Below are 85377 nucleotides of genomic sequence, written 5' to 3'. Positions count from 1 at the left end.
CCTCAGCACCCGCCCCCGTACCGGCCTCCGCCCCCGTCCCCGCCTCCGCGCCTGCTCCCGCACCCGCCTTCGCGCCCGATTCCGCCCCCGCACCCGCCTCCGACCCCGGCCCGCCCCCGTCGGACCCCGCGAGCGACGCCCCCCGCACCGGCTTCGACTGGCGTGCCGCCGCCGACCAGGTCGGTGACGTCATCCCGCCCCGCTTCGTCGAAGCGCCCCTCACCGCCGGCGGCAGCGGCGACGGCGGCAGCGGTGACGATGGCGGCGGTGACGCCGCCGCCTGGGACGTGGACTCGCCCGGCACCCTCCGGCTCGCGGACGTCGGCGGCATGCAGGAGGTCAAGGACCGCCTGGAGGCGGCGTTCCTCGCTCCCCTGCGCAACCCCGAACTGCGCAAGCTGTACGGAAAGAGCCTGCGCGGCGGGCTCCTCCTGTACGGGCCGCCCGGTGTCGGCAAGACATTCATCGCCCGCGCCGTCGCCGGCGAACTGGGAGCGGGCTTCCTGTCCGTGTCGGTCAACGACGTACTCGACATGTGGATCGGCAACTCCGAACGCAACATGCACGAGATCTTCCAGACCGCCCGCCGCCAGGCACCCTGCGTCGTGTTCCTCGACGAACTCGACGCCCTTGGCGCCAAGCGCAGCCGCACCCAGCACAGCGGCCTGCGCAACACCGTCAACCAGCTCCTGACCGAACTCGACGGCATCGACTCGGCGGCCAACGACGGCGTCTTCGTGCTCGCGGCCACCAACGCCCCCTGGGACGTGGACACCGCGCTGCGCCGCCCCGGACGCCTGGACCGCACCCTGCTTGTCCTGCCGCCCGACGCCCCGGCCAGGGAAGTGATCCTCCGCTACCACCTCCGTGAACGCCCCGTCGAGAACGTCGACCTGGGCAAGCTCGTGAAGTCCACGGAGGGACTCTCCGGCGCCGACCTGGCCCACCTGTGCGAGGCGGCCGCCGAGACCGCGCTCCTTGACTCCGTGCGTACCGGAACGGTCCGCATGATCGGCATGCAGGACCTGCTGCTCGCCGCCAAGCAGACCGTGCCGTCCTCGGAACCGTGGTTCGCCGCCGCGCGCAACGTCGCCATGTACGCGAACGAGGGCGGCACCTACGACGATCTGATCGCCTACCTGAAGAAGAACCGGAAGCTGTGAGCACGCTGCACCCGATGGTCGAACAGGCCCAGGCGCTGATCGAACTCGAACGTTACGACCAGGCGCTCGCCCTCCTCGGCCGCCGCCTCGCCGAGGCCCCCGACGACGTACGCGCCTGGGTCAAGACCGGTTACTGCCACCTCCACACGGAACAGCCCGCGCGAGCGGCGCAGGCAGCCGCCGAGGCCCTCAGGCTGGCGCCCGAGGACTACGGCGCGCTGATGCTGAGCGCCCACGCGACGGTGCGCGACAACGGCTGGCTGAAGGTCGAGCCCGTGCTGCGCGAGGTGATCCGGGTCGCCCCGCACGACGCGTACGCCCATGCCATGCTCGCGGACGCCGTGTGGCGCCGGGACCTGGTCGAGCACGCCAAGGCGACCGGCGCCCGGCAGATCAGCCACGGCGAAGCCGACCGCGCCTCCCGTGCGGCGGCCGACCTGGCCATGGAGGCGTTGCGGCTCGGGCCCGAAGAGGTCTACGCCCACGAAGTGGCCCAGCGCATCGCCAGTGTCGCGGGCAACGGCACGGTCGCGGACCAACTCGACGAAGCCATCCTCCGCATCGACCCGCAGCACGCCGAAGCCCTGGCACGCCAGACGCAAAAGGCCGCGCAGGCGCCGGGAGTGAGCGCCTCCCGGGCCGCCGGGCTGTACGCGGACGCGCTCGCCGTGGACCCCCAGTCCGCGCCCATGCGCGAGCAACTGGACCACGCCACCTACCGGCTGCTGCGCGGCACCCGGTGGCTGGCCGTGCTCTGTGTGGTCACGGCAGGCGCCATGATCGACGTGTTCCCGTCGGACGACCGGCCGGCCCCCGAGCTGCCCCTGCCCGTCGGCCAGCGCCTGTGGATCCTCGTGATCATGGCCGCGATCTGGGGCTTCGGCGCCTGGCGCCGCTATCGCAGACTCCGTGCCGGGGTCCAGCTCAATGTGCGCTCCCTGGTCCGCCGCGGCCGTTGGGCCCGGGTCGTCCTGGCGCAGGCCGGTCTGGCGATGGTGTGCGCCGTGCTGATCGCCGAGATCCCCTGGGAGGGCCGGGACACACCGCGGCTGCTCTTCTGGGCGGGGCTGCTGCCGACGGCGGCCACCATCTGGTTCGACAAGAGGAAGACACGCTGACAGGGGACGGAGACGGGGACGGGGAAAGGGACAGGGACGGGGAAAGGGACAGGGGCGAGGACGGGTGGCCGGACGTACCCGGTGACACGGCGCTCACCATCAAGCTCCCGGAAGCCGACCCGCTGATCCGGGCCGGATTCCCCGCCCATGTGACGGTGCTCTACCCGTTCCTGCACGAGAGCCGTATCGACGACGGGGTCCACCGCGCGCTCGCCGACCTGTTCGGCGGCCACGACGCCTTCACGCTCACGCTCGGCGCGTTCGGCCGCTATCCCGGCGTGCTGTACCTGGACCCGTGGCCGCACGATCCGGTCAAGGCCCTGCAGAAGGACCTCGCGCTGCGCTGGCCCGAAGCGCTGCCCTACCGGGGGATCTTCGGCGCGGGACTCGACCCCCATGTGACGGTCGCGAACAGCGAGGGTCCCAGCACCCAGGACGCCGCGTACGACGCGCTGGAGGCCGAACTCGCCCCGCTGCTGCCGTTGACCTGTCCGGTGGACACGGTCCACCTCATCGTCCGGGACGGTGGGCGGTGGCGGGACCGGGCCGCGTACCGGCTCCACCGGACAGGTCACCCGGTCACAAGGTGCGTTCGATGCGGTCGGCCATGAGCTTCACGAACCGGGCGGGGTCGCCCGGCGTGCCGCCCTCGGCGAGCAGGGCCATGTCGTAGAGGAGTTCGGCGGTCTCCGCGAGGCCGCCGTCGTCGGGGCGCTCGGCGCGTGCCGTGTTGAGGCCGCTGACCAGAGCGTGGGACGGGTTGAGTTCGAGGATGCGCTTGGTGGGCGGCAAGGACTGGCCCATGGCGCGGTACATGCTCTCCAGGGCGGGTGTCACATCATGGGTGTCCGAGACCAGGCAGGCGGGGGACACCGTCAGGCGCGAGGACAGACGCACCTCCTTGACGTTCTCCTTCAGGTGCTCCGTCATCCAGGTCAACAGGCCCGCGAACTGCTCCTGGTGCTGCTTGCGCTCCTTCTCCGCCTCCTGCTTCTCCTCCTCCGTGCCGAGGTCGACCTCGCCCTTGGCGACGGAGCGGAACTGCTTGCCGTCGTACGCGGGCACGGAGTCCACCCACACCTCGTCGACGGGGTCGGTGAGCAGCAGCACCTCGATGCCCTTGGCCCGGAACGTCTCCATGTGCGGAGAGTTCTCCAGGGCCTGACGTGACTCACCGGTGAGGTAGAAGATGTGCTCCTGCCCCTCCGGCATGCGCTCCACGTACTGGCGCAGCGTGGTGGGCGCGTCCTCGTCGTGCGTGGTGGCGAAGGACGACACCTCCAGGAGTGTGTCGCGGTTCTCGTAGTCGCCGATCAGGCCTTCCTTGACGACGGCGCCGAACTCCCGCCAGAAGGTGGCGTACCGCTCCGGGTCCTTGGTCCGCAGGTCCTTGACGGTGGCAAGCACCTTCTTCGCCAGGCGCCGGTTCATGAGCTGGATCTGCCGGTCCTGCTGGAGCATCTCGCGGGACACGTTGAGTGACAGGTCCTGGGCGTCCACGACACCCTTGACGAACCGGAGGTACGACGGCATCAGCGCGTCGCAGTCCTCCATGATGAAGACCCGCTTCACATAGAGCTGTACGCCGCGCTTGTAGCCCTGGTTGAACAGGTCGTGCGGAGCGTGGGAGGGCAGGAACAGCAGCGCCTGGTACTCGAAGGTGCCTTCGGCCTGGAGCCGGATGGTCTCCAGGGGGTCGTGCCAGTCGTGGCTGATGTGCTTGTACAGCTCGTGGTATTCCTCGTCGGTCACCTCCTCGCGCGACCGCGCCCACAGGGCCTTCATCGAGTTGAGGGTCTCGGGGGCGGCGGGGGCCTCCGCGTCCTCGGTGCCGGTGCCCTCCTCGCCGGTGCCGTCGGCGCCCGCGTCGGCGCGGGGCTCGGGGGCCATGCGGACGGGCCAGGTGATGAAGTCCGAGTACCGCTTGACGATCTCCCTGATCTTCCAGGGCGCGGCGTAGTCGTACAGCCGGTCCTCGGCGTCCTCCGGCTTGAGGTGCAGGGTGACGGCGGTGCCCTGCGGCGCGTCGTCGACGGTGTCGATGGTGTACGTGCCCTCGCCGGTGGAGGTCCAGCGGGTGCCCTGGCTCTCGCCCGCGCGCCGGGTCAGCAGCGTGACCTTGTCGGCGACCATGAAGCTTGCGTAGAACCCGACGCCGAACTGGCCGATGAGCCCCTCTGCCGACGAGGCGTCCTCGGCCTCCTTGAGTTCCTTCAGGAACTGCGCGGTACCGGAGTTGGCGATGGTCCCGATGAGCTGGACCACCTCGTCGCGCGACATGCCGATGCCGTTGTCGCGCACGGTCAGCGTACGGGCCGCCCTGTCGGCCTCGATGTCGATGTGCAGGTCGGAGATGTCCGCGTCGAGCGAGCTGTCGCGGAGGGCCGCGAGCCGGAGCTTGTCCAGTGCGTCGGAGGCATTGGAGATGAGCTCGCGGAGGAAGACGTCCTTGTTCGAGTAGATCGAGTGGATCATCAAGTGCAGAAGCTGGCGGGCTTCCACCTGAAACTCGAACGTCTCGGTCGTCTCAGTCGACATAGTCCGTGAATCCTTCTCAGATCACCAATGGCGGCAACTACTTGAAGAAACTTTAGATGAGCTGGTCGGGCGATGGGGACGACACCGGGCGAAGTCGTCGTCCGCACGGCTGCCCGACACCGCCGACGCCTCCGGCCGACCGGACGGATCCGGTCGGCCGGAGGCGGTGGCCGGGCGCACGGCCGGGTCGGGCGCGGCGCCCGGCGGGCCCGCGCTCAGCGCGCCAGGTGCTTGATCTTCTCGAACGGGTAACCGGCCACGGCCACCACGACCAGACCGTACGCCGCCACGACGAGCAGCCCGGCGGTGCCGATGGCCCGGTCGCCGTCGGCGAGCAGGACCCTGCCGATCGGCACCAGCGGCGCGAGGCTGAGGATCGCCGCGCCGGTGCACCAGTGCGCGACGAGCTGGTCGGCCTTCGCCCGCAGCGCCGGGTCGCGCTTGACCTCGTCCGGTACGTCGTACCCGATGCTCCGGTCGCAGACCTGGCCGCGACGGCCTACCCGGGCGGCCAGCAGCGTGACCACCGCGAGGAGGACGAAGCAGCAGATGATGAAGACGTAAGCCATGAGAGCGCGGACCCCGGATACCTGTCGACGTGCGTGGGACGGCTAGCGGATGTACTTGATGATGAAGGCGGCCACCATGGCGACGGCCTTGTTCTTGACCCAGCCGGGCAGGAACTTCCAGACCACGCCGCCGATCTCACCGCCCAGACAGCCGACGATGGCGTTCTTGACGTAGGTGCCCTTGCCGGAGAACTTGCCGTCGGCGACGTCGCTGAGCACCGAGGTGGGAATGCTGGCCACGGCACCCTTGGCGCACCAGGCGGCGGCGCCGATGGCGACGGCGGCGATCGGGAAGGCCCGCGGGCGGATCTCGCCGTCGGCACCGCCCTCGTTCATGGCGCGGGTCAGCTCGGCCATCGCCTCCTGACCCATGCCGTCCTCGATGAAGTGCCGCTGCTCCGCGGTCAGTGCGGGCATCTCCTCGGCGGCCGAGGCCACCGTCCTGGCGGCACGGGACTCGGCGGCGTGGGCGGCCAGGGCCGGGGCGGCGCCCGCGAACAGGGCGCCGGCGGTGAGTGCGGCCACGCCCACCAGCGAGGCACGGCGGATCGCGGGGTGGCGCTGCTGTGTCGTCATCACTTGGGTCTCCCCCTGCCGCACCGTCGGTACGGGCGGCGTCGTCATGGTCGTCACGGCGGGCGGGATGTGCGCCGCCGTCGGCGGACGCCGCCTGGTCGTGGGCGTCGCGGCCGGGAACCATGCTGGCCGGGACGCCCCCCTGGCCGTAACCGTCCACCGGCCCCCTCCGAATGGAGGGTTCCGTGGTGCCCCGGCGCCGGACGGGCCTCACCGCGGCAGCACCGCCCGTACCGAGAAGCCGCCGTCCACGGTCGGGTGGGCGGTGACGCTGCCGCCCACCAGGGCCACGCGCTCGCGCAGTCCGGCGAGACCGTGACCCCCGGCGGGCAGGGCGGGCGCGGTCCTGTCGGTGGGCGGCGGCCCGTTGCTGACCTCGACGACGAGCGCGCGCTCCCCCTCCGGCGCCAGGACGGAGACCTGCACCGGTGCTCCGGGTGCGTGCTTGCGTACGTTGTTGAGGGCTTCCTGCACGACGCGGAAGGCGCACGCCTCCAGGGCGGGGTCCCAGTCGGGTCCCGGAGCCACGGCGATGTGCACGCTGACGTCGAGCAGGCTCTCGGCGGTGAGCCCGTGCAGGTCGGTGAGGCGGGTCCGGCCGACGGCGGCCGCCGCCGCGGGGTCGGCGCCGCGCAGTACGCCCACCATGTCCCGGAGTTCCTCCAGAGCCCGCACACTGTGTTCGCGCACCACCTCGATGTCCGCCCGTCGCTCGCCGTCGGACTCGGTGGCGCTGAGCACTCCGGACTGCACGGCGATGATGCCGACGTGGTGCGAGACGGTGTCGTGCATGTCGCGGGCCAGGCGGGCACGTTCACGGGTCACCGCGCGCTGGGCCTCCAGACGCCGCTCCCGGTCCTGGGAGGCGGCCAGGTCCGCCAGGCGGTCCTTGAGCTCGTCACGCGTGGCGAGGAGGCGGCCGAGAACGATCGGGCCGAGACTCAGCAGCCCCGCGCCCTCGATCATGGTGAGGACCTCCGGCCGGGAGTGGTCCAGGAGCGCGGCGGGCGGCCAGGGGACAAGCGCGGCGGCGAACAGCAGCGCGCCGCAGCCCGCGATCACCCGGTACGACGCACGGCGGGCCACCACGAACATGGCGAGCATGGCGGGGAGCCACAGGTATTCGGTGACGGTGGCGGGCAGCGTCGCCGCCACGGTGCTCAGCGGGAAGCGGTGGCGCAGAGGGAGGGCGAGCAGAGCGACCGAGCAGACGGCGAGGCCCAGGTGATCGAAGGTCCCGGCGACGGTCAGGAGCTCGGCGCAGGCAAGCAGCGCCACGCCACGTTCTGCGGTGCGGCGGTCGAACCTCATCGGCCCGCGGTGTCCCCGGCGAGCGGGTCCGCAGGCACCAGGCCGAGGCGGTGGGCGTGCACGGCGGCCTGCACGCGGTTGCTGACCCCGAGTTTCACCAGGAGGGCACTGACGTGGTCCTTGACGGTGGTGGTGCCGATGAAAAGGCGTTGCCCGATCTCCGCGTTGGAAAGGCCGTCGGCGAGCAGGGCGAGCACGTCCCGCTCACGGCCGGTCAGCTCGGGGGCGGGGGAGCCGGACAGGGACGGGGCCGGTCCCGGGCCCTGTGCGCCGGTGCCCGCGTAGTGGCGTACGACCGTGCGGGCGAGACGGGGCGCGAGCACGCTGCCACCCCGCGCCAACTCCTTGATCGCGTACTCCAGTTGCGCCGGGGGTGTGTCCTTGAGCAGGAAACCCGCCGCGCCGCCGCGCAGGGCGGCGGACAGATGCTCCTCGGCGTCGAAGGTGGTGAGGAGGGCGACGGCGGGCGGTGCGGGCAGCGCCCGGAGGTCGGCGAGGACCGTCAGGCCGTCGCGGTCCGGCATCCGCAGGTCGAGCAGCACCACGTCGGGGCGGTGCAGCAGAGCCTGGTCCGCGGCCGCCGAGCCCGAACAGCCGGCGACCGCCTCGATTCCGTCGAAGGTCTGCAGAATGCGCCGCAGCCCCTCCCGGACCAGGTTCTCGTCGTCCACCACCATCACCCGCACGGCTGTTCCCTGCACTTGCTCGGCCCCCTTGCTCATGTACAAGAAACCCCAGCATAACGGTACGTTTTTACACGGATTTTAGGGTGGCCGCCGCCTCAGGCGTCCTTCGGCATCCCGGTCCAGTACTTGACGCGCGCGAGCAGATGGTCGGGGTCGACCGGTTTCGTGACGTAGTCCGAGGCTCCCGCGGCCATCGCCTTCTCCCGGTCGCCCTTCAGGGCCTTGGCGGTGAGGGCGATGATCGGCAGTCGCGCGTACTGCGGCATCTCGCGGATCGCCGACATGGTCGCGTAGCCGTCCATCTCCGGAATCATGATCTCCATGAGGACGATCGCGACGTCCCGGTGCCTGCCGAGGACCTCGACGCCTTCCTGGCCGTTCTCCGCGTACAGCACCGTGAGGCCTTGCCGTTCCAGGCTCACCGTCAGCGCGAAGACGGTGCGGATGTCGTCGTCGACGATCAGCACCTTCTCCCCGTCGAACCGGGGCGGCGCCTGCCCTGCGCGAGTCGTCTCCGCGGACGCCGCGGACAGCGGGGGCACGAATTCCGACAGACCCTCGAACGACGGCACCGACCCGTGCGACGGCTGGTCGAGCGAGTGCGGCGGCCGGTCGAGCGAGTGCAGCGGCAGATACAGCGTGAACGTGGAACCGTGCCCCGGTTCGCTCACCGCGTGGATCTCACCGCCGAGCACGCGCGCGACCTCCCGGCTGATCGCGAGCCCGAGTCCCGTACCGCCGTACTTGCGGCTTGTCGTGCCGTCCAGTTGCTGGAACGCCTCGAAGATCGCCCGCATCTTGTCGGCGGGGATGCCGATGCCGCTGTCGGACACCGAGAACGCGATCAGGCCGTCCTCCGGGGAGTGCAGCGAACCGGCCTCCCAGAGCTGCTCCCGGATCGCGGCGGGCACATCGGGGCCGCCGGGCAGAACGGAAAGCCGCACCGCCCCGCTGTCGGTGAACTTCACCGCGTTGGACAGGAGGTTGCGCAGCACCTGCAGCACACGGCTCTCGTCGGTGTACAGCGTGGCGGGCAGCTCCGTGGACAGGCGTACGGAGAAGCCGAGGCCCTTCTCCTCGGTCAGCGGCCGGAAAGTGGCCTCTACGTAGTCCACGAGGCGCACGAGCGCGATCCGGGTCGCGCTGATGTCCATCTTGCCCGCCTCGACCCGCGACAGATCGAGGATGTCACTGATGAGCTGGAGCAGGTCCGAGCCCGCGCCGTGGATCGTCTCGGCGAACTCCACCTGCCGAGGCGTGAGATTGCCCTCGGAGTTGTCGGCCAGGAGCTTGGCGAGGATCAGCAGCGAGTTGAGGGGCGATCGCAACTCGTACGACATGTTCCCGAAGAACTCGGACTTGTAGCGCATCGAGACCACGAGCTGCTCGGCGCGCTCCTCCAGAACCTGCCGGGCCTCCTCGATCTCGGTGTTCTTGATCTCGATGTCGCGGTTCTGCCGCGCGAGCAGTTCCGCCTTGTGCTCCAGCTCGGTGTTGGACGCCTGTAGCGCCTGCTGCGAGGCCTCCAGTTCGGCCGAACGCTGCTGGAGCTGCGCGGTCAGCTCCTGGGATGCGCTCAGCATCTGCTCCGTACGCTGCTGCGCGGTGATCTCGTCGCGGCTGAACTCGATGAGGCGGACGACGGCTTCGGGGATGTCGGCGGCGCGCTCGCCCAGCCAGCGGTCGGCCTCCGCGAGGCGCGTCGCGGACAGCAGGTCCGCCTCCGTCGCGCGCTCCTCGACCACGGCGAGCCACTGCTGGAAGTCGGCGTCCTCCTCCACCCAGGCGGCGAGCCTCGCCCACTCCCGGATCAGCGCCTCGTGCGCGATCTCCGCGGTGTCGGGCCCGCCGGTGCCGAGGACCACGAGGCGCTGCTCGGGATCGGCGAGGAGCTGCGCGATGTACCAGTCCTTGCCGAGGTGTGCGCGGTGGACGGTGACGCGGACGGCGCTGGTGGCCCCGCCGCGGGCACGGACCATGGACAGCAGGACCCGGCGGATACGCGGCTCGTCCAGGTGCTGGGCGAGCAGGCTGTAGGCCTTCTCCGCGTGCTGGTTCAGCGCGCCGGAGACACCGCCGAGGCTCTGATAGCTGTCGAAGCTGAGCCGCCGGTCGTGCTGGAGGGCCCACAGCTCCGTCAGGGTGAACTCCAGGAGGGGCAGGCTGCCCGCGGCCCTGCTCGCCTCGGCGGCGATGGCCTCGGCGAGCCCGGGCGTGAAGGTGACCCCGGCCACCGACGCCGGTTCGACGATCACCCGGATGAGGGCCGCCTCGTCCAGCGGGGACACGTTCAGTTGCCGGTCCTGAAGGCGGGGCCCGATGTCCGGCAGTTCGAGCAGGTCGGGCAGGAAGTCGGCCCGCAGGGTCGCGACGAGGCGGACCCCGGGGTCCTGTGCGACGTCCGCCGGCGGGAGCAGCCGCTCAAGGAACTCCAGTTGCTGCGCCCGGTCGGCGCTGCCGCTCAGGACCTCCTCGAACTGGTCGGCGATCAGCGCGAGTCGGCGCCCCGTGAGCACCCGCAGCCGGGAGGCGACCGTCCAGAAGCCCTCCTCCCGCAGGGCGCGGGCCCGGTGTTCCAGTTCCTCCAGGCTGTGGGTCCGCCGCGGGTGCTCCAGTTCGAGGAGGGCGCGGGCCACGGCGTCGAAGGGGGACATCCCTGGCCGGAACGAGGCGACCGCCCACCCCTCCGTCGCGAGCTGGGGTTGCAGGCCCGCGGCCACCAGGGACGACTTGCCCACCCCCGAGGGCCCCGTCACCATCACGAGCGGCTGGGTCTTCACCATCGTCCGCAGTCGCTCGACCTCACGCTCCCTGCCGACGAACACTCCCGCCAGCGCGTCCTCGGCGCTGAACGCCTGCAACCCCCGGTAGGGGCACGGCGGCAGCACACCCCGCCCCAACGCCTCGGGCCAGGCGGCGGAGACCTCCGACAGCGGTACGGCGTACGCGTCATGGGCGGCTCCCTCACGGCTCGCGAGGGCGAGCATGCCGACGACGGCGTCACCCCACCGGTCCGTGATGATCACGGGCGATCCGCTGTACCCCGGCTGGGCCCGCAGCGCGGACTCGCTCTCCGCGTCGAGCTGCACGAGCCCGCCGCCGACCGCGCCCCGCAGCACACAGGTGCTCCAGGCGCCGTTGGCCTTCCTGGGTGGATTGCCCGGGTAGCCGAAGACCTTCACCCGGGTGTCGCCGACCAGGCCCGTGCGGGCGTCGATGAGCCGGGCCGCGCCCGCGCTGACGGGCAGTGTGTCACCGCCGACGAGCACAAGGCCCGCCACGTCCCTGCCCGGCGCGCCGCCGCCGGGCGGAGGGTCCCACGAGCCGATGCGGCAGTGCCGCAGCGGTGCTCCCTCCGCGTCGCCGAGCAGCACGAACTCGACCTGCACACGGGCGTCGCCCGCAGGCCGCTCCGCGCAGCCCTTCTGCCGCCCCAGGGCCACATTGACCACATGGGCGCAGGTCACGATCTCCTTGTCACCGACGACGAAACCGACGCCGACCGGCGCCCCCGTCGCCGTGTCGCGGACCTTGACGACGAATCCCTCGCGCTGCGCTCCCATCGGGTCAGGGGCGGTTCCACGTCAGCCGGACGGAGAAGTTCACTTCGGCCGTCCCCTTGGCGATGATCACACCCGTCTCGCCGCCCATCTTCAGACCGAACCCCAGCTCCGCGGTGTCGGGCCCCAGCTCGCGCACGGTGTCGGCCACCTTGGACAGCGTCGGCTCGATCTGGCCGAGAGCCTCTTCCAGCGACACGCGTGCCCGCGCGACCAGCCCGCCCCCGGCCGCCAGATCGAGGTCGGTGGCACCCGGGTCGACATCGGTATCGACGTCCACCTCGAACACGGCGACCTCCTCCGTGCCGTCACCGAGCCTCATGGTCAACTGCTGTGGCACAGCTCATCCCCCAACCCAGGGCCGTACGCCCGAACGACGACTGCCGACGCCGTCCATCCTCGGGGAACGTGACCGCGCCCCGCAGCCACATGAAGGGATCCACCGCCGCGGCGGAAGAATCGCGCATCGCGCGGAAGAATCACCTGGCCACTGACGCCCGCCCCGGCGGTTCCCGCACCGCGATGATCTAGCGTTGCGTTATGTCTGATATTCCCGGAAGCTCTCCTTCGTCGGACGCGTCGTCGGACGCGTCGTCGGACGCGTCGTCGGACGCGTCGTCGGACGCGTCCTCGGATGCGGCGTCGGGCGCGGCGTCCGGCGGGGCCCATCCGCGGCCCCCACACGGAGAGCACGGCCGAAAGCCCGGCTGGCCCCAGCGCTGGGCAGCCTTCAAGGAGTCACCGTTCCTGCCCGCCACCGTGCTGCTGTTCATCCTGGCAGCGGCCGCCGGTCTCTTCGCGGGCTCCTATACGTACGCCATGGCCAACCCCACCCCTCGCCAGGTGCCCACAGCGGTCGTCGGAGCGGAGCACGGCACAAGGGGCGAGGCCTTCCTGACCGGCATGGAGAAGGCCCTCGACGCCTCGGTGGAAGTCCACCGCTACGACACGGTGGGCGCCGCGCGCGAGGCCGTCGAGCAGCAGGAGGTCTTCGCGATCCTCGACGCCCGCCAGGGCGAACGCATCCACTTCGACGTCTCCGCCGCTTCCGGCGCCTCGGTGGCCGACCTGCTGGCCGAGACCGCGGCGAAGGTGGGCCGGACCCTGAAGGTCCCGGTGACCGTCACCGACCTCAACCCCCTGCAACCCGGAGACCCACGCGGTCTGGCGATCTTCTACATCTCGCTGGCCGCGGTGATCATCGGCTTCGTGGGCGCCATTCAGCTCAGCGTGCACGCCCGCGGGCTCAACCCCGCCGAGCGCATCGCGTTCACCCTCGCCTACGCCCTCCTCGGGGCCTTCGCCATCGCGGCCGTGGTCGACTGGTGGCTCGGCGCCCTCGATCTGCCGTTCGTCCAGTCCTGGCTCGTCCTGGCCCTCACCATGTTCACCTCCGGCATGGTCTTCTCCATGTTCAACACCCTCGTCGGGCGGTGGTCGATGATCCCGACATGGGGCCTGATGGTGCTCCTGGGCAACCCGTCCTCGGGAGGCGCCGTGTCCTGGCCGCTGCTGCCGTCCGCGCTCGGACACATCGGCCGCTGGCTGCCTCCGGGAGCCTCGGTCAACGCCCAGCACACGGCCGTCTACTTCAACGGCCATCAACACCTCTTCCCCTACCTCGTGCTCGCAGGATGGGCCCTGGTCGCGAGCACGGTGTTCTGGGTGTGGCGCCACCGCCACCCAGGAGGGCGGGAGACCCGCCGGAGCCGCCCTGCCCACGCGGCGACCTGACGGGCCGACATAGGGTCATGAGGCAGGCGACACTCCTGCGTACGAGCCGGCACGCACCCACCCGTACGAGCCGGCACGTACCCGCGTACGAGCCATCAAGGAGAGCGCAGCACATGACTGACCAGCCGTCGGGAAGACTCCCGCGCCGTTCCATACTTCGCGCATCGGTGTTCGGGGCGACGGCGGTCGCCGCCGGTGGCACCGTGGGACTCGGAGCCACACCGGCCGCCGCTGCCCCCGCGGGTGCCCCCGCCGCGCCCGCCGGGGCCCCCGTGGCACTGCCCGCGCCCACAGGCCCGTACGCGGTCGGCACCCGGGCCTGCCACCTCGTCGACGACCGCCGTGACGACCCGTTCGCGCCCACCAGGACACCGCGCGAACTGATGGTCCAGGTCTGGTACGCGACCGCGGCGCCCCGCGGTGAGCGTGCCCGATACCTCACGCCCGGCCTCGAACCGGTCGTCGAACAGCGCTTCGAACTGCCCCCGGGCTCCCTGGGGCGGGTGCGCACCGACGCCTGGCGGAACGCCCCGGTGCACCCCCGCCTGCGCGACGCGCCCGTGGTGTTCTTCGGCCCGGGCCGCCAGGACCCCGCGGCCACCGGCACGACCTTCGCCCAGGACCTCGCGAGCCACGGCTACCTCGTCATCGCGGTGAACCACACCTACGACGGCCCGACCGAGTTCCCCGACGGGCGGGTCGTCCCGCAGAATCCCGGCACCGGCGATCAGGCGGTGCTTCGCAAGTACTCCGACGTGCGTGCCGCGGACCTGAGCTTCGTGCTCGACGTCCTGACGGGGAGGCGCGCGGCGCGGCTTCCCGCTGACATCACACGGTCGGTACGGCGTGGCGGCGCCGGAGTGTTCGGCCACTCGCTCGGCGGCTCCGCGGCCGCCGAAGTGCTGCGCACCGACTCCCGGTTCACCGCGGGGGCCTGTCTGGACGGCGCCCTGCAGACGGACGCGGTGCAGAGCGGCCTGCGGCAGCCCTTCCTGCTGTTCACCGAGCCCATGGAACTGCCGACGTGGACCGACTTCATGGCCCACCACACGGCCTGGGGACGCCGTATGGTCCTGGCAGGCGCACGGCACTACAGCTTCAACGACCTGGCCACCCTCGGCGTCGAGCTGAAGCTCGACGAGGTGTGGACCGCGGAGCGCTTCGCCAAGTTCTTCGGCACGGCCGAGGGACGACGCGCGCACGCGGTCACGGGTGACTACGTGCGCGCCTTCTTCGACCACTGGCTGCGCGGCCGCACCACGACGTCACCGTCGCTCGACGCCGCGGACGCCGGGTACCCCGAGATCACGATCGGATGGAAGGCCGGGAGCTGAACCCACGCGCCCCGGCCCTCCCCCCACGCGCCGTGCACGTACTCGTACACACATACGGGGTGGGTCAGCGGACCTTGCCGCCATATACGTGGGTGACCGCCATCGTCATGAGAACCCTGCGGTCGGAGACCATCACCGCGCGGTACTCGTCCCAGTCGGGGTGCTCCCCGGCGGCGGCACGGTAGTAGCGCACCAAGGCCTCGACCTCGGGGCCGTGCGGGTCGCTGCCGGGGCCGGTGAGTGTCGCCGTGCCCTCGGCCGTGGCCCAGGCCCAGCCGTCGGGCCTGGTGACTTCGAGGGTGGCCCGCGGGTCCCGACGGAGGTTCACCGTCTTGGCCCGACCTTCGGTCATCGACACCTGGATGACATCGGCTTCGCGGTCGTAGAAGGGGGTGACGGGGGAGAGCTGGGGGCGGCCGTCCGCCTTGATCGTCGCGAGCACACCGAGCCGGCTTTCGGCGAGCAGGGCGCGTGGGTCGAAGGGTGTGTCAGTCATGTCTGAAGCCAATGCTCGACGGACGCCCCCTATTCCGTACGTGTCACCCTCGGGAGGACGTCACTCGCCCTCTTCGGAGGACGTCACTCTCCCTGACCGGCCTCGGACTTGGTCTGGGCCTTGGTCTTGTCCTGGGGAGCGGCGGCCTCGTCGGGTGCCGTGTAGAAGACCGACGTGCCCTGCTTGGTGCGCTGGGCCCGGTTCTTGGCCACCAGGTTCTCGAGCGTGGTGCGCACGACGGTGGTCTTGATGCCACGCTCGGGGTGCGCCTTGCCGAGGTCGGTGGCGACTTCGGCCGCGGAGCGCGGTTCGGACTGTGCGGCGAGGTGACCACGCACGAGGTCCACCAGCGTGGGCTCGGCGGTCTTGGCGGGAGTGGCCTTGGCCGCAGTGGCCTTGGCGGCGGCGGGCTTGGCGGCGGCCTTGGCGGGCGCGGCGTCGGCCGGGGCCGTCTTGGCGGACGCGGTCTTGGCGGGCGCGGCCTTGCGGGCCTGCTTCTTGTCCGCCGTGCGCCGCGTCGCGCCGGTCTTCTTGGCGGCAGGCTGCTTCTTGGCCTTGCCGGACGTGGTGGATCCCTTGCTGCGGGGAGCGGGAATCACGGCGTCCTGGGGTGCCTGGTCCGACTCGGCGGGCGCGGACGGGGTGTCCAGCGCCTGGCCGATGTTGGTCAGGACCGTGTGGTCGTGCAGCAGGGCGGCAAGCTGCTCCTGGAGAGTGTCGATCTCCGCACGGATACGTTCCTGCTCCTTGATGTTGCGTTCGAGGTCGCTGGTGACCTGCGCGGCGTACTGCGATGCCAGTGCCGTGGCGGTGGTCGTGGATTCAGTCATAAGGTTCGGCCCTTTCTAGGTTCTTCGGCCTTGGCAGCGGACAGTGGGAACGCCCGCGACGCACCACGTGCATGTTTCGAGTAACTGGTACGTGTGGCTGAGAATAGCTCTTGCTCAACACCCTGGCGTACCGATTGCCCGTATGAGGTGGCCTCGGCCGGACGGTGAGCCAGTCGGTGAGCAACAGCGGCCGCACCCATTGAAGTACCCACCTTGGCACAGGTGAGTGATGTGTGGGAGTCGCCGGAGACCGCCAAAAGCCGACACGGACGACGTCGGAAGCGGTGGGGCGAACTCGTCAAGACGGAAAGGTTCTTGAGGCCGAGGAGCACTCACGAGAGTGAACCTCAGTCCCGTTCCCGGCGAACGGCCCCTTGGTCGAAAGGCCTCAGGCGTGGAGACGGGACGTGACTATGACTCGCTGCCATCACCGAGAACGACACCGAGAACCGCACCGGGAACCTCGCTGAGTCCGCACTGAAACAGCACGGAGAGATCACAGGAGACCTTCACAGAAGGCCTTCCGCCTTCCCGGAAGACCTTCACAGGAAAACACCGCGGGAGAACACCGCGGAAGCCCTGCACGGGAGTCAGAAGCCCTTCATGGGAGTCACCGGGGAGCCCTGACCGCGGCCCTGACCACCCGGCAGGGCCCCGGTGTTGCCGGATGTGTCCGCGGTGCCGGGGTGACGGGCGTGGACGTAGAGCTCGGCCAGAGCGCGGACATGGGTGCGCAGTGCCCACGGGTCTATGGGCTTGAGGAGGAACCCGCCCACGCCGAGGCGGTAGGCCCGCTCGGCCACGGAGTCGTCGCGCCCGACTCCCGTGACCAGGACCACGGGCAGCAGCCGGGTGTGTTCGAGGCGGCGCAGATACGTCACGGTCTCGAGCCCGTCCATGCCGGGCAGAAGGAGGTCCATCACCACCACGGCGATCTTCTCGCGCAGCACACAGCGCAGTGCCTGCTCGCCGCCGCCCGCCCGGAACATCCGCCGCCCCAGCGGGGCCAGGGCCTGCTCCAGGGCGAACAGGTTGTCCTCGTGGTCATCGACGAGCAGCAGGCCGTACTCCCCGTCCGCGCCCGATGCGGCAGGTCCGGGCGGGGACTCGGGGCGCGCTGCCGGTAGCGCTCGTGCGGAGGGCGGGTCGGCGGGCCAGGCAACGTTCAGCGGCTCACTCATGGAACCCCTCGGACTCGATGGTTCACTGCGGCCGCCTGCCTGACCGTGCCCGCTCAGTCTATCCGTCGCCGTCGCGCCACGACAGTGTGGCCGGGAGACGCGGGCGCAGCGGGCGTCCGGCGGCTGAAAGTGTCGGCACGAGGTGTGCGGGCCCGAGCAGTTGGTTGAAGTCATGGTCTATACCAGGCATGCGTGTCCCAGTATCCTCATCCGCAGCCAGTAGCACACCATCCCCCCACCCAGGTTGCGTGCCGGCGCGGACGACACCCCTTTCACCTCTGTCCCGAGCAGCCGGGTGACCTTCCCCTTCGCCGCCTCCAGGAGGATCACGGTGAACGTTCGCACCAGAAGCTCGGCGATCATAAGCGCCCTCTGCCTCACTGCTTCCCTCGCCTTGACCACGGCATCAGCCGACGAGTCCGCCACCCCACGCCAGACGCCGAAGGTCCAGCTCACGAAGGTGACCACGGCCAAGAACCCCATCGCGGGCACCGCAGGTCCCGGCGGCAACGTCTGGATCGCCGAACGCGCGGGCACCGTACGGGTGTTGAGCGCGCGCGGCCTCGGTGAGCCCGTCCTCGACATCTCCGCCGAGACCACCACCGACGGTGAGCGCGGCCTGCTGGGCATCGCGTTCGACAAGAAGTTCGCGCATGTGTACATCTCCTTCACGAACCTCGAAGGCACCAGCGTCATCGACGAGTTCGCCGTACGGCACGGCAAGATCCGGCCGGAGACCCGGCGGACCGTGCTCACCCAGACGCAGCCCTACTCGAACCACAACGGCGGCGACATCAAGTTCGGCCCCGACGGCTACCTCTACATCGCGTTCGGCGACGGCGGCGCGGGCGGTGACCCGCACGGCTACGGGCAGAACCTCGACACCCTGCTCGGCAAACTGCTGCGGATCGCCCCGAGGGGCGGCAAGCCGTACGCGATCCCGAAGGACAATCCGTTCGTGGGCGACCCGAAGGCCAGGGACGAGATCTGGTCATACGGGCTGCGCAATCCGTGGCGGTTCTCGTTCGACGCGGGCACCGGCGATCTGCTGCTCGGTGACGTCGGCCAGAGCGCCTGGGAGGAGATCGACTGGGCCCCGGCCAGGAGCAAGGGCGGCGAGAACTACGGCTGGTCCCAGATGGAGGGCACCCACCCCTTCCGGGGCGGTACGGAACCCGTGAACCATGTGCCGCCGGTGTACGAGTACGACCGCAACGGCCTCGGCTGCTCGGTGACCGGCGGATACGTCTACCGGGGCAAGGCCATCCCGGCCCTGAGGGGTCAGTACGTGTACAGCGACTACTGCGACGGCACCGTCCGCGCCCTGCGGATGAAGAACGGCGAGGTGACGGGCGTCAGCGACTTGCAGGTCAACGGCGGCGAGGTCGTCTCGTTCATTCAGGGACCGAGGAACGAGTTGTACGTCCTCGACATAGGCGGCAGCGTCCACCGCATCGACCCGGCGTGACGACAGCCGGCTGACGCGGCCCACCGCCCCGCCGGACCGGTTGGTCAGACCGGCTCGGCGGGGTCGGCGGGGTCGTGGGTGATGAGGTCTCCCGGCTGGCACCGGAGGACGTCACAGATCCTCGACAGGGTGGAGAACCGGATGGCCCTGGCCCGCCCGTTCTTGAGCACGGACAGGTTGACCACGGTGATGCCCACCTGTTCGGACAGTTCGGTGAGCGTCATGCCGCGCTCCGCGAGGACCCGGTCGAGGTGGATCCGGATCGAGTGGAGTTCCTCCTCGGGCATCAGATGGTCCCTTCGAGGTCCTCTCGCATGCGCACGCCCTCACGCATGATCTTCCCCATGATCACGGCGGCGAGACCGGCGAGGATGAGTACCTGCGGTCCGGTGACCGTCGGCCCGGAACCCACGATGGGTGCCATGCTGTCGACGAGCCAGGAGTGCGACCAGCCGACGACGAGACCGGCCAGCGGGGTGCCCACGGTGACGAACCAGCCGAGCACCGACAGCCGCTGAGACACCGCGTCGGTGAACGGCCCCCGCAGCAGGACGGTGTCGAGCAGCCGGGAGAACAGCAGCAGGGCGAGGCAGGCGAAGAGGAGCCAGGGCAGTTCGCCGCCGAGGTCGGCGGCACGCTGCCCCACCGAGGGATCGTCCTGGCAGAGGCGAGTGGCGCTGCTGGACGCCTCCACGCCCGCGGCGATCGGCAGGCTGTCGGGGGCCAGGGAGGCGTTCGCCCAGAAGCCCGTCTGCACGCAGATCGCCCCATCGTCGAACATGCGCATGACCCCCTTGCCGAGGAACGCGAGGCCGCAGAGCATCGCCAGTGCAAAGGTGACCGAGGCCAGGGTCCTTGTGAGCCGTGTGTTCACCGCGAGCCTTCCTATCGTTTTTCGATATACCCGAGCGTAGGGCAACGTATCGATAAACGACAAGTCCGCGGCTGTCGGCGCAGTCACCGCGGAGGGTGCCCGGCGGCGCCGGCGCGTGCGTTCCTGGCCCCATCGGCTGGTCCCTGGCTGCTTCCTGGGTGTCGTCGTGTTCCACCCGGTCGTTCCAGGCTGCTGTCATTTCCCCTGGTCAAGGGGTGCTTTGTCGTTCCAGCGTCCCGAACTGCCCGGCTTTCGTGGCGGCTGGGACGGATCGCGTCGCAGGCTGGAGCCGTGCTCGTCCGAGAGATCCCCACGCCCCGCATCGAGGACGTCACTTCATGCGGCGCGGCGAGAGGGCCGGACCTGGAGCACGATCAAGCAGCAAGGAAACGAGGAGTTCGTAGATGCTTCGCAAGCGTTCACGTCTGATCGCAGCGCCGGTCGCGGCCGTCGCCCTGACCCTGACCGTCACCGGATACCAGGCCAGTGCGTCCGGCTCGTCGGCCGCGGACGGCGGGGAACGATCCGGCAAAGCCGCTGCGGCGACCCCGTGCCTGGCCGGCGCGACCACGCTGATCGGCGACCTCGACGGTGACGGCCGCCCTGACAAGATCACGAACCCTGGGCACACCGGCCTCAGGATGACCGTCCAGTGGGGAACCGCCGGCGGCTCCTTCGGCACCGAGCACTCCGTCAGCAAGCTGATCGGCAAGAGGACCGGGGAGGTCGCGACCGCCGCGGTGGCCGACTTCCAGAAGGACGGCACCCTCGACATGGTCGTCAACATCGTCAAGCCGTCCGGCGGGGACGACCCCAACAAGGCCCGCGTCGCGCAGTACCGCCCCGGCCCCCTCAAGCGGGCGAACCTGAGCTCCGCCGCCGCCCGCCACTCCGACATCGGCGACCACGGCGAGGCCAAGCAACTGCGCATCGCCAACTACGGCAACGACGCGTACCCGGACCTCGCCATCCTCAACAACGACGGTGACGGCGTGTGGGAACGGGACGTGCGCCTGACCAAGCCGGGCAGCGGCCCCGGGAAGTACAGCTACGAGCTGCAGCAGAGGTACGGCGCGAGCGGCACCCCCGCCGAGCCGCCGTCGATGCCCACCAGCGGGTGGAAGCACTTCTACAAGCCCTGCTCCTGATCACGGCCGGGCGCCGCCGGACCACCGGCGGCGCCGGCGCGGCCCCGAGCCGTACCCACCACCGACCAGGAGCAAGAGATGATCTGCGCCGAACGCCGCAAGCACACCCGCAACAGTGACGAGCAGGCCCCCGCCACGGACACCGGCACAGAGACCGCCATGGGCACCGGCGCCTCCCGTGGCGGCTGCCCGTGGGACAGTCCCGCACAGGTGGCCGAGCTGCTCGACGAAGATCCAGCGGTGACGCTCGCGACGGTCCAGGAGCGCATCGGCCTCTCCCACGAGGCTGCCGCCGGGGCCCTGGCGCGGCTGCGCGGTGAGCGCGTCGCCGATCTGCTGCAGACAGAACCGACCCTGAGCCCGCAGGAGGCGGCCACGCGCCTCGGTTACCCGGTGGCCGTGCAGCGTACGGCGCTGGTCAGCGCGGCGATCGAGGTGCGCACCCGGCGGATCCGGCCGTACCTGCGGCGCGTCGCCGACGCCCTGGTCGACGTCGGCCTTGCCGAGGAGCAGGACATCCGCGTACACCGCCTGGACGGCGACGTGCTCGCCGCGGTCGTCCTGCTGAACGGCCCCGGCACGCCCGCTCTGGTGTGGGACGAACGCTATGGATGGCGGACGGCCGTCAGCAGGCGGCATCCGATCGGTACCGAGACCGGCGCCCCGCCGACGGGTGACGGCATCCGCTACCTCAGCGAGGACCGGCGGCCCGACCCCGCCGAGCTGCTCGCCGCCCTGACCGACCGCCGGCGCGGCTCCCGGCAGCCCAAGACCCTGCACCCGGCCCCCGCAGGCCGGTTCGGCTGAGCGGGACAGCCGCGGCGTCTCACCAGGGCACGACCTGCCCCTCGTAGTCCACGAAGTGCAGACCGCGCTTGCCCTGGTGGCGTTCGATCGTCTCGGCGACGCCGGGGACGCTCGCCGCCACGCTGAGGTCCGCCTCGGGCCCGCCGAGTTCGGTACGCACCCAGCCCGGGTCCTGGAGCAGGAACGTAGGGTCTCGACACGCATCGGGCTGAGCGCGTTGGTGACCATGACCTCGGTGAACATGTCCGTCGGGAGCTCATGGACCGGGATGTCTCCGCGCGTGATGGCGGCGGCACGCCCTCACATCGGCCGATCGCCACCTCGACGCTGCGCCGGACCGCGCAGCCTCAGGAGCGACCGCGCGGCCGTCAGGAGCAGTAGGCGCCTGATCCTGTTCGGTCAGATGGTGCCCATCGGTGTGCCGCCGTCGAAGCGGTTGCCCAGGTTCGTGCGGCCGCTGATCGCGCCGTCGGCGCTCTGGACGACGAGGTCGGCCCTGACATCACCCAGCACATCGGCGAAAGTTGTTGCTCCAGGGTGTGCCGCCGTCGAAGTGGTTGCCTTTGTTGGTGCGGACGCTGATTTCGCCGTCGGTTCCGTGGACGATGAGGTCGGCTTTGGCGTCGCCGTTCATGTCGGCGAAGTAGAGGCGTCCTTGTCCTGGGTGGCCGAGGTAGTTGGACCAGTTGTTGCTCCAGGGTGTGCCGCCGTCGAAGTGGTTGCCTTTGTTGGTGCGGACGCTGATTTCGCCGTCGGTTCCGTGGACGATGAGGTCGGCCTTGCCGTCGCCGGTCACGTCGGCGAAGTAGAGCCGCCCCTGCCCCGGCATGCCGAGGTAGTTGGACCAGCTCCTGCTCCACGGCGTACCGCTGTCGAAGCGGCTGCCCAGGTTCCGCTGGACGGAGACGACGCCTTCTGTCCCCAGAACGACGAGGTCGGCCTTGGCGTCACCGTCGACATCGGCAGCCGTCACCACCGGCGCCCGGGGGCCCTCCGCCGGATCGTTGCCCGTTCGGGGCTGACGCTGACGGAAGGCGGTGCCTGTTTGACCGTGGCAGTCCGTGAGCCCGAGCGGTGCCCCGTGTGCGTGCGAAGCCCCCGTCACCTCAAGGCACTTGGCCGGTGTCCCGACCGACGGCTGGATCCATGCGTACGTGCCCCGGTCCTCGAAGCGGAAGTCCGCGCCCTCCTGCCCGCCGCACTCGGCCTGCCGCGCCCGCACCACCCCGGAGACGTGCCCGAGCTCCAGGCACAGGCCGCTGAGCGCGTTCACCATGTTCACCGCCCCGCCACCGGAAGCGGCAGGACGCAACGTCCACAGGGCACCCGCCTGCCCGGCACACTCGGCCTGGACGACCGGGGCACCGGGAAGCTGCGAGGAGCCGTCGACCGCCACGCACTTGCCGCTGTGCACGGCGATGATGTTGATGGAAGAGGGCGCCGCGGCCACCGCCCGGCCCGTCGGCACCGCCGCCGTCGCGCCCACCGCCACCGCCGACGCGGCCAGCAGCCCCAGCCCTCTCCCGTACCGCCGTAACGGCCCGCACACCGCCATGAAGCACCTCCGAAGCCCACCCGAGCCGGCCCCGCCCCCGCTGGGCCGGGCCGGGGGAATTGAAGCACCCGGGGAGGTGGATGGCGGCTGGCCTCAGGACGGCCTCAAGTGCCCCTCCGGCGAGCCGAGAGCCAGGGCTGGCACCACACCTGCGGCGGCGGTGGCGGGCCGCCGTGCGTGGCCCCCGGGAAAAGGCGTTCCGGGGGCCACGCACCACGGGGGCCGGTCACCGTCGCGCGGGGGGTGCCTGGCTCTGTGCGCCGAAGTCGGGAGACGTGTACGTCATCGCCTTCTCGAAGGGGCGCATCAGCAGGGACGTCGGCGCGTAGCGCATCAGGGTGTTGCGTAATGCCATCGCCAGGGGGCGTTCTTCCTGCTCACCCTTGCTCAGGGAGTACGAGTTGTCGACCAGCCACTTGGTGCGGGCACGGCGGGCCTCCTCGTAGGCGCGCAGTCCGGCCGCCGGGTCGGCCGCCGCGGCGCAACTGTGTGCCAGGACAACGGCGTCCTCGATCGCGGTGCTCCCGCCCTGGGCGAGGGCCGTCAGCATGGGGTGGGCGGCGTCCCTGAGAAGTGTCACCGAGCCCTCGCCCCAGCGCTCGAGGAACGGCCGGTCCTGCGCGGGAACGGCGTGGACGGCGTCCTCGGGGGTGGCCCTGATCACCTCGCCGACCACCTCCGCCCAGCCGCCGAAGGCACGGGCGATGTCCTCCCTGCTCCCCTTCCAGGCGCGGGCCGACTCGGGCGACATGTTCCGCGTACCCCACCAGTAGGCGTGCCCCCGGCCGATGTCGTGCAGTCCGAAGCGCTGCCCACGCCCCCAGTAGTGACCGTTGAAGCCGGGTGTGAGGCACGGGTGGTCGAACGGGGTGACGGAGAGCCAGCACAGTTAGCCCGCCTCCCGCAGCCGTTCCGGCCCCGCCAGTTGCGCGCGTACGGCCGAGTGGATGCCGCCCGTGCTCGTCATCAGCTCGGCGGTCTCTATGACCCGGCCGCGCTCCGCAAGGCGCAGGTCGATGCCGAGGGAGGCGAGCGCCGTGATCGAGTTGCTCATGACGGACAGGGCGGTTCCGGCGGGGCGCAGTGCGGCGGCCCGCTCGTGCACCGTCACCTCGACGCCGACGCGGCGCAGGGTGACGGCGGCCGCGAGACCGCCGATCCCGGCCCCAACGACGATCGCCGTCCTGCCGCGTGCGCCGCTCGTTCCGTTCGCTCGGTTCGCGCCGCTCATGTTCGTGGTCACCGCTCTCCTCGGGGTCCGTGTCCGGTGCCCGGCGGGTTCGCCGGCACCAGGTGGGTGATCTGCTCCGCCACGTACTTCACGTACGGCTTCTCCACGACCTGGAGATGGTCACCGGGGACGTCGATGACCTCGATGTTCCCGGTCGTCCTGGTCCGCCAGCCGCTGGTGGGGTCGCCGTGCAGGGAGCCCGCTCCCTCGTGCAGGGGTTTGAGCACGTCCGGCAGGGCGCCCTGGGCGTGCAGCAGGATGAGGTCCTGGTCGTCGACTCCGCCGCGCTCGTCCATCAGCGCCTGGTAGTTCGCCCGGAAGACGTCGTAGAGGCGGCGCACCGCGTCGTGGGAGTCGCCGGGCGGCAGGATCCCGTTCCTTTCGGCGATCTCGGCCACGCGCCGGAACACCTCTTCCTCGGAACCCACTTCGCGGGAGAGTTCCTCGACGCGGAGTTCGCTGCCGCCGTCGGCCCACAGCAGTTCCCAGAAGAAGAAGTGGAACAGGGACGCGTCACTCAGGTCCCGGGGCGCGTCCGGGCTGAGCGCGACCGTGTCGAGGAGGAACGGGGGCAGCACCTCCTGTCCCGCCCGGCGGAGCAGCCGCGCCATCTCGAAGGCGACGAAGCCGCCGAACGACCAGCCGCCGATGACGTACGGCCCGTGCGGCCGCACCCGCCGAACGGCTTCGACGTACGCGGCTGCCATCTCCGGGATCGAGCGGTGCGGCTCGGTGTCCGGATCGAACCCTGCCGCCTGGATTCCGTAGAAGGGCTGGTCGGCGGGGAGGTGGCGGGCCAGCGTCAGATAGCAGAGCACATTGCCGCCCAGGGGGTGGACGAAGAAGACCGGCGGCCGTTCGCCCTCCCGGCGGAACGGCACAAGCACGTCGCGGGAGTCGGGCACGGTGGCCGTCGGGCGCAGGCGCTCCGCGATGGCGGCGGGCGTGGGGGCCGCGACGAGAGCGGCCAGCGGCAGGCGGGCATCGAGGCGCTGTTCGATCAGCATGACGAGACGCATGGCGGTGATCGAGGTGCCGCCCAGGTCGAAGAGACTGTCGTGCACGCCCGGCGCGGGTACGCCGAGGAGTTCGGCGAACGCCTCCACCAGTGTCCGCTCGTACGCGTCACGTGGCGCGACACCGCCCCGGGGAGCCGCCGCCGTCAGCTCGGTCCGGCGCAGCGCGGCGTCGTCCCGCTTGCCGCTGGACGTGAGCGGCATACGGGGCAGCCACTGGAAGTGGGAGGGCACCAGATGCTCCGGCAGGGCCGCCCGCAGTTGGTCCTTGAGCCCCGCGAGGTCGGTCAGGTCACCGTCGCCCACCAGGAACGCGGCGAGGACGGAGTCGGTGCCCCGCCGCCGGTCCACCACCGCGACCTCGCGGATGCCGGAACCGGGTGCGGCGTGGCGGGCGACGGCCAGTTCGACCTCGGCGGGCTCGACACGGAAGCCGCGTACCTTGACCTGGCTGTCGGCGCGCCCGGCGTAGACGATGTCGCCGCCCGGCAGGCGGTATCCGAGGTCGCCGGTCCGGTACAGGCGTCGTCCGCCGCCGCCCTGATGCGGGACGAACCGTTCGGCGGTCAGCTCGGGCGCTCGGGTGTAACCGTCGGCCAGGCAGGTGCCACCGAGGTGGATCTCCCCCTTGACACGGACCGGTACCGGTCGCATCGCGTCGTCGAGGACATGGACCTCCGCGCCGTCGACGGGCGTGCCGATCGGCGGCAGCGGCGGGAAGGCGGCCGGGTCGCCGGTCATGGTGAAGCTGGTGACGACGTGCGTCTCGGTCGGGCCGTACTGGTTCTCCAGGACCACGTCCGGCAGCAGGGCGCACAGGCGGCGGATCTCCTCACTCACGCGCAGTTGCTCGCCCGAGGACACCAGCGTCCGCAGCCGCCGGGGCACCGGGCCGAGCGCGCACGCCGCCTCGGCGAACTGCTGGAGGGCGACGTAGGGCAGGAAGATCCGCTCGACGCCGTGCCGGTCGAGGAGGCGCAGCAGGGCCGGCATGTCGCGCCGTTCGGCCTCGGTGACGAGGACGAGGGTGCCGCCGGAGCAGAGCGTGGAGAAGATCTCCTGGAACGAGACGTCGAAGCTGAGCGGCGCGTGACTCACCGTGGTGCCACCGGCCGCGCCGGTGGGCCTGCGGTTCTGCCAGTCCACCAGGGCGGCGAGCGAACGGTGGGGCATCACCACGCCCTTGGGGCGGCCGGTGGAGCCGGAGGTGAACAGGATGTAGGCGGTGCTGTCCGGATGCGCTCCGGGAACGTGCACCCCGGGAACGTCCGCCCTGCGCGTGTCCGCGCCAGGGACCGCCCCTCCAGGGACCTCCACCCCGGGCGCCTCCGCTCCGGGGATCGCGGGCCCGGCGGGTGAGCTGTCCCGCGACGGCACGAGATCCTCCGCGAGCAGAAGTTCCGCCAGGTCGCCGACCAGTTGGGCATGGGAGCGGTGCGCCACCACGAGGACCGGCCGCGCCTGTGTCAGCATCGCGGCGATCCGCTCCGCCGGGTAGCCGGTGTCCAGTGGCACACAGGCGGCGCCCGCCCTGGCGACCGCCAGGATCACCGCCACCGTCTCCGGGGCGCGGTCCATGGCGATGCCGACGCGGGCGCCCGGCCCGGCGCCGAGGCCGAGCAGCCGCCCGGCGATCCGGTCCGCCGCCCGGTCGAGGTCCCCGTAGGTCCACCGCCGGGTGTCCTGCACCAGGGCGACGGCGTCCGGCGTACGGGCGGCCTGCCGCGCGAAGAGGCGTACGACGTCCACAGGCGTCCCGGGCGTCTCGGACGCGTCGGCGGCGTCGGTCACCGGTGCGGCGAGAGCACCGGTGGTGGCGAGAGCACCGGTGGTAGTGACAGCACCGGTGGCGGCGAGAGCGCCCGTAGTGGCGAGGAAGCCGAGGTCGGCGGGGTCGTCCGGGTGGTCGAGGACGCGGGTGAGGATCTCGGTGTAGGCGCGGGCCACCAACTCGGCCTGCTCGGTGGTGAAGGTACGGCCGTCCCCGTCGATCCGCAGCCACAGACCGCCGTCGCCGGGGTCGGTGACGGCGTTGACGAGGAGCTGGAAGTCGGTCTCCTCGAAGGTGCGTACCGACCGCAGTTCGACGGAGGGATGGTGGAGTACGGGCGCGAGGATGTGGAAGTTGACGTAGTTGAACGCGGTCCGCACGGCGGGCACCCGCGGTGAGTCCTCCTGGATGGCGCTGAGCGGATAGCGGCGGTGCGGATGGCCGCGCCGCTCCTCGCGGTGGGCCTCGCGGACCACGGAGAGCCAGGTGTCGGCGGTGTCGTTCATCCGGACGGGGATGGTGTTGACGAAGAGCCCGGCGGCGCGGTCTCCGTCGGCGCGCTCCGGACGGCCGTGGGTGAGCAGACCCGTGGTCAGATCGAGCTGTCCGCAGACCAGCCGCAGCGTCAGGCAGTGCGCGGCGAAGAGCACCGACTTCACGGGGACGGCGTGCTCGCGCGAGAAGGCGGCGACGCGGTGTTCGAGACCGGTCGACAGGGCGGTCCGGTGGCTGACGAAACCGGCGGGGCCGGTCACCGGTGCGGCGGACCGGAAGCCGTCGAGACGCACACCGCGCGCACCGTCGAGGCGTTCCTTCCAGTGGCGCCGGTCGTCCTGCGACTCCAGTGCCGCGCGTTCGGCCAGTACGTGGTGGGCGGGTGAGGGCGGCGGGTCGGCGGGCGCCGGGCCCGTGGGCTCGCCCAGGGCGCGCAGATGCTCGTCGAGGAGTTCGCGCAGCAGGCTCGCCACGCTGCCGCCGTCGAGCAGCGCATGGTGAAAGCCGAGCACCAGCTCCACGGTGTCCTCGCGGACGTGGACGCGCAAGTGACAGAGCGGCGCCGTCGACAAGTCGTAGCTGTGGTGGCGCCGTCGCTCGATGTACGCGTCGATGGCGGCGTCCGCCTCCGCCTCCGCCATGCCGCGCTGGTCGACGACGGCCAGGCCTCCTGTCACCTGCCGTTGGACGACCTGGAGCGGTTCCACGTGCCCGCCGATGTCGATCGACGAGCGCAGTGCGGGGTGCCGGGCCACCAGCCGGTCGAACGCCGACCTGAAGGCGGGCTCGGACCAGGGCAGCCGGAAGGAGTAGTGGAAGACGTCGTGGTAGACGGCGGACCCTTCCTGGGCCGCGCTGTGGTAGATGAGGCCGAGCTGGAGGCGGGTCAGGGGGAAGGCGTCCTCGACGTCCCCCGCCCGCAGCAGCGAGTCCCGTATCTCCTCGGACACCAGGGCGAACGGTGTCAGGTCCGGGGCCGGTTCGCGCGGTCCGTCGGTGCAGTGCGCCGCCAGGGCGGCCACGGTCGGGTTCTGGACGAGGTCGTTCGGGGCGAAGTGGACGCCGAGCCGGGCGGCTCGTGCCTGGATCCTGATGGCCAGGAGGGAGTCGCCGCCGAGCGCGTAGTAGTCGTCGTGGACACCGACGTTCTTCTGCCCGAGGACCTCGGACCACACGCGAACACACCACGGACGCCGTGCTCGCCCCCCTCTACTACCGCGCCGTCTTCACCGACCTCCCCCTCATCCCCGCATGGACCGGCAGCCTCGTGTCGCACCTGCTCCCGGGCTGACGTGTCAGCCGCCCGTCAGTGACGAGTGCCAGGGTCGGCCGTCGCTGTGCAGTTGGAGCGGGAAAGAGCCCGAGCGGGAAAGAGGGGGCGGGTTGTCATGAGGGCCGGTCGTCGAAGAGCGTCGGTAACGGGAGCCGGGCGTGCGTCCGGGAGCAGAGCTCTGCGGCGCTGGTGCGCGGCCCTGGCGCTGGGCGTGCTGCCGATGCTCGCCACGGTTCCGGCACCGGCCGCCGCGTCCGCAGAGGCCTCGTTCGCAGGGGCCGCGTCCGCAGGAACCGCGTCCACGGGTGCCGCATCCGTGGGAGCCGCATCCGTGGGAGCCGCCGCACCCCGCACCTCAGCGCCCGACCCGCGCGGCGTGGACACCCCGGTCAATATCCTCAACGTAGGCAGCGGTAAGTGCGTGGAGGTCGCCGACTCCTCGTCGGCCGACGGCGCGCCCGTCCAGCAGGGCGACTGTGCCGGTCAGCCCGGGGCGCGGTGGCTGGTGCGGTCCTCGTCCGCGGGCGGTGGCGCGGTCCTGCTGGTGAACGCCCACAGCGGCAAGTGCCTGGCGGTGGAGACCCGGACGGTGCCGGGCAGGCCCGCGGGGCCACGGGTCGAGCAGTGGGGCTGTGCGGGCCACCCCGGGGTGAACTTCCTGCTGGACAGTGGGGAGGAGCACGCGTGGATCCGGTCCACCCTGCCGCTGGCGGCGCCCTGCCTGGAGGTGGAGCACGCCGCCACCCGCAGCGGTGCCCCGATCGTCCTGGCCGCCTGCGAGGAGCAGAAGGGCATCGCCTTCCGGCAGCGTCCGGACCGTACGGGCAACGAGGTCCGGCAGGACGACCTGAGTGCTCTGTACGGGTACGACGACGGGGCCGTGACGCTCTTCAGGTTCGCGACGAACCAGACGGGCGGCTTCGAGGTGCCGAGCACCCCGTACCTCTCGCCCGCCGGTACCTGGAACGTGCGGGAGAGCGGCTTCGCCGCGGGCGATTTCAACGGCGACGGCTACCGCGACGCGGCCCTGTTCAAGGGTTCCGCCGACGGCTCGGCCGCGCTGCTCACCCTCCTTGGGCGCAAGGACGGCGGGTACGCGCCGCCCGTCAAGACGTGGGAGCGTCCGCCGGGCAACTGGTGGGGCAGCCAGACGAAGCTGACAGCCGGTGACTACGACGGGGACGGGCGCGACGAACTGGCCGCGTTCTACGGCTACCCCGACGGGTCGGTGTCCCTGTGGCGCTTCGAGACCACCGCCCAGGGCGGCTTCCTGACCCCGACCGTCCAGTGGAGCGCGCCGAAGGGCACCTGGCACTTCGACGAGAGCCACTTCGTCTCGGGCGACTACAACGCCGACGGACGGCAGGACATCCTGCTCTTCAAGGGCACCAGGGACGGCTCGGTGACCTTCTCCACCCTCCTCGGCACGGACGGCAGCGGCTTCTCGGCGCCGCACACCTCCTGGTCCCGGCCGCCGGGCAACTGGTGGGGCCACGAGACGAAGCTGACGGCCGGTGACTACGACGGCGACGGGCGTGACGAGGTGGTCGCGTTCTACGGCTACGGGGACGGGGCGGTGTCCCTGTGGCGCTTCGCGGCGAACGCGCAGGGCGGCTTCGAGGTCCCGGCGGTGGCCTGGAAGGCACCTGCCGGCACCTGGACCTTCCGGCACAGCCACATCGTCTCCGGCGACTACGACGGTGACGGACGGCAGGACATCGGCCTCTTCAAGGGTGAGAACAACGGGGTGGCGGCCCTGCTCACGCTGCACGGCAAGGCCGAGGGCGGCTTCGGCAGCCCGTTGAGGTCCTGGGAACGGCCTCCGGGTTCCTGGTACGGCGACCATGTGACGTTCCCCGGCTCCTGACGGGGCGCCGACGGTGGCGCCCGCGGCTGGGGAGACCGAGGCTACGGCGTGCCGTTCCCCGGGCCGCCCGGCTTGTCGAGCACCAGCGCGGAGTAGCGCACGCCACGCCCCACTGATCGGTGGGCGCTCAGCACGTCGACGGTGTGACTCCAGTCCGCTCCGGTGAACTCCCGCAGGCCGGGCCAGCGCAAGCACAGCAGTCGGCGGCCGGTGCGGGACGCCGCGAGGTGGGTGAGGACGGTCCCCAGGCGCAGGGAGCGTTCGACGACCGGCCGGGTCCAGTCCAGCGAACGCCGGACGAGGAACCCGGCAAGGGCGGCGTTCGTCAGGTAGCGCTCCAGGGGCTCGAACCCGTCGATCTGCCAGGAGGCGCGCGCGAGGCCCCGCGGATCGAGCCGCCGGATCTCCTCCGGGTCCGCGGTGGCCCAGGTGAAGTCGACCAGGACGAAACGGCCACCGGGCCGCAGCACCCGGTAGGCCTCGGTCAGCAGAGCCTGTCGGCCCGCGGGGGACAGGTGGAAGCCCGCCTCGAGGCAGTGCACCCGGTCGAACGGCGTTTCCGCCACCGCCACCCCGTCGGCCTGCCGGGGGAGGTCGGTGACGTCGGCCACGGCGAAAACGGTGTTCGCTGCGTGTGCGTAACGCGTGCGGGCCTGGGCGATCTGCTGGGCGCTGATGTCCACACCGACCGCGCCGCAGCCCGCCGCACCCAGTCGGGCGGTGGTGTGCCCCCGGCCGCAGCAGGCGTCGAGGACCCGGTGCCCCGGCCGGGCCCCGAGGAGCGCCAGGCTGCGCGTCTCCAGGCGGCGCTGGAAGAAGGCAAGGCCGCCGAGGAGCGCCGGCAGGGTCGGCAGGGTGTAGTACCCGAGGTTCACCAGGTCGCCCCAGCCCAAGTGCCGGAACAGCCGGAAGAACGCGTTGGCGTCACTGTAGGAAGCCGCGAGCCTGTCCTCCGCCATCCGCCGCCGCCCTCTCCCCGCACTGCCTCGTGGACCGTCACCTTGTCGTGGACCCTCAGTAGACCAGGGACAAGCGCGGGTGCAGCGTCACTTGCGCAGGAAGCCGAGGATTTCGTCCCGCACGGCTTCGGTGTTCTCCTCGGCCAGCCAGTGCCCCGACTTGGGGATCTCGACCGCGCGGGTGATGCCGGTGAACTTGGGTCTCAGGGTCGGCTCGGTGGCGGCGAGTGAACCGGTCGCCGTGAGCAGGAGCGTACGGGTGTGCACGGGGCGCGCCGCCGCGTTGTCGCGCTCGTCCTGGTCCAGGCTCCGCTGCGCGGCGGGAAGACCGCGCCCGGGGAGCGGATAGTCCATGTGTACGTAGGACTTGACCCGGTCGGGGAACTGCGAGGCGTACTGGAAGCCGACTCCGGCACCGAGATCGTGCGCGACCAGGTCGAACCTGTCGAGCCCTATCCGGTCACGCAGCAGACCGTCGACGTACCGCGCCAGCGTCTTCTTGTCGAAGCTCGGCGGGCTTCCCTGGCTGTCGCCGAGGCCGGGGAGGTCCAGCGCGTAGACGGTGTAGTGCTTGGCGAGTGACGGCATCACCTTGCGCCACTCGTACCAGGACTGCGGCCAGCCGTGCAGGAGCACAAGGGCGGGACCGCGACCACCGGTGACATAGTGCATGCGCACGCCGCGGACCTTGGCGAACTTGTGCTGGAACGTCTTGTTGAACTCCTTGTCGTGCTTGGTGGCGGCATCGTACGAGGCCGAGGCCGAGGCCGAGGCCGAGGCCGAAGCCGAAGCCGAAGCCGAAGCCGCAGCCGAGGCAGTGGTGGAGGCCGCGGCAGGGGGTGTGGCCGCGGCGTCCGGTGTGCCCCACTGGATCGCACTGCCCGCACCGAGTGCCAGGACCAGTGCGCCGGTTCCGACGAGGCGGTACCGCGCGAGTCGGCGCCCGGGGCGTTGTGTCTGTGTCATGACCCGACGGTCGCATCCGCCGTGACGAATCTGCGAACTTTTTTGCAGCATGGCAAAAGACCGTCGACGGCGCCCCTGGCCCTAGTCGGGTACGGCGTTCCCCGAAGGGGCGTCACCGCGTCCGTAGTGGTGCGTGGTGAACATGTACACCAGTCCCACGACCACCACGATGCCGCCGCTGAGCAGCACGATCCAGTTGTCGTACCAGGCGGCTTCGGGTGTGCGGGGCCAGGCGATGTTGACGATGGCGAAGATCCCGTAGACGAGTGCCCCGACGTTGACCAGGAGGCCCCAGCGGCCGAGCCGGTACTCGCCGCTCGGCTTCCAGCCCTTGAGGCGGGCCCGCAGCGCCGCCAGGACGACCATCTGGAAGGCGGCGTAGATACCGAGGATCGCAAAGGACACGATCTTGGTCAGGGCATCCGTGGAGATCAGCGAACCGACGGCGATGAGGGCGGGCAGGACCGCCGCGATGAGCAAGGCGTACGGGGGGACCGCGCGCGCCGCGGAGAACTTCCGCAGCAGCCGGTGCCCGATGATCATCTCGTCGCGGGCGTAGGAGTAGATCAGCCGCCCGGCCGCGGCCTGCAGACTGATCGTGCAGGACAGGAAGGAGATGAGGACCACGGCCATCACGGTCCGCGCACCCGCCTCGCCGAGGGCGTCGAAGAGGACCCTGACCACCGGGTCGGTGTCCTTCCCCGAGATCACCGCCCGGTAGTCGACGACGGCGAGGAGCAGCGTCAGGCACGTGAACGTCGCCGCTGCCCCGCCGACGTAGATGGTGCGGCGCATCGCCTTGGGGATCACCTTGCCGGGATGCTTGACCTCCTCGGCGACGTCCCCGCAGGCCTCGAAACCGTAGTACTGGTAGAAGCCGATGATCGCCGCGCCGAGGAAGACGGGCAGATAGGACCCGTCACCTGCGGCGCCGAAGTCGTCGAAGAGCACGCCGAGGCCGTGGAAGCGGTGGGTGGTCAGGAGGATGACACCGACGACGAGCGCGCCGAGCAGTTCCGCGCTGAAACCGATCAGCGCCGCCATCGACAGGGCCTTCGTGCCCGCGTAGTTGATGAGCACCGAGATGAGGATCAACGCGATCGTGCACAGGACGGTGGTGTGCACGGTGGGGCGGAAGCCGAGCAGGATCGCGATGTAGGGTCCCGCGCCGTACGCGACGCTGGTGATCGTGACGAGCAGCGCCCACATGTAGACCCACCCGGTCATCCACGCCCAGCGCTTGCCCCACAGCCGCCGCGCCCACGGATAGACCCCGCCCGCGACCGGGTACTGCGCGACGACCTCGCCGAAGACAAGGGCGACGAGGAACTGTCCGCAGCCCGCCATGACGAAGGCCCAGATCATGGGCGGGCCGCCGTCGGCGAGGGCCGTGCCGAAGAGGGTGTAGGTGCTCACCACTGGGGAGAGGTAGGTGAATCCGAGGGCGAAGTTCGCCCACGGACCCATCTCCTTGCGGAACTCCGACTTCTGCTCCCCGGGGGCCGTCTCCGCGGTGTCGTCCGGTGTTCCGGGAGCGGTCACCGGCCCATCCCCTCCGTGCCCATCCCCTCCGTACCCAACGGCGCGGGAGCCGGCCGGGCACTGATGAGGTCCGCCGCGCGTTCGGCGGCGAGCAGCACGGTGACCATCGGGTTGATGGTCGGCATGGTGGGGAAGACGGACGCGTCCACGATGCGAAGACCGTCGTGCCCGCGCAGCCGCAACTGTGGATCGACCACCGCGAGGGGATCGTCCTCCGCGCCCATCCGGCAGGTCCCCGCCGGGTGGTAGACGGTGTGCGCGGCCCGGCGCCCGTACTCCGACAGATCCGCGTCCGACCGTACGTCCGGGCCCGGTGCCACCTCGCGCAGCAGCCAGTCGCTCAGCGGCGCGGTGGCCGCCACCTCGCGGGCGATGCGCAGGCCGTCGACGATCGTGCGTTCGTCGTACCCTTCCGGGTCGGTGAAGTAGCGGAAGTCCAGGGCGGGTTTGACGGCGGGGTCCGCGCTGCGCAGCCACATGCGGCCCACGGAACGGGCACGGGGCACGTTGGGGGTCATACAGACGCCGTGCTCGGGAACGGGGTAGCCGAGGCGCTCCGTGTTGATGGTGAACGGCACCTGGTAGAAGTGGAACATCAGGTCAGGACGCGGGCCGCCCGCCGCGTCGCGGCGCAGGAAGAGACCGGCGTCGGAGTCCATTGCCGAGTTGGGCGGCAGCGGCCCACGGGTCTCCCACACCATCACCGACTCGGGGTGGTCGAGGAGGTTCTCCCCGACCCCCGGCAGGTCCGCGCCGACCTCGATGCCCAGGTCGCGCAGTTGGTCGGCGGGCCCGATGCCGGAGAGCATGAGCAGCCGCGGCGTGTCGATGGCGCCGGCGCACAGCAGCACCTCCGCCTCGGCCTCCAGCGTCGACACCGAGCCGTCGGGGTTGCGGACCTGCACACGGGTGAAGCGGCCCTCGCTGTCGCGCAACAGCCGGTACGCCCATGTCTCCAGACGCAGCGTCAGGTTCGGGCGGTCCATGACGGGATGCAGATACGCGACCGAGGCGGAGGAACGGGTGTTGGTCCCCGGGTCGTAGGCGAGGGAGAAGAAGCCGGTGCCGTCGGTGAACGGGCGGGCGTTGAAGTCCTCGACGACGGGAACACCGAGACCGGTGCTCGCCGCCGTGACGAAGTCCTGCGCGATGGCGTTGCGGTCGGCCGCGCCGACGGGCACGATCGTGTTCTGCAGCCGCGACCGGTACGGCAGGATCGTCTCGGGGCCCCAGCCTTCGCAGCCGCTCCGTACCCACTCGTCCAGGTCCTGCGGGAACGGCAGGAAGCTGATCAGGGTGTTGTGCGAGGAGCAGCCGCCGAGCACCCGGGCCCGGGAGTGCAGGATGTGGGAGTTGCCGCGCGCCTGCTCCTCGGTGGTGTAGCCGTAGTCGAACTCGGAGCCGAGCAGATTGATCCAGTTGCGGAGCTTCAGGATGCGCTCGTCACCGACGTCGCTGGGCCCGCCCTCCACCACGCACACCCGGCAGGCGGGGTCCTCGCTGAGCCGCGCGGCCAGTACGGAGCCCGCCGTACCGCCGCCGATGATCAGGTAGTCGTAGGTCGTCGTCTCGTCGTCCATGCTGTCGCCTTCGCCTCGCACCCGGCCCTGTCAGCCCTTGTTCTGCCAGCCCTTGTTCTGCCGGCCGTTGTCCCGCCGGCCCTTGTCGCGTCAGCCCTTGAACCAGCCGCCGGGGGCCGGCCGCAGGTTCTGGTAGATGTGCTTGGCCTCCTGGTACTCGCGCAGGCCGGTGGGTCCCAGCTCGCGGCCGAAGCCGGAACGGCCGAAGCCGCCCCACTCCGCCTGCGGCACATAGGGGTGGAAGTCGTTGATCCAGACGGTGCCGTGCCGCAGTTGGGCGGCGACCCGCTGGGCGCGGCTCGCATCACTCGTCCAGAGGCCGCCCGCCAGGCCGTAGCGGGTGTCGTTGGCCAGTTCCACGGCCTCGTCCTCGGAGCGGAACCGCTCCACCGTCACCACGGGCCCGAACACCTCCTCCTGCACGATCCGCATGGAGCGGTCGCAGTCGGCGTAGATGGTGGGCAGCAGGAAGAAGCCGCGCGACAGCTCGGGGTCGTCGGGGCGCCGCCCGCCGCACACCAGGCGGGCGCCCTCGGCACGGGCGATCTCCAGATAGCCCTCGACCTTCTCCCGGTGCTCCGCCGAGCTGAGCGGCCCGCTCTCGGTCCGCGGGTCGAGCCCGTTGCCGAGCCGGATCGCGCCCGCGCGGGCGGCGAGACGCTCCACGAACCGGTCGTGCAGCGAGTCCTCCACGAGGAGCCGGGACCCGGCCGAACAGACCTGACCCGAGTGCAGGAAGGACGCCTCAAGGGTGTGGTCGACGGCGGCCTCGAAGTCGCAGTCCGCGAAGACCACGTTCGGGTTCTTGCCGCCGAGCTCAAGCGCGAGGTTCTTCACACCCGGCGCGCACGCCTCCATGATCCGACGCCCGGTGCCCAGACCACCGGTGAAGGAGACCAGGTCCACCTCGGGGTGGGACGACATGGCCGCGCCGACGGTCGCGCCCGGGCCGAGCACCAGGTTCGCGACCCCGGCAGGAGCGCCCGCCTCGGCGATCAGCCGCAACATGTGGACCGTGGAGAGCGGCGTCGTCTCACTGGGCTTGAGTACGAAAGTGTTGCCCGCCGCCAGCGCCGGTGCGACCTTCCAGGAGGCCTGGAGCAGCGGGTAGTTCCACGGCGCGATGAGCGCGCAGACCCCGATGGGGTGGTAGGTGACCCGGCTGAGCACATCGGGGCCGACGTCCACGACCCGGCCGCCGTCCTTGTCGGCGATCTCAGCGAAGTAGCGGAACGCGTTCGAGACGTCCTCGACGTCGATCCGGGCCTCGGCGAGCGTCTTGCCCGTGTCGAGCGATTCGACGTGGGCGATCTCCTCCTGGTCCCGCAGCAGGAACCGCGCCACCCTGAGCAGGACATCGGCCCGCACCCTGGTGGGCGCGCCCGACCAGTCGCCGCGGTCGAAGGCGCGCCGCGCCGCCCGCACGGCGAGGTCGACGTCCGCCTCGTCGGCGTCGTCGACCTGCTGGACCACGGAGGCGTCGAACGGATTGACCACATCCCGTCGCGCACCGTGGACGGCCCCGGTCCACTCGCCGTCGACGAACAGTTCCGGCATCGTGGGCTCCCTCGCTCTCGTACCTGTCCGTGCCGAGGTCACCCACCGGCACGCACACCGGGCACCAACATCGTCCGGCCGGTGCGCACCGGCCAAGGGGACGCACCGGCGGGGGGAGGGTTGGGCACCGATGTGACCTGGTTGGGCTAGGGCCTGTCTGACCATTCCCGTCGCGTGGCAGACGGGAATGGTCAGACAGGCCCTAGGAGTTCCGCGAGGCGGTGAGCTGGTGGGAGCACCCCCCGAACTGCACCTCCCGGGGCAGGGGCCCTTGCGCCGGCCCTGCCCCGGGAGGGGACTGCGTGTCCACGCCCGCTCGGGGCGTGGTGCTGCCTGCTCTTCGAGCGCGGTCGTCAGCGGGGCTGGTGACCGTGGCCCTTCTTGTCGTGACCCTCGAGCGTCGCCCAGACGACGCCGTCCGGGCCGCCGATGCTCTCGTAGGTGCGGTCGACATCCTGGTGGTGGTAGCTCTGCCCGACGGGCGGGTTGTAGCGGTCGTGGTCGTCGGCGACGGCCGCGCCGGCCCCGACAGCCAGGACGGACACGGTGAGAGCGGCGGCGAGGATGGTGGAACGAACACGCATGAGGATATTCCTCCTGGAATATGCGGCTACTGTCGCTCTATCACCTGCCGCGACAGCTCGGCCGCGTAACGGGACAGGGCGCGCTCTCCACTCGAACAGACGCAGACGACAGCTCGATGAGCGGATGCCGCCCGCGAGCGCACAACGAGAAACGGCCCCTCGGGCGAGGGGCAGTTTCTCTCAGGACCCGTTCGTGGACGCGGGTCCTTATGTGCGACCGCGCCGGCGCTGTGTGCTGTGTGCTGTGCCGATCAGGTGGTGATGGTGGTGACGGCCTCGGTGCCGTAGGTGCGGGCGTAGCCGTTCTCGGTGCCGACGAGGAGGTCGACGACCGTGAAGTAGCGGTCCCAGAACGGGGTTTCGCGCAGCGCGTCGATGAGGAGCTGGTAGGAGTGGTGGTCGTCGGCCTCCCAGACCCAGACGTCGGTGACGCGCGTCGAGTAGAACTCCGTGTCGTAGAAGCGTGAGCGGACACCGGTGGTCCTGGCCTTGACGGCAGGGACGACCTGCGTCGAGAAGGCGTGCACCCGCTCCTCGGGAGTCATGGCGAGCCACTCGGGCGTGGTCTTGACGAGCATGAAGGCGGTGACCGGCGGCGCGGTTTCCTGAGCTGACATGGTCTTCTCCTCTTGCGGTTCAGTACGGGGCCGCGTGTCGTGGCGGTGATGGGCCGGGCCGGTGGCCTCAGCCGAGAACGGCGGGCTTGAGGACCTCGGCGCACCACTGGTCGAAGGTGGTGGGGGTGGCGTTGTCCGGGGCGCGGGTGACGCCCGCATCGAGACCCTGGTCCTTGGCCTGCTTCATCTCGACGATGCCGTCGACGAACGCCTCGTCGAGGCCGTGGGCGACGAGGGTGGTGCGCAGCTCGTCGAAGGGCCGGCGTTCGTAGCGGACGGGTCGGCCGAGTTGCTCGCTCATGACGCGGGCCAGGTCACTGGGGGACAGGTCCTGCGGGCCGAGGACCGGGACGCTGCCGCTGCCGGTCCAGGAGCGGTCCAGGAGCAGACCGGCGGCCACTGCGGCGATGTCGGTGACGGAGACGAGAGGGGCCTTGCGGTCGGCGTCGACGACGTCGGTGAAGACGCCCTTCTCGCGGATCGAGTCGGCCTCCTCCAGGAGGTTCTCGTAGAAGGAGGGGTTGGCAAGGGCCCGGTAGGCGACACCGGTGTCCGCGATGAGGTCGTCCATGGCGAGGGAGGCGGTGACAAGCCCGGCGCTGTCGGCGAGCGGCGTGCCGCGGCCGAGGGCGGAGACGCCGACGACGTGGCCGACCCCGTGGGCGGCGAGCGCCTCGGCGGCGGGGCGGGTGAAGCTGCTGAAGGCGTCCGTCGGTGTCTTGGCGGAGTCCGGCGGGACGAGCCAGAAGACGGCGTCCGCGCCCTCGAAGGCACGGTCGACGACCTCGGCGTCACCGTGCGAGCCGATGACCACCTCGACGTGTTCGCGTACGGACTCCGGGAGCCGGGCGGGGTCACGTACGACCACACGCAGCTCCTCGCCGCGGGCGGGGGCGGACTCCAGGAGCAGAGGCAGCAGCCGGACGCCGATGTTCCCGGTGGGAGCAGTGATGACGATCATGAAAACCTCGCAGGTCGTGCCGTTTCGGTACGCCCTCATCCTGCGGAGGCCCAAGGTGTTGCCACAATGGGAACTTCAGCACTTAATCATTGCCTGGAATGGAATGACCCTGGTGAACAGCGCACAGCCGGTCGACCCGGTCCTCGATGCCAACCTCGCAGTCGCCCTCGACGCCCTGCTGGCCGAGCAGAGCGTCACCCGCGCCGCCGCCCGCCTGCACACCTCACCGGCAGCCATGAGCCGCACCCTCGCCCGGCTCCGCCGCCTCCTCCAGGACCCCCTCCTTGTCCGGGCCGGACAGACCATGGTGCCCACCCCCCGCGCCCAGGCACTGCGCGAGGAGGCGGCCGCCGTGGTGCGCCGCCTGGGGGCGCTGCTCACGCCCGGCACCGACATCGACCCCGCCACCCTGCGCGGCACCTTCACCCTCCAGGCCGCCGACGTCGTCGGTGCGGCACTGGCGCCCGGCCTGCTGCGCCTTGCCCGGCAGGAGGCGCCGGGGGTCTCGCTGCGGTTCAGGGCCGAGGACCTGGAGGGCGGACCGGCTCTGCGTGACGGCCGCATCGACCTGGAAGTCGGCTCGATCGACCACGTCGACCCCGAGACCCAGGTCGAGGACCTGGCCACCCTCTACATGACGGCAGCCGTCCGCCCCGGCCACCCCCTCACCGAAGGGACCCTGACCCCGGCCCGTCTCGCGGCCGCCGAACACGTCGCGGTCAGCCGCCGCGGACGGTTCACCGGGCCCCTGGACGCCGCCCTTGCCGACCTCGGCCTCGACCGGCGGGTCACCGTCGTCCTGCCCAGCCACCTGGCGGCGATGACGCTGGCCGCCCGCACCGACGCCGTCTGCCTGGTCCCCGTCTCACCCCCCGGCGCCGCCCCTTCGCCCCTCACCGAGGCGGCCACCACGCTCGGCCTCCGTGTCCTGGACATCCCGCTGTCCCTGCCGCCCCTGACCCTCGGCATGGCCTGGCACCCCCGCCACGCCGCGGACGGGGCCCACCACTGGCTCCGCGACGCCGTCCGCCGGACGCTGCGCCGTGTCGCGCCCTGAAGCGTCCCGACGGGTGCCCCGATGACTGCCCCGGTGGAGGGGGGACGGCGCCGCTTCAGGGCGCGGTGTCCTCCGGGAGCAGATGGGCGAGCAGCAATTTGATCAGCAGTACGGGGGTGAACCAGGCGAGTTCGTCCGGCACCGTCGAGACGAGTGTCGCCGCGGCGATGGCGAGCACCGTCACGGCGAAGGCCAGCGGGCGGCGCTGTGGTCCCGCGGGCGTGCGGGTCACGGCCAGCGCGGCGGTCAGCGCCAAGGCGTAGACCACGGCCGCCGTACCCCAGCCGAATCCTGGGACCACGAGCGCCAACAGGAACGGCTGGACGTGTACGGCGACGAAGCCGAGATGGTGCCGGGCGGTGCGTCCCGGCCGGTGGAAGTGACGCTTGGCCACGGAGGTGGCGTTGACCGCGGCCCCGCCGAACAGGTCGAAGGCGACCACCGCGACGACGGCCACCGCCGGCGAGGACCACCCCGCGCCGACCGCACCTGCCCCGGCGAGGACACCGCCGAGCACGCCGGTCGCGTACCCGACCACCCGCTCGGCGGGGCGCGCCCCCGGCCCGATGAGCCGCTCGTCCACCCACTGGGCGGCCCCTGACATCACACCGCCTCCCGGGTGCGCAGCCCTGCGCGGACCACGTATGGCGACTGGTCAGTCATCATAGGCCTGCGGAAGTCCAACGGGCGCAGCAGTACGGGGACTTGACCCCCCAGCGCCGTGGGGGCGGGGTGACTCGGCTACGTGGCCGGTGGGGACACCGTTGGACATCGCCGACCAGACGTCCGGCCGGACCATGCGGGTCTTCGAGGCCACCCCGGGCAGGGCGCGCTCACCCGTGAGCAGGCCCTCGTTCGTGGCATCGCCCTTGAGCTGCTTGTCGAAGAAGGCGGTGGCGTAGGCCGTCAGCGCGTGCTGCTGCGTGGCGGGGGCGAGGCCACGGCCGGGGCAGGTGCTGTCGTCCTCGCCGAGCTGGGCGGGCGGGGTCCACTGCGTGTTGAAGAAGTTGTGGTTGCCGTCGCGCAGCGCGACCGAGTACGCGGGCTCTCGGGTGCGCCCCTCGACGTCGTCCAGGTACTGCTGGCCCGCCTCCCCCACGGCGCCGTCACAGCCGGAGGTCACGACGGCGACGGACGACCGCGTGACGAGGGTGTCGCTGTTGTCGCCGTCGGGCCAGTCGAACTTCACGGGTGCCAGGGCGAGGACGGCCTTCACCCGGACACCGTCGGGAGCCTCGTCCCGGTGCTTGTCCGACGCCTGCCACATCACGCCCTTGCCGCCCCGGGAATGCCCGAGCGTCCCGACGCGCCGCATGTCCAGGTGCCCGCGAAGCGCTGGCAGGGTCCGGGCCAACGCTCCGCCCCCCGAGGAGAGTTGGCTCAGGAGTCGCAGGTGTTCGTTGACGAGTCTGGCGCGGTCCCCGTAGTCGAAGGACGTCATGTTGATGCCGTCCGCGCTGAGCGAGACCACGGCGAACCCACGCGCCGCGAGGGCCCGGCCGAGGTAGTCGTAACCACGGAAACTGGGGTACGGACGGCCCCGGTCACATGGCCACGCCTGCGCTTCGGTGTCGGTGCACGCGAACCAGGAGCCGTGCGAGAGCACCACCAGGGGCAGTTTGCCGCTGACCTGGCTGGGGCGGTGCACCACCGCGCGGATCTCACTGACCGTTCCGCCGGCGGGGTCGGTGAACGCCGTGTCTCCCAGATCGTAGGACTCCGTCACGACCGCGGTCCGCCCCGTGGCACGGGCACCGGCCGCCCCCCGGTCGGCGTCCCCGGCCGCGGCGGCCGCCCCGTTCACGCCCGTCAGGCTCGCGCCCAGCAACAGCGCGGCGAGCAGTGCCCCGCCCACGGTGCCCCGCGCTCTTGTGTGCGTGTGTACCCGTCGTCTCATCCTGGCTCTCCAGTCCTCGGCCATCGCTCGACGGCCCTCGTGCTTCCGGACACCGCGGCGGGACATCTCCCGCCGCGTCCGGGAGGACGGAGCGTCGCATCGCCCGGTTGGCCCATGGGTTGTCAGGAGATTGTGCGGCGGGGCGGGTTCCACCGGGCGTTGTGCGACACCGTGTCGGTGACCCCGTGGCCTGCCCTTGCGTGGCCGACAGGAGTCGCGCGACATGGGGGGCGACGTAGCAGGCGGGCATGGCGGCGAAGGACGTCGATGCGGACCTCGAACGCGCCCGGCTCCCACCTCTCAGGCGTCATCGACGGCCCGCCGGGCCCGCCGCTCCGACCCCCATGTCATGGCACCTCCCGCCGACAGCACGCGTACGCGGCGCCGGTCGCCCGCCGCTCTTGCCAGCGTCGCGTGACAGGGGGCCGGGGGCGGGGAGAACTCACGATCGGGTGAGGGGATGGCGCGCCAGTGCGGATGTCGTGCCTTCGCGCGTCCCCGTCACGGAAAACCAACCGCGCCGTCCGCCGGAGTGAGCATGATCCAGCGGGTGCCCGGCGCGTCGCACGGGACGCAGGCGGCGATGCGCACTTGCGTCGGGCGTGCGGAGAACAGGGGAAGGTACATGGGGTGCGGGGTGCCGAGGGGAAAGGTGCCCGTGGGGGTGTGGGACTGCCAGAGGCGCTCTGTGTCCGGTGCGCGGCGGATGGTGTGCACGACCTCGTCCAGGCGGGGATTCGGGCCGCCGCGCTGCCAGGACAGCCGGAGCTGCCCGAGGAGTGGCCCTGCCCAGTGGCTCTGCCACTCGCGGAGCTGATAGCGGGATTCGTCGGAGAACGCCCAGACCATGACGTTGGCCCACGGGCGCACGAGCCAGGGGCAGTGGCGGGCCGCGATGTCGTTCGCGTGGACGACGTCCCAGGCCGCGTCGCACAGAAAGCTGATGCAGTGCTGCCGCCGCACCAGGTCGAGCAGTTCGGGCGCCGGATCCGTGGGCCCCGGCCGCGGCGGCGAGTGGCCGGTGCCCCGGTGGAGCGCGGCGGCCTGAGCGGGGCCGAGGCCCAGCACACGTACGACACCGTCGATGAAGTCCCGGCTGTAGGCCCGGTCCTCGCCGCTCTCCAGGGCGCGGTACCAACGCTCGGAGACGCCGAGGAGCAGCGCCACGTCGAGCTGTGTGAGGCGGGCGCGCCGGCCGCGGCCCGGCACCAGGCCCGTGACCGCCTCCGGCGGCCGGGCCGCGCGCCAGGCGCGCACCATCCGTCCGAGGTCCTGACGACGGGCATCCATAAGGCAAAGCTCCAGTAAATTCAGCGGTGCGCCCAGGTGGAGGAGTGGGCGAGTGCGCTGGTCGCGGGCGTGGAAAGCACGCAGGTGGCGCCAGCGCGCCGACGCGGACGAACCGGAACCCGAGGGTACCGGAATTGTAGAGTTCCGGTGGTGGCCGGTCGTCGGCGGTCATGGTGGGGCCGCAGCGGCGCCGGGCCGGGCGGTCACCACATCGCCCGGGCGTTCGCATGCGCCTGCCCGCACGCCTTTGGAGGTTCCTGCCATGACCTACTTCCTGCCGGAGACGGACGCGGTGCCGACCGCGGCCCGCGGCCTCGCCCTGACCCACCCGGACACCATCGCGGTGCACGACGCCCCGCTCCACCTCACCGCGCGCACGCCCCACCCCGACCGGCGCGTGGCCCTGGTGTCGGGCGGCGGGTCAGGTCACGAGCCGCTGCACACCGGCCTGCTCGGGTGCGGCGGCCTCGACGCGGTGTGTCCGGGGCAGGTCTTCGCCTCCCCGCACAACCGGCAGATCTACGAGGCGAGCCGGGCGGTCGCGAAGCGGGACGGCGTCCTGCTCATCGTGAAGAACTACACCGGTGACGTCATCAACTTCCAGATCGCGGCGGAACGCCTGCGCCACGACGGCATCCCCGTGGCATCGGTCCTGGTCGACGACGACCTGGCCACCGACATCGCGGACAGCGCGACCGGCCGCCGCGGCACCGCCGCCACCGTGATCGTGGAGAAGCTGCTCGGTGCCGCCGCGGACCGCGGCGCCACCCTGGAGGAACTCGCCGCACTCGGCTCCCGGATCGTGTCCCGCTCACGCAGCCTGGCCGTCGCCGCCCGCGCACAGACCTCGCCGACCACTGGTGTGCCCGCCTTCGACCTGCCCGCCGGCATCCTCGAATACGGCGTCGGCATCCACGGTGAACGCGGTGTCCGCACCATGGCCCGCCCGCCCGTCGACACCCTCGTACGCCAGATGACGGACGAACTCCTCGCCGCGCTCCCGCCCGGCCGCGACGAGGTGCTCGCCCTCGTCAACGGCCTGGGCGCCACCACCAGCCTGGAGCTGCACTCCCTCAGCGCCCTCCTTGTGGACCTGCTCGCCGAACGCGGCATCAGGGCCGCCCTCGTGGTCCCCGGCACCTACACCTCCGCCCTGGACATGGCCGGTTTCTCGCTCACCCTGACGCGGCTCGAAGAGGGCTGGACGGACCTCTGGGACGTCGACACAGGCACCCCCCTCACCTTCCCCAAGTGTGTCGGCACCGCGGACCCCGGCCCGGCCGCGCAGCCGCCGACGGCCGCCCCGGCCGCCGACGAGCAGGGGCACGGCAGCCGTGCGGTGCTCGACCGGTACGCGCTGATCGTCACGCAGGTCCGCGACAACCTCACCAGGCTCGACCAGCTCGTCGGGGACGGCGACTTCGGTGACAACCTCGCGGGCGGTGTGCGCCGCGCCGTCCGTCGCGCCGACGAGACCGGCGTCGAGGGGACGGCCGCGCTCGCCCATGTCTTCCTCGACGAGGTGGGCGGCACCAGCGGACCGCTGTTCGGGCTGCTCTTCCAGCACCTGGCCGCCGTCTCGCCCGCCGACGGCCGGGCGCCGTCCCTGCCCGCGCTGTCCGAGGCGACCTCCGGCGCGCTCGCCGCGATCCGCCGGGTCGGCGGCGCGGCCCCCGGCGACTGCACCCTCGTCGACGCCCTCGCCTCCGCCGCCGACACCCTCGCGTCGCCGCCGCCGGAGGCCGCCGACGCACCCCTCACCTGTGCCGCGGAGGCCGCCGTCCGCGGCGCCCTGGCCACCGCCACGCTGCGGGCCCGCCGGGGCAGGGCGAGCTACGTCGGAGACCACGCCATCGGCGTCCCCGACCCCGGTGCCCTTGCGGTGGCGCTGCTCTACACCGCGCTGGCCGACGTCCACGAACCGGCCACGGCCACGCGGCTTCCCGCCCCTGGGCACATCACCGCGCACTGACCCGGGCGGGCCCTGCACCCGGCCCGCCTCCCTCGTGGCGGGCCGGGTTCAGGCCCCGGGCACGGGCGCGGCGCCGGTCCCGGACGCCGCCCCGCCCACGCCCCCGGCCGCCGCCCCCAGATGCCGCCACCGCACCGGATCACGCGCGTCCGCGCCCGGTCGCGTGGCGGGCAGCGGCCCGCGGGCGGCGGCGTCGAGGACGAGGACCTCGTCGCCGCCCAACTGGAACGCGTAGTCGACCCGGTCAAGGCGCGACGGCACGCCCAGGGCGTCCAGCGCCGCGCGCAGTTGGTCCAGGGCCGGGTAGCGGTGGTCGCTCGTGTGCAGCACGACCGGGAAGAGCCGCACTTCACGGCGTGCCACCCGCACCAGCTCGATCAGTGCGCTCAGGTGGAAGTCCTCGCTGAGCTGCGCCCCGTAGGAGAACAGCAGGTGCGAGCTGAGGACGAGGTCGAAGGAGCGGTCGGGGAACGGCAGATGCGGCAGCGCGCCGGCGACATAGCGGTCCGGGCGGGCCGCGATGTCGGCGGTGAAGGCGCGCGCCGACTCGGCCCGAAGCCGGGTGTAGCGCTCGGGGGTGCCGAACCAGTCCCAGACGAAGCCCTCCGCGTTGTCGGCCACGTACGCGTGTTTGTGCTCGATCTCGCGCAGTGCGAGGGCGCCGAGCACGTCTCGTTCCGGACCGTACAGCGGGTCGACGCCGACCGCGTCGACGCCCCGGGCCCCAGCCTCCGCCACGAAGCTCGCGGCCCCGCCGGGACAGTCGAGGACACGCTGTCCGAGGTCGTCGTCCGAGAGCGCGAACATGGCCCGGTACTCGTCGAAGGACCGGGCGCTGACCAGCATCGCGTCACCCCCTGCCGATGTAGGGCATGGTCGTGGGAAGCACCGTCAGGGACTGCACGTTGGTGCCCGGCGGCATCGACGCCATCAACAGCAGGGCATCGGTGAAGCGCTCCACCGGGATGGTCGCCTCGACCGCCGTGGTGCCGTCGCCCTGCATCGAGGGCGGCTGCGGGCTTCCGTCCACCGGCGTCACGTTGCCCACGTCGATCTGTCCGCAGGCGATGTCGTAGGGGCGGCCGTCCAGGGACAGGCCCCGGGTGATGCCGAGCACGGCGTGCTTGGCCGTGGTGTAGGCGATGGCGTGGGGGCGGGGCGCGTGGGCGGACGGCGCGCCGTTGTTGATGATGCGCCCGCCCTGCGGGGACTGGTCGCGCATCATGCGGAACGCCTCCTGGGAGCAGAGGAACGTCCCCGTGACGGTGGTGGCGATGATGCGGTTCCAGTCGTCGAGGCCCACGTCCGGGACCGGTCTGCGCGGGACGGCCGCGCCCGCGTTGTTGAACAGCAGGTCGAGCCGGCCGAAGTGGTCGCCGACCGTGCGGAACAGCGCCGCGACCTGGTCCGGATCGCCGATGTCGGTGGGCACCGCGATCACCCGGTCCGCGGCGGCGCCCGAGAGTGCCGCGGTCTCCTCAAGGGCCTGCTTGCGCCGCCCGGCGAGCGCGAGCGACCAGCCCTGGTCGAGCAGGGCGAGCGCGGCGGCACGCCCCAGGCCGCCGCCGCCACCGGTGACGACGCCGATCCTGCCGTGACCGCCGCTCATCGCTCGTTCATCCAGGCGCGCAGGATCCGGCGGGCCTGTGGCCCGGGGACGTCCACGTACGGGGAACGCCCGTGCAGCACGCGGCTGTTGCGGATCATCAGCAGATCCCCCGCGCCGAGCTGGAGCCCGAAGGCGATCTCCGGCCGGTAGAGGACCTCGTCCAGGTAGTCGAGGGCGTCCAACTGCCGGGCGTCGAGCTGCGCGGACGCCCGTACCGTACGGGTCTGGTAGTAACAGCCGACCGTCCCGTCGTCCTGGGTGAACAGGATGGGGGTGGTGACGATCTGCTGGCCCGCGCGGCCGGTGCGGTCGAACCGCCACTCCTCCTGCAACAGGGTGAGGACGTCCGGGCGTTCCCGTTCGATGATGTCGTACACGTGCCGTGCGCTGGCCAGCTTCGTCATGCCGCCGCCGTCCGCGGCGGGCCGCAGACACAGCAGGACGAGCAGGTCGCAGGTGTCGCAGTGGAAGCCGAGTTCGGTGGCCCCGTCACCGTCGCGGTCGCGCAGGATGGTCCACAGGTCGCCCTGGGCGTTCTGCGGTATGGCCCCGCCGATCTCGTCCAGGACGAAGGACAGGCCGGTGATGAGGTCGGCGTCGGAGGCGTCGGGGGACATGACGTTGCGTACGTTCACGAACCCGACGGCGTCGAGGCTGCTGCCGATGAAGGAGCGCACGGACGTGTACGGGGCCCCGCCCGCGCCCCAGCGCCCGGCGAGGGCGTCCGCCCACAGCAGCCGCCGGTCGTCGTCGGTGACCGACAGCGACCAGACGTCGCGTGCGGACTCCAGGTACTCGCTGGTCCAGCCGATGTCGTCGATCGTGGTTCCCGTCATGGCGTGTTCGGTCCCTTCTTGAGGCGTACGGAAATGGGGGCGGTCCTGCACCGGTCCCTCACCGGATCGCCGTGGCGACGGCGGCGGACCACAGCGAGAGGGCGTCGTCGATCTGCTCGGCGGTGACGACGAGCGCCGGGATCATCCGCACGACGTTGCCGTGCACCCCGCAGGTCAGCAGCAGCAATCCCTGTTCGGCGGCGGCGCGTTGCACCTTCCGGGCGAGATCGGCGTCCGGGGAGCCGTCGGGGCGGCGGAACTCGCTGGCCAGCATCAGGCCCGTACCGCGTACGTCGGCGACGGCCGGGACGTCGGCGGCGGTCTTGCGCAGGCCGTCCGCGAGGCGGCGGCCCTGCTCGGCGGCGTTGTCCACCAGGCCCTCGTCCTGGATGACGTCGAGGGTGGCGAGAGCCGCGGCGCACGCCACGGCGTTGCCGCCGTAGGTCCCGCCCTGCGAGCCCGGCCAGGCGCGGCCCATCAGCTCGGCGGGCGCGGCGATCGCCGACAGCGGGAAGCCGCTGGCCAGGCCCTTGGCGGTGATCAGCACGTCCGGTGTGACACCGGGGGAGTGCTGGTGGGCCCAGAACCGCCCGGTGCGGCCGAAGCCGGTCTGGATCTCGTCCAGCACGAGGAGGATCCCGTGCCGGTCCGCACGCTCCCGCAGCCCCGCGAGGAAGCCCGGCGGCGCTGGCACGTAACCGCCCTCACCCAGGACGGGTTCGACGAACATCGCCGCGGTCTCGGCGGGCGCGCTGACGGTGGCCAGGACGTGGTCGAGGCCGCGAAGGGCGTGCTCGACGGCGGCCTCCTCGCTCAGCCCGAGAGCGAAGGCGTGCGGGAACGGCGCCACCGCGACGCCCGGCATCAGCGGGCCGATCCCGGCGCGGAAGCGGATGCCCGCCGTGCTCAGCGCCGCCGCCCCCATGGTGCGCCCGTGGAAGGAGCCGTCGAACACGATCACGTTCTGCCGGCCCGTGGCCTGCCGGGCGAGCCGCAGGGCTGCCTCCACCGCCTCGCTGCCGGAGTTGAGGTAGAACAGCGCGTCAAGTCCTTCCGGCAGCACGTCGCCCAGGCGCTCGGTCAGGGCGAGCAGCCGGTCGTGCAGCACGGTCGTGTACTGGCCGTGGATCAACTGCCCCGCCTGCTGCCGCACCGCCTCGACCACCCGGGGATGGCAGTGGCCGGTGTTGGTCACGCCGACGCCGGCGGTGAAGTCGAGATAGCGCCGGTCGTCGGCGTCGTACAGGTACATCCCCTCGCCGCGGGTGGCGACCACGGGTGTGGCCTGCTGGAGCACCGGGGAAAGCTGGGGCATCGCGTCACTTCCTAGGGAATTGTCGGCTGCCCGCGCGTGGCGGGGCCGGGTCGGACTGGGCGGCGTCCGGGTCGGCGGACGCCGGAGGCCGGAGGCCGGGGGAGCGGTCAGTGCGCGGGGTCGGCGGGCACCGGGGATCTGTGCGGCAAAAAGCCCTGGTCGGCGGCCCACGACAGCGCGGCCGACCACCACTCGGCGGTCGGTTCGGTGAAGCGCACCCCGAGCCGGTCGAGCACGGACTGGGTCCACGCGCTGTCGACGACGACATTGCGGTCGCCGAGCTGCGACCAGGTCGAGGCGAGCCGGGCCACGGTCGGGTGGTGCCGCTCCGCGCGGGCAAGGGCCGCGGCGAACGTGGCGTCGTCCGTGAGCCGGACCGGGTAGCCGTGCCGGGCCATCCACGCCACGAGGTCGTCGTGGGCGACGGTGTGCGGCGACTCGACGTGGTAGACGCCGGGCGCCGCGTACGGATGGATCGCGAGCGCGGCGATCCCCGCCGCCACCGTGTCCACGTGGGAGAACTCGAACGTGGTCGCGGGCCGGCTGGGCGCGGCCCCGGCGAGGATGTAGCCGCGCACGGTCTGGTAGATCCGGTTGTCCGCGACATTGCGCTGGAACGCCCCGGTCAGGCTGTGCGCCGCGATGTGGCCGCTGCGGTGCACACTGGCGTGGCGTCCCGCGGCGGCCCAGGCGCGCACGGTCTCCTCGGCGTGGAACTTCGCCTTCTCGTACGGGGTGCGGAAGCCCTGTCCGATGCGCAGGTCGGCCTCGCTGAAGCGGCGCGCGGGCCCCTCCACCTCGCCCGAGACGGCCAGCGTGGAGATGTGGTGGAAGCGGGCACCGGGGGCGTGGGTGTCGACCCAGTGGAGCAGCCGCCGCACCGCGGTGTGGTTGGTGTCCTCCAGCTCGGCCGGCGAGGCGACGAGGCGTACGTCGGCGGCGGCGTGCACGACCACCTGCGCCTCACGGGCCCGGGCGAGCCCCGCGGGGGACAGGCCGAGGCCCTCCGCGGTGATGTCTCCGGCCACCACGTCCGCGCCCCCGAGGCGGCGGGCCGCCTCGGCGTCACCGGACCCGCGCACCAGGCAGGTCACGTGCGCGCCACGCCCGGCCAGTTCGTCGAGCACATGCCCGCCCAGGTAGCCGGTCGCCCCGGTCAGGAGCACGGAGACCGGCTCGCGCACCACGCTCCAGCGGCCCCGCGGGGGCGTGGCACCGGTGTGCAGCAACTGCCCCGAGGTGGACACCGGCGCCCGCACGTACGGGGGCGGTTCGGCGTCCGCGGCGGCGGCGACCGCCCGGGAGAACGCGCCGACGATCCGCTCCGCGCTGTCGTGCGAGAGCCGGGGCCAGGCGTACACCAGGTCCGTCACGAGGCGGCCGTCGACGATCCGGGCGGTGAGCCGCAGCCGGTAGAGGGAGTCCCCGGTGTGGCAGCGGGCCGCCCCCGCCTGCTCGTCGGCCACCGTCCAGTCGAGGGACGGCTCGTCGGGCAGCCGGAACGTGCCGAGGAAGTTGAACGCCGCCTCGGGGCGTGCCCCTTCGACGTCCATGGGCAACTGGGGGGCACGGCGTACGAGGTCCTCGACGGCTGCCACGTCCCGGCTGCCGTCGACGGCTGCGACGGCCAGCCACTTGACGGCGGTGAACCAGCCCACCGTGTCCAGGTACTGCCCGTCCGCGCCGTCGGTCCCGCGGCCGTGGGTCTCCACTTCCACGCCGAGGCCGCGCCGGCCGCTCCAGGCGAGGGTGGCGTCGGCGAACGCGCCGAGCAGCAGGGCTTCGAGGCCCTGTGCGCGGCCGTGGCGCCCGACGAGGCGGCTTGTTGCCTGCTCGTCGAGGCTCCAGACGAGGGTGGCGGGTTCGGTGCCCGAGGTGGCGTCGTCCACCGGGAGCCGGGGCGCGACCGCCGGTCGGGCGGCCCCGGCCCGGGGCGCGGTCGCGGCCCAGGCGTAGAAGTCGGCGGTCGGCGGGAGTTCGGCCCGGCGCCCCGCCGACTCGGCGCGGTAGGCGGCGGCGAGGTCGTCGAGGAGGATGCGCCAGGAGAGGCCGTCCACCACGAGGTGATGGGCGATCAGCGCGATCCGGTCGTCGACACCCGGCCCGCCCGCGAACAGATGCACCCGCAGCAGCCGCCCGGCCTCCGGGTCCAGGGAGCGGTGCAGCTCGGTACAGACCGCGCCGACCGCCTCGGCCGGCGGCTCCTCCGCGCGCACCCGCGAGTGGCTCACCGCGTCCAGGTCGCCCGCGGCCCGCAGCGGGCCGAGACCGCCGGGGCCGATGGGCCTGCGCAGCGCGGTGTGCCGGTGCAGGACGGCCTCGACCGCCCGTGCCAGGGCACCCGCGTCCACGCGCGCACGGCACCGAAGCAGTACCGATTGGTTCCAGTGCCGCGGCTCGTCGACGGGCTGCCGGAACAGCCACCGCTGGGCGGGCGCCAGATGGTGCGGCTCGGCGGCCGTCGTTCCCGTACGCGGCTGGGGACGCCGCCGTGACGACGCGGCGACGGCCGCGAGGCGCGTGGGCGTCGGATGCTCGTAGAAGTCCTCGAACGCGACGCGGTGACCGCGGCGGCGCAGGAAGGCAATGGTGCGCATGGCGAGGATCGAGTCGCCGCCGAGGCTCAGCACGTCGGCGTGCGGGTCCACCACGGGCAGGCCGAGGGCGTCCGCCCACAGCTCGCACACGGCGTGCGCGAGGGAGGCGGCGGTACGGTCGGCGGGCGACTGCGGCGTGGACGGCTCGGGGCGTGCGGTGCGGGCCCGGGACTCGATGAGACCGGACACGATGCCGCTCAGGCGCACGCGGTCGAGCTTGCCGTTGGCGCCGAAGGGGAACTCCGGAAGGGCGAGGACCGGCTGCGGCACGGAGTAGCCGGGTAGCCGGTCGTGCAGATGGGTGCGGAGCGCGGCGAGCGTCTGCTCCTCCTCGCACCCGGCGGCGAGACGCACGGCGGCCAGGAGCTGACTGCCCGCCGGGGTGGCGCGCACGATCACCGCGCCTTGGCCGACGCCGGGGAACTCCTCGATGGCCCGCTCGATCTCGGCGGGGTCGACGCGGAAGCCCCGGACCTTGACCTGGCGGTCCGAGCGCCCGACGAACACGAGGTTGCCGTCAGGCCTGCGCCGGCACACGTCACCCGTGCGGTACATCCGCCGCCCCTCGTGGGCCACGAAGCGGCGCGCGGTCTCGTACGGGCGGCCGTAGTACCCGGCGCTCACGCCCTGGCCGCCGATGTACAGCTCGCCCTCCCCGGTCTCGGGCGCGAGCCGCAGTTCGACGTCGCCGATCGCGGTTCCGATGGGCACGGTGGGCTCGTCGGCGGGCAGCTCGGCCACGGTGGCGGCGAGGAAGCAGGTGGCGCCGACGGTGGTCTCGGTCGGCCCGTAGTGGTTGGCGATCCGGGAGGTCACTCCGTCGGCGAGCAGGCCCGCGGCCAGCGACCGGGGCAGGGCTTCCCCGCCGAGCAGGACGGTGTCGAGGGCGGGCGCGTCCGACGGCCGTCCCGCGAGCAGGGCCGTCAGATGCGAGGGCGTCGTCTTGAGCACGCCGACCCCGGCCTCGCGCAGCGACGCCCAAAACGCCTCCGGGTCGCGCGTCCGCGCGTCGGGCACGACGTGCACCGAGCCCGCGGTCGCGAGGGCGAGCAGCCACGCGGTGTGCCCGAGGTCGGCGGCAAGGGTGGTGACATGGGCGACGCACGGCGCGTCGGCGTCGGTGAGGCCGAGCCTCTCGCGCAGGGCGAGCGCGTAGTGCACCGCGTTGGCGTGGGTGACCGCGACGGCCTTGGGCTCCCCGCTGGACCCGGAGGTGAAGGACAGATACGCGAGGTCGTCAGGGGCGCAGGGGGGCGCGGCGGCAGGTTCGCCCCGCGTGCTCGCGGGCAGCACGTCGACGTCCACGTACTCGGTGTCGTACGGCTCGGGCGCACGCAGGTGCGCGGCGGTGCTGAGGACGTGGCGCACCTTGACGGCGGCCAGGCGCCGGTGGACATCGCGTGGGCTCCACTCCGGGTCGACCAGGACGGCGGTGGCTCCCGCGCGGAGCACGCCGTGCAGCAGCGCGCACATACGGGCGTCCCGGGGGCCGAGCAGCGCCACCCGGTCGCCGCGCACGGCGCCGAGGCCGGTGAGGCGGGCCGCGATGTGCGCGGTGGCGGCGTCGAGCCCGCGGTGGTCGAGGGTACGGGTCCCGTCGCTGAGGGCGGGCCGGTCCGGGTGGTCGCGGGCGTTGCGCAGGAGCAGGTCGGGCAGGGTCGTCCGGGGCTGTTCGGGAGGTGTGGCCCGCAGCGGTCCGGGCTGCGGGGCGTCGGACGGCGAGGCGGGGGAGCGCATCGCTCGCGTCATGGGCGTGGACCTCCGGTGGTGGCGTTCGGTGCGCTGTCACTCGTGGCGGCCGAGGTGAGGAGGGTGAGGAAGGTGAGGTCACCGGCGATGTAGGCGGTGAGTTCCTCGCGTGGCGACAGGCGTCCGGCAAGCTCCCAGGCGAGCAGGCGGTGCAGGCCGTCGAGGTGGACCAGGCCTTCGTCGGTGGGCAGGCCCGCGTAGTGGTCGTGGGGGATGGGGCGGGTGGTGAGGTAGATGGAGGAGAGCGGGTGGGTGCGGAACAGGGTGAGCTTGGCGGTGCACACCGGGTTGGCCGCCGCGAACTCCGGTTCGTGCGCGCGCAGGAGGTCCGCCGTCTCACCGACCGTGAGGCCGGTGGGCGGCACGAGTTCGCGTCCGCCGCCGCAGCCGATGTGCCAGGGCAGCAGCACCGAGCGGACGTCGGCGCGCGACAGCCGTACCGTCGACCAGGTGCGGAAGGCCGTGTCGGCCAGGAGCAGTGCGCTGTCCGCGTCCGCGTTGGTGTTGACGTCGTGGTCGCGTGCGACGGGGTGGTCCCGGTGGAAGTGGGCGTGTACCTCGTCGAAGGTGGCGGGGCCGATGATCTGCATGCGCGCTGTCCTCTCTCACGCCGGCCGGGCGTACTCGGTGAAGTGCCGTTCCGCGAACAGCTCCGGCCAGCGCCCGCCGCCGAGGTCGAGGTCGCGGGCGGCGGCGAGCATGTGCCGCCAGTACGGCTTCACGGGCCGCCAGCGTGCCCCCGTCTGGCAGTACGACGCGTCGACGAAGTAGCGGGGCAGGGTGCCGGGCGGGCTCGCGGTGGGTCTGCGGGCGTGCAGCAGGGCGGAGTTGATGAGCACCGTGGAGCCGGGCGGCAACGCGTCGATGACCACTTCGCCGGGCAGTTCGGAGGTGTCGAGGTGGGCGAGCGCGGACTTGCTCCAGGGGCTGTGGTGGGAGCCGGGCACCACGGTGAGGCTGCCGACCGTGCCGTCGAGACCGCCGAGGTAGTGCAGTGCGTGCACCATCACCAGGCCGGGGTCGTCGCGGTCGTTGGGTTCGTGGTCGTGGTGCCATGGCTTGCCGGGGGCCCCGGGGTTGTGCCGGTCGCTGTGCAGGTGGTGGAAGACGAACGGGGCGCCCATGAGGTCCGCGATGACCTGCAACAGCGGCTCGTGGGTGAGGAGTTCGCCGTGTGCGGGCAGCTCAAGCTCCATGACGGGTGGCGGGTCGTCGTCGGGGCCGGGGTCCAGGCAGGCGGCGATCGACCGGGACCGCAGTCCGTCGTCCACCCAGAGGTCCACCTCCGGCACCAGCCGGTCGAGCAGCGATTCGGGGAGCAGACCTGGCAGGACGAGATAGCCGGACTCCGCGAAGTGCTCCCGCTGTGCCGACACCGTTCCGTTTCCCTCGAAAAATAATGGCATCAACTCACACCTTTCCGTGACTGATAACGGCGAACAATGACGGAGTGGACGTGCATAGGTTTTCGGCGCGATCTGCCTGCACGGAGTGCAGATCGGGCCGCTCAAGGGCTGCTTATGAGATCCGCTGTGCGATCGGCATTCCCGGGGGCCGGGCGACATCGGGTCCTGGCGCACTGGATTGTGCTGCGCCGGATTCCACGGCTCTGGATTCCACGGCTCTGGATTCCACGGCTCTGGACTCCACAGCTCTGGAGTCGACGGCGCGGGATTCCGCCGTGCCGGATTTCGACGCGTCGGGTTCCGTCGCTCTGGATTCCGCTGTTCCGGATCCAGCCGTGTTGTCGGCGTCGTCGGCTCTCCCCAGCGGGGAGAAGCGGGTACCGAGCCAGACGAGCACCTGGACGGCCGCGATGGCCGTGAACAGCGTGGTGACCCCGAATTCGACGACCAGCCAGCTCCCGAGCAGGGAACTGACCGGAACGGCGGAAAAGGGGATGGCCCGCTGCAGCCCCACCACCCGGCCGAGGAATTCCGGATCGACCGCTCCCTGCCGATAGGTCCGCCAGGGCACGATGAACGTGGAGGTCGTCACGCCCACGACGAACCAGCACAGGGTCAGCGTCCCGACGCCCGGCTGAAGTGCGGGCAGCGTCAGGGCCAGGGCCTTCACGGCCATGGCCGCCGCCATCAGCGTGCCCGGGGCGAACCTCCGCAGCAGCACGGGCGAAGCGGCGGCGCCGAGCGCTGCGCCGAGTCCCTGTGCGGCGGCGATCACCGCGAGCGAGGCCGGGACGTGCCCGTCGGGCCCCGCCACGATGTAGACGAGATTGGCCGCGGCGGCGGGAAACGTGAAGTTGGCCAGGGTCAGCAGGATCGTGGCCCACCACAGGGCCCGCTCGGCGCGCAGCATGCGCAGCGCCGCGACGGAGTCCGGGAGGAGCGAGCGGCACGCGGTGCGGATCGACGTCCGCAGCCGCGGCCCTGCCGCGAGGACGGCGGTGGCGCCGATCAGCAGGGCGGACACGGTGAACGACGCCGCGTTCACGAAGCTCGCCGCGGTCGGCCCGAGGAGCGTGACGACCGCGACACCGGCGACCGGGCCCAGCATGCCGAGGGTGCCGTCCGCGCCCTGGACCCAGGCGTTCATCGTGGCCCGCCGGTCCTTGGCGACGCGCTCGGTGATGAATCCCTGGAACGCGGGGAACGAGAACGGCCGCACGCACCCCAGCAGGAAAGCGGCCACGATCACCAGGACCGCCGGCGGATCGAGGAGACACAGCACGCCGATCCCGGCGACGATCGCCGCGGAGACCACATCGCACGCCATCATCAGTTTCCGCCGGTCGGCCCGGTCGGCGACGACTCCGCTGAACAGGCCTATGACTACGAACGGCACGAATTCGACTGCATAGGTCAGTGCAGCCGATGCGGCCGATCCGGTGAGCTGGAGCACGAGGACGGGTAAGGCGAACCGGAATATCCAGTCCCCACTGCTGGAAATGATGAACGCCGCCCGCAACAGCCTCTCGTCCCGGTGCCGGGAGTCATGCTCCGATACGGATTGCCGACATCTCGCACAGGAGGCACGGGAGGAGCGCGTGACGCGTAAATGTCGCCCGTGCCTGCGAACGGCAATCACATACCCTCCCTTGCAAAGAAACGCAAAGAAACCGCAAAGAAACCGTAGCGGAATCCGTGATTCGGCTCGGCTCAGAGAAGCACAGGAGGCCAGTTGCTCGCCATCCTCATCCTGCCATTTGAGACGATTTCACCATGTGCAACGCCGAGATTTCACCATGTGCAACGGAGGCATTTCAGCATGTGCAACGACGGGCTATTCCGGTTGGTGCTTGGCGGGGGAATCTACTCTTGCCCCGAATGGTAGGCAAGATGTTGACCGTGCATCGATCCAGGAGTATGGTCTAAACCACTTCCACGGGAATGTGCTGCGAAGTGCTGCCTGCTCCAGCATGCGAATGCCGGTGCGCCCGGGACATTACTCGCGAGTTTTACCGCCGAGTCAGGAACGGCCCTCCGCCTCGTCCGAGGCCGTGGAGCACGGCGCGCACCCCTGATTACGTAGGTTGCGGGCTACGCGATTCTCGCCGACGTGGCCGCGGACCCGCGGTCCGTACGGTTCTCGGGCCACAGCTCCACGGCGCCCGCCGCGCGGTAACGATGGAAGGGTCCTCGTTTATGTCGCACGTACGTTCGCGCTGGATCGCCGCGCCCCTCGGGGCGGCCTCCGTGACCCTGACGTACGCCGCCTGCCAGGCAGGGGCGGTCGGGCCCGAGACAGGCGAGGCGAGCCGGTCCGGCCGCACCGTCGCCGTGCTCGCGGTCCCGTGCCTGGCCGGAGCGGCCACGTTGGTCGGGGATCTCGACGCGGACGGCAACCCGGACAGGATGAGCAACCCCGGGAACACCGGCACCAGAATGACGGTCCAATGGGGCACCGCGAGCGGTTCGTTCGGCCCGAAGCACTCCGTCGACGACCTTCTCGGCGTGCGGACGGACCAGGTCGCCACCGCCGCGGTCGCCGACTTCACCCAGGACGGCACCCTGGACATCGTCGTCAACATCGTCCAGCCCTCGGGTGGGGACGACCCGGCGACCAGGCGTGTCGCCGACTTCCGCCCCGGCCCCCTCAAGCGCGCCGACCTCGGCTCCCGTGCCTCCGGCCACTTTGACGTCGGCGACCACGTCCAGCAGAAGTACGGGCGGTTCGGCGCCCCCGGCGAACCGCCCACCATGCCCACCGACGCCTGGAAGCACTTCTACAAGCCCTGCTCCTGACGGCACCGACGCGGCCCGGAGTCGAGCCTCTCCCATAAATCCGCCATGGCCGCCTTCTATCCACGGGGAACCGGCGGCCGTCCCGGCATGGTGTAGGGACGGGAACGGTGCGTACAAAGGCGCCGCCCCACCCGTAACGGGAGGGGCGGCACCTGCGGCGTACGTCAGCGGTTGTCGTCGTCGCGGTCACGCAGAGAGTCGCGGACGCCTTCCGCCTTTTCGCGCGCGTTGTCGGTGGCGTCGCGCACCTTGCCCTTGGCCTGGTCCGTCTTGCCCTCGGCCTTCATCCGGTCGTTCCCGGTCACCTTGCCGGCCATCTCCTTGGCCTTGCCCTTGGCCTTGTCCATAGCGTTCTCGCCCACGGTCACTCCTTTGCTGCGGTGTACTGCTGTTTGTCACGCTAGGGGCGGTGTGCTGGGGGCGCATCTCGAGTGGCGCCGCTCCTGCTCATGGGCGGCCCGGGCCCTCGATGCCCCGCGCACTCCCCTCCGGTCGGTCCGACCGTTCAGCGATTCCGTTCAGCGTTCTCTTTGGTACGGCTTGCCCCGACATCCGTCGTCAAACGTGCCATTTGCGTCCGCGTACGGACTGCGGACCCGGCGGGCTTGGTGGGCCTGGTGGGTTCACAGCTTCAGCCTGGCCGCCACCGGCAGGTGGTCGCTGTCGGTGGCGGGCAGTGTCCAGGACGAGCGCGGGTCAACGCCGCGCACCAGGATCTGGTCGATCCTCGCCACGGGGAGCGAGGCGGGCCAGGTGAAGCCGAACCCGGCGCCCGCCTCGGCCTGGACCGAGCGCAGCCGCGTGGTGACGGAGGACAGCGCCCGGTCCTCGAAGGTGCCGTTGAAGTCACCCATGAGCACGGTGCGGGGAAGTGTCTCGGCACTCAGCGCGGTGCCGAGGCGACGCGCCGCCGCGTCACGGGCATCGGTGGTGAAACCGGACGAGGCGGTGAAGCGGACCGACATCAGGTGGGCGACGAAAACGGCGACCAGGCCCTTGGGCGTGCGGACAGTGGTGCGCATGGCGCGCACCCAGGGCGATATGTCGACCGGCCGGGCATCGGCGATCGGGTACCTGCTCCACAGGCCGACGGTGCCCTGTACCGAGTGGTACGGGTGGGTGCGGGCCAGTGTCCTGACGTACTCCGGTATCGCCGTGCCGCCCAGCTCTTCGAGCGCCACCACATCCGCGCCGGAGGCGGCGAGGGCGCGCGCCGTGCGCGCCGGGCGTGCGTTGTGCTCGTTGACGTTGTGCGTCACGACGGTCAGGTCTCCGCCGCCGGTCCGCTTGTCGACGAGCGTCCCGCCGAACAGTGAGCACCAGGTGACCGCGGGCAGCAGGGCGGCCACGGCGGCCGTCGCCGACCGGCGGACCAGCGCGCACAGCAGCAGGAGCGGCACGGCGAGACCCGTCCAGGGCAGAAAGGTCTCGACGAGGCTGCCGAGGTGACCGACCCGGTTGGGGATGTGGGGGTGCGCCCACATCACCGAGGTGGCGGGCAGCGCGAGGGCGGCGACGACCCGGCCGCGTCGCCAGACGCCCCTGCCGGTGCTGGCGCCGGCACCGCCGCCAGGGCCAATACTGCCGCTGCCGCTGCCGCTGCCGCTGCCGCTGCCGCTGCCGCTGCCGCTGCCGCTGCCGCTGCCGCTGCCGGGCACGGAAGAGTGCGGCGGTGGTACAGGAGGCGTGCCGAGCGTCGTTGCCACCGCGACCTCACCGCTTCCCGGGTTCGGTGGTTGTACTGAGCCACTGCCGCACGCCCTTGATCAGCGCGCCGCTGTTGGTGAAGACGGCCTGGAGGCCCTGCTGGGGGCTGGTGTCCGGCTCCTGACGAAGCACGACGCCGAGGACCAGACGGTCACGTCCGCTGCCGTCGGGCGCGGTGGCCGCCCACATCAGGTTGCCGCCCGCGGGGGTGCTGGAGCCGGTCTTGACGCCGATGACGCCGTCCGTGCCGAGGAGCGCGTTGGAGTTGGAGATGCGGCCGGGCCGGTCGGGGGCGGTCGTGCCGGGCATCGCGACGATGGACCGGAACACCTTGTTCCGCATGACCTGCCGTGCCAGCTTCAACTGGTCGGGGCCGCTCTCGCCCGCCCGCAGGGGATGAGCGCCGAGGATGACGTACGCCGTCATGACCTTGGTGACACTGGCGATGGGCACCGGTGTCTGTGTGCCCTTCGTGCCCAGATCACCACGGGCGCCGATGCCTTCGACCAGGACGCTCGACTGGCCCTCTTCGGGCCAGGGCAGCGACCGGGTGGAGGGGTTCACCGACCCGGCGGTGGTCGAGTTGTCGCCACTGGGCATGAGAGAGGTGCCGAGGACGACCACGATGATCAGGACCATGGCGCCGACGGCGAGGAGGGCTGGTCTCACTTGGCGGGGACCACGCGAGCCAGGAACGCGGACAAGGCACATGGGGCGGCCCTTCCAAGGTGGTTGACGTGCGGCGTTCGCACGTCGACCACCTTGGCCGCGAGAGATCTCCGCGAGCTCGTCGCCGTGGGTCCGGCACCGCTCGGCCGGTCATCCGTCGTGTATCGGCTCTACGGCAACGATCAGCTCGAAGGCAACGATCGGGTCGAAGGCAACGATCGGGCCGAAGGCAACCATCGGCCCGAGCAGCCTTCAGCTCGAAGGCAGCCCTCAGCTCGAAGGCAGCCTTCAGCTCGAAGGTAGCCCTCAGCTCGAAGGCAGCCGGAGCGTGGCGACGGCTCCGCCGTCGGCGGCGTTGGAGAAGCTCAGCGACGCGCCGATGACCTGCGCCTGGCCCGCGGCCACGGTCAGCCCCAGACCGTGGCCGCGCCCACGCTCGGCCGAGCCGGTGCGGAAGCGCTGCGGCCCTTCCGTCAGGAGGCTGTCCGGGAAGCCGGAGCCGTGGTCGCGTACGACGACCGTCGTGCCGTCGACGCCGACGTCGACCGGCGGGCGGCCGTGCCGGTGCGTTGACGATCAGGTTGGCGAGGATCCGTTCGAGGCGGCGCGGGTCGGTGTCGGTCACGACGGGCGCGCCGCGGACCGATAGCCGTGCTTCCAGACCGGTGCGGGCGAGTGACTCCGCGACGAAGTCCACGAGGGCCACGGGCCGTAGCTCGGCGTGTTCCACGCCCGCGTCGAGGCGGGAGATCTCCAGGAGGTCCTCGACGAGGGTACGAAGGACCCGAACCCGGTCCCTGACCAGGTCGGTGGCCTCGCTCTCAGGGAGCAGTTCGGCGGAGGTCACCAGACCCATGAGCGGGGTGCGCAGCTCGTGCGCGACATCGGCGGTGAACCGCTGTTCGTTCAGGAGCCGGTCCCGCAGGCTGTCGGCCATCGAGTCCACGGTGCCCGAGATCTCGGCGATCTCGTCACCGGCCCGGCCGCGCATCCCCGTCCTGGCGGCCAGGTCGCCCGCCTCGATGCGCCGGGCGGTCCGGGCCACGCGCCGCAGCTTCCGGTTGGGCAGCTCGGCGGCGAGGGCCGACAGGGGCACGACGACGGCGAGGACGAGCAGGGAGTACTTCCACATGTGCCGGTCGAGGGCGGCACGGCTGAGCTGGTCGGGAGTCATGTCGACGGACACCGCCACCAGTTGGCCGTCGGGCAGCTTCCGCCCGGCCCACATCCTTGGCCGGTACCGGTTGCTCTCGTCGAAGACATGGGCCTCCCCGCGGGTCCGCACCTCCCGTACCAGGCCCGACGGCATCTCCTCGGGGTTGTGGACGAGGCCGCTCGCGTCGTCGGGGCCGGCCGGGTCGAGGGCGGTCTCCAGGACGGAGTACGCCTTGGCCGCGCCGTCGTTCACGGACCGCTCGTACGTGCTGCGGTGCACGAGCAGGCCGACGGTCAGCGCCATGGCGCCGCACGCGACGGCGACGAGCAGGGCGATACGCCAACGCAGCGAACGCCAGTGGAGCAGGCCTCGTACGGATTCCATGTCAGCGGCGCAGCTTGTAGCCGAAGCCGCGGACCGTCTCGATCCGCTCGGCCCCGATCTTCTTCCGCAGCCGCTGCACGCACAGGTCGACGACGCGGGTGTCGCCGTCCCAGCCGTAGTCCCACACGTTGCGCAACAGGGTCTGCCGGTCCAGGACGATGCCGGGGTTCGCCGCGAACTCCAGGAGCAGCCGCAGCTCGGTGGGGGCCAGCGCGACCCGCTCGCCGGACAGGGTCACTTCCAGGCCGCCGGTGTCGATGGCCAGCTCCCCGAAGACGAGCCGGGCAGGCTGCGGGGCTTCGCGGGGCTGGCCGGAGCGGCCGGGCTGGCTGGACTGGTCGGTCTCGGCGGGCGGGGCGAGGCGGGCCGTGGAGTCCGACTGACCCGGTCGGCTCGGCCCGACTGGTCGGCCCGTGGCTGCGGCTGTGGCTGCCGCTGCCGGTGTGAAGGTGGCCCGCCGCAGCAGTGAACGGATCCGGGCGACGAGCACGGCCGTGTCGACCGGTTTGACCACATAGTCGTCGGCACCCGCCTCCAGGCCGGAGACGACGTCCAGCGCGTCACCACGCGCCGACATCACCAGGATCGGGTCCGTGCCGGTCTCCCGGATCCGGCGGCAGAGCCCGATGCCGTCGAGCCCCGGCAGCATCACGTCCAGGAGCAGCAGGTCGTGCCGTCCGTCGCGGAACAGTTCGAGGCCGGTCAGACCGTCTTCGGCCGTGATGACGCGGTAGCCGTAGCGCTCCAGGGCCATCGCGACCGACCTGCGGATCACCTCGTCGTCCTCGACGAGGAGAATCGTGACGGGCGCGGGAGCGGCAGCGCCGGCACCGACGCCTTGGGCTGAGTGGGACATCGTCTCCGGCCTGTTCGAGGGGGTGGCGGGGCCTCCATCATGCCGTCAGGAGTCCTGCGGGGGCTCCGGTGCCTTCCGGCCGGGGTGTCCCGGCACGGGCGGGCCGTCTCGTCGTACATGGTGCCGGGCCGACGCACCGGGGCCACTTTGCGCGATGCCGGTTTCCGTCGGGGCGCAGCGGTGCTTCCGTAGGGGCTCAGCCGTGTATCAGCCGCGTATCGGCGCTCAGTACGGCCTCCGTGGTGGTTCCAACCGTGCCGGGGGCGGGAGTGGGCCGGGTAGCTGGGTCTGGAAGGCCTGGAAGAAGGAGGCGAGAAGCCGCCGGGAGGCGGCGAGGGCGATGTCCCGCGGTTGTCCGGCGAGGCCGCTGCTGGCCACGAGCAGGAGGGTGATGTCGGCTTGGTCGAAGTCGGCGCGCAGTTGTCCGCTCTCGCGGGCGCGCCGGACGAGGTGCGCCACCCTCTCCTCGGCGCAGGCACGTTCGGGGTCGTGGGCGAGGGAGTCGGTGAACCGGTCCATGAACACGGGGGCGAAGCCGCGGTCGACCGCCTGGGTGGCGCACACCTTCTCCAGAAGCGTGTACAGGCCACGCCCGGGATCAGGGTCGGCCAGCGCCTCGTCGAAGGCGGCAGCGCACAGGTCGAGCTGCTCGGCGTAGGCGGCGGTGACCAACGCGGTGCGGGTGGGGAAGCGGCGGTAGAGGGTCGCCACGCCGACACCGGCGCGGCGGGCGACGGCACTGATCGGGGCGTCCACGCCCTGGGCGGCGAACACCTCGCGCGCGGCTTCGAGGACGCGTTCCCTGTTGCGCCGGGCATCGGCGCGCAGGACCGCGGGAGCTTCGTCGCCGGGCACATCGCCGACGTGCCCGGACGGCTTGTGAGACGGCTGGTCGGGCAATGTCTCTCACTTCACGTCGAACGGACGGTGTCATCCACTTACCGGCTTAGCGTCAACGTATCAGCGGGCGCACACAGCGCCTCCGCAGCTCGACGACACGATCCGGGACGGAACCATGAGCGACATGCGCGCGGCCCTCTTCGACCGCTACGGCCCTCCGGAGGTCCTCTACGTGGGGAGGCGGCCGACCCCGACCCGTACCCCCGAGCAGGTCCTTGTGCGGGTGCACGCCGTCGGCGTGAACGGCGGCGAACTGCTCGACAGGGCGGGGGAACTGCGCCTGGTGACCGGTCGCCGTTTCCCCCGGGCGACTGGGATCGACTTCGTCGGGGAGGTCGCCGAAGCGGGTTCGCCGGGCACCGGAGTACGGATGGGGGACCGGGTGTGGGGGCTGCTGGGCCGCAGGACGGGGAGCATGGCCGAGTACGTAGCCGTAGATCGCCGCCGGGTCGCCCCGGCCCCGGAGAACCTCACCCCGGTACAGGCCGTCTCGCTGCTCGCGGGCGGGACCACGGCGGTGACGGCGCTGCGCGAGAAGGCCGCCCTCAAGGCCGGTGAACGCCTCCTGGTGCGCGGGGGCAGCGGAGGCGTGGGCAGCGTCGCGGTGCAGGTCGGCAAGCTCCTCGGCGCCCGTGCCGTCGCGCTCGCGGGCGGCGGGAACCTCGACTTCGTACGTGGCCTGGGTGCCGACGAAGCACTGGACCACCGCACGACTGCCCTCTCCGAACTGGGCCGCTTCGACGTCATCATGGACACCGCAGGCACACAACTGTCCGCCCTCCGCCGCCTGCTGGCACCCGGCGGGCGCATGGTCGCCATCGCCCCCGACCCCGCCGAGCCACTCGCGAGTCTCGCCACGGTCCTCGCCTCGACCGTCCACGGGAGCAGACGCATACGCGCCTTCAGCGGCAACCCCCGAACCGATCTGCTGACCGAGATCACCCGCTACGCGGAGCACGGCGACCTCGTCCCCGTCGTGGACACCGTCCACCCTCTCGACCGCGTCGCCGACGCCCACCGGGCTCTGGAAGCAGGTGGCGTGCGCGGCAAGCACGTCGTCCGGATCGTGTGAGCGGGTGCCGACCCACGCGTCCACGAGCGTGAGTCGCCTCCCTGGGGTGCGCCCGGCCCCGGAGGTGGCGACGAGCTCGACCTTGAGGCCGCCGTGGAAGGTGTGGCGGATGTCGACCGTGACGGCCAGGTCGGAGGGCGCGTTGCCGGTGACGCCGGTGACCGTCAGGGGCGACTCGACGGTGGCGTTGCCATCGCCGTTCTTGAGCCGCCTACCCGACGGATGGAAGCGATGTCTGTCGCCTCGGCGTCGTCACGCGTGGGGACCACGCCACCGACGCGCCTGGCCGCGGCGCAAGCCGCGGTCGTTCCTCGTCAGGCCACGCGGGCCGGTCTTCGTCAACGGGTCTACGGGGTTACACGATCAACAGAGCTGTCCCGTCCATCAGCACGATTCCGCGAAAGCCACGCCAGTCGAGAACGCCGAGGTCCGGTGTTCGCAATCAACGTGCCCCATCGGGTCGGCGATTCCCCATGGCTGGCAAGGCTTGGTGCGAACGGTCCGTTGGTGCCTGCCGGTTCAGTCGCCGGAGTGGTCCGGCAGGAGTTGAGCCGCGAGTGATCGTGCTGTGGCAGTGAGTGTGGCCGTGTCCAGCCCGGTCCGGCCCATGAACAGGATCCCTTGTTGCGCGGCCAGGAGGGCCCGAGCCAGCGCGATCGGATCCGCTCCGGCCAGGTCGCCCTCACCCTGGGCGCGGGCGACGCAGTCAGCGATCAGCGCGGTGGACGTCTCGTAGGTGCGGTGGGCGTGGGCGAGGACTTCCGGATCGGCGTTACCGAGTTCGCAGGTGCTGTTGGCCAGCAGGCAGCCACGCCGCGTGCCGGCGCCGGTCGGGTCGTCGACCGGTGCCTCTAGGAGCATGCGTAGTGCGTCCAGGGCCCGTGGAGCCTCGGCGAGGGCTTTTCGAAGATGGCCATGGCTGTCGTCGGTGTAACTGCGCAGCGCCCGGAGGAAGAGCTGACGCTTGTCGCCGAACGCCGCGTACAGGCTGCCTTTGCCCAGGCCGCTGACCCGCATCAGGTCTTCCAGCGAGGTCGCGGCGTAACCGGCGTCCCAGAATTGATCACGGACGGCGTTCAGTACCTGCTTCTCGTCGAACGATCGCGGACGTGCCATGCGAACAGGATACGAGTTCTTGACCGTGCGGTCCACCATGCTTATGGTGGACCGCACGGTCAAGAACTCCAGGGCACGTTGCACACAGGGAAGTGGGAAGCGCATGGGAAAGCTGGACAACAAGGTGGCGATCGTGACCGGCGGGTCGCGGGGGATCGGGGCGGCGTCGGCGCTGGCGCTGGCCGACGAGGGAGCCGACGTCGCGATCAGCTACTCGTCCTCGGCGGATCAGGCCAAGGCCGTGGTCGCCGACCTGGAGGCGAAGGGGGTGCGTGCGGCGGCCTTCCAGGCGGACCAGTCGGACGCGGCGCAGGCGGCGGGCCTGATCCACAGCGTGGTCCAGCAGTTCGGAAAGCTGGACATTCTGGTCAACAACGCGGGCGTCACCGTCGGTGGCCCGATCGACAGCGAGCTGGCCGACGAGTCCGCCTTCGACCGCCAGCTCGCCATCAACTACACCAGTGTGGTGGCCGCGGTCCGAGCGGCGTTCCCGCTGCTGCCCGACGGCGGGCGGATCATCAGTATCAGCTCGGGTGTAGGAACACGGGTGGGCTTCCCCGGGATGACCGACTACGCGGGCACCAAGTCGGCCCTCGAGGGCTACAGCCGCGGCGCCGCCCGCGATCTGGCCCACCGGGGCATCACGGTCAACGTCATCCAGTCCGGGTTCGTCGACACCGAGATGAACCCCGCCGACGGCCCGGCCGCACCCATGTTCCTTCCGACAACGGCGATGGGGCGGTACGGCAGGCCGGAGGAGATCGCCGCAGGCGTGGTCTTCCTCGCCAGCCCGCAGGCCTCCTACGTCACCGGCGCCGTGCTGAGGATCGACGGCGGATACGGCGCTTAGCGCGACCGCGCAGCACCGCCGGGACGAGCCGCGCGGAGGCGCGAGCGCTGCCTGCTCGGCGTCAGGTCGTCCCGGAAGCGTCTCTTCCGGCCTCCTCGCCGCGCTGGTGGCCGCGCCGGGCGTCGCGGTCGAAGATGCCGAGGATCTCGCACGGTCCGCCCTCGGCGCCGATGGCGTGGGGGAGCATCGTGGGGAACTCGGCCGCCTGGTCGGTCTCGACGCGCAGACGCCGGTTGCCCAGGAGCAGGGTGGCGGTGCCGGAGAGGACGACGAGCCATTCGCGGCCGGGGTGGGCGCGCATGCGCGAGGGGTCGTCGGGCGGCGGATCGGTCATGCGCTGCCGTACGACGGTCATGCCGGGCTCCGCCTTGACGGGCCAGCGCATCAGGCCGTGGGCCGCGTCGATCATCGGGTGGGAGACGACGTCGTCGGCTGCGGTCTCGACGAGCTGGTCGAGGGTGGTGTCCAGGGCGCGCGCGAGGGTCACGAGCTGGTCGAGGGCCAGGCGGCGCTGTCCGTTCTCGATGCGGCTGAGCGTGGACTGGCTGAGCCCGGCGCGCACGGCCAGCTCCTCCAGGGACCAGCCCTGGGCCACGCGCAGCGCGCGGATGCGTTTGCGTACGAGGCTGTCGAGCTCGTCGGGGCCTTGCGTCATGGGCAGCACCCTATGCTCGCCCGGCAAATTCCGCTCGGCGGCGTTCGCATACCCTTCCGCCCATGACTTCTCCTGCGCGGCCGGAGCCGTCGCCGCGTGCCAGGGACGAGGAAGGTGTGCTGCTGCCCCGGCTGCGGTTCAAGGACGTGGTGCTGCGCGGCGCGCTGTACGGAGCGGCCGCCAATGCCGTGGCGGTGCTCGGCATGCTCTTCGTAGCCGATCGCGACGAACGCCAGACGTTCCTCGCGGCGGTGAGCGGGTCCGGCCTCCTCGGCGGCGGTGCCCTGCTCCTGACCGGCCTCTACTTCTGGTCGGCGTGCGACAGCGATGTACGGCGCTGGCGCGATCTGCGCACGATCAGCGGCCAGAGCGAGGGCTTCGCCGTCGTCGCGCCCACCTGCGTCCGCATCGGCATGCTCGGACTGCTCCTGTTCCCCGGTTCCTTCGGCCTCTACCACCTGGTGGACGGCGCGGCTCCCGGCAGTTGGCTGTACGGAAGCTGAACGCGCCACCAAGGGACGCGCAGACGACCGGCGGCAGGCGCAAAGCTCCCTTGCGTGCGTCCCGGCGATGCGGTTGCGTCGAAGGGCCCCGCCACCGCCCTCGCGGGTGGTGGCGGAAGGCTCCTGTCGGCATCGGCATCGGCATCGGCATCGTGCATCGGCGAAGGGGATATGTATGGTCACGCGCAGACGCACCGTCGTGGCAGCCGTGACACTGTCCGCAGTGCTGTCATCAGTCCTTTCCTTGCTCGGCGCGGCACCACCGCCGCCCACCCGCCCGCATCTCCCCCTCCCGCGAACGGACCTCGTCAGCACGGCCGCGGACGGCACGCGGGGCGACAGCCGCTCCATCTCCGCCAGGGTCAGCTTCGACGGCCGGTACGCCGCTTTCAACTCCGAGGCGTCCAACCTGGTGCCCGGCGACACCAACAACACCGGTGACGTGTTCGTCCGCGACCTTAGCTCCGGCACCCTGACCCGTGCCGGGGTGAGCGACGACGGACGCCAGAGCACGGACGGTTCCTGGAACGCGGCACTGAGCGGGGACGGCGGCACCGTCGGTTTCGACTCCGGCGACCCCGCCCTGGCGCCCGGCGAACGCCCGCCCGGCGGCAGCTACGCGTACGTACGTGATCTGCGGTCGGGGCACACCGAGTCCATCGGCATCGGCCCGGACGGCGTGCCCTTCCAGCGGTCGAGCGTCGCCGCACTCAGCGGGGACGGCCGCTACGCAGCCTTCTTCGGTTACGCCGACATCCCCGAGCCGCCCTTCTCCCGGGCCATGCTCCACCTGCGCGACCGCGAGCGCGGCACCACGGAGCTCATCAGTGAACCCCTCGCCCCGGGGCCGCTGTTGAGCAGTGTCTCGCTCAGCGCGGACGGACGGCACGTGGCCTTCCGCGTCTATGACGACAGCAGGGTGAGCGTGGCCAGTGCCGTGTACGTCCGGGACCGCCGCACGGGCAAGCTGGCCGTCGTCAACCACACGCCCGGCGACCCACAGCCGGTCAGCCGCTGGTACGGGCAGCCGTCCCTCAGCGCGGACGGGCGCTTCATCGCGTACGTGACCAACCGGGACGGAAAGCCCGCCACCCACCCCCGCGTGCTGTGGGAGGTCTTCGTCCACGACCTGACCACCGGCCGCACCGTGCTCGCCGGCACGGCGCCCGACGGGGGCCCGCTCGACAAAGCGGCGAGGTCACCGCGTATCAGCCCCGACGGGCGGCACGTCGCGTACACCACGGGCGCCTGTGCCACCGCCGAGCCGGACTGCCGGCCCGCGGTCTATCTGCGCGATCTGCGGCAGCAGGGCCCCACGGCGACCCAGCGGGTCAGTGTGGCCGCGGACGGCGGCTTCCCCGACCACCAGGCGGACGACGCCGCCCCCGCGTGGGGCGGATGCCAGGTGGCCTTCGAGTCGGACGCCACGAACCTCGTACCCCGCCACCCGGAGCGCATCACCGACATCTACCTCCGGCACCTTTGCTGACCGGCACCCGCATGGGACACACTGCTCGTGTGGCAGGACGGACGGACCGGCCGGGGCGGGAACTCTTCGCAGCCGTGCGCGAGAAAGCCGGCGTCGACGAGCTGGCCGCCGTGCTCTCACGGTGGATCGCGCCGATCGTGCCGCACGACGCGTCGATCCTGATCGCCACCAGCCCCGCCGTGGGCCTCGGGATCCCCGCCTTCAGCTTCTGGCACCAAGTCGAACCCGGCCTCGGACAGGCCCTGATGCACCGCTTCTACGCCGGACAGGACCCACTTCCCGCGCACCTGCTGGCTCGGCTGCCTCTTCCCGTCGGCGTGGTACGGGCCTCCGCTGCCACTGAGCCGCCCCCGGCGTCACCCCACCCTGCGCCGGCGGCCCTCGGCGTGGGCTGCGAACTGCGGGTGCTGCTCCGCGACGCGCGCGGCGGCGTCTGGGGGCTCCTCGGGCTGCTGCGCTCCCAAGGAGGCCGGACCTTCGACGGGGACGACATCCGCCGCGCCGCCCGTCTCGGACCGGTCGTACGGGAGTTCCTGCGCGCGTACGTCATCAGCGGCCCCCTCACCCCGGCCGCCCCCGCGCCACCGCCAGGCGTCGTGATCGTGGGCCCCGACGGGGGCATCCGCGCGGGCACCCCGCAGGCCGGCGCCTGGCACGAGCGGTTACGCACCTGCGGTGTTCCGGAGTGGGCCGGGCCCCCGTTCCTGGCGGGCCTGGCCAGTCACGCCCGCGCCCACGGCCGCGGCCACAGCGCCGGTCCACCGCTGCTCATCGGCCCAGCCGCCTCCTACGGAACCTGGATCGGCTGTCACGCGCAATTACTTGAGGGCGCGGGCGCGGGCGCGGGCGCGGGCGAAGGTGGCGAGGGTGACGTGGCCGTCGTACTGCACGCACCGGCGCGCGAGCATCTGCTGCCGTCGTTCTGCGACTGGTACGGCATCACCACCCGCGAACGCGAAGTCGTCCACCACCTGTGCGAGGGCACCGCACCCAAACAGATCGCCCGTCAACTGCGCCTGTCGGCGCACACCGTCAACGACCACATCAAATCGGTCCTGCGCAAGACCGGTGCCGCCGGACGGGACGAACTCTCCACCGCACTCACGTGACGACCCCGCTCCTGCCGCGAGGCAGAGAGCGGGGGGCGGGCTCACTGCCGAACCCGTCGTAACCTGAGTAACCAGGACGAGGGTCCCCTATTCCTCATGATTCCTCGTGATTCCTCGTGGCGGCGCCAGGTAGGTACGCGGCGACCGACCGTCAGGAGGGCCGACACCAGGGCCAGGACGACGAGGTACAGGGTCGGGGCGGCCGCGTGCGGGCGGGGTTGACGGAACCTCAGCATCGAGTTCTCCAACCCTGGGGGATCGAGCCCGCCCGGCGGACCGGGCCCCGGGCTCGGCCCGCCCGGACGCGGGCATGACGGCGCCAGATGCTGCCCGCCCCCGCTGACACCAGGCTGACGGCGACCCGCACCGGCGTTTCCGTCAACTCCCGGAGGCGCACCCCACGTGGTGCCCCGGGAGCTTCGGCCTCTGCCCAAGACGCTAGCCTCCGTACACATGACCGACATGCAAACCCACGACCAACGCGTGGTCGAGCGCCCGAGACCCCGGGCCCACCGCGTCCTGTGGATCGCCGCGGGCGCCACCGCGGCGTTACTCGTCGCCGACCTCGCCACGCGCGCCTACAACCACTACGACCCCATACCGACCGTCCGCGAGTTGGTCAACGTCGACGTCGAGGCCAACCTGGCCACCTGGTGGAACAGCACGCTGCTGCTGGCCGTGACGGGCATGGCACTGATCGCCGCGCTGCTCAGCGGGCGCGACGTGCGCCCCGGGAAGCTGTCCTGGCTGGGGCTCGCCGCCGCGACCGCGCTGCTCAGCATCGATGAGACGGTCTCGCTGCACGAGCGCCTCGGCGAGGTCGGCAAGTCGTGGAAGGAGTGGGCCGGGGGCTCACTGCCCACGCACGCCTGGGTGCTGCCCGGTGCGGTCCTCGCGGTCGTGGGCACCGTGTGCGCGGTGCTGTGGGCGCGCAAGCTTCCGCGGGACCTGCGGTACGGGCTGCTCGGCGCCCTCGCCGTATATCTGGGCGGAGCGCTGGTGATCGAGGCGATCAACGGCTGGTCGCACGCGAACGGCCACAGCACCTCGCTCATGCTGGGAACGATAGTGGAGGAGGGCTTCGAGATGAGTGGCTGCCTCGTCGCCCTCGCCGTCCTCAGCCGCTACGTGATGCTGGAACGTGATCCGGCGTCAGGACGCGCGACGGTCCGTCTGCGGGAGGGCTAGGGCGTGTCCGACGGGTCGGCGCGGCGTCGCGGCGTCTGGCACGCACGCTCGCCGCGTCCTCTGCTGCTTCTTTCGACCGCGGCGCGGGAGAAGCCGGGACCGCCTCCGGCCTTGCCGAACAGGCCGGAGGCGGAGTGGCGCGTGCGCCGCTGTGCTGGAGACGCCCAGGGATCTACCGTTGGCGGGTGCCGTTGTCCGCGGGCCCACGGACTCCGGACTTGGCCAGGCCCCGGCTGATCAGATAACCGATGGTCAGCAGGGTGACGTACAGCCACGCCTGATCGGCCGCGAACCGGTCGGCGCCCTCGCCTCCGTTGCCCACGGCCGCCGACGCGACGATGACGGCGACGACGGACGCCAGGTAGACGAAGAGTTCCGTGGTCTTGAAGGCGGGCTTGGTCTCTTCCACGCGATGCGCGAAGGGCGCGGCGGTCTGTGACACGGCGGCCCCTGACGCAGTGGCCTGCGAACCGCCGGATTCCGGGTAGCCGGCTGGCGAAGCAGCGGTCATCGCGTTCTCCTGATAATCGAATTCCGCCCCGGCGGCTGCCGGGAGCGGCGGGCGAGTACCCGTGCCCCCCGGAGCGACACGGTGGTGACGCGCGCCGATGAGAGTCTGCGAAGCGCCCCGGCCGGCGTGGGCACTGCCCGGCAGCCGCGGTTGCTGGACGCGAGCCGCTGAGACCTGCCGAACACGCAGCTCCCGCCAGGTGCGCGGCGGATTCCGGGCGCGGTCCAGCAGGTCGTCGAGCAGCCCCGGAGTGAGGCATTCCGCGTAGCTGTCCTCCTCGGTCGGCGTACGCGGCGTCCGCCACCCGGCGGGCCCGCCGTCCGCGCCGCGGCGGAGCACCCGACTTGCGTCGACCGGAGGCCTCGGATCACTCGGCCGGTGTGCCCTGGTCCGTGTGACGGGCGACGGACGGCGGCCGGGGAAGGTCCGGGATGTCGATGACCTCTTGGGCGACGGTGGTCAGCGGCAGGCGGCGACGGCGTGCGTGGCGGCGCAGGGTGTCGAAGGCGTTGTCGGGTGAGATGCCGTGGCGGGCGGCGAGGAATCCCTTGGCCTGTTCGATGAGGATGCGGCTGTGCAGGGCGGCTTGGAGCTGTTCGTTGAGGGTGTCGGCCAGCCGGAGGGCGCGGGCGTGGTGCAGGCCTATGGTGGCCGCTTCGGCGAACGCCTGAGCCAGCGCGAGATCGGCGGCGGGCAGCGGGCTCCGGCCGGTGCGCAGGAGCAGCAGGCTGCCGAGGGCGTCCTCGCGCAGCCGCAGGGGCACGGCAGGGGCGTAGGTGTAGCCGGCGCCCGCAGCCTGCGCGGTGAAGCCCCGCCAGGCGTCGGGCGCTCGGGCGAGGTCGCCGGGGGCGACGGCGGCGCAGGTGTGGTGCGCGTCAACTGCGGGGCCTTCGCGCAGGGCGGCTTCGAGCACCGCGGCGAGAGTGGGAGAGGAGTCGCAGGGCACCGGGTTGTACAGCGGGGCTTCGGGACGAGCGAGGAGGACCGCGGCTTCGGCGACAGCGAGGATGCTGCGGCAGCGGGCGGTGAGCTGCTGCAGGAAGTCGGTGACGTCGAAGCCGTCCACCAAGGTGTCGGCGAGCTCCACGAAGGTTGCGGAGATCTTCTCTTCCCTGCTCATCCCTCACTCCTCGATGTGACGCCGGGGTCACGGAGCGCGGGACCGCAAGGGGCGGGGGGTACGGGGAAATACGGACCTGCTCACGAAGACAGCCACGTTCCGTACCGGCAGGTTACTCTTCACCGCCCGGGGCGGCCCCGATCATGCCGTGAGCGGTTGGCGGCGAGCGTCGGCGCCCGGTCACCGGCGTCTCAACTGAACTTCACCGACTGAGCGACCGTCAGCGGAGCGCCGTTCCAGGTCCCGCCGTTGGCGTCGATGTCCTGGATCTTCCCGGAGCCGCAGCCGAGGGACTTGTAGACGGTAGCGGTGAAACCCGTGCGGTTGCTGGCGTTGGCCGCCCCGCCGGGGATGGACTTACAGCCCGCCGACGGGTCGGAGATGGTGTCCGGGCGGTTGTTGTCCGCCCTGAGGTACTCGAACTCGCCCGGAGCCGCCTGCGGGCTGAAGGCCATGGAGCCGAACAGGAGCAGTGCGGCTCCAACGGCCAGGCCGGTCCTGCGGATTCGCGTAGAAGTCTGCGACATCGGGTGCTGTCTCCTTGCTGTGGGGAAGGCCCGTCCGGTTGCTGTAGGCAAGGCCCGTCCGGTTTTCGTCACCCCGTCTTCGTCACCTCACCGGACAGGGCATTCCCGAGGTGATGCGCACCAATCGGGACTCACTCGAGTGGGGTACCGAGATGGTGCTCGGGTGCCCGGTGCGGCACCTGTAGGTGACTTGACGCATGAGCCTGCCTGGAGCGCATGGTTGCCCCCGGTGGTGTGCATCTACTGGTAGCACTGCGTGAAGCCCCGCAGGATCTCCCGCCCGTCGGCCCGGTATTCCAGATGGGCCTGGGAGCCGATGAGCCGGCCGTCGCCGGAGCGGAGGAACTCCACGGGCGCCTGCGCGGAGCGGCCGATGCCCCGGAAGCCCTGGGGCGCCCGCCGCACGTACAGGGTGTGCCGCTGGAACAGGTGGCTGACGTCGGTGACGAGCACCAGCGCCGCGGCGCCGACGGCACCGGCGACAGCCGCGGCGGCCCGAACGCGGCGGTGTTGACTTCCTGGCCTGCCGAGTTGCGTGCCAGCGGGGTCAGCAGAGGGACGTGGCCGGGACGTGCGTGCCGCAGTGGTGCGGTGTTCACGCCGGTCGACGGCCCGGTCGGTGAACACGTAGAGACTGGCGAGCAGGCCCCGCACGGTGGGGACGCCGTACGCGGACATGCTCAGGGAGCCGACCGAGCCGGCTCGCTTCCGCTGCAAGAAGTCGGTGACCTCGGCGGCGTGCCGGTGTCCGGTCGGGGCGTACGGTGTGATGGCGCCGCTGCGCAGCGGATGCAGACCGGCGGCGCGCAGGCGCAGACCGCTGCCGCTGGAGTCGTGCCGGATCGTGAGCGTCTCGCCCGCGCCCCCGAAAACGACCTCCTGGTGGGCCACGAGCCCACGCGCCCGCACGGCGTGCACCGGAACACCTTCGACGTTCGCGCCACGAGCGCCGGACAGCGCGGTGGTGGTGGCGTCCGGTTGTACGGCCCTGCCTGCCCCACGACGAGCTTCGGCGACGATCCGGGCCGTGCGCACGGCGGCCCCGCTCGGGGCGTCGACCTTGTCGGGGTGGTGCTTCTCGACGACCCCGACGGAATCGAACCATTGAGCCGCGTACCGTGCGAAACGCATGGTCAGCATCGCGCCGAAGGAGAGCGGACCGACGACCATGCCTGTCCCGGAGAGTTCGCGAGCCAGCCTCTCAGGGTGTCAAGCCGCTCGTCGGTCCAGCCGGTGGTACCGACCACCCCGTGGATGCCCTGGCCTACGCAGAACTCCAGGTGATCCATGACCCCGTCAGGATGGGTCAGCTCGACGGCGACCTCGACACCGGCCCGGGTGAGGCAGCGCAACTGGTCGGTGCGACCCAGGGCCGCCACCAGTTCGAGGTCGCCGGCGGCCTCGACGGCTTCGACCACCTCGCGGCCCATCCGGCCGGTCGCGCCGATCACTCCCACTCGGATGGCGCCCATGCTGCTCCTTCCGACGGCTGTCCCTGGGGCATGCGCCCGTCGGTAGAGACCTGCCGATCGGCAGCACCACCGCAGACCGACGGCCGTCGGGAACCTTCCCGCCGCCGGTCCAGATCCCCCGACGTCTCCCGGGATGCGGCTGATTCCTGAGGTCGTTTGTCAAAGCGCGAGAAGTCCTCGGAGCGGCCGCCGCGGCCGCCCAGAGCCGAGGGCCGCCGGGCCGGGCGAGGCAGGGCCCGGGGCGTCCCGGACGTCAAGTCTGATCACAGGATGAGGATGAGGATGAGACACAGGCGCACCGGTGTGACACTGGCGATGTGATGGACGGCGAGCAGCAGACGGACGGCGAACGGCAGACGGACGGCGAACAGCAGACGGACGGCGAACGGCAGAAGGACGGCGAACAGCAGAAGGATCGGCGCTTGGAGCGAGCCATCCTGGAGTTGCTGGAGCACCGTGGCCCGGCCGCGACGATCTGCCCCTCCGACGCCGCGCGTGCGGTGTACTCAGGGGACGACGACGGCTGGCGCGCCCTCATGGAACCGGCCCGCAGCGCGGCCCGGCGCCTGGTCGCGGCCGGCGAGGTGGAGATCACCCAGGGCGGCCACCCGGTGGAGCCGACAGAGGCACGCGGCCCGATCCGCATCCGCCGCGCCCGCTGAGTCAGACACCCGGGTCGGCCTTGACGGGACCGGGCTGCCGTGCCCGGGCCGCCTCCAGTTGGGCCGCGAAGGCCAGGCCCAGGAACAGGGCGATCGAGGTCAGATAGGCCCACAGCAGCAAGGACATGAAGGCGCTGAGCGGTCCGTAAACGGTGTCGAAGGAGCCGCTGAGCGAGAGGTAGAGGCTCAGCAGGCCGGTCAGGGCTGTCCACAGCAGGAGGTAGACCGCTGCGCCGAACGCCAGCCACGTGTAGCCCGGCTGGCGCCGCCGGGGCGAGCGCCGGAAGATGATGCTCGCCGAGACGAGCGCCAGCACGAAGCCCAGCGGCCAGCGCACCACACCGAACACGGCGCTCACTTCGTGCCCGACACCGAAGACCGTCACCGCCGCGGCCGCCAGGTCACGGCCCGCCACCATCACGACGAAGCCCAGGCCCAGAGGCAGACCCGCGGTGGCGGCCATGGCCAGACCGCGCAGGTACTTCCGGAGGAAGGGCCGGTCGCGTTCGTTGCCGTAGATCCGGTTGGCACCACGCTCGATCTGGCACATCGCCGTGGTGACGTTGGACAGGGAGAACACGAGCCCGAACCAGAGAGCGACCTGCGTGCCACCGTCCGCGGTACGGCGGCTGCGGGCCAGCGCCTCGTCGACGACATCGGCGCTCGGCCCTTGTGCCATGCGGTGGATGACCTCCTCGGCGAACCTGCCGACATCCTGAGTGTGCAGCACGCTCGACAGGCCGACGAACACGATCGCGAGCGGCACGAGCGCGAGGACCGTCTGCAGCGCCAGCGCCCGGGAGTGGCTGAACCCGTCGGCGTAGCGGAACCGCACGAAGGCGTCGTGCAGCAGCCTCCAGCCCCCGTAGCGACGCAGTGCTACGAATGCCTCGTCGCCGGAGAGTTCCTCGCCCTCCATGTCCCGCGTCTCGGGAACCGCCGTCGCCGTGCCCATCCCTGACTCCCGATGTGTCCGTTGCCCGCCGACAGGAAGTTCCTGCGTACCAGTGCCCGGTGCCCCGGCGCTGCCACCGCAATCCCGCATCAGCGCGATCGGCGAGCAGGCCGGGGCCGGGCACGGTGGCGGCGTGCCGGGTGGTGCCACCGGAAGGGCGGGGCTCAGCGCAGGGTGCGTACGAAGACGTCTCCGATCAGGTTTTTGTCGTCGGGGACCAGGTGGGGGTGGTAGGAGTCGAAGACGGCCGTCGACCCGTCGGTGCTCAGTGCCGCGCGGCCCACGGTGACGGGCTTGCCGTCCTGCCCCGGAGAGAGCAGCTCCTCGTGGCCGGTGCGCGGCTCGCGCAGGACGAGGCCCAGCGTCCTGCGGTCCGCGTCGGCCGTGTTGAGGAGCAGTTTCGAACCGTCCGCCGACAGATCCGACACCAGGGTGAGATCGGTGGGGGAGCGGCCGTCGTACCGCTGGAGCGTGCCGGTGCGCAGGTCGCGGACGAAGGCGTTCCAGGACGTGCCGGAGTCCCCGTTGGGGTCGGTGCCCGGGACCAGGTTCGTGGCCACCGAGTCGAAGCCGACCTTGGATCCGTCGGCGCTCAGCACCGGAGAGAGCGCCGACCTGTCGGCAGGCGCCCCGTTGTACGTGACATCGGCCTGCACGGTCCTCCCGGTCACGCGGTCGTACACCAGGATGTCCGCCGCGTCGCCGTCGGAGGGCCCCGAGTAGCCGACCCGGTAGGCCACCTTGCGGCCGTCGGCGCTCATGGAGATGTCCTGGCAGTCGCGGTCCGTGGGCGGACCGGCCCGCCACAGCCGCTGCGTCCGGCGGTCCAGGAGCATGACCCGGCAGTGGGACGTCCCGTTCTCGTCGGCGGCGGTTTCGGCCACGAAGGCGACGTACCGTCCGTCCGCGCTGAGCGGGGCCGCGCCGTAGTTCGCGCGGTAGCCGTCCTCCAGCGCGGGCGCCACAGGGTCGACCCGTCCGGTACGCAGGTTCATCACATGGACGGAGTACTTCTGGGTTGCGGCCGAGTACGAGGTGAACGTCAGGTGGCGGCCCGAATCGGACACCCTGGGCAACATCGTCGACTCGCCCGGTACCACCACGCGCTTGAGGGGCGCGCCGGCAGCCGTCCGGTAGAAGACGCTGGTGGGCACGTCGGTTCCGGGCATCAGATTGGTCGCCGACGACATGAAGGCGACGACGCGTCCGTCCGCGCTGACGGACGGATCCACCGAGTGGTGGTTGCCGCCGGTGCCGTCGGGCGCCACGCTGATCCGCTCGGTGCGCGGGGCCCGGTCCTCGCTCGCCGCCCCCGCGGTACAGGTGAGACAGGTGAGGGCGGCCGCCAAAGCGACGGTCACGGAAACGCGCGGTGAAGGTCTCATCAGGCAGCTCCCCCTTCGGCCGAGGAAGACCGCAGTCATCCCTCATGGCCTCGTACCCAGTAACGCTCCGGCACCGTCTGTGCGGAGGACTCACGCGATGAAAGCGCGGAGTACGTCATGGGTCAACGCATGTGCAGGCGACATTCGTGCGGGATGACGTGGCCGAGCTCGTGAAGAGGGTGGCCTGGCGAACCCGTGACGGCCACCATGGGTATTCCTCGGTGGAGCTGGGGCCACATCCCCTGTTCCTGCCCCCCATGGGAAGCAGGGAACCCATGCACATTGGTATGGCTGCGATGCGTACACTCCGGCAGCCGGAAACCGCGGGCTTCGAGGGGGAGTTCGTTTCCTACCTGCCCTGCGGGAGCGCTTCGCCGCCATGGACCGCGATCCGTCCACGCTGCGGGTCGTTCCTTCGGGCACCCTTCCGACCGAGGGAAAACTGGAACACCTTCGTCGGCTCGGCATCACTGAGGTGCTGTGCCAGTTGCCGTCCGGTCCGGCCGATGAGGTTCTCCCGATCTTGGACGATCACGCCCAACACATCCAGAGCTTCGGCTGACGGGGCCCACGTCACTGCTCGGCGACAGCGACATGGTCGTGGCGCCCGCTCGCCGCACCGTTCACGCTTGGCCGAACGCTCGGTGTCAGATCACGCGGAACAGGTCGGCGGCTGCGTGGGGGTCGGTGAGGTCCTCGATGGAGCGGAGGTTGTCGGACAGGGCGTCGAGGACGGAGCCCGCCTCGGCGGCGGGCGGGGCGCCGATGGCCACGCCGAAGACGCGGAAGCCCAGGAGGCGTTTGGCGTCGTTCCAGTCCCGCATCCACTCTTCGGTGACGCCGCACTCGTCGTCGGTGAGCATCACGATGTCGCCGCGCGTGCGGGCGGCGTCGTTGAACTCCTCCTTGAGCAGCTCGGCGGCCACTGTGAGAGGGGTCTGGTAGCTGGTGCCGCCGCCCAGGAAGGTTTCCGCGAAGTCGAGCACCTGGGCGATGTCCGCGGGCGGTCCTGCCGGGAAGCGGAAGACCTGGAGCTTGTCGGCGGCGGAGAACAGGATGCCGACGAAGTCACGTCCCGCGTGCCGGGCCTGGTCGAGCAGGGCCAGGGCGCACGCCTTGGCCCACGCCTCCCGGGTGATGCCGCCGGGCCCCTCCATGTACATGGAGTGCGAGGTGTCGACGCATGCGATGACGGCGCCCCGCCCGGTGGCCTGCTCGCCCTGACTGTCGTACAGCATCAGCTCCCCTGCGGCGTAGCGCGCGGCGAACACCGCACGCAGCTCGGGCAGGCCGAGGTTGGCCAGCTCGGAGGGGATGACGCGGGAGAGGTCATCGCCGAGCGTGACGCCGACAAGCTCCCCGGTGGTGTTCTCCACCTTCCGGGCCCGCTCGCCGCCGGCCATCTGCCGGAAGCGGCCGATCAGCTCCGCCCACTGTGCGAGTCGGCTGGTGCGCAGCCGCTCGGCGAGCCGGGCACGTTCGTCGAACGGCATCCGCTCCAGCTCGCCGGGACCGACGCCCCACGCCCGCATCAGCGCGGCCTCCTCCCGCGCGGCTCGCGAGGCCTTCGCCACGGCGTTCCGTACGGTGGCACCGATGCCGGGGGCCGCGGCGGCGAGGGCGTGCGTGGCGTCCTGGGCGGCTTGTCGCGCCGCGTCCTGGGCGGCGTGCTGCGCGGCGGTCTCGGTGGCCTCGCCGTCCTGCTGCGTGGCGGTCTCGGCTGCCTCGGCGTTCTGCTGTGCGGCGGCCTCGGCGGCCGACGCGCTCTCGCCGTCCTGCTGGGCTCGTCGCGCCTGCTCGGCCTGTTCCCCGGCGTCCCGCAGGCGACCGAGGATGCGGCGCAGCGCGGTGGCCTGGGCGAGTACGGCCATGGCGGCGGCGTACGGGTCGCCGACCGTCTCCCGGCGCAGGTCCTCGAACTCCGGCGAATCCAGCAAGGCGGCGATGATCTGGTGGTTCACCAGTCGGCGAGGGTCCATCTCCGCCCGTTCGCGCAACCGAGGGCTGACCTTGTACGCGGCCAGAAACGCGTCGGCCAGAAGGTCGGTGGCGCAGACGTCACGCCCCGCCAACCCCTCTTCACGCCCCGCCAACTCCTTCTCACGCCCCGCCAGCCCCTCGCGACGCCCCTCCAACTCCGCGGCCAGCTCGCGCAGTCCGGCCGACTGCTCGTACGTGTCGCGCCACGTGATCCGGTCGAACCGGTCCGCGACGACGGCCGTGGTGGTCGATCCGGAGTCCTCCCCGCCGTTCAGAACTGGGCCTGCACCGTGCTCGCGTCCATGCCGAGGGCCTCGGTGAGGACGCGCGCACGGACAGCCCGCTGGCGGCCGGTGACCCGGTCGATGGTGGCGGTGGACCGGCCCGCGACGGCCGCTTCCTCGCGGAGTTTCTCCAGACGCTTGCCCGCCATGGCGAGTTTGTTGTGGGCCTTCTTGATGACCCACTCGCTCAGCGCCTCGCGGGACTGCCCGGCCATGGCGTCGAGTTGGGCCTCGATGTCCTCGATGGTGTCGGCCAGGTCGAGCGCCTCCTTGGCGTCGGGATTGACCAGGTGCAGCACCTCGCGCTCGACGGCGGGGCGCTGGGCGGGGGAGTCCCACAGCACATGGGTCAGCACCGACAGGTCGGTCTCGGCCACCGCCGGGCGGCCGTCCAGGTACGCGGCCGCCTGGAGCAGGCCCACCGCCTGCCGCCAACGGCGGTCGGAGGCGACGAGTTCCTTGCGGCGCAGGGCCGCCCGCAGCGTGCACACCGCGTCCACGATCCCGTCGGGGACCTCCACGGCCGGGACGCTTCCGGCCACGGCGTGCTGCAACGCGGCAAGGCCGACCGTGGTCCGCGCCGAAGCCGCCGGGCGCCTGACGGCGGAGCGGACCAGCGCGGCGAAGTTCGAGGGGTCCTCCAGGTACCCGACCTCGATCCGTACGAGGAGCCGGTCGTAGATCGCGGCCGTGTCGTCCCCGCTGGGCAGTTCGTTGCTCGCCGTGATGGCCCCGATGAGGGGGCAGCGGATGGGCTCGCCACCGCTCTCGGGGTGATAGATCCGCTCGTTGAGGTAGCCGAGCGTCTCGTTGAGCGCCGCCGTGGAGCACTTGAAGATCTCGTCGATGAACGCGATGTGCGCGGTCGTGGCACGGCCGTCGTACACCTGGCGGTACTCGCCGCGGGCCAGCGCGGCGACGTCGATGGGTCCGAACATCCTCGTCGGCGCGGTGAACTTCGACAGGAGGATCTCCCAGTAGGACGCCCCATCGACTCTGCCCGTGAGCTCCCGGGCCAGCTCGGACTTGGCTGTTCCCGGCGGGCCGAGCACCAGCGAGTGCTGTCCCGCGAGCAGCGTGGCGAGGAGCGTGCGCACCACGTCGTCCCGCTCGTAGAAGCGGTCCGACAACTCGCCGCAGATCGCCCGCAGCCTCTTGGCCGTGTCCTGCGGGTCTTGCGCGTCCATGCTCAGCTCCAAGGGCGGCTTCCGGTCAAAGATTGGCTTGCACCAGCACGTTCAGCAGAGGGCGACAACCTTGCCACCTGAACCAGGCGTTCTTAGAGGCGGGTGTGCCAGTGTGCCGCACGCTCGTATGCCTGCGCGCTCGCGCGCCTGCGCTCGGAAGGGACCTTCGCATGACCGCACGTCACCGGCATATCACTGTCGCCCTAGTCTCTGCCCTCCTCGTCGCCCCCGTGGGGGTGGGGCTCGCGGGGTGTGATCCCGGCGACGCGGTGGACTGTGTCCGTGCGGCCGATGCGGCGTCCGACAGCGTCGGGTTACTCAGGAAGGCCGCGCAGGACGCGGTGCTGTACCCGAACGAGGACGACAAGGCATTCGACCATATAAGGGACAACCTCGGTGAAATCCGGGACAAGCAGAGCGACAAGGACGTGATTGCGGCCGTCGACGACATGGAGGAGGCCGTGAACAATGTGGAGGACGCCGTCAACGACGGTGACAGGACTCCCGATCTGACTCCGATCGTACGAGCGGCCGGGAAGGTCACCAGGGCGTGCGCGCCCTGACCGCACCGCGAGCGGTCCGTAAACGGAATGACAGTTGCTCTCTGGTGGTGAGTCCTGTCCCGGTGTAGCGTCGTTCGTGGATGTCGTGGTTCGCAGTTCTGCCCACGCGGTGGCGTGGGCTTTTTTGCTGTGCAGTGGCTGCGGACGAGGACGACACCTACGGGTTCGCGCGGTGCGGGCCCGATATCGACTGAGAGGTACCAGCGTGGCCAGCGGAATCGTGAAGTGGTTCAACTCCGAAAAGGGCTTCGGCTTCATCCAGCAGGACGGCGGGGGTCCGGACGTCTTCGCGCACTACTCGAACATCAACAGCACCGGCTATCGCGAGCTGCAGGAGGGCCAGGCGGTGACTTTCGACATCACGCAGGGCCAGAAGGGCCCGCAGGCGGAGAACATCACCCCTAGCTGACCACGCGGCCAGGTGATCGTCGGGCCCCGGAGCGGATCTCGCTCCGGGGCCTCGGCGCGACTGTCCCTGTGCGCGTGTCGGGTGACGTCCGGCGCGGCTCGGCTCACACCTGGTCAGATCTGCTCAGACCGGGTCAGATCGGTGGGGCAATCGCATGGTGAGGGAGACGACGCTGCCGTTGGTGTCACTGGTGATGCTGAGATGATCGGTGATGAGGGAGGCGATCCACAGTCCGCGCCCCGCGGAGAGATCGCCGTTCCCGGGAGCCGGCGGGGGAACGACGTCCGTGGTGAAGCCGGGCCCGGAGTCGTGGATGTGGCAGGCCAGATGGCCGTCGGCCCGTTGCAGGATCAGTGTCCCGGTGCCGCCCGCGTGCTCGATGGCGTTGCTGGCCACGGCGTCGACGGCCACGATGAAGTCGCCGCGGCGTGGTGCGGGCAGACCCTCGCGGTCCGCGTACCGGTCGACGAGCACCCGCAGCCGGGGCAGGTCGGTCTGGACGAAGGGACAGTCGATGAGGACGCGGGAGGCAGGCGGTTCGTCCGGGGTGGGCGCCGTCATCAGCGGCTCACCTCGCTGATGAACAGGTTGGGGACGTGACCGGCGTCTGCTTGACGGAGTATGCGTGCCACCGCCGAGCGGCAGCGAACCTCGATCCGGTCGTGTGCGGCTGACGCGGCGAGCCGCAGCAGGTCCACGGCGCAGGCGGCGCTGAGGAAGCTGAGCTGGGACAGGTCCACCGTCAGCCGTCGGGCCTCGGCGCTGCGCGCCAGCCCCTCGCGTACGGCGGCGATGAACTCCTCCCGGGTGGCGATGTCCGCCTCGCCCGCGAGCCGCACCATGGCTGCCGTGTGTTCCGCGTGCAGGGCTCCGAGGTGCGGAAGCAGGCGGCACGGGTGCGCCCGGTGCATGGCGGCGAGCACCTCGGGGGAGAACCAGCGGCTGTCGTACGCGCAGATCTCGGTGTAAGGGCGATCGGTGAACAGATGCTCGGCATGGGACTCGCGGTACATCATCACCGCGATGTCGGCGTCGAGGTCGCCGACCCAGTGCATGTCGATGTACGTGCGCAGGCCCCGGTAGCCTTCCGCGAGCGCGCGGTCGGTTTCCTCCTCGATGCGCTGCCACTGCCGCTGGGGTGTGAAGCTGCGGGCGGGGTGGATGAGGGCGCGCATGCTGCTGACCACGAGCTGGCCGCGGTCGCGGGCGGCACCGAGCAGCGGTCCCGGGGCGTCGAGGCGGCTCCACACCTCGGCCTCGGTCAGCCGCGGGGCGGCGAAGACCATCACCTTCTCGCGGTTGGCGAGCCCCGCCCAGACGAACGCGGCCACCACGTCGCGGCCCGCGTCGTCATCTCCGTAACCGGCAAAGGCATGGTCGCCCGCCCGGAGTTGCTGCACCGGGATCGTCCCGGTAGACGCCGCATCCTCGGCAGCGGCCATCACTTACCTCCAAGGCCCGGCGGCCAAGGCCCGGCGGCCGTCCGCAGGCCCACGTTAGCGGTCCGCCCAGGGCCTTGGGGCGCCTGCCGGAGAACGGAACCCGGCCGACTCCGCGCGCAGACCGGGAATGACCGGGCAGGCACGAAAGTGCCCGAGCTCTTTGGGGTTCTGTGAGGTTCTGTCCGGCAAGGCAACGGGCGCCGTCGAAGTCATATACGGACCCGCCGTAGAGGTTCGAAGCTCACACTGGTTCCGGCAGGCTCATCCGTACGAGTTTCGCCGGGTCGATCACGACGGTGATACCGGTGATCCGGCCGTCGGCGACGGTGAACGCGAGGACCGAGAGCGGGGAGCCGTCCTCGCGCCAGGAGACGACTCCTGGCCGGCCGTTGACGATCACCGTCCGCCCCTGTGCGGCCGCGTCGGCGGACAGTTGCGCGCCGGTTGCGACCTTGGTGGCGCCGAGGGTGACCACGACACCGGAGGGGGTGTCGACGGTCAGTTCCACCTCGGGGTCGAGTACCCGCAGCAACTCTTCGAAGTCGCCGCGTCGAGCCGCCGTCAGGAAGGCCTGGACGACCTCTCGCTGCCCCCGCCCGGTGCCGTTCGGGTGCCTGTGCGCCTGCACTTTCCTACGGGCACGGCTGGCGAGCATCTTGGCGGCCGCGGTGGACTTGCCGAGGATCTTGCCGATCTCGTCGAACGGCACCGCGAACAGATCGTGCAGCACGAACGCCAGCCGCTCGCCCGGCCCGAGCGACTCCAGGACGACGAGCAGCGCGAGCCCGACCGAGTCGGCGAGCACCGCGTCGTCCTCGGGAACAGGGCCGTCGTCGAGCGTCACCACGAACTCGGACAGACGGTCGTCGTAGGACGCCTCCGGGCGTGCCTGGCGCGAGCGCAGGAGATCGAGGCTGATCCGGCCCACCACCGTGGTCAGCCAGCCGCCGAGGTTGTGAATGGTCGCCGCGTTCTGACGGGAGAGACGCAGCCAGGCCTCCTGGACCACGTCCTCGGCGTCGGCGTGCGAGCCGAGCATGCGGTGGGCGACCGCGCGCAGCCGGTCGCGCTCGATCTCGAACGCCTCGGCCAGCGGGTCCTTCGTACTGCTCTCGGGCATGTTGTTACCTTCCTCGGCTCTGCTCCGTCATGGGTGATGACGCGCTCGGAAGCGCGAAGGTAACCGACTACGGACCGGTGACGGACCGATGAAGGAGCAGCACCGATGGAAGCACGTATGACCAGCCCGGCCGATCCCGATGTAACCACCGCGATCCAGCACCTCTACAAGGCGATTCACAAAGGGGGCCTCGACCCGCAGTTGCTCGCGCTGAT

General features: G+C 71.4%; 77 protein-coding genes and 5 pseudogenes (1 of these 82 cut by a window edge). 24 read left to right on the top strand and 58 right to left on the bottom strand.

Features of this window, described 5'->3' with window-relative positions:
* The 3 genes from IG78_RS0105280 to IG78_RS0105270 all read left to right on the top strand — a co-directional run.
* Positions 1-1163: ATP-binding protein (locus IG78_RS0105280; RefSeq protein ID WP_030560062.1), on the top strand; the 1163-nt coding region annotated here is incomplete at its 5' end.
* A complete protein-coding gene (locus IG78_RS0105275; protein ID WP_030560060.1) occupies positions 1160-2281 on the top strand; it encodes a tetratricopeptide repeat protein in 1122 nt (373 codons plus the stop codon). The genes IG78_RS0105280 and IG78_RS0105275, both read left to right, overlap by 4 nt.
* A gap of 98 nt (positions 2282-2379) precedes the next feature.
* Positions 2380-2892, top strand: coding sequence for a 2'-5' RNA ligase family protein (locus tag IG78_RS0105270; protein WP_225882001.1), 513 nt, complete (start codon positions 2380-2382; stop codon positions 2890-2892).
* Here IG78_RS0105270 and htpG read toward each other — a convergent pair.
* From htpG to IG78_RS47670, 8 genes and pseudogenes are all read right to left on the bottom strand, one after another.
* Positions 2861-4819 carry a molecular chaperone HtpG gene (gene htpG, locus IG78_RS0105265; RefSeq protein ID WP_030560057.1) on the bottom strand — a complete coding sequence of 653 codons (1959 nt, stop codon included), beginning with the start codon at positions 4817-4819 and terminating at the stop codon, positions 2861-2863. The genes IG78_RS0105270 and htpG overlap by 32 nt on opposite strands.
* 215 nt (positions 4820-5034) lie before the next feature.
* Positions 5035-5388: a hypothetical protein gene (locus tag IG78_RS0105260; protein ID WP_030560056.1), complete on the bottom strand. Its 354-nt coding sequence runs from the start codon at positions 5386-5388 to the stop codon at positions 5035-5037.
* Positions 5389-5430: 42 nt separating this feature from the next.
* A complete protein-coding gene (locus IG78_RS0105255; RefSeq protein ID WP_225882000.1) occupies positions 5431-6012 on the bottom strand; it encodes a hypothetical protein in 582 nt (193 codons plus the stop codon).
* 162 nt (positions 6013-6174) lie between these two features.
* A complete protein-coding gene (locus IG78_RS0105250; RefSeq protein WP_051852392.1) occupies positions 6175-7275 on the bottom strand; it encodes a sensor histidine kinase in 1101 nt (366 codons plus the stop codon).
* Positions 7272-7952: a response regulator gene (locus IG78_RS0105245; RefSeq protein WP_030560052.1), complete on the bottom strand. Its 681-nt coding sequence runs from the start codon at positions 7950-7952 to the stop codon at positions 7272-7274. Before IG78_RS0105245 ends, IG78_RS0105250 begins: the two co-directional genes overlap by 4 nt.
* A gap of 104 nt (positions 7953-8056) precedes the next feature.
* Positions 8057-9619: pseudogene (locus IG78_RS51090) on the bottom strand (ATP-binding response regulator); the annotation flags it as partial.
* Positions 9620-9745: 126 nt separating this feature from the next.
* Positions 9746-11524: pseudogene (locus IG78_RS52405) on the bottom strand (nSTAND1 domain-containing NTPase); the annotation flags it as partial.
* 4 nt (positions 11525-11528) lie between these two features.
* Positions 11529-11843 (bottom strand): CU044_2847 family protein, encoded by a 315-nt coding sequence (locus IG78_RS47670; protein WP_030560049.1) that lies wholly within the window; start codon positions 11841-11843, stop codon positions 11529-11531.
* Positions 11844-12061: 218 nt separating this feature from the next.
* On the opposite strand from IG78_RS47670, the gene IG78_RS0105225 reads away from it, so the two are divergent.
* A complete protein-coding gene (locus tag IG78_RS0105225; RefSeq protein WP_225881990.1) occupies positions 12062-13255 on the top strand; it encodes an ABC-2 transporter permease in 1194 nt (397 codons plus the stop codon).
* Positions 13256-13368: 113 nt separating this feature from the next.
* Positions 13369-14589 (top strand): alpha/beta hydrolase, encoded by a 1221-nt coding sequence (locus IG78_RS0105215; RefSeq protein ID WP_157855763.1) that lies wholly within the window; start codon positions 13369-13371, stop codon positions 14587-14589.
* A 64-nt stretch (positions 14590-14653) separates the two neighbouring features.
* Here IG78_RS0105215 and IG78_RS0105210 read toward each other — a convergent pair whose 3' ends face one another.
* From IG78_RS0105210 to IG78_RS51080, 4 genes are all read right to left on the bottom strand, one after another.
* Positions 14654-15085, bottom strand: coding sequence for a PPOX class F420-dependent oxidoreductase (locus tag IG78_RS0105210; protein ID WP_030560045.1), 432 nt, complete (start codon positions 15083-15085; stop codon positions 14654-14656).
* Positions 15086-15168: 83 nt separating this feature from the next.
* On the bottom strand, positions 15169-15915 hold the full coding sequence (locus IG78_RS0105205; RefSeq protein WP_030560043.1) for a hypothetical protein: 747 nt from the start codon (positions 15913-15915) through the stop codon (positions 15169-15171).
* Between the two features lie 590 nt (positions 15916-16505).
* The gene (locus IG78_RS43890) at positions 16506-17096 is read right to left on the bottom strand and encodes a response regulator (protein WP_051852387.1); all 591 of its coding nucleotides are present in this window, start codon (positions 17094-17096) and stop codon (positions 16506-16508) included.
* A gap of 177 nt (positions 17097-17273) precedes the next feature.
* Entirely contained in the window at positions 17274-17564 is a 291-nt protein-coding gene (locus tag IG78_RS51080) for a hypothetical protein (RefSeq protein ID WP_225882002.1), read from the bottom strand.
* Here IG78_RS51080 and IG78_RS0105190 point away from each other — a divergent pair.
* Entirely contained in the window at positions 17455-18564 is a 1110-nt protein-coding gene (locus IG78_RS0105190; RefSeq protein WP_225881999.1) for a PQQ-dependent sugar dehydrogenase, read from the top strand. The two genes, IG78_RS51080 and IG78_RS0105190, sit on opposite strands and share 110 nt — an antisense overlap.
* Positions 18565-18608: 44 nt before the next feature.
* Here the strand turns inward: IG78_RS0105190 and IG78_RS0105185 are convergent, their stop codons facing one another.
* A complete protein-coding gene (locus IG78_RS0105185; protein WP_030560038.1) occupies positions 18609-18851 on the bottom strand; it encodes a helix-turn-helix domain-containing protein in 243 nt (80 codons plus the stop codon).
* Positions 18851-19438, bottom strand: coding sequence for a DUF2975 domain-containing protein (locus IG78_RS0105180; RefSeq protein WP_030560036.1), 588 nt, complete (start codon positions 19436-19438; stop codon positions 18851-18853). Before IG78_RS0105180 ends, IG78_RS0105185 begins: the two co-directional genes overlap by 1 nt.
* Positions 19439-19842: 404 nt before the next feature.
* Between IG78_RS0105180 and IG78_RS0105175 the strand changes: the two genes are divergently transcribed.
* A complete protein-coding gene (locus tag IG78_RS0105175; protein ID WP_030560035.1) occupies positions 19843-20586 on the top strand; it encodes an FG-GAP repeat domain-containing protein in 744 nt (247 codons plus the stop codon).
* A 78-nt stretch (positions 20587-20664) separates the two neighbouring features.
* A complete protein-coding gene (locus IG78_RS47665; protein WP_225881989.1) occupies positions 20665-21393 on the top strand; it encodes a DUF6292 family protein in 729 nt (242 codons plus the stop codon).
* Positions 21394-21412: 19 nt separating this feature from the next.
* Here IG78_RS47665 and IG78_RS51075 read toward each other — a convergent pair whose 3' ends face one another.
* The 5 genes from IG78_RS51075 to IG78_RS0105145 form a co-directional block, all read right to left on the bottom strand.
* Complete coding sequence (locus IG78_RS51075) at positions 21413-21553, bottom strand: hypothetical protein (protein ID WP_225881988.1); 141 nt, start codon at positions 21551-21553, stop codon at positions 21413-21415.
* 342 nt (positions 21554-21895) lie between these two features.
* On the bottom strand, positions 21896-22948 hold the full coding sequence (locus IG78_RS43880; protein WP_078968701.1) for an RICIN domain-containing protein: 1053 nt from the start codon (positions 22946-22948) through the stop codon (positions 21896-21898).
* 226 nt (positions 22949-23174) lie between these two features.
* Positions 23175-23699: an FAD-dependent oxidoreductase gene (locus IG78_RS51070; RefSeq protein ID WP_051852386.1), complete on the bottom strand. Its 525-nt coding sequence runs from the start codon at positions 23697-23699 to the stop codon at positions 23175-23177.
* Positions 23700-23837: 138 nt separating this feature from the next.
* Complete coding sequence (locus IG78_RS51065) at positions 23838-24191, bottom strand: FAD-dependent monooxygenase (protein WP_051852385.1); 354 nt, start codon at positions 24189-24191, stop codon at positions 23838-23840.
* Positions 24188-28636 (bottom strand): non-ribosomal peptide synthetase, encoded by a 4449-nt coding sequence (locus tag IG78_RS0105145; protein ID WP_051852384.1) that lies wholly within the window; start codon positions 28634-28636, stop codon positions 24188-24190. Before IG78_RS0105145 ends, IG78_RS51065 begins: the two co-directional genes overlap by 4 nt.
* Before the next feature lie 414 nt (positions 28637-29050).
* Between IG78_RS0105145 and IG78_RS0105135 the strand changes: the two genes are divergently transcribed.
* Positions 29051-30601: an FG-GAP-like repeat-containing protein gene (locus IG78_RS0105135; RefSeq protein ID WP_051852383.1), complete on the top strand. Its 1551-nt coding sequence runs from the start codon at positions 29051-29053 to the stop codon at positions 30599-30601.
* A 41-nt stretch (positions 30602-30642) separates the two neighbouring features.
* On the opposite strand, the gene IG78_RS0105130 is transcribed toward IG78_RS0105135, so the two are convergent.
* The 8 genes from IG78_RS0105130 to IG78_RS0105095 all read right to left on the bottom strand — a co-directional run bounded on the left by IG78_RS0105130 (position 30643) and on the right by IG78_RS0105095 (position 39367).
* On the bottom strand, positions 30643-31560 hold the full coding sequence (locus tag IG78_RS0105130; RefSeq protein ID WP_051852382.1) for a class I SAM-dependent methyltransferase: 918 nt from the start codon (positions 31558-31560) through the stop codon (positions 30643-30645).
* An 87-nt stretch (positions 31561-31647) separates the two neighbouring features.
* On the bottom strand, positions 31648-32526 hold the full coding sequence (locus tag IG78_RS0105125; RefSeq protein WP_225881987.1) for an alpha/beta fold hydrolase: 879 nt from the start codon (positions 32524-32526) through the stop codon (positions 31648-31650).
* 81 nt (positions 32527-32607) lie between these two features.
* Entirely contained in the window at positions 32608-33993 is a 1386-nt protein-coding gene (locus IG78_RS0105120; protein WP_078964863.1) for an APC family permease, read from the bottom strand.
* Positions 33994-34064: 71 nt separating this feature from the next.
* The gene (locus tag IG78_RS0105115; protein ID WP_037685157.1) at positions 34065-35648 is read right to left on the bottom strand and encodes a GMC family oxidoreductase; all 1584 of its coding nucleotides are present in this window, start codon (positions 35646-35648) and stop codon (positions 34065-34067) included.
* A 90-nt stretch (positions 35649-35738) separates the two neighbouring features.
* The gene (locus IG78_RS0105110) at positions 35739-37205 is read right to left on the bottom strand and encodes an aldehyde dehydrogenase family protein (protein WP_030560024.1); all 1467 of its coding nucleotides are present in this window, start codon (positions 37203-37205) and stop codon (positions 35739-35741) included.
* A gap of 353 nt (positions 37206-37558) precedes the next feature.
* The gene (locus IG78_RS0105105; RefSeq protein WP_030560022.1) at positions 37559-37789 is read right to left on the bottom strand and encodes a hypothetical protein; all 231 of its coding nucleotides are present in this window, start codon (positions 37787-37789) and stop codon (positions 37559-37561) included.
* Positions 37790-38040: 251 nt separating this feature from the next.
* On the bottom strand, positions 38041-38406 hold the full coding sequence (locus tag IG78_RS0105100) for a darcynin family protein (RefSeq protein ID WP_030560021.1): 366 nt from the start codon (positions 38404-38406) through the stop codon (positions 38041-38043).
* A gap of 67 nt (positions 38407-38473) precedes the next feature.
* Positions 38474-39367: an NAD(P)H-binding protein gene (locus IG78_RS0105095; protein ID WP_030560020.1), complete on the bottom strand. Its 894-nt coding sequence runs from the start codon at positions 39365-39367 to the stop codon at positions 38474-38476.
* 103 nt (positions 39368-39470) lie between these two features.
* Between IG78_RS0105095 and IG78_RS0105090 the strand changes: the two genes are divergently transcribed.
* Entirely contained in the window at positions 39471-40424 is a 954-nt protein-coding gene (locus IG78_RS0105090) for a LysR family transcriptional regulator (RefSeq protein WP_030560019.1), read from the top strand.
* A gap of 55 nt (positions 40425-40479) precedes the next feature.
* Here the strand turns inward: IG78_RS0105090 and IG78_RS0105085 are convergent, their stop codons facing one another.
* The 3 genes from IG78_RS0105085 to IG78_RS43865 form a co-directional block, all read right to left on the bottom strand.
* A complete protein-coding gene (locus tag IG78_RS0105085) occupies positions 40480-41028 on the bottom strand; it encodes a hypothetical protein (protein WP_030560018.1) in 549 nt (182 codons plus the stop codon).
* Between the two features lie 51 nt (positions 41029-41079).
* On the bottom strand, positions 41080-42279 hold the full coding sequence (locus IG78_RS0105080) for an alpha/beta hydrolase family protein (RefSeq protein ID WP_051852381.1): 1200 nt from the start codon (positions 42277-42279) through the stop codon (positions 41080-41082).
* Between the two features lie 543 nt (positions 42280-42822).
* Positions 42823-43611: a helix-turn-helix domain-containing protein gene (locus IG78_RS43865; protein ID WP_078964839.1), complete on the bottom strand. Its 789-nt coding sequence runs from the start codon at positions 43609-43611 to the stop codon at positions 42823-42825.
* Positions 43612-43873: 262 nt separating this feature from the next.
* Here IG78_RS43865 and IG78_RS52585 point away from each other — a divergent pair.
* Positions 43874-44848: pseudogene (locus IG78_RS52585) on the top strand (dihydroxyacetone kinase subunit DhaK); the annotation flags it as partial.
* Positions 44849-44950: 102 nt separating this feature from the next.
* On the top strand, positions 44951-45583 hold the full coding sequence (locus tag IG78_RS52580) for a DAK2 domain-containing protein (RefSeq protein WP_225881998.1): 633 nt from the start codon (positions 44951-44953) through the stop codon (positions 45581-45583).
* 48 nt (positions 45584-45631) lie between these two features.
* Here the strand turns inward: IG78_RS52580 and IG78_RS0105065 are convergent, their stop codons facing one another.
* The 8 genes from IG78_RS0105065 to IG78_RS0105030 form a co-directional block, all read right to left on the bottom strand.
* Positions 45632-46429 (bottom strand): class I SAM-dependent methyltransferase, encoded by a 798-nt coding sequence (locus IG78_RS0105065; protein ID WP_051852379.1) that lies wholly within the window; start codon positions 46427-46429, stop codon positions 45632-45634.
* Positions 46430-46433: 4 nt separating this feature from the next.
* Complete coding sequence (locus IG78_RS0105060; RefSeq protein WP_030560013.1) at positions 46434-47192, bottom strand: SDR family oxidoreductase; 759 nt, start codon at positions 47190-47192, stop codon at positions 46434-46436.
* Positions 47189-48028 (bottom strand): TauD/TfdA family dioxygenase, encoded by an 840-nt coding sequence (locus IG78_RS0105055; RefSeq protein ID WP_030560011.1) that lies wholly within the window; start codon positions 48026-48028, stop codon positions 47189-47191. Before IG78_RS0105055 ends, IG78_RS0105060 begins: the two co-directional genes overlap by 4 nt.
* Before the next feature lie 58 nt (positions 48029-48086).
* Positions 48087-49343, bottom strand: a complete 1257-nt coding sequence (locus tag IG78_RS0105050; RefSeq protein WP_030560010.1) for an aspartate aminotransferase family protein — start codon at positions 49341-49343, stop codon at positions 48087-48089.
* A gap of 107 nt (positions 49344-49450) precedes the next feature.
* Complete coding sequence (locus IG78_RS0105045) at positions 49451-53689, bottom strand: AMP-binding protein (protein WP_051852378.1); 4239 nt, start codon at positions 53687-53689, stop codon at positions 49451-49453.
* Complete coding sequence (locus IG78_RS0105040; RefSeq protein ID WP_030560007.1) at positions 53686-54279, bottom strand: DUF6309 family protein; 594 nt, start codon at positions 54277-54279, stop codon at positions 53686-53688. The genes IG78_RS0105045 and IG78_RS0105040 overlap by 4 nt, the downstream gene beginning before the upstream one ends.
* 15 nt (positions 54280-54294) lie before the next feature.
* Entirely contained in the window at positions 54295-55095 is an 801-nt protein-coding gene (locus tag IG78_RS0105035; protein ID WP_051852377.1) for a phytanoyl-CoA dioxygenase family protein, read from the bottom strand.
* A gap of 112 nt (positions 55096-55207) precedes the next feature.
* Entirely contained in the window at positions 55208-56734 is a 1527-nt protein-coding gene (locus tag IG78_RS0105030) for an MFS transporter (protein ID WP_078964836.1), read from the bottom strand.
* Between the two features lie 557 nt (positions 56735-57291).
* On the opposite strand from IG78_RS0105030, the gene IG78_RS0105025 reads away from it, so the two are divergent.
* On the top strand, positions 57292-57891 hold the full coding sequence (locus IG78_RS0105025) for an FG-GAP repeat domain-containing protein (RefSeq protein WP_030560001.1): 600 nt from the start codon (positions 57292-57294) through the stop codon (positions 57889-57891).
* Between the two features lie 164 nt (positions 57892-58055).
* Here IG78_RS0105025 and IG78_RS0105020 read toward each other — a convergent pair whose 3' ends face one another.
* From IG78_RS0105020 to IG78_RS0104990, 6 genes and pseudogenes are all read right to left on the bottom strand, one after another.
* Positions 58056-58253 carry a CsbD family protein gene (locus IG78_RS0105020; protein ID WP_037685117.1) on the bottom strand — a complete coding sequence of 66 codons (198 nt, stop codon included), beginning with the start codon at positions 58251-58253 and terminating at the stop codon, positions 58056-58058.
* 261 nt (positions 58254-58514) lie between these two features.
* A complete protein-coding gene (locus tag IG78_RS0105015; protein WP_030559998.1) occupies positions 58515-59375 on the bottom strand; it encodes an endonuclease/exonuclease/phosphatase family protein in 861 nt (286 codons plus the stop codon).
* A gap of 229 nt (positions 59376-59604) precedes the next feature.
* Positions 59605-60267, bottom strand: a complete 663-nt coding sequence (locus tag IG78_RS0105010; RefSeq protein ID WP_037685116.1) for a D-alanyl-D-alanine carboxypeptidase family protein — start codon at positions 60265-60267, stop codon at positions 59605-59607.
* A 306-nt stretch (positions 60268-60573) separates the two neighbouring features.
* A pseudogene (locus IG78_RS41735) lies at positions 60574-61807 on the bottom strand (histidine kinase dimerization/phospho-acceptor domain-containing protein).
* Between the two features lies 1 nt (position 61808).
* Positions 61809-62663, bottom strand: coding sequence for a response regulator transcription factor (locus tag IG78_RS0104995; RefSeq protein ID WP_051852376.1), 855 nt, complete (start codon positions 62661-62663; stop codon positions 61809-61811).
* 225 nt (positions 62664-62888) lie between these two features.
* Positions 62889-63563 carry a TetR/AcrR family transcriptional regulator gene (locus tag IG78_RS0104990; RefSeq protein WP_030559995.1) on the bottom strand — a complete coding sequence of 225 codons (675 nt, stop codon included), beginning with the start codon at positions 63561-63563 and terminating at the stop codon, positions 62889-62891.
* Positions 63564-63678: 115 nt separating this feature from the next.
* Here IG78_RS0104990 and IG78_RS0104985 point away from each other — a divergent pair, with 115 nt between their 5' ends.
* Positions 63679-64635, top strand: coding sequence for an NAD(P)-dependent alcohol dehydrogenase (locus IG78_RS0104985; protein WP_030559993.1), 957 nt, complete (start codon positions 63679-63681; stop codon positions 64633-64635).
* A 519-nt stretch (positions 64636-65154) separates the two neighbouring features.
* On the opposite strand, the gene IG78_RS0104980 is transcribed toward IG78_RS0104985, so the two are convergent.
* On the bottom strand, positions 65155-65751 hold the full coding sequence (locus IG78_RS0104980; RefSeq protein ID WP_030559992.1) for a TetR/AcrR family transcriptional regulator: 597 nt from the start codon (positions 65749-65751) through the stop codon (positions 65155-65157).
* Between the two features lie 103 nt (positions 65752-65854).
* Between IG78_RS0104980 and IG78_RS0104975 the strand changes: the two genes are divergently transcribed.
* Positions 65855-66601 carry an SDR family NAD(P)-dependent oxidoreductase gene (locus IG78_RS0104975; protein WP_030559991.1) on the top strand — a complete coding sequence of 249 codons (747 nt, stop codon included), beginning with the start codon at positions 65855-65857 and terminating at the stop codon, positions 66599-66601.
* Positions 66602-66662: 61 nt separating this feature from the next.
* Here IG78_RS0104975 and IG78_RS0104970 read toward each other — a convergent pair whose 3' ends face one another.
* A complete protein-coding gene (locus tag IG78_RS0104970) occupies positions 66663-67256 on the bottom strand; it encodes a helix-turn-helix domain-containing protein (RefSeq protein ID WP_030559990.1) in 594 nt (197 codons plus the stop codon).
* 62 nt (positions 67257-67318) lie between these two features.
* On the opposite strand from IG78_RS0104970, the gene IG78_RS0104965 reads away from it, so the two are divergent.
* The 4 genes from IG78_RS0104965 (at position 67319) to IG78_RS0104950 (ending at position 71545) form a co-directional block, all read left to right on the top strand.
* Entirely contained in the window at positions 67319-67759 is a 441-nt protein-coding gene (locus IG78_RS0104965) for a DUF6336 family protein (protein ID WP_063760704.1), read from the top strand.
* 175 nt (positions 67760-67934) lie between these two features.
* Complete coding sequence (locus IG78_RS0104960; protein ID WP_030559987.1) at positions 67935-69248, top strand: TolB family protein; 1314 nt, start codon at positions 67935-67937, stop codon at positions 69246-69248.
* Positions 69249-69277: 29 nt separating this feature from the next.
* Positions 69278-70357 carry a helix-turn-helix transcriptional regulator gene (locus tag IG78_RS0104955; protein WP_225881986.1) on the top strand — a complete coding sequence of 360 codons (1080 nt, stop codon included), beginning with the start codon at positions 69278-69280 and terminating at the stop codon, positions 70355-70357.
* Positions 70358-70810: 453 nt separating this feature from the next.
* Positions 70811-71545 (top strand): hypothetical protein, encoded by a 735-nt coding sequence (locus IG78_RS0104950; RefSeq protein ID WP_030559984.1) that lies wholly within the window; start codon positions 70811-70813, stop codon positions 71543-71545.
* A gap of 172 nt (positions 71546-71717) precedes the next feature.
* Here the strand turns inward: IG78_RS0104950 and IG78_RS0104945 are convergent, their stop codons facing one another.
* The 5 genes and pseudogenes from IG78_RS0104945 to dapB form a co-directional block, all read right to left on the bottom strand.
* Positions 71718-71987, bottom strand: coding sequence for a hypothetical protein (locus IG78_RS0104945; RefSeq protein WP_225881985.1), 270 nt, complete (start codon positions 71985-71987; stop codon positions 71718-71720).
* 436 nt (positions 71988-72423) lie between these two features.
* Complete coding sequence (locus IG78_RS0104940) at positions 72424-73176, bottom strand: ANTAR domain-containing protein (RefSeq protein ID WP_051852375.1); 753 nt, start codon at positions 73174-73176, stop codon at positions 72424-72426.
* Positions 73177-73367: 191 nt separating this feature from the next.
* Positions 73368-73703, bottom strand: coding sequence for a hypothetical protein (locus IG78_RS0104935; RefSeq protein ID WP_030559980.1), 336 nt, complete (start codon positions 73701-73703; stop codon positions 73368-73370).
* Between the two features lie 240 nt (positions 73704-73943).
* Positions 73944-74474: a hypothetical protein gene (locus IG78_RS52575; protein WP_404827671.1), complete on the bottom strand. Its 531-nt coding sequence runs from the start codon at positions 74472-74474 to the stop codon at positions 73944-73946.
* 57 nt (positions 74475-74531) lie between these two features.
* Positions 74532-75175 (bottom strand): annotated as a pseudogene (dapB, locus tag IG78_RS41730) (4-hydroxy-tetrahydrodipicolinate reductase); the annotation flags it as partial.
* Between the two features lie 422 nt (positions 75176-75597).
* Between dapB and IG78_RS0104925 the strand changes: the two are divergent.
* Positions 75598-75837, top strand: a complete 240-nt coding sequence (locus IG78_RS0104925) for a DUF3253 domain-containing protein (RefSeq protein WP_030559979.1) — start codon at positions 75598-75600, stop codon at positions 75835-75837.
* Between the two features lies 1 nt (position 75838).
* Here IG78_RS0104925 and IG78_RS0104920 read toward each other — a convergent pair whose 3' ends face one another.
* A complete protein-coding gene (locus IG78_RS0104920) occupies positions 75839-76792 on the bottom strand; it encodes a YihY/virulence factor BrkB family protein (RefSeq protein ID WP_030559977.1) in 954 nt (317 codons plus the stop codon).
* 164 nt (positions 76793-76956) lie between these two features.
* Positions 76957-78153: a TolB family protein gene (locus tag IG78_RS0104915; RefSeq protein ID WP_225881984.1), complete on the bottom strand. Its 1197-nt coding sequence runs from the start codon at positions 78151-78153 to the stop codon at positions 76957-76959.
* A 403-nt stretch (positions 78154-78556) separates the two neighbouring features.
* Here IG78_RS0104915 and IG78_RS0104910 point away from each other — a divergent pair, with 403 nt between their 5' ends.
* Positions 78557-78739 carry a hypothetical protein gene (locus tag IG78_RS0104910; RefSeq protein ID WP_030559975.1) on the top strand — a complete coding sequence of 61 codons (183 nt, stop codon included), beginning with the start codon at positions 78557-78559 and terminating at the stop codon, positions 78737-78739.
* Between the two features lie 85 nt (positions 78740-78824).
* Here the strand turns inward: IG78_RS0104910 and IG78_RS0104905 are convergent, their stop codons facing one another.
* Entirely contained in the window at positions 78825-80432 is a 1608-nt protein-coding gene (locus IG78_RS0104905) for a VWA domain-containing protein (RefSeq protein WP_051852395.1), read from the bottom strand.
* A complete protein-coding gene (locus IG78_RS0104900; RefSeq protein WP_030559972.1) occupies positions 80429-81628 on the bottom strand; it encodes an AAA family ATPase in 1200 nt (399 codons plus the stop codon). The genes IG78_RS0104905 and IG78_RS0104900 overlap by 4 nt, the downstream gene beginning before the upstream one ends.
* A 170-nt stretch (positions 81629-81798) precedes the next feature.
* On the opposite strand from IG78_RS0104900, the gene IG78_RS0104895 reads away from it, so the two are divergent.
* Both IG78_RS0104895 and IG78_RS0104890 read left to right on the top strand, forming a co-directional pair.
* Positions 81799-82191, top strand: a complete 393-nt coding sequence (locus tag IG78_RS0104895) for a hypothetical protein (RefSeq protein WP_030559971.1) — start codon at positions 81799-81801, stop codon at positions 82189-82191.
* Between the two features lie 205 nt (positions 82192-82396).
* Positions 82397-82600: a cold-shock protein gene (locus tag IG78_RS0104890; RefSeq protein ID WP_030559969.1), complete on the top strand. Its 204-nt coding sequence runs from the start codon at positions 82397-82399 to the stop codon at positions 82598-82600.
* A 123-nt stretch (positions 82601-82723) separates the two neighbouring features.
* Here IG78_RS0104890 and IG78_RS0104885 read toward each other — a convergent pair whose 3' ends face one another.
* From IG78_RS0104885 to IG78_RS0104875, 3 genes are all read right to left on the bottom strand, one after another.
* The gene (locus tag IG78_RS0104885; RefSeq protein ID WP_030559968.1) at positions 82724-83161 is read right to left on the bottom strand and encodes an ATP-binding protein; all 438 of its coding nucleotides are present in this window, start codon (positions 83159-83161) and stop codon (positions 82724-82726) included.
* The gene (locus IG78_RS0104880) at positions 83161-84042 is read right to left on the bottom strand and encodes an MEDS domain-containing protein (RefSeq protein ID WP_030559967.1); all 882 of its coding nucleotides are present in this window, start codon (positions 84040-84042) and stop codon (positions 83161-83163) included. Before IG78_RS0104880 ends, IG78_RS0104885 begins: the two co-directional genes overlap by 1 nt.
* A 241-nt stretch (positions 84043-84283) precedes the next feature.
* Positions 84284-85162, bottom strand: coding sequence for a sigma-70 family RNA polymerase sigma factor (locus IG78_RS0104875; protein WP_030559966.1), 879 nt, complete (start codon positions 85160-85162; stop codon positions 84284-84286).
* Between the two features lie 105 nt (positions 85163-85267).
* Here IG78_RS0104875 and IG78_RS0104870 point away from each other — a divergent pair, with 105 nt between their 5' ends.
* Positions 85268-85377 carry the beginning of a carboxymuconolactone decarboxylase family protein gene (locus tag IG78_RS0104870; protein ID WP_030559965.1) on the top strand. Its footprint extends 340 nt past the window's final position, so 110 of the gene's 450 nt are visible here — the first part of the coding sequence; its start codon is at positions 85268-85270; the stop codon falls past the right edge of the window.

Source organism: Streptomyces aureocirculatus (assembly GCF_000720475.1).
GTDB classification, from domain to species: Bacteria; Actinomycetota; Actinomycetes; order Streptomycetales; family Streptomycetaceae; genus Streptomyces; species Streptomyces aureocirculatus.
Note: the sequence above shows the minus strand (reverse complement) of the source record. Positions and strands in the feature narration are given on the sequence as shown.

Excerpts from the sequence above, each read along its gene's own strand:
- htpG (WP_030560057.1), bottom strand. The coding sequence starts at position 4,819 with ATGTCGACTGAGACGACCGAGACGTTCGAGTTTCAGGTGGAAGCCCGC.
- IG78_RS0105260 (WP_030560056.1), bottom strand. The coding sequence starts at position 5,388 with ATGGCTTACGTCTTCATCATCTGCTGCTTCGTCCTCCTCGCGGTGGTC.
- IG78_RS0105255 (WP_225882000.1), bottom strand. The coding sequence starts at position 6,012 with ATGACGACGCCGCCCGTACCGACGGTGCGGCAGGGGGAGACCCAAGTG.
- IG78_RS0105250 (WP_051852392.1), bottom strand. The coding sequence starts at position 7,275 with ATGAGGTTCGACCGCCGCACCGCAGAACGTGGCGTGGCGCTGCTTGCC.
- IG78_RS0105245 (WP_030560052.1), bottom strand. The coding sequence starts at position 7,952 with ATGGTGGTGGACGACGAGAACCTGGTCCGGGAGGGGCTGCGGCGCATT.
- IG78_RS47670 (WP_030560049.1), bottom strand. The coding sequence starts at position 11,843 with ATGAGGCTCGGTGACGGCACGGAGGAGGTCGCCGTGTTCGAGGTGGAC.
- IG78_RS0105225 (WP_225881990.1), top strand. The coding sequence starts at position 12,062 with ATGTCTGATATTCCCGGAAGCTCTCCTTCGTCGGACGCGTCGTCGGAC.
- IG78_RS0105215 (WP_157855763.1), top strand. The coding sequence starts at position 13,369 with ATGACTGACCAGCCGTCGGGAAGACTCCCGCGCCGTTCCATACTTCGC.
- IG78_RS0105210 (WP_030560045.1), bottom strand. The coding sequence starts at position 15,085 with ATGACTGACACACCCTTCGACCCACGCGCCCTGCTCGCCGAAAGCCGG.
- IG78_RS0105205 (WP_030560043.1), bottom strand. The coding sequence starts at position 15,915 with ATGACTGAATCCACGACCACCGCCACGGCACTGGCATCGCAGTACGCC.
- IG78_RS43890 (WP_051852387.1), bottom strand. The coding sequence starts at position 17,096 with ATGAGTGAGCCGCTGAACGTTGCCTGGCCCGCCGACCCGCCCTCCGCA.
- IG78_RS0105185 (WP_030560038.1), bottom strand. The coding sequence starts at position 18,851 with ATGCCCGAGGAGGAACTCCACTCGATCCGGATCCACCTCGACCGGGTC.
- IG78_RS0105175 (WP_030560035.1), top strand. The coding sequence starts at position 19,843 with ATGCTTCGCAAGCGTTCACGTCTGATCGCAGCGCCGGTCGCGGCCGTC.
- IG78_RS47665 (WP_225881989.1), top strand. The coding sequence starts at position 20,665 with ATGATCTGCGCCGAACGCCGCAAGCACACCCGCAACAGTGACGAGCAG.
- IG78_RS43880 (WP_078968701.1), bottom strand. The coding sequence starts at position 22,948 with ATGGCGGTGTGCGGGCCGTTACGGCGGTACGGGAGAGGGCTGGGGCTG.
- IG78_RS51070 (WP_051852386.1), bottom strand. The coding sequence starts at position 23,699 with ATGTCGCCCGAGTCGGCCCGCGCCTGGAAGGGGAGCAGGGAGGACATC.
- IG78_RS0105130 (WP_051852382.1), bottom strand. The coding sequence starts at position 31,560 with ATGGCGGAGGACAGGCTCGCGGCTTCCTACAGTGACGCCAACGCGTTC.
- IG78_RS0105125 (WP_225881987.1), bottom strand. The coding sequence starts at position 32,526 with ATGACACAGACACAACGCCCCGGGCGCCGACTCGCGCGGTACCGCCTC.
- IG78_RS0105120 (WP_078964863.1), bottom strand. The coding sequence starts at position 33,993 with ATGGGTCCGTGGGCGAACTTCGCCCTCGGATTCACCTACCTCTCCCCA.
- IG78_RS0105115 (WP_037685157.1), bottom strand. The coding sequence starts at position 35,648 with ATGGACGACGAGACGACGACCTACGACTACCTGATCATCGGCGGCGGT.
- IG78_RS0105110 (WP_030560024.1), bottom strand. The coding sequence starts at position 37,205 with ATGCCGGAACTGTTCGTCGACGGCGAGTGGACCGGGGCCGTCCACGGT.
- IG78_RS0105105 (WP_030560022.1), bottom strand. The coding sequence starts at position 37,789 with ATGCGTGTTCGTTCCACCATCCTCGCCGCCGCTCTCACCGTGTCCGTC.
- IG78_RS0105100 (WP_030560021.1), bottom strand. The coding sequence starts at position 38,406 with ATGTCAGCTCAGGAAACCGCGCCGCCGGTCACCGCCTTCATGCTCGTC.
- IG78_RS0105095 (WP_030560020.1), bottom strand. The coding sequence starts at position 39,367 with ATGATCGTCATCACTGCTCCCACCGGGAACATCGGCGTCCGGCTGCTG.
- IG78_RS0105090 (WP_030560019.1), top strand. The coding sequence starts at position 39,471 with ATGACCCTGGTGAACAGCGCACAGCCGGTCGACCCGGTCCTCGATGCC.
- IG78_RS0105085 (WP_030560018.1), bottom strand. The coding sequence starts at position 41,028 with ATGTCAGGGGCCGCCCAGTGGGTGGACGAGCGGCTCATCGGGCCGGGG.
- IG78_RS43865 (WP_078964839.1), bottom strand. The coding sequence starts at position 43,611 with ATGGATGCCCGTCGTCAGGACCTCGGACGGATGGTGCGCGCCTGGCGC.
- IG78_RS0105065 (WP_051852379.1), bottom strand. The coding sequence starts at position 46,429 with ATGCTGGTCAGCGCCCGGTCCTTCGACGAGTACCGGGCCATGTTCGCG.
- IG78_RS0105060 (WP_030560013.1), bottom strand. The coding sequence starts at position 47,192 with ATGAGCGGCGGTCACGGCAGGATCGGCGTCGTCACCGGTGGCGGCGGC.
- IG78_RS0105055 (WP_030560011.1), bottom strand. The coding sequence starts at position 48,028 with ATGACGGGAACCACGATCGACGACATCGGCTGGACCAGCGAGTACCTG.
- IG78_RS0105050 (WP_030560010.1), bottom strand. The coding sequence starts at position 49,343 with ATGCCCCAGCTTTCCCCGGTGCTCCAGCAGGCCACACCCGTGGTCGCC.
- IG78_RS0105045 (WP_051852378.1), bottom strand. The coding sequence starts at position 53,689 with ATGACGCGAGCGATGCGCTCCCCCGCCTCGCCGTCCGACGCCCCGCAG.
- IG78_RS0105040 (WP_030560007.1), bottom strand. The coding sequence starts at position 54,279 with ATGCAGATCATCGGCCCCGCCACCTTCGACGAGGTACACGCCCACTTC.
- IG78_RS0105035 (WP_051852377.1), bottom strand. The coding sequence starts at position 55,095 with ATGCCATTATTTTTCGAGGGAAACGGAACGGTGTCGGCACAGCGGGAG.
- IG78_RS0105025 (WP_030560001.1), top strand. The coding sequence starts at position 57,292 with ATGTCGCACGTACGTTCGCGCTGGATCGCCGCGCCCCTCGGGGCGGCC.
- IG78_RS0105015 (WP_030559998.1), bottom strand. The coding sequence starts at position 59,375 with ATGTGGGCGCACCCCCACATCCCCAACCGGGTCGGTCACCTCGGCAGC.
- IG78_RS0104995 (WP_051852376.1), bottom strand. The coding sequence starts at position 62,663 with ATGTCCCACTCAGCCCAAGGCGTCGGTGCCGGCGCTGCCGCTCCCGCG.
- IG78_RS0104985 (WP_030559993.1), top strand. The coding sequence starts at position 63,679 with ATGAGCGACATGCGCGCGGCCCTCTTCGACCGCTACGGCCCTCCGGAG.
- IG78_RS0104980 (WP_030559992.1), bottom strand. The coding sequence starts at position 65,751 with ATGGCACGTCCGCGATCGTTCGACGAGAAGCAGGTACTGAACGCCGTC.
- IG78_RS0104975 (WP_030559991.1), top strand. The coding sequence starts at position 65,855 with ATGGGAAAGCTGGACAACAAGGTGGCGATCGTGACCGGCGGGTCGCGG.
- IG78_RS0104970 (WP_030559990.1), bottom strand. The coding sequence starts at position 67,256 with ATGACGCAAGGCCCCGACGAGCTCGACAGCCTCGTACGCAAACGCATC.
- IG78_RS0104965 (WP_063760704.1), top strand. The coding sequence starts at position 67,319 with ATGACTTCTCCTGCGCGGCCGGAGCCGTCGCCGCGTGCCAGGGACGAG.
- IG78_RS0104960 (WP_030559987.1), top strand. The coding sequence starts at position 67,935 with ATGGTCACGCGCAGACGCACCGTCGTGGCAGCCGTGACACTGTCCGCA.
- IG78_RS0104950 (WP_030559984.1), top strand. The coding sequence starts at position 70,811 with ATGACCGACATGCAAACCCACGACCAACGCGTGGTCGAGCGCCCGAGA.
- IG78_RS0104940 (WP_051852375.1), bottom strand. The coding sequence starts at position 73,176 with ATGAGCAGGGAAGAGAAGATCTCCGCAACCTTCGTGGAGCTCGCCGAC.
- IG78_RS0104935 (WP_030559980.1), bottom strand. The coding sequence starts at position 73,703 with ATGTCGCAGACTTCTACGCGAATCCGCAGGACCGGCCTGGCCGTTGGA.
- IG78_RS0104920 (WP_030559977.1), bottom strand. The coding sequence starts at position 76,792 with ATGGGCACGGCGACGGCGGTTCCCGAGACGCGGGACATGGAGGGCGAG.
- IG78_RS0104910 (WP_030559975.1), top strand. The coding sequence starts at position 78,557 with ATGGACCGCGATCCGTCCACGCTGCGGGTCGTTCCTTCGGGCACCCTT.
- IG78_RS0104900 (WP_030559972.1), bottom strand. The coding sequence starts at position 81,628 with ATGGACGCGCAAGACCCGCAGGACACGGCCAAGAGGCTGCGGGCGATC.
- IG78_RS0104895 (WP_030559971.1), top strand. The coding sequence starts at position 81,799 with ATGACCGCACGTCACCGGCATATCACTGTCGCCCTAGTCTCTGCCCTC.
- IG78_RS0104885 (WP_030559968.1), bottom strand. The coding sequence starts at position 83,161 with ATGACGGCGCCCACCCCGGACGAACCGCCTGCCTCCCGCGTCCTCATC.
- IG78_RS0104880 (WP_030559967.1), bottom strand. The coding sequence starts at position 84,042 with ATGGCCGCTGCCGAGGATGCGGCGTCTACCGGGACGATCCCGGTGCAG.
- IG78_RS0104875 (WP_030559966.1), bottom strand. The coding sequence starts at position 85,162 with ATGCCCGAGAGCAGTACGAAGGACCCGCTGGCCGAGGCGTTCGAGATC.